The sequence below is a fragment of the Niallia oryzisoli genome (assembly GCF_043641075.1).
In the GTDB taxonomy this organism is placed as follows: Bacteria; Bacillota; Bacilli; order Bacillales; family Cytobacillaceae; genus Bacillus_BD; species Bacillus_BD oryzisoli_A.
Map to the genome: position 1 here is coordinate 1,658,733 of NZ_JBHZRC010000001.1, position 115,343 is coordinate 1,774,075.

General features: G+C 39.0%; 99 protein-coding genes, 1 tRNA gene, 1 pseudogene, 1 riboswitch and 4 other annotated features (2 of these 106 cut by a window edge). Of the genes and pseudogenes, 18 read left to right on the forward strand and 83 right to left on the reverse strand.

Annotation, left to right across the window (positions count from 1 at the left end; all coding sequences use genetic code 11):
• On the reverse strand, positions 1 to 1,192 hold the 5' portion of the coding sequence (lonB, locus tag ACHUFV_RS08470) for an ATP-dependent protease LonB (protein WP_394233137.1). The gene continues 479 nt to the left of window position 1, outside the view; the window shows 1,192 of its 1,671 coding nt (coding positions 1-1,192); the start codon lies at positions 1,190 to 1,192; its stop codon lies beyond the left edge, outside the window.
• 226 nt (positions 1,193 to 1,418) lie between these two features.
• Here lonB and ACHUFV_RS08475 point away from each other — a divergent pair.
• Positions 1,419 to 2,704, forward strand: a pseudogene (locus ACHUFV_RS08475) (IS3 family transposase).
• Between the two features lie 59 nt (positions 2,705 to 2,763).
• On the opposite strand, the gene clpX reads toward ACHUFV_RS08475, so the two are convergent.
• The 17 genes from clpX to ACHUFV_RS08560 all read right to left on the reverse strand — a co-directional run bounded on the left by clpX (position 2,764) and on the right by ACHUFV_RS08560 (position 20,434).
• Complete coding sequence (clpX, locus tag ACHUFV_RS08480) at positions 2,764 to 4,029, reverse strand: ATP-dependent protease ATP-binding subunit ClpX (protein WP_394233138.1); 1,266 nt, start codon at positions 4,027 to 4,029, stop codon at positions 2,764 to 2,766.
• A gap of 342 nt (positions 4,030 to 4,371) precedes the next feature.
• Positions 4,372 to 5,667, reverse strand: a complete 1,296-nt coding sequence (tig, locus tag ACHUFV_RS08485) for a trigger factor (RefSeq protein ID WP_394233139.1) — start codon at positions 5,665 to 5,667, stop codon at positions 4,372 to 4,374.
• A gap of 162 nt (positions 5,668 to 5,829) precedes the next feature.
• Positions 5,830 to 6,852: a tetratricopeptide repeat protein gene (locus tag ACHUFV_RS08490; protein WP_394233140.1), complete on the reverse strand. Its 1,023-nt coding sequence runs from the start codon at positions 6,850 to 6,852 to the stop codon at positions 5,830 to 5,832.
• A gap of 145 nt (positions 6,853 to 6,997) precedes the next feature.
• Complete coding sequence (gene leuD, locus ACHUFV_RS08495; protein WP_394233141.1) at positions 6,998 to 7,591, reverse strand: 3-isopropylmalate dehydratase small subunit; 594 nt, start codon at positions 7,589 to 7,591, stop codon at positions 6,998 to 7,000.
• Positions 7,592 to 7,603: 12 nt separating this feature from the next.
• Positions 7,604 to 9,004: a 3-isopropylmalate dehydratase large subunit gene (gene leuC, locus ACHUFV_RS08500; RefSeq protein ID WP_394233142.1), complete on the reverse strand. Its 1,401-nt coding sequence runs from the start codon at positions 9,002 to 9,004 to the stop codon at positions 7,604 to 7,606.
• Between the two features lie 93 nt (positions 9,005 to 9,097).
• On the reverse strand, positions 9,098 to 10,168 hold the full coding sequence (gene leuB / locus ACHUFV_RS08505; RefSeq protein ID WP_394233143.1) for a 3-isopropylmalate dehydrogenase: 1,071 nt from the start codon (positions 10,166 to 10,168) through the stop codon (positions 9,098 to 9,100).
• A 139-nt stretch (positions 10,169 to 10,307) separates the two neighbouring features.
• Positions 10,308 to 11,843, reverse strand: a complete 1,536-nt coding sequence (locus tag ACHUFV_RS08510; protein ID WP_394233144.1) for a 2-isopropylmalate synthase — start codon at positions 11,841 to 11,843, stop codon at positions 10,308 to 10,310.
• Positions 11,830 to 12,852 carry a ketol-acid reductoisomerase gene (gene ilvC / locus ACHUFV_RS08515; protein ID WP_394233145.1) on the reverse strand — a complete coding sequence of 341 codons (1,023 nt, stop codon included), beginning with the start codon at positions 12,850 to 12,852 and terminating at the stop codon, positions 11,830 to 11,832. Before ilvC ends, ACHUFV_RS08510 begins: the two co-directional genes overlap by 14 nt.
• 137 nt (positions 12,853 to 12,989) lie before the next feature.
• Positions 12,990 to 13,505 (reverse strand): acetolactate synthase small subunit, encoded by a 516-nt coding sequence (ilvN, locus tag ACHUFV_RS08520; protein WP_394233444.1) that lies wholly within the window; start codon positions 13,503 to 13,505, stop codon positions 12,990 to 12,992.
• Complete coding sequence (ilvB, locus tag ACHUFV_RS08525) at positions 13,505 to 15,226, reverse strand: acetolactate synthase large subunit (protein ID WP_394233146.1); 1,722 nt, start codon at positions 15,224 to 15,226, stop codon at positions 13,505 to 13,507. Before ilvB ends, ilvN begins: the two co-directional genes overlap by 1 nt.
• A gap of 77 nt (positions 15,227 to 15,303) precedes the next feature.
• Positions 15,304 to 15,566, reverse strand: a binding site (T-box leader).
• Positions 15,567 to 15,934: 368 nt separating this feature from the next.
• A tRNA-Arg gene (locus ACHUFV_RS08530) sits at positions 15,935 to 16,011 on the reverse strand.
• A 93-nt stretch (positions 16,012 to 16,104) separates the two neighbouring features.
• Positions 16,105 to 16,620, reverse strand: coding sequence for a metallophosphoesterase family protein (locus tag ACHUFV_RS08535; protein ID WP_394233147.1), 516 nt, complete (start codon positions 16,618 to 16,620; stop codon positions 16,105 to 16,107).
• Entirely contained in the window at positions 16,617 to 17,228 is a 612-nt protein-coding gene (locus ACHUFV_RS08540) for an XTP/dITP diphosphatase (RefSeq protein ID WP_394233148.1), read from the reverse strand. Before ACHUFV_RS08540 ends, ACHUFV_RS08535 begins: the two co-directional genes overlap by 4 nt.
• A 262-nt stretch (positions 17,229 to 17,490) precedes the next feature.
• The gene (locus ACHUFV_RS08545) at positions 17,491 to 18,582 is read right to left on the reverse strand and encodes a GerMN domain-containing protein (RefSeq protein WP_394233149.1); all 1,092 of its coding nucleotides are present in this window, start codon (positions 18,580 to 18,582) and stop codon (positions 17,491 to 17,493) included.
• Positions 18,583 to 18,723: 141 nt separating this feature from the next.
• The gene (racE, locus tag ACHUFV_RS08550) at positions 18,724 to 19,539 is read right to left on the reverse strand and encodes a glutamate racemase (RefSeq protein ID WP_394233150.1); all 816 of its coding nucleotides are present in this window, start codon (positions 19,537 to 19,539) and stop codon (positions 18,724 to 18,726) included.
• Positions 19,540 to 19,555: 16 nt separating this feature from the next.
• Positions 19,556 to 19,999, reverse strand: coding sequence for a MarR family winged helix-turn-helix transcriptional regulator (locus ACHUFV_RS08555; RefSeq protein ID WP_394233151.1), 444 nt, complete (start codon positions 19,997 to 19,999; stop codon positions 19,556 to 19,558).
• A 210-nt stretch (positions 20,000 to 20,209) separates the two neighbouring features.
• The gene (locus tag ACHUFV_RS08560; RefSeq protein ID WP_071395962.1) at positions 20,210 to 20,434 is read right to left on the reverse strand and encodes a helix-turn-helix domain-containing protein; all 225 of its coding nucleotides are present in this window, start codon (positions 20,432 to 20,434) and stop codon (positions 20,210 to 20,212) included.
• 260 nt (positions 20,435 to 20,694) lie between these two features.
• On the opposite strand from ACHUFV_RS08560, the gene recQ reads away from it, so the two are divergent.
• Positions 20,695 to 22,821, forward strand: coding sequence for a DNA helicase RecQ (gene recQ, locus ACHUFV_RS08565; protein WP_394233152.1), 2,127 nt, complete (start codon positions 20,695 to 20,697; stop codon positions 22,819 to 22,821).
• Positions 22,822 to 22,917: 96 nt separating this feature from the next.
• On the opposite strand, the gene sdhB is transcribed toward recQ, so the two are convergent.
• From sdhB to ACHUFV_RS08580, 3 genes are all read right to left on the reverse strand, one after another.
• Positions 22,918 to 23,679 (reverse strand): succinate dehydrogenase iron-sulfur subunit, encoded by a 762-nt coding sequence (gene sdhB / locus ACHUFV_RS08570; RefSeq protein WP_394233153.1) that lies wholly within the window; start codon positions 23,677 to 23,679, stop codon positions 22,918 to 22,920.
• 43 nt (positions 23,680 to 23,722) lie between these two features.
• Positions 23,723 to 25,477 carry a succinate dehydrogenase flavoprotein subunit gene (gene sdhA / locus ACHUFV_RS08575; protein ID WP_394233154.1) on the reverse strand — a complete coding sequence of 585 codons (1,755 nt, stop codon included), beginning with the start codon at positions 25,475 to 25,477 and terminating at the stop codon, positions 23,723 to 23,725.
• 72 nt (positions 25,478 to 25,549) lie between these two features.
• Positions 25,550 to 26,158: a succinate dehydrogenase cytochrome b558 subunit gene (locus ACHUFV_RS08580; RefSeq protein ID WP_394233155.1), complete on the reverse strand. Its 609-nt coding sequence runs from the start codon at positions 26,156 to 26,158 to the stop codon at positions 25,550 to 25,552.
• Positions 26,159 to 26,536: 378 nt separating this feature from the next.
• Between ACHUFV_RS08580 and ACHUFV_RS08585 the strand changes: the two genes are divergently transcribed.
• Complete coding sequence (locus ACHUFV_RS08585) at positions 26,537 to 27,001, forward strand: YslB family protein (RefSeq protein ID WP_394233156.1); 465 nt, start codon at positions 26,537 to 26,539, stop codon at positions 26,999 to 27,001.
• A 43-nt stretch (positions 27,002 to 27,044) separates the two neighbouring features.
• On the opposite strand, the gene ACHUFV_RS08590 is transcribed toward ACHUFV_RS08585, so the two are convergent.
• From ACHUFV_RS08590 to zapA, 12 genes are all read right to left on the reverse strand, one after another.
• A complete protein-coding gene (locus ACHUFV_RS08590; RefSeq protein ID WP_394233157.1) occupies positions 27,045 to 28,271 on the reverse strand; it encodes an aspartate kinase in 1,227 nt (408 codons plus the stop codon).
• 165 nt (positions 28,272 to 28,436) lie between these two features.
• Positions 28,437 to 28,614, reverse strand: a riboswitch (Lysine riboswitch).
• 72 nt (positions 28,615 to 28,686) lie between these two features.
• Positions 28,687 to 30,459, reverse strand: coding sequence for an excinuclease ABC subunit UvrC (uvrC, locus tag ACHUFV_RS08595; protein WP_394233158.1), 1,773 nt, complete (start codon positions 30,457 to 30,459; stop codon positions 28,687 to 28,689).
• Between the two features lie 160 nt (positions 30,460 to 30,619).
• Positions 30,620 to 30,934 carry a thioredoxin gene (gene trxA, locus ACHUFV_RS08600; protein ID WP_394233159.1) on the reverse strand — a complete coding sequence of 105 codons (315 nt, stop codon included), beginning with the start codon at positions 30,932 to 30,934 and terminating at the stop codon, positions 30,620 to 30,622.
• Positions 30,935 to 31,096: 162 nt separating this feature from the next.
• Positions 31,097 to 32,074: an electron transfer flavoprotein subunit alpha/FixB family protein gene (locus ACHUFV_RS08605; protein ID WP_394233160.1), complete on the reverse strand. Its 978-nt coding sequence runs from the start codon at positions 32,072 to 32,074 to the stop codon at positions 31,097 to 31,099.
• 42 nt (positions 32,075 to 32,116) lie between these two features.
• Positions 32,117 to 32,890: an electron transfer flavoprotein subunit beta/FixA family protein gene (locus ACHUFV_RS08610; RefSeq protein ID WP_394233161.1), complete on the reverse strand. Its 774-nt coding sequence runs from the start codon at positions 32,888 to 32,890 to the stop codon at positions 32,117 to 32,119.
• A 91-nt stretch (positions 32,891 to 32,981) separates the two neighbouring features.
• On the reverse strand, positions 32,982 to 33,755 hold the full coding sequence (locus tag ACHUFV_RS08615; protein ID WP_394233162.1) for an enoyl-CoA hydratase: 774 nt from the start codon (positions 33,753 to 33,755) through the stop codon (positions 32,982 to 32,984).
• A gap of 168 nt (positions 33,756 to 33,923) precedes the next feature.
• Positions 33,924 to 35,624, reverse strand: a complete 1,701-nt coding sequence (locus ACHUFV_RS08620) for an AMP-binding protein (protein WP_394233163.1) — start codon at positions 35,622 to 35,624, stop codon at positions 33,924 to 33,926.
• Between the two features lie 296 nt (positions 35,625 to 35,920).
• On the reverse strand, positions 35,921 to 36,328 hold the full coding sequence (locus tag ACHUFV_RS08625; protein WP_394233164.1) for a DUF350 domain-containing protein: 408 nt from the start codon (positions 36,326 to 36,328) through the stop codon (positions 35,921 to 35,923).
• A 17-nt stretch (positions 36,329 to 36,345) separates the two neighbouring features.
• Positions 36,346 to 38,703, reverse strand: a complete 2,358-nt coding sequence (locus tag ACHUFV_RS08630; RefSeq protein WP_394233165.1) for an endonuclease MutS2 — start codon at positions 38,701 to 38,703, stop codon at positions 36,346 to 36,348.
• A 49-nt stretch (positions 38,704 to 38,752) separates the two neighbouring features.
• Positions 38,753 to 40,465 carry a DNA polymerase/3'-5' exonuclease PolX gene (gene polX, locus ACHUFV_RS08635; protein WP_394233166.1) on the reverse strand — a complete coding sequence of 571 codons (1,713 nt, stop codon included), beginning with the start codon at positions 40,463 to 40,465 and terminating at the stop codon, positions 38,753 to 38,755.
• 74 nt (positions 40,466 to 40,539) lie between these two features.
• The gene (locus ACHUFV_RS08640) at positions 40,540 to 41,085 is read right to left on the reverse strand and encodes a CvpA family protein (RefSeq protein ID WP_394233167.1); all 546 of its coding nucleotides are present in this window, start codon (positions 41,083 to 41,085) and stop codon (positions 40,540 to 40,542) included.
• Between the two features lie 7 nt (positions 41,086 to 41,092).
• On the reverse strand, positions 41,093 to 41,353 hold the full coding sequence (gene zapA, locus ACHUFV_RS08645; RefSeq protein ID WP_394233168.1) for a cell division protein ZapA: 261 nt from the start codon (positions 41,351 to 41,353) through the stop codon (positions 41,093 to 41,095).
• Between the two features lie 143 nt (positions 41,354 to 41,496).
• Between zapA and rnhC the strand changes: the two genes are divergently transcribed.
• Entirely contained in the window at positions 41,497 to 42,444 is a 948-nt protein-coding gene (rnhC, locus tag ACHUFV_RS08650; protein ID WP_394233169.1) for a ribonuclease HIII, read from the forward strand.
• 57 nt (positions 42,445 to 42,501) lie between these two features.
• On the opposite strand, the gene pheT is transcribed toward rnhC, so the two are convergent.
• From pheT to ACHUFV_RS08665, 3 genes are all read right to left on the reverse strand, one after another.
• Positions 42,502 to 44,916 carry a phenylalanine--tRNA ligase subunit beta gene (gene pheT, locus ACHUFV_RS08655; RefSeq protein WP_394233170.1) on the reverse strand — a complete coding sequence of 805 codons (2,415 nt, stop codon included), beginning with the start codon at positions 44,914 to 44,916 and terminating at the stop codon, positions 42,502 to 42,504.
• A 49-nt stretch (positions 44,917 to 44,965) separates the two neighbouring features.
• The gene (pheS, locus tag ACHUFV_RS08660) at positions 44,966 to 46,006 is read right to left on the reverse strand and encodes a phenylalanine--tRNA ligase subunit alpha (protein ID WP_394233171.1); all 1,041 of its coding nucleotides are present in this window, start codon (positions 46,004 to 46,006) and stop codon (positions 44,966 to 44,968) included.
• 97 nt (positions 46,007 to 46,103) lie between these two features.
• Positions 46,104 to 46,342: a binding site (T-box leader), on the reverse strand.
• Between the two features lie 48 nt (positions 46,343 to 46,390).
• Complete coding sequence (locus tag ACHUFV_RS08665) at positions 46,391 to 47,134, reverse strand: TrmH family RNA methyltransferase (protein ID WP_394233172.1); 744 nt, start codon at positions 47,132 to 47,134, stop codon at positions 46,391 to 46,393.
• 121 nt (positions 47,135 to 47,255) lie between these two features.
• Between ACHUFV_RS08665 and sspI the strand changes: the two genes are divergently transcribed.
• Positions 47,256 to 47,462, forward strand: a complete 207-nt coding sequence (gene sspI, locus ACHUFV_RS08670) for a small acid-soluble spore protein SspI (protein WP_394233173.1) — start codon at positions 47,256 to 47,258, stop codon at positions 47,460 to 47,462.
• A 58-nt stretch (positions 47,463 to 47,520) separates the two neighbouring features.
• Here sspI and ACHUFV_RS08675 read toward each other — a convergent pair whose 3' ends face one another.
• Positions 47,521 to 48,606, reverse strand: coding sequence for a M42 family metallopeptidase (locus tag ACHUFV_RS08675; protein ID WP_394233174.1), 1,086 nt, complete (start codon positions 48,604 to 48,606; stop codon positions 47,521 to 47,523).
• Positions 48,607 to 48,780: 174 nt separating this feature from the next.
• On the opposite strand from ACHUFV_RS08675, the gene ACHUFV_RS08680 reads away from it, so the two are divergent.
• A complete protein-coding gene (locus tag ACHUFV_RS08680; RefSeq protein ID WP_394233175.1) occupies positions 48,781 to 49,188 on the forward strand; it encodes a sigma-w pathway protein ysdB in 408 nt (135 codons plus the stop codon).
• A gap of 60 nt (positions 49,189 to 49,248) precedes the next feature.
• Here ACHUFV_RS08680 and ACHUFV_RS08685 read toward each other — a convergent pair whose 3' ends face one another.
• The 22 genes from ACHUFV_RS08685 to ACHUFV_RS08790 form a co-directional block, all read right to left on the reverse strand.
• Entirely contained in the window at positions 49,249 to 49,824 is a 576-nt protein-coding gene (locus ACHUFV_RS08685) for a TVP38/TMEM64 family protein (protein WP_394233176.1), read from the reverse strand.
• A gap of 71 nt (positions 49,825 to 49,895) precedes the next feature.
• Positions 49,896 to 50,156, reverse strand: a complete 261-nt coding sequence (locus ACHUFV_RS08690; RefSeq protein WP_394233177.1) for a DUF1294 domain-containing protein — start codon at positions 50,154 to 50,156, stop codon at positions 49,896 to 49,898.
• 77 nt (positions 50,157 to 50,233) lie between these two features.
• Complete coding sequence (rplT, locus tag ACHUFV_RS08695) at positions 50,234 to 50,593, reverse strand: 50S ribosomal protein L20 (protein WP_394233178.1); 360 nt, start codon at positions 50,591 to 50,593, stop codon at positions 50,234 to 50,236.
• A 106-nt stretch (positions 50,594 to 50,699) separates the two neighbouring features.
• On the reverse strand, positions 50,700 to 50,900 hold the full coding sequence (gene rpmI, locus ACHUFV_RS08700; RefSeq protein WP_071395988.1) for a 50S ribosomal protein L35: 201 nt from the start codon (positions 50,898 to 50,900) through the stop codon (positions 50,700 to 50,702).
• Between the two features lie 15 nt (positions 50,901 to 50,915).
• Complete coding sequence (gene infC / locus ACHUFV_RS08705) at positions 50,916 to 51,419, reverse strand: translation initiation factor IF-3 (RefSeq protein WP_394233179.1); 504 nt, start codon at positions 51,417 to 51,419, stop codon at positions 50,916 to 50,918.
• A gap of 94 nt (positions 51,420 to 51,513) precedes the next feature.
• Positions 51,514 to 51,644 (reverse strand) — a sequence feature (ribosomal protein L20 leader region).
• Positions 51,645 to 52,022: 378 nt separating this feature from the next.
• Positions 52,023 to 53,954 carry a threonine--tRNA ligase gene (gene thrS / locus ACHUFV_RS08710; RefSeq protein WP_394233180.1) on the reverse strand — a complete coding sequence of 644 codons (1,932 nt, stop codon included), beginning with the start codon at positions 53,952 to 53,954 and terminating at the stop codon, positions 52,023 to 52,025.
• A gap of 53 nt (positions 53,955 to 54,007) precedes the next feature.
• Positions 54,008 to 54,268, reverse strand: a binding site (T-box leader).
• A 97-nt stretch (positions 54,269 to 54,365) separates the two neighbouring features.
• A complete protein-coding gene (ytxC, locus tag ACHUFV_RS08715) occupies positions 54,366 to 55,259 on the reverse strand; it encodes a putative sporulation protein YtxC (protein WP_394233181.1) in 894 nt (297 codons plus the stop codon).
• A gap of 122 nt (positions 55,260 to 55,381) precedes the next feature.
• On the reverse strand, positions 55,382 to 56,782 hold the full coding sequence (locus ACHUFV_RS08720) for a replication initiation and membrane attachment family protein (RefSeq protein ID WP_394233182.1): 1,401 nt from the start codon (positions 56,780 to 56,782) through the stop codon (positions 55,382 to 55,384).
• 95 nt (positions 56,783 to 56,877) lie between these two features.
• On the reverse strand, positions 56,878 to 57,339 hold the full coding sequence (gene nrdR / locus ACHUFV_RS08725) for a transcriptional regulator NrdR (RefSeq protein ID WP_394233183.1): 462 nt from the start codon (positions 57,337 to 57,339) through the stop codon (positions 56,878 to 56,880).
• Positions 57,340 to 57,610: 271 nt separating this feature from the next.
• Entirely contained in the window at positions 57,611 to 58,639 is a 1,029-nt protein-coding gene (locus tag ACHUFV_RS08730) for a glyceraldehyde-3-phosphate dehydrogenase (protein ID WP_394233184.1), read from the reverse strand.
• 190 nt (positions 58,640 to 58,829) lie between these two features.
• On the reverse strand, positions 58,830 to 59,438 hold the full coding sequence (gene coaE / locus ACHUFV_RS08735; RefSeq protein WP_394233185.1) for a dephospho-CoA kinase: 609 nt from the start codon (positions 59,436 to 59,438) through the stop codon (positions 58,830 to 58,832).
• Between the two features lie 19 nt (positions 59,439 to 59,457).
• Positions 59,458 to 60,099 (reverse strand): sporulation membrane protein YtaF, encoded by a 642-nt coding sequence (gene ytaF, locus ACHUFV_RS08740; RefSeq protein ID WP_394233186.1) that lies wholly within the window; start codon positions 60,097 to 60,099, stop codon positions 59,458 to 59,460.
• A 252-nt stretch (positions 60,100 to 60,351) separates the two neighbouring features.
• Positions 60,352 to 61,185 carry a DNA-formamidopyrimidine glycosylase gene (mutM, locus tag ACHUFV_RS08745; RefSeq protein WP_394233187.1) on the reverse strand — a complete coding sequence of 278 codons (834 nt, stop codon included), beginning with the start codon at positions 61,183 to 61,185 and terminating at the stop codon, positions 60,352 to 60,354.
• A 335-nt stretch (positions 61,186 to 61,520) separates the two neighbouring features.
• Positions 61,521 to 64,154, reverse strand: a complete 2,634-nt coding sequence (gene polA / locus ACHUFV_RS08750) for a DNA polymerase I (RefSeq protein WP_394233188.1) — start codon at positions 64,152 to 64,154, stop codon at positions 61,521 to 61,523.
• A gap of 371 nt (positions 64,155 to 64,525) precedes the next feature.
• On the reverse strand, positions 64,526 to 65,458 hold the full coding sequence (gene hflC / locus ACHUFV_RS08755) for a protease modulator HflC (protein ID WP_394233189.1): 933 nt from the start codon (positions 65,456 to 65,458) through the stop codon (positions 64,526 to 64,528).
• Positions 65,451 to 66,416: an FtsH protease activity modulator HflK gene (hflK, locus tag ACHUFV_RS08760; RefSeq protein ID WP_394233190.1), complete on the reverse strand. Its 966-nt coding sequence runs from the start codon at positions 66,414 to 66,416 to the stop codon at positions 65,451 to 65,453. Before hflK ends, hflC begins: the two co-directional genes overlap by 8 nt.
• A 230-nt stretch (positions 66,417 to 66,646) precedes the next feature.
• Positions 66,647 to 68,425 carry a two-component system histidine kinase PnpS gene (gene pnpS / locus ACHUFV_RS08765; RefSeq protein ID WP_394233191.1) on the reverse strand — a complete coding sequence of 593 codons (1,779 nt, stop codon included), beginning with the start codon at positions 68,423 to 68,425 and terminating at the stop codon, positions 66,647 to 66,649.
• A complete protein-coding gene (locus ACHUFV_RS08770) occupies positions 68,422 to 69,141 on the reverse strand; it encodes a response regulator (protein ID WP_394233192.1) in 720 nt (239 codons plus the stop codon). Before ACHUFV_RS08770 ends, pnpS begins: the two co-directional genes overlap by 4 nt.
• 223 nt (positions 69,142 to 69,364) lie before the next feature.
• A complete protein-coding gene (mdh, locus tag ACHUFV_RS08775) occupies positions 69,365 to 70,303 on the reverse strand; it encodes a malate dehydrogenase (protein ID WP_394233193.1) in 939 nt (312 codons plus the stop codon).
• Positions 70,304 to 70,508: 205 nt separating this feature from the next.
• The gene (icd, locus tag ACHUFV_RS08780) at positions 70,509 to 71,780 is read right to left on the reverse strand and encodes an NADP-dependent isocitrate dehydrogenase (RefSeq protein ID WP_394233194.1); all 1,272 of its coding nucleotides are present in this window, start codon (positions 71,778 to 71,780) and stop codon (positions 70,509 to 70,511) included.
• A gap of 208 nt (positions 71,781 to 71,988) precedes the next feature.
• Positions 71,989 to 73,113, reverse strand: coding sequence for a citrate synthase (gene citZ, locus ACHUFV_RS08785; protein ID WP_394233195.1), 1,125 nt, complete (start codon positions 73,111 to 73,113; stop codon positions 71,989 to 71,991).
• 367 nt (positions 73,114 to 73,480) lie between these two features.
• A complete protein-coding gene (locus ACHUFV_RS08790) occupies positions 73,481 to 73,939 on the reverse strand; it encodes a DUF441 domain-containing protein (protein WP_394233196.1) in 459 nt (152 codons plus the stop codon).
• Between the two features lie 252 nt (positions 73,940 to 74,191).
• Here ACHUFV_RS08790 and ytvI point away from each other — a divergent pair, with 252 nt between their 5' ends.
• A complete protein-coding gene (gene ytvI / locus ACHUFV_RS08795; RefSeq protein ID WP_394233446.1) occupies positions 74,192 to 75,304 on the forward strand; it encodes a sporulation integral membrane protein YtvI in 1,113 nt (370 codons plus the stop codon).
• A gap of 34 nt (positions 75,305 to 75,338) precedes the next feature.
• On the opposite strand, the gene ACHUFV_RS08800 is transcribed toward ytvI, so the two are convergent.
• The 8 genes from ACHUFV_RS08800 to dnaE form a co-directional block, all read right to left on the reverse strand.
• Positions 75,339 to 75,725 carry an FxsA family protein gene (locus ACHUFV_RS08800; RefSeq protein WP_394233197.1) on the reverse strand — a complete coding sequence of 129 codons (387 nt, stop codon included), beginning with the start codon at positions 75,723 to 75,725 and terminating at the stop codon, positions 75,339 to 75,341.
• A 72-nt stretch (positions 75,726 to 75,797) separates the two neighbouring features.
• Positions 75,798 to 77,558 carry a pyruvate kinase gene (pyk, locus tag ACHUFV_RS08805; RefSeq protein ID WP_394233198.1) on the reverse strand — a complete coding sequence of 587 codons (1,761 nt, stop codon included), beginning with the start codon at positions 77,556 to 77,558 and terminating at the stop codon, positions 75,798 to 75,800.
• Positions 77,559 to 77,592: 34 nt separating this feature from the next.
• The gene (pfkA, locus tag ACHUFV_RS08810; protein ID WP_394233199.1) at positions 77,593 to 78,552 is read right to left on the reverse strand and encodes a 6-phosphofructokinase; all 960 of its coding nucleotides are present in this window, start codon (positions 78,550 to 78,552) and stop codon (positions 77,593 to 77,595) included.
• Between the two features lie 298 nt (positions 78,553 to 78,850).
• Entirely contained in the window at positions 78,851 to 79,828 is a 978-nt protein-coding gene (accA, locus tag ACHUFV_RS08815) for an acetyl-CoA carboxylase carboxyl transferase subunit alpha (RefSeq protein WP_394233200.1), read from the reverse strand.
• Positions 79,822 to 80,688, reverse strand: coding sequence for an acetyl-CoA carboxylase, carboxyltransferase subunit beta (accD, locus tag ACHUFV_RS08820; protein ID WP_394233201.1), 867 nt, complete (start codon positions 80,686 to 80,688; stop codon positions 79,822 to 79,824). Before accD ends, accA begins: the two co-directional genes overlap by 7 nt.
• 147 nt (positions 80,689 to 80,835) lie before the next feature.
• Entirely contained in the window at positions 80,836 to 81,456 is a 621-nt protein-coding gene (locus tag ACHUFV_RS08825; protein WP_394233202.1) for a FadR/GntR family transcriptional regulator, read from the reverse strand.
• Between the two features lie 9 nt (positions 81,457 to 81,465).
• Complete coding sequence (gene ystJ / locus ACHUFV_RS08830; RefSeq protein ID WP_394233203.1) at positions 81,466 to 82,704, reverse strand: NADP-dependent malic enzyme; 1,239 nt, start codon at positions 82,702 to 82,704, stop codon at positions 81,466 to 81,468.
• A gap of 170 nt (positions 82,705 to 82,874) precedes the next feature.
• Positions 82,875 to 86,234: a DNA polymerase III subunit alpha gene (gene dnaE, locus ACHUFV_RS08835; RefSeq protein ID WP_394233204.1), complete on the reverse strand. Its 3,360-nt coding sequence runs from the start codon at positions 86,232 to 86,234 to the stop codon at positions 82,875 to 82,877.
• Between the two features lie 743 nt (positions 86,235 to 86,977).
• Here dnaE and ytrH point away from each other — a divergent pair.
• The gene (gene ytrH, locus ACHUFV_RS08840; RefSeq protein WP_394233205.1) at positions 86,978 to 87,316 is read left to right on the forward strand and encodes a sporulation membrane protein YtrH; all 339 of its coding nucleotides are present in this window, start codon (positions 86,978 to 86,980) and stop codon (positions 87,314 to 87,316) included.
• Positions 87,313 to 87,816 (forward strand): sporulation membrane protein YtrI, encoded by a 504-nt coding sequence (gene ytrI, locus ACHUFV_RS08845; RefSeq protein WP_394233448.1) that lies wholly within the window; start codon positions 87,313 to 87,315, stop codon positions 87,814 to 87,816. The genes ytrH and ytrI overlap by 4 nt, the downstream gene beginning before the upstream one ends.
• 12 nt (positions 87,817 to 87,828) lie before the next feature.
• Here the strand turns inward: ytrI and ACHUFV_RS08850 are convergent, their stop codons facing one another.
• The gene (locus ACHUFV_RS08850; protein WP_394233206.1) at positions 87,829 to 88,776 is read right to left on the reverse strand and encodes a DHH family phosphoesterase; all 948 of its coding nucleotides are present in this window, start codon (positions 88,774 to 88,776) and stop codon (positions 87,829 to 87,831) included.
• A gap of 149 nt (positions 88,777 to 88,925) precedes the next feature.
• Here ACHUFV_RS08850 and ACHUFV_RS08855 point away from each other — a divergent pair, with 149 nt between their 5' ends.
• Entirely contained in the window at positions 88,926 to 89,231 is a 306-nt protein-coding gene (locus ACHUFV_RS08855; RefSeq protein WP_394233207.1) for a YtpI family protein, read from the forward strand.
• Between the two features lie 49 nt (positions 89,232 to 89,280).
• On the opposite strand, the gene ACHUFV_RS08860 is transcribed toward ACHUFV_RS08855, so the two are convergent.
• The 4 genes from ACHUFV_RS08860 to ACHUFV_RS08875 form a co-directional block, all read right to left on the reverse strand.
• Complete coding sequence (locus tag ACHUFV_RS08860; protein WP_394233208.1) at positions 89,281 to 90,600, reverse strand: DRTGG domain-containing protein; 1,320 nt, start codon at positions 90,598 to 90,600, stop codon at positions 89,281 to 89,283.
• Positions 90,601 to 90,716: 116 nt separating this feature from the next.
• Positions 90,717 to 90,968, reverse strand: coding sequence for a hypothetical protein (locus ACHUFV_RS08865; RefSeq protein ID WP_394233209.1), 252 nt, complete (start codon positions 90,966 to 90,968; stop codon positions 90,717 to 90,719).
• A 118-nt stretch (positions 90,969 to 91,086) separates the two neighbouring features.
• Entirely contained in the window at positions 91,087 to 91,767 is a 681-nt protein-coding gene (locus ACHUFV_RS08870) for a metal-dependent hydrolase (RefSeq protein ID WP_394233210.1), read from the reverse strand.
• A gap of 37 nt (positions 91,768 to 91,804) precedes the next feature.
• Positions 91,805 to 92,539 carry an MBL fold metallo-hydrolase gene (locus tag ACHUFV_RS08875; RefSeq protein WP_394233211.1) on the reverse strand — a complete coding sequence of 245 codons (735 nt, stop codon included), beginning with the start codon at positions 92,537 to 92,539 and terminating at the stop codon, positions 91,805 to 91,807.
• Between the two features lie 187 nt (positions 92,540 to 92,726).
• Here ACHUFV_RS08875 and yhfH point away from each other — a divergent pair, with 187 nt between their 5' ends.
• Entirely contained in the window at positions 92,727 to 92,861 is a 135-nt protein-coding gene (gene yhfH, locus ACHUFV_RS08880; RefSeq protein WP_394233212.1) for a protein YhfH, read from the forward strand.
• A gap of 157 nt (positions 92,862 to 93,018) precedes the next feature.
• Here the strand turns inward: yhfH and hemY are convergent, their stop codons facing one another.
• Genes hemY through hemE form a run of 3 tightly spaced genes read right to left on the reverse strand, consistent with a single transcriptional unit; the run spans position 93,019 to position 96,496 of the window.
• A complete protein-coding gene (gene hemY, locus ACHUFV_RS08885; RefSeq protein ID WP_394233213.1) occupies positions 93,019 to 94,458 on the reverse strand; it encodes a protoporphyrinogen oxidase in 1,440 nt (479 codons plus the stop codon).
• 28 nt (positions 94,459 to 94,486) lie between these two features.
• Positions 94,487 to 95,422, reverse strand: a complete 936-nt coding sequence (hemH, locus tag ACHUFV_RS08890; protein ID WP_394233214.1) for a ferrochelatase — start codon at positions 95,420 to 95,422, stop codon at positions 94,487 to 94,489.
• Positions 95,423 to 95,449: 27 nt separating this feature from the next.
• Positions 95,450 to 96,496, reverse strand: coding sequence for a uroporphyrinogen decarboxylase (gene hemE / locus ACHUFV_RS08895; RefSeq protein ID WP_394233215.1), 1,047 nt, complete (start codon positions 96,494 to 96,496; stop codon positions 95,450 to 95,452).
• 236 nt (positions 96,497 to 96,732) lie between these two features.
• Here hemE and ACHUFV_RS08900 point away from each other — a divergent pair, with 236 nt between their 5' ends.
• Entirely contained in the window at positions 96,733 to 97,263 is a 531-nt protein-coding gene (locus tag ACHUFV_RS08900; RefSeq protein WP_394233216.1) for an antibiotic biosynthesis monooxygenase family protein, read from the forward strand.
• Between the two features lie 98 nt (positions 97,264 to 97,361).
• Here ACHUFV_RS08900 and ACHUFV_RS08905 read toward each other — a convergent pair whose 3' ends face one another.
• On the reverse strand, positions 97,362 to 98,132 hold the full coding sequence (locus ACHUFV_RS08905) for an adenylyltransferase/cytidyltransferase family protein (RefSeq protein WP_394233217.1): 771 nt from the start codon (positions 98,130 to 98,132) through the stop codon (positions 97,362 to 97,364).
• Between the two features lie 337 nt (positions 98,133 to 98,469).
• On the opposite strand from ACHUFV_RS08905, the gene ACHUFV_RS08910 reads away from it, so the two are divergent.
• Positions 98,470 to 99,744, forward strand: coding sequence for an MFS transporter (locus ACHUFV_RS08910; protein ID WP_394233218.1), 1,275 nt, complete (start codon positions 98,470 to 98,472; stop codon positions 99,742 to 99,744).
• Positions 99,745 to 99,845: 101 nt separating this feature from the next.
• Here the strand turns inward: ACHUFV_RS08910 and ACHUFV_RS08915 are convergent, their stop codons facing one another.
• Positions 99,846 to 101,639, reverse strand: a complete 1,794-nt coding sequence (locus tag ACHUFV_RS08915; RefSeq protein WP_394233219.1) for a V4R domain-containing protein — start codon at positions 101,637 to 101,639, stop codon at positions 99,846 to 99,848.
• Between the two features lie 172 nt (positions 101,640 to 101,811).
• Between ACHUFV_RS08915 and ACHUFV_RS08920 the strand changes: the two genes are divergently transcribed.
• The 5 genes from ACHUFV_RS08920 (at position 101,812) to ACHUFV_RS08940 (ending at position 107,725) form a co-directional block, all read left to right on the forward strand.
• Entirely contained in the window at positions 101,812 to 102,705 is an 894-nt protein-coding gene (locus tag ACHUFV_RS08920; protein WP_394233220.1) for an alpha/beta fold hydrolase, read from the forward strand.
• Between the two features lie 24 nt (positions 102,706 to 102,729).
• Positions 102,730 to 103,899 (forward strand): acyl-CoA dehydrogenase family protein, encoded by a 1,170-nt coding sequence (locus ACHUFV_RS08925; protein ID WP_394233221.1) that lies wholly within the window; start codon positions 102,730 to 102,732, stop codon positions 103,897 to 103,899.
• A gap of 59 nt (positions 103,900 to 103,958) precedes the next feature.
• Positions 103,959 to 104,921: a VOC family protein gene (locus ACHUFV_RS08930; RefSeq protein WP_394233222.1), complete on the forward strand. Its 963-nt coding sequence runs from the start codon at positions 103,959 to 103,961 to the stop codon at positions 104,919 to 104,921.
• Between the two features lie 136 nt (positions 104,922 to 105,057).
• Positions 105,058 to 106,116, forward strand: a complete 1,059-nt coding sequence (locus tag ACHUFV_RS08935) for an AbrB family transcriptional regulator (protein WP_394233223.1) — start codon at positions 105,058 to 105,060, stop codon at positions 106,114 to 106,116.
• A gap of 211 nt (positions 106,117 to 106,327) precedes the next feature.
• Complete coding sequence (locus tag ACHUFV_RS08940; RefSeq protein WP_394233224.1) at positions 106,328 to 107,725, forward strand: hypothetical protein; 1,398 nt, start codon at positions 106,328 to 106,330, stop codon at positions 107,723 to 107,725.
• A gap of 102 nt (positions 107,726 to 107,827) precedes the next feature.
• Here the strand turns inward: ACHUFV_RS08940 and acnA are convergent, their stop codons facing one another.
• From acnA to ACHUFV_RS08970, 6 genes are all read right to left on the reverse strand, one after another.
• Complete coding sequence (acnA, locus tag ACHUFV_RS08945; RefSeq protein ID WP_394233225.1) at positions 107,828 to 110,473, reverse strand: aconitate hydratase AcnA; 2,646 nt, start codon at positions 110,471 to 110,473, stop codon at positions 107,828 to 107,830.
• Between the two features lie 24 nt (positions 110,474 to 110,497).
• Positions 110,498 to 111,439, reverse strand: a complete 942-nt coding sequence (locus ACHUFV_RS08950; RefSeq protein ID WP_394233226.1) for a hydroxymethylglutaryl-CoA lyase — start codon at positions 111,437 to 111,439, stop codon at positions 110,498 to 110,500.
• 14 nt (positions 111,440 to 111,453) lie between these two features.
• On the reverse strand, positions 111,454 to 112,665 hold the full coding sequence (locus tag ACHUFV_RS08955) for a CaiB/BaiF CoA transferase family protein (protein WP_394233227.1): 1,212 nt from the start codon (positions 112,663 to 112,665) through the stop codon (positions 111,454 to 111,456).
• A 128-nt stretch (positions 112,666 to 112,793) separates the two neighbouring features.
• On the reverse strand, positions 112,794 to 113,978 hold the full coding sequence (locus ACHUFV_RS08960; protein WP_394233228.1) for an FAD-dependent monooxygenase: 1,185 nt from the start codon (positions 113,976 to 113,978) through the stop codon (positions 112,794 to 112,796).
• A 31-nt stretch (positions 113,979 to 114,009) separates the two neighbouring features.
• Positions 114,010 to 115,149: a cupin domain-containing protein gene (locus tag ACHUFV_RS08965; RefSeq protein ID WP_394233229.1), complete on the reverse strand. Its 1,140-nt coding sequence runs from the start codon at positions 115,147 to 115,149 to the stop codon at positions 114,010 to 114,012.
• A 44-nt stretch (positions 115,150 to 115,193) separates the two neighbouring features.
• Positions 115,194 to 115,343, reverse strand: the 3' portion of a protein-coding gene (locus tag ACHUFV_RS08970) for a Spo0E family sporulation regulatory protein-aspartic acid phosphatase (RefSeq protein ID WP_394233230.1). The gene runs 69 nt beyond the window's last position; only the last 150 of its 219 coding nucleotides appear in the window; its start codon lies beyond the right edge, outside the window; it ends in the stop codon at positions 115,194 to 115,196.

Genomic DNA, 115,343 nt, shown 5'->3' on the forward strand with positions numbered 1-115,343 from the left:
TATTTCCAATGCTTTCTTCTTCCACAATTCCAGTGATATTAATACTGCCATTCTTTTTCGCCGGGATGACTGTCACTTCAATCTCAAGCAGCATACCTGTATTAGGTCCATGAACGGCAAGCCCATTCACAAGTCCGACAGCAGACTCATCGTTAACCTTTCGCTCCATTCTTGGACTAAGCTGGCTAGAGTGGACAACCCACTCAATATCCTCTTCTTTTATGTATTGACGATCCTCTGTAATAGCAAGTCCGGCAGAAAGCTGAATCATATTGACAGCTTCGCGGCCATTCCGGGCATAGGAGGACAAAATGCCAATCCCTTTCTCGCTAATTTGCATACTGACTTTATCAGCTGCTTTTTTTCCAACCGTTGCAATTTCCTCTTCGGTTAATTCACGGAAAAAAACCTCCATACACCGTGAGCGAATAGCTGGTGGAATTTCACTTGGCGTTCTCGTTGTTGCACCAATTAAACGGAAGTCTGCCGGAAGTCCATTCTTAAATATGTCATGAATATGATTTGGAATTTGTACATTTTCCTCATTATAGTAGGCACTCTCTAAAAATACTTTACGGTCCTCAAGTACCTTTAATAGCTTATTCATTTGAATGGGGTGAAGCTCCCCAATTTCATCAATAAACAAAACCCCGCCGTGCGCATTTGTTACGGCACCCTGCTTTGGCTGAGGAATGCCGGCTTGTCCCATCGCCCCTGCACCTTGGTAGATAGGATCATGTACGGAACCAATTAATGGGTCTGCAATCCCTCTTTCATCAAACCTCGCAGTAGTCGCATCAAGTTCAACAAAAACTGAGGACTGTTGAAAAGGGGATTTGGAATTCTTTTTTGCTTCCTCTAATACAAGTCTAGCTGCAGCAGTTTTCCCTACACCGGGAGGACCATAAACGATCACATGCTGTGGATTGGGACCGCATAACGCAGCCTTCAGTGACTTTATTCCATCCTCTTGTCCGACAATATCATGAAAGCTCGCTGGGCGTACTCTTTCAGATAATGGTTCACTTAGCTTAATCTCTCTCAACTTTCTTAACTGGTCCATTTCCTTTTTCGATTCTCGGTCAATCGATACCTTCTGGGTACGCTGATTTTTTAATAAGTTCCAAAAATATACCCCTATCACAACACCGAAAAATAATTGTATAAACAAGACAATACCCGTCCAACTCATCGTATTCCCTCCTGCAAATTAATACTGGGTGATATTTGCTAGTATCTCCTTCACTTAGCAGGAATAAACAAATTTTCTTAGACGTAGGAAAAGTTGCAATAAAAAAACCAAACCGAAATTAAAATGTACCCTATAGAGTAGACACATAAAAAAAGTCTACCCATAGGGTACTTTTTTGTATAATTAAGAAATACAACTAGAGAATTAACACGGAGACGGGGAAATTATGAGTAAAAAGATTTTCACAGACAAAGAGATCAAGCAGCTATCAATTAGTCCTTACGTTAAATCTGTAAGTTCAAAGGGAATTACTTACACCGATGAATTTAAGCATATTTTTATAGCTGAAAAAGAGAAAGGTAAATTTGCGATAGATATATTTGAAGATTGTGGGTTTGATGTAGATGTTTTAGGAAAAGACAGAGTTAGATCTGCCGGTAAGAGATGGATAAAAGCATACAATAACAACGGGATTCATGGTCTTCGTGATACTAGATCAGAGAATTCAGGAAGGCCTAGGGAAAAGGAGCTTACACTGGAGGAGCAAAATGCAAGAATTTTTTAATAATTCATTTTCTGCCTTTAATAAGTTAATTTGTGCTTCCAAATCAAAAATATATTCTTATTCGTTCAGTAATTGAAAAATATCAATTAAAACATATGGTGAGCTATCTATGTAAAGTTGCCGGTGTTTCAAGAAGTGGTTATTATAATTATTTCTCAATAAAGTCACAACAACAGAGAACGCAAAAAGATAAAAAGGATGAGGAAGTAAAGGAGAAAATCTTAAAAGCATACCGATTTAAAAATCGTAAGAAAGGGGCACGCCAAATTAAAATGACCTTGGCGGGTCAGTTTAATATTGTCTACAATTTGAAACGCATACGGAGAATTATGAAGAAGTACGGAATTATATGCCCGATTAGAAAGGCAAATCCATACAAACGAATAATGAAAGCTACACAGGAACATCGAGTTGTACCAAATCTTCTTAAAAGGGAATTTAAGCAAGGAGTTCCGTGGAAGGTCCTCCTCACAGATATCACATATCTTCACTTTGACAAAGGCCAGAGAGCTTACTTATCCACAATAAAGGACAGTTCAACTGGTGAAATCTTAGCCTATCATGTTTCAGATCGAATGACCATTGACTTAGCGACAGATACCCTCTTAAAACTAAAGAAAAACAGGCATTTTAAGAAAGTAAAGAATGCTTTCATTCATTCAGACCAAGGTGTTCATTACACACATCCTGACTTTCAAAAAATGGTGAAAAAGTTAGGATTACTTCAGTCTATGTCCCGAAGAGGAAACTGTTGGGATAACGCCCCTCAAGAATCATTCTTTGGCCATCTAAAAGATGAAGCCTCTATTAAAACATGTACAACGTTAGATGAATTAAAGAAGGAAATAAAGCAATATATGATTTATTACAATCATTATAGGTATCAATGGAATTTAAAAAAGATGACCCCTGTTCAATACAGAGATCATCTTCTTAAAGCAGCATAGGCTTTTTTAAAATGTCCTTTACAAAGGGTACACTTTAAATCGGTTTGGTTTTTTAAAAATTATGCAGATGTCTTTCTTTTTTCTTCTACGATTGTTCCATCAGTAAGGATTAACTTAGGATCCATTTTATCTGTAACAGTTTCCTTTGTAATGATACATTTTGAAATATCATCACGTGATGGAAGCTCATACATGACATCAAGCATGATGCCTTCAATAATGGAACGTAATCCACGAGCTCCAGTTTTTCTTTCAATAGCCTGTTTAGCTATTTCAAGCAGGGCTCCTTCTTCAAACTCAAGCTCAACATCATCAAGCTCAAGCATTTTTTGATATTGCTTCACTAAAGCATTTTTTGGTTTTGTTAAGATTTCAATTAACGCTGCTTCATCAAGTTGTGACAAGCTTGCAATAATTGGTAAACGTCCGATGAACTCCGGAATTAAACCAAATCGTAAAAGGTCTTCTGGTAAAACTTTTGAAAGCAGATCCTTTTGCTCAATTTCCTGTTCTTTTAAGTCAGAACCAAAACCAATTACCTTTTGGCCAAGACGGCGCTTAATGATCGTCTCGATTCCGTCAAAGGCACCACCGCAAATAAATAAAATATTGGTTGTGTCGATTTGGATAAATTCTTGATGTGGGTGCTTTCTGCCGCCTTGCGGTGGAACACTCGCAACTGTTCCTTCCAAAATTTTCAACAAGGCCTGCTGTACACCCTCACCTGATACATCTCTTGTGATGGATGGATTTTCAGACTTACGAGCAATTTTGTCAATCTCATCAATATAGATAATTCCCTTTTCCGCTTTTTCAACATCATAATCCGCTGATTGAATAAGCTTTAGAAGAATGTTTTCAACATCTTCTCCAACATATCCAGCCTCAGTTAATGAAGTTGCATCAGCGATTGCAAATGGAACATTAAGGATACGCGCTAATGTTTGCGCTAACAAAGTTTTACCGCTACCTGTCGGACCAATCATTGCAATATTACTTTTTGCTAGTTCAACTTCGTCGATTTTACTATTTGAGTTAATACGCTTGTAATGGTTATAAACCGCTACTGATAAAGACTTTTTCGCTTGATCTTGTCCAATTACATACTCATCTAGTATTTCACGAATCTCTGCTGGCTTTGGTACATCTTTAAATTCGATTTCTTCTTCTGTACCTAATTCTTCTTCAACAATTTCAGTACACAGTTCAATACATTCGTCACAAATATAAACGCCTGGTCCTGCAACTAATTTGCGCACTTGTTCCTGTGTTTTGCCACAGAATGAGCACTTCAATTGTCCCTTTTCGTCATTAAACTTGAACAATATTTTCACCCCTTGAATAACTTTTATGTAATCTATAACTAACGTGGTTCACTCGCAATATATTGAGTATGTTACTATTTATTGAATTGTAACACATTTTATGAAAATACAGGAAATAATAACTCTTCAAGGTATGCAAATTAGCGGAAGGTTTAGATTGCGAATGATCCGTTACCCATAATATGTAATATAATCAGCTTCAATCTTATATGTATTATATATATTCCTGTATGTTCAATTTAAAACCTTCGCAAAGAGTTACTTTTATTTATTATATGTATTTTACCATAATATAAAACAAGGTACGATAAAATCGCACCTTGTTTTTCATAATCGTTGAAATTAAGCTTTTGCTTCAACAGTTTTACTGTTGTCAACTAAGAACTTAACTGTATTTCTTGCTTGAAGATCGCTCTTAAGTCCGTCTAGGCTTCCAAGCGCTTTTTTGATATTATCAACAGTCATGTTATACATTCCTGCCATTTTTTCTAGCTCTTCATTGATTTCTTCTTCTGATACTTCGATATTTTCAGCTTTTGCAACTGCTTCAAGAGTAAGGCTTCCACGAACGCGTTGTACAGCTTCATCATTCATTTGTTCACGAAGTGCTTCCTCGTTTTGACCTGAGAATTGGAAGTATAGTTCAAGATTCATACCTTGCATTTGTAAACGTTGTTCAAATTCTTGAAGCATACGATCTACTTCATTATTAATCATCACTTCAGGAACATCAATTTCAGCATTTGCAGTTGCTTTTTCAACTACAGCATCTTGAATATGGTGTTCTGCTTGATGCTTTTTGTCATGCTCTAAACGAGATTTAATTTTTTCTTTTAACGCATCTAGTGTTTCAACTTCATCATCTACATCTTTAGCAAATTCATCATCAAGCTCTGGAAGTTCTTTTCCTTTAATTTCGTGAACTGTTACTTTGAATACAGCTGGTTTTCCAGCTAATTCAGCAGCATGGTATTCCTCAGGGAATGATACTTCAACGTCTTTAGATTCACCAGCAGCTAGTCCAACTAATTGCTCTTCGAAGCCTGGAATGAATTGACCTGAACCAAGTTCTAATGAATAGTTTTCAGCTTTTCCGCCTTCGAACGCTTCACCGTCTACAAAGCCTTCAAAATCCATAACAACTGTATCGCCGTTTGCAGCTTTTCCTTCTTCTTTCACAACAAGCTCAGCTTGCTTTTCTTGTAACGCTTTGATTTCGCTGTCAACATCTTCGTCTGTTACAGTTGTATCAAATGCTTCTACTTCAAGTCCTTTATATTCGCCTAACTTTACTTCTGGTTTAACAGTAACCTTTGCAGTAAAGATGAATGTTTTTCCTTTTTCAATTTGCTCTACATCGATTTCAGGGCGGTCAACTGGCTCAATTCCAGTCTCATCAATAGCCGCTGAATATGCTTCTGGAAGCATTAAATCGATAGCATCTTGGTAAAGTGATTCAACACCGAAACGCTTTTCAAATAACGGACGAGGCATTTTACCTTTACGGAAGCCTGGTACATTTACTTGCTTAACTACTTTTTGGAATGCAGAATCTAAGCTCTTGCTTACTGTTTCTGCATCTACTTCAACTGTCAGAACCCCTTGGTTCCCTTCTAGCTTTTCAAATTTTGCAGACATACTTTATTTTCCCTCCAACAATCTATTTCATTTACATTTACTAGCGAAATGATGAAAATGAATATATTTAATATTTCAATCATATTCTAATAGTAATATGATTTTTTTCACAAAAGCACCACTACATTATAACACAGGTTGTCTCTGTTTCAACAGGCAGACTTAAAGATTAGGATAAGAAATTTCTTCAATCATGCGTATAAATGAGTCTGCTTTGCTCAAATCAGCTTGTAAAACCTCGTATTCTTCCCTTAATTCCCACTCTGTATCATGATTTCCAAAATACTCATTTCCTAATACATGGTAGGCTGCCGCCCAGGCTTCGATCGTAATTGACTCCAGGTCAAACGGGTAAAGCATAAAAAATTGTCGTTCTACTAATGCTTTAATATGGCCATATAGAACCGGATCCTCGTGTTGCAGTCTTTGTCCAATCATGGAAATAATTTCCTCAAACTGCTCGTTCTCTGTAATATTGGGTAACTGCTCCGGAATAACACTTATCCTTTGATTGAATTTCTGAATTTCCACCGGTTTATCATATTCCTGCTCTTTTAACACATTTAGCAGCAGTGTTTTAAAGAAAGCACTCCCATCTTTTGACTGGAGATAGCTAGTAATTTCATTCACAAAGGGGCGGATGTTTTTGTTGTTCAGTTCACCAGCAAGCATCATCTGCTCCTCCGGATTAGTATAATGAAACAAATCGATGGTCTTGTTTAGCCATCTATCCTCAGCCGGTTCTGTATGACTTAAATCAACCGGATTTTCTAGCATCCTTTGACTAAAATCAAGCAAACGATAAAAATGTTCTAGTTTGTCAGCAGGAATTTTATCTTCTACTATTAATCCCTCAATAGCAGCAACAACTTCTTCGTATTTATGCAGCTGAACTAAATACATAATATAGATATTCATAATTTCTATATCATTACCAATTCCCTCTTGCAGCATTTGATCGACTAAAGCCACCGCTTTTTCTATCAATCCTGCATCAAAATAAGCTAATAAGAGCCCAATATGACTATCACTGTTTGTTGAATCTAACCTGGTCGCATGTTCGAGCAGTTCAATTGCTTCATAATAATTTTCCTGTCGGAGATTTTCTAACCCTTTTTCCACCAGTCTTTGCTCTAAACCAGGAAAAGAAACAATTTTACCCTTTTTACGTTTTTCATTATCCATACTTATCAGCCTCACCGATTTAACTTAGGCTAGTGTAGCATAAGAAAAAAATGAAAGTAAACTTTTATTCTAATGAAACTAAAAATTCCAAAGAAAAATCCACAGATAAAACTGTGGATTTTTTTAAAATTGTATAAGAATGTGATTACTTAACAGGTGTATGTTCTTGTTCATATTTTGAAATGGCATCATCTAGCTGAAGAGTAATTTCAATTTCATCCCAGCCATTAATAAGCATATTCTTCCAATATGGTGAAACTGAGAATGAAGCGTTAAAGCCCTGATTATCAGAAAGCTTTTCATCCTCAAGATTAATTGTTAATTCATAAGGCTGATTTTTTGCAGCATTTAATAAATATTCCACTTTTTCTTTTTCAAGTTTAATTGGCAGCATGCCATTTTTTAAACAGTTTTGAAAAAAGATATCTGCAAATGATGGAGCAATCACAGCTTTGAATCCAAAATCCTGTAATGCCCATGGTGCATGCTCACGAGAAGACCCGCAGCCGAAATTCTCATTTGCAACTAGAATGGATGCTCCTTGATTCTCAGGCTGATTTAATTCAAAATCAGGATTTAACGTTCCATCCTCTAGAAAGCGCCATCCGTAAAAAACAAATTGTCCAAATCCCGTTTTTTCAATACGTTTTAAAAATTGTTTTGGGATGATTTGGTCTGTATCGACATTTACCCGATCAAGGGCAACTGCTTTTCCTGTAAGTGTTTTAAAACCGCTCATAGTGTTCCCCCCTTAGTTCAATATCTCTGATTTACGAACATCAACAAATTTTCCATGAAGTGCAGCGTTTGCCGCCATTGTAGGACTTACTAAATGCGTTCTAGCACCTGCACCTTGTCTTCCTTCAAAGTTGCGGTTTGATGTAGAAGCACAGTGTTCACCAGCAGGTACAACATCATTATTCATACTTAAACACATGCTGCAGCCAGATTCGCGCCATTCAAAGCCTGCATCAATGAAGATTTTATCTAATCCTTCTTGTTCCGCCTGTAATTTGACCTGCTGTGATCCAGGTACGACTAATGCGCGAACAGATGGGTGTACTTTATTTCCTTTTGCTATTTCTGCAGCAGCACGAAGATCTTCAATACGGGAGTTTGTACAGGATCCGATGAATACATGCTGAATTTCAATGTCTGAAATCTTTTGTCCTTCTTTTAATCCCATATACTGCAATGCATTTGCTAATGCTTTTTTATCAGTTTCCGTAGCGCAATCAGCAAGAGTTGGAATACTTTCACTGATTTTCGCTGTCATCGAAGGATTCGTTCCCCAGCTGACCATTGGCTCGATATCAGAAGCATCAATTTCAATCACTGTGTCATATACAGCATCCTCATCAGAAGCAAGCTCTTTCCAAGCTTCTACTGCTTGATCAAAGTTTTCTGGTGCATATTTTCTTCCTTTTATATACGCAAAGGTTGTTGCGTCTGGTGAAACAAGACCTGCTCTTGCTCCGCCTTCAATAGACATATTACAGATTGTCATTCGTTCGTCCATTGACATATTGCGAATTGCCTCACCGCAATATTCAATAATATGACCAGTTCCAAAGTCAATGCCATGCTTGGCAATAACATAAAGAATGACGTCTTTTGCCGATACTCCCTCAGAAAGCTTCCCTTTAAAATCAAGCTTCATTGTTTTTGGCTTTGTTTGCCAAAGCGTTTGAGTCGCTAAACAATGCTCTACTTCACTTGTACCGATACCAAAAGCAATTGCACCAAATGCACCATGTGTAGATGTATGGCTATCACCGCAGACAATTGTTTTTCCAGGCTGTGTTAAACCAAGCTCAGGTCCGATTACATGGACGATACCTTGATCAGGACTATCAATTCCGGCTAACGGTACACCGAATTCCTTACAGTTTTTCTCTAATGTTGTCATTTGGTTCTTTGCCACTTCATCATCAATAACCGTACGATTTACAGTAGGGATATTATGGTCCATTGTTGCGAATGTTTTATCAGGCCGTCTTACTTTCCTATTTTTCATACGTAATCCGGAAAATGCCTGAGGTGATGTTACTTCATGAACTAAATGTAAATCAATGTATAGTAGATCCGGCTTTCCCTCTTCTTGATGGACAATATGCTTGTCCCAAACTTTATCAATAATTGACTTTCCCATTCGATTTCCCCCCTCAAGTTGCTTTGCGATACTATTATCATAGAATAATATTTCGACTATGACAATTTATAATTTTTAGTAATTTCTATATATTTAAAGTGCCTTCTTTACTTCTTCGATCATTTCTGTTGTTGATACTCGAGTTTTTCCTTCTGACATGATGTCCCCTGTTCTAAACCCTGCATCAAGAACCTGATTGACGGCTTTTTCAATAACCGCCGCTTCTTCATCTAATCCAAAAGAAACCTTCAGCATCATGGCAGCAGAAAGGATTGTTGCTAATGGATTGGCAATGTTTTTCCCTGCGATATCAGGAGCGGAGCCATGAATTGGTTCATAAAGATATGGACCTTCCTCTGAAATACTTGCAGATGGAAGCATACCTAATGAGCCTGTTAAGACAGACGCTTCATCACTTAAAATATCACCAAACATATTCTCTGTTACAACAACATCAAATTGCTTAGGATTACGGACTAGTTGCATGGCACCATTATCAACAAGCATATGCTCAAGTGTAATTTCCGGATAGTCCTTGCTGATTTCGATAGCTACCTCGCGCCATAAACGGCTAGATTCCAATACATTCGCTTTATCAACAGATGTTACTTTTTTCTGTCTAGTTTTCGCTAATTCGAAGGCTTGTCGCACAACACGTTCAATTTCATCTCTTTCATAATAAAGCGTGTCAACAACCGCTTCTTTTCCATTCACTTCCCTGCGTTCTCTTGGCTTACCAAAATAAATGCCACCTGTTAATTCTCTAACCATCAGCATATCTACACCTTCAATAATCTCTTTTCTAAGCGGTGAAGAGTCTGCTAAACTAGCAAAATAGGTTGTTGGACGTAAATTAGCAAACAGGTTTAACTCTTTACGAATCTGTAGTAATCCTTGTTCAGGACGAAGATGAACAGGTATTGTATCCCACTTAGGACCGCCGACAGCTCCTAGAAGAACAGCATCGCTTTCCTTACAGATTTTGATGGTTTCTTCCGGAAGTGGAACTCCAGTTGAATCATATGCTGATCCGCCAATTTCTCCAAAAGTGAAAGAAAATTGATGATTATAACGTTCGCCTACTGCTTTTAAAACTTCAATCGCCCCTTGAACGACTTCCTTACCGATCCCGTCTCCTGGTAATACTGCGATTTTTTTATCCATGACAATTCCTCCACATATCCTGTCAAATTTTTCAGAAATATCTATAAAATAAGGCTGACCGTAAAGAGTTTGACATCTGCATTCGAACATTACAGCTTTTGTCATCTTCTCTTCCTAAGTCAGCCTTTTCTATTCTTTTTTACTTAACTAACTCTGAATCAGAAGATTCTTTTATATACAGGACTCTGTTAATTGCATTAAGATAAGCCTTTGCAGATGCTTCAATTACATCTTGGGCAAGACCTCGTCCACTTGTATCCATTCCTGCACAGCGCATCTTTACAAATACCTGTGCAAGCGCATCTCTTCCTGCTCCGACTGATTGAATACGATAATCTAATAAATTAACGTGTTCATCTACCATTTCTTCTAAGGTATTATATACAGCTTCAACACTGCCTTTTCCAATACCTGTTTTGGTAATGTCTTCATTGTTGCGTCCAGAAAGAGTTATTGTTGCAGAGTGTTCATTCCCTTTACTTTGGACTTCAATAGACAGCAATTGGTAATATTGATCTTCTTTGGAGATCTTTTTTTCCAAAACCAGTGCAGTTAAATCATCATCCGTCATTTCCTTTTTACGGTCAGCAAGGTCTTTAAAGGCAGCAAATAATTCGCTGATTTCCTCTTCCTCAACGACCAAACCAAGCTCATCTAAACGATTTTTAAAGGCATGACGTCCTGAGTGTTTTCCAAGCACTAGATTATTTGAAGCAAATCCAACTAATTCAGGTGAAATGATTTCATATGTTGACTTTTCTTTTAACACTCCATCCTGGTGGATACCGGATTCGTGAGCAAAAGCATTGGCACCAACTACTGCTTTGTTGGCAGGCACGATCATACCTGTTAATTTGCTCACCACACTGCTTGTGCGGCTGATTTCCTGTAAATTCAGACGAGTTTCAGCATTGTAATAATCCTTACGAATTCGAAGCGCTAAAGCTACTTCTTCTAAGGCTGTATTTCCTGCTCTTTCACCAATACCATTGATTGTACCTTCAACCTGTGTGGCACCATTCTCAATAGCCGCAAGTGAATTTGCAACTGCCATACCTAAATCATCATGGCAATGTGTAGAAAGATCAACTTTATTAATAGAAGGAACATTTTCCTTTAAGTATTTAAATATTTGACCGTAATCATATGGCGTACCATAACCAACAGTATCAGGAATATTGATGACATGTGCACCAGCTTGAATTACCTTTTCAACAATTTCAGCTAAAAAAGGTAGTTCTGTCCGACTTGCATCTTCAGCAGACCACTGAACAACAGGAAATTTAGCAACAGCATATTTCACAGCTTCAACTGATGCTTCTATAACCTGTTCCTTTGTCATCTTAAGCTTATATTCACGGTGAATCGGAGAAGTAGCTAAGAAAATATGAAGTCGAGGGTTAACGCCGTCCTTTAATGATTCCCAAGCAATATCCATATCTCTTTGCACACAGCGTGCTAATCCTGTTACCGTAGAATTTTTTATTGTTTGAGCGATTTTTTGGACAGAGGAAGCATCACCTTTTGAGGCTGCAGGAAAGCCAGCCTCAATGATATCTACATTTAAACGTTCTAATTGTTTCGCAATTTCTAGTTTTTCGGAAAAATTAAGATTGACGCCTGGAGTTTGTTCTCCGTCTCTAAGTGTCGTATCATAAATCTTAATTTTTTGCACTACCCACCACTTCTTTCTGTTTAGCGTCGTTTACGAAAGGCATCATTTTTCTTAATTCACGACCAACAACTTCGATTTGATGCTCATTTTCACGTGCGTTGATTGCATTAAACATTGCGCGGTTAGATTGGTTTTCAAGAATCCATTCTTTCGCAAATCTACCTGTTTGGATATCAGTTAATACTTCCTTCATTTTTGCTTTAGCAGAAGCATCTACTACACGTGGTCCGCTTACGAAGTCACCCCATTGAGCTGTATCTGAGATAGAGTAGCGCATGTTTGACATGCCTCCTTCATAGATAAGGTCAACGATTAACTTCATTTCATGTAAACATTCGAAGTAAGCAACCTCTGGCTGGTAACCAGCTTCTACTAGAGTTTCAAAACCAGCTTTGATTAGAGATGTTAAACCTCCGCAAAGTACTGCTTGCTCACCAAATAGATCTGTTTCTGTTTCTTCTTTAAATGTTGTTTCGATAGCTCCAGCACGTAAAGAACCGATTGCTCTTGCATATGATAAAGCTAATTCTTTTGCATTACCAGTTACATCTTGATAAATAGCAAAGATTGCAGGTACGCCAGCGCCTTCAGTGTATGTTCTTCTTACTAGGTGTCCTGGTCCTTTAGGAGCTACTAGTAAAACATCACAATCTGCTGGTGGTACGATTTGGCTGAAATGAATGTTGAAGCCGTGAGCAAACATTAATGCTTGACCTTTTAAGTTTGGCTCGATTTCTTCTTTATATACTTTTGACTGTTGCTCATCTGGTAATAGAATCATAACTACATCAGCTTTAGCTGTTGCCTCAGCAACTGAATAAACTTCAAATCCAGCTTCAACTGCTTTATCCCATGACTTTCCTTTACGAAGACCGATGATGCAATTTACTCCGCTCTCTCTCATGTTTTGTGAATGAGCATGACCCTGTGAACCAAATCCAATTACTGCTACTGTTTTTCCATTTAAAAATTCTGCGTTTGCGTCTCCGTTATAATACATTTTTGCCATTGTTAATACTCCCTCTCTAGTTACATATTTTGTTAGAATAATTGTTTGATTATTTACTTGCTTTATTTTTATTATAAATTTAAATCCTGGTTGGAGTAAAATTCCAAACAAGCTTTTTACCAAATCTTAAGTACAGCTTACACAATGGAGAACTTTTGAGAATTGGATTGCAATTGCATTCCTCTAGGAAATGCCGTTGTGCCTGTTCTAGCCAGTTCCTTAATGCCATATGGCTTTATTAGTTCAATAAATGCTTCAATTTTTTCGGATTCGCCTGTTATTTGAATCACAATACTCTCTTTACTTACATCAACTACTGAAGCACGAAACGGTTCAATGAGTGAGTAAATCTCATTTCGATTATTGGGCAATGTAGGTACTTTAATTAAAGCCAGCTCTCTAGAAACAATTGATTGATCTGTAATATCAACTACCTTTAACACATCAATTTGCTTATTTAATTGCTTCGTTATTTGTTCAATAATACTTTCATTTTCGACTTGAACAACACAGGTAATTCTAGAAACGTCTTCAATTTCAGATAGTCCTACAGAGATACTTTCAATATTATAGTTTCGCTTAGAAAAAAGATTGGTAATTCTGTTAAGAACCCCAGGACGATTCAGAACGGTTAAACTAATAATCCTTTTTATCATGGCTTAACACCTACCATTTCATGTAGTCCTTTTCCTGATGCAATCATTGGATAAACTAATTCTTTAGGATCAATTCTGAAGTCTAATACAACTGGTTCATCATTATGAAGAACTTCATTTAGAACAGCTTCTGCTTCTTCATTTGTATTAATTTGATAGCCTTTAATCCCGTATGCATCTGCTAGCTTCACAAAATCAGGCTGGCCAGGAATTAAACTGTGCGCATAGCGTTCTTTATAGAATAGCTCCTGCCATTGTCTAACCATTCCAAGGGCCATATTATTTAGAATCACCATTTTAATAGGCAAATTATGTTCTCTGATTACTTGAAGTTCTTGCGTACACATTTGGAATCCACCATCACCTGAAACTAGGACAACTGTGGAATCAGGTGCAGCGATTTGAGCACCGATACTTGCCGGAAGACCAAATCCCATTGTACCTAAACCACCGGATGTAACCCACTTATCTGCTTTATTTAATGGATAATATTGAGCTGCCCACATTTGATGCTGCCCAACATCAGTTACAACAATAGCTTCACCGTTTGTTTTTTCATGAATCATTTCCAGCACTTTTTGCGGCTTTAAGTTTTCTTGATCTTCCTTGTTGTAGTGGTAAGGATATTCTTTATTCCAATTTTGGATGGTCTCAAGCCACTCTTTATTCTCCGGCTGTTTACCTTCCTGAGCAATCAATTGCTTTAATGCCTCTTTAGCATCGGCAACAACAGGTATTTTAGTCGGTACATTTTTTCCAATCTCAGCTGGATCGATATCAATATGAGCAACTACGGCATTGGGAGCAAAATGTTCTAGATTGCCTGTTAAACGATCATCAAAACGAGCTCCAATGTTCAATAGTAAATCACATTCATACATGGCCATATTCGCTGCGTAGCATCCGTGCATACCTCCAAATCCCGCAAACAATTCATGATCCTGAGGGAAACCACCTAGTCCAAGAAGTGTATGAACTACAGGGATATTTTGCTGCTCGGCATACTCCTTCAGCTCGGCTGTAGCTTTTGAATGAAGAATTCCGGCACCCGCAAGAATCAGTGGTTTTTTCGCAGAGCTTATAGCCTCTGTTAATTTGCGGATTTGCAAATAATTAGGCTGTAATGTTGGCTGATAGCCCGGTAACGAAACTTCCGGTTCCTCATCTACTTCAACGACTCCAGTAGCAATATCCTTAGGGAAATCAATTAATACCGGTCCCGGACGTCCAGTTGTCGCAATATAAAATGCTTCTTTGATAATGCGCGGGATGTCATTAATGTTTCGAACCTGACAATTATATTTTGTTATCGGTGTTGTGATTCCAAGAATGTCAGCCTCCTGGAAAGCATCAGAACCAATTACGCTGGTTGCTACTTGGCCTGTAAAAACGACTAACGGTAATGAATCCATCATCGCATCAGCAAGACCAGTTACAAGATTTGTTGCCCCTGGTCCTGAAGTAGCGATTACTACACCAGGCTTTCCAGATATCCGTGCATAACCCTCTGCCGCATGAATTCCACCCTGTTCATGACGTGGTAATATATGACGAATTTTCGAATCGTAAATTTTGTCATATATTGGTAAAACAGCACCACCAGGGTAACCAAAAATCACTTCCACCTTTTCTTTTTCCAAAGATTTTAATAATAAATCTGCTCCGCTAACCGGCTGCTTATCAGCCTTTATCCCGGCAAAGGTAGTTTCCTGCAACATTTGGATTATACCTCCTCTTTCCTTTTCTGATAAAAATATAAAAAGCCCTTCCATCCCTTAAACGCCAAATAATTTGACTAAGGGGTGAAAAGGCTTTGGAAACCTACTCCACGGTACCACCCTTGTTTACGCAATAATAATATGCGTACACTTATGAACAGCTAGTGCTGCCCGCTTTAATAACGAGTGTCTTGCACCCGTCCCGCCCTACTGAAATTACTTTGTTCAGACAGGAACTCAGAGGTGAGTTCATCTTATACCGAATTCACCGGCTCTCAGCTACCCCGGCTCTCTGAAGAATCCTATGTATAAAACTACTTATCCTCATCATCATTTTAAAATATATACTTATCTATATTTCTTATGAAACAATCGAAATGGATAGAACTTTCAAACAATTAAGAGTACAATTTTACTAAATAGAATTTGTTTTCAATCTTTTAATAATATTTTGTAACTCTTTTGTTGAAATTATCTTACGCTGATTTTTCTTTTGAGTCAAGACCAATCATAAGAATTATTAAAAAATTATGTTAAAGTAATAATTTTGTATCCGCTTACAATGTTAATTTACGAATGTTTTAGGGAAAATTAAAAAAATTATATTTTTTTCATTTTTGTTTTTATTATATGATGAAAACATAAAAAAAACTCATCTTCTTGTAAGATGAGCTGATTGGTAGAATTTATGTAGGTCAAATGTGTATATGGCGTCCCAGGAGAGATTCGAACTCCCGACCGTACGCTTAGAAGGCGTATGCTCTATCCAGCTGAGCTACTGGGACAATATTTCAAAGACATTTTTTATTATAGTAAGCGGGCAATCAAATGTCAATAGTAGGTACGGAAAATTTCATGAAGAATATTTTCTCTATCGATTAATTCGATAGAGAAAAAACCTGTCCCAACTCCGGTACTTCACCTCGATCTATATCATATACCTTTAGTTCATATGAATGCTCCTGCAGCTCTACAGTCAGATATGTCCTTTCTCTTCTGCCTCGTGGAAGCCTGATACTACCTGGATTAATAAAAAGAGTCCCGTGGATCATTTCTGCTCCAAGGTAATGAGAATGACCAAAACAAGCTATATCTGCAGCCTCCTCTTTAGCACGATAAGACAACTTCAATAAATTGGATTTTACTGAATACCGGTGACCATGTGTAATCAATATCTTTCGATTACCAACCTCTTTTACGATATCCTCGGGAAACTCATCATAAAAATCACAGTTCCCCCTAACTGTAACAAACCCTTGTATAGCTGGGTCATCTGGCGATAATTCTGAGTCTCCACAGTGAATGAAATAGTCCACCTCATTCTCGTGGATCTTCTTTAATTTCTCAAGTTCCGTTGTCATTCCGTGACTATCACTAACGATCAGTACTTTCATTGCCCGTTCTCCTTTGAAAACATATCCGTTAATTGACTTTCTAGCTTACGTAATGCTTTTGCACGGTGGCTGATTTGATTTTTCTCCTCTGGCAAAAGCTCTGCCATCGATTTATTCATTTCCGTTACATAGAAGAGCGGGTCATAACCAAAACCATTTGTTCCTCTTCTCTCAAATAGAATGGAGCCCTCACATGTTCCGTTTACTGTTATGGTATCCTTGCCCGGTACCGCGAATGCTAATGCGCAATAGAATCTTGCTGTACGATCCTTTTCTTCCACAGCTCTCAGTTCATGTAATACTTTATCATTATTGGCCTCATCATTTTTTTCCTCGCCGGCATAGCGTGCCGAGTAAATACCTGGTCTGCCGTCAAGAGCATCCACAATTAATCCAGAATCATCTGCAATGACCATTTGACTGAATTGCTTACAAACGGTTTCAGCCTTTAAAATGGCATTTTCTTCAAACGTTTGTCCGGTTTCTTCAATATCCTCTATTTCTGGAAAATCAAGCAGTGTATTAACCTCTATACCATATGGCTGAAACATTCGAATAAATTCCTTCGCTTTACCAGAATTTTTCGTAGCAATAATTACTTTCTTCATGATTTACCCCCTTCGATTACCCATGATTTCCGTACCAGGCACTTCGCTTTCCGGCGGGCGACCGCCAAGCCTCCTCGACACTGCGTGTCTCCGGGGTCTCGACTGTCTCGCTTCTCCCGCAGGAGTCTTCGTGCCTGGAACGAAAATCAACAAGCCAACAAAAATTCACATTGCTATTTAACAACATTTAAGAAAAAGGAATAAGAGTCGGCATTATGCCCACCCTTTTCCTCTATAATTATATAGTATATCAAAAAATTCTTTAGAAGCTACCTGTATTAACATTTTCTGGACGTGTTACGGGTTCTGTCAGTTTTTTACCATCTTCACGCATCAGCTCTGCTTTTCCATTAACCGTTACCACTACACTTTCAATTCCCTTTTGTTCGGTCAGGGTAAGAACAAGGGAATCAAGTACATGTTGGGAAATCATTTTTTTATCAAAGCTGCCAAAAATTGATTCATTGAAGTTGAGTGTTACTTTGCCATCCTCTACCTTCGGTTCGTCCAGTAATTCTACATCTGAATTAAATTCATTAACTAAATTAGAAGCCACACTTGGACCCTTTACTAATTCATTAATGGCAGCATCAATGTTATTCTCCACTTTAGTACTGACTCGTTTCGTAACAGGTACAAAATAATAGGAATCCGCTTCACCGCCAATGTAATAAACCGTTACAGGTTTCGTATTGGTAATGTCAGCTACCTGAGATGTATCGATATTAATTCCATCTTTTCTGGTTAACTCGTCCCCTATTGGAGTACCATTAACAGGCATCTCGTCAAGCGGATGACCATTCATTTGCAGTTTTACTTGTTCAATAGAATCAAATTGTGTTAATGTCCAAGTAATCGATTGGAGAATTTTCATTTCATCCTTTGCCTGATAATTTTTAAACTCACTAGAGAAGTCAACCGTAGCTACTTTATCTTTCACATTAACACTTATCTTTGTATCATCCGGAATAACCGCTTGAAACCCGTTTGGCAGCAATTCTGTTACTGGCCCATTTTTGACTAAGTATTCAAGTGCTTGGGTAGCGACAGATTCCTTTTTTGGGAGCTCAAATGTTTGTGGAACTACATAACCATTTTTATCTACTAAGTAAAGCTCTGTTTTTAAAGTTTCACTTGCCTCAGCTTCCTGTTTTTTGTCTACAGCTTTGTTTTCCGTTGTATTTGTTTCTTTCGTTTCTTTTGTTACTTCCGTCTTTTCATCTGTGTACGTCACATCTTTTGGCGGATCAATTTCCTCCTTCTCCTCAAACCCAAAGAGTCCGCAGCCAGAAAGCAGCAAAGTAGAAGCCACAACAGTTGTTACTAAAGTCTTTTTATATTTAGATTTAGACATTACAATCCCTCCAAAGACAGTTTGTACTACATGTATACGAGCTGTTTTTAAAAATAGACCGTCTTTTGAGAGAAAATATTCCTACTATCCGTACATCCCTTAATTGCCCTTATTCTTGAGAAAAACGCAAAAAAAGAACCTCTATTTTTTTTGAGGTTCCAGCTCTAATGCAGTATGAAATACATTTGTAATGGATTTGCCTAGCCAGTCCGAAGCTATTTTAGCAAAAATCGTTTTCGAACCAGTTGTATAAAAGGTATGGCAGGGCTCCGCTCCGTCCACATTCAATAAACCGCTGTGATGAAGGATTGTGCTTACTTCACTCGCTGTTTCTTCCCCTGAGCTAATCACACTAACCTTATTCCCCATCACATTTTGAATAATATACCCCAAAAGTGGATAATGCGTACAACCTAAAATAAGTGTATCAAGACCTTTATGTTTTAACGGCTGCAGTGTCTCAGCGACAATCTTCTTAGCGACAGCGCCATTATATTCCCCGCTCTCAACTAATGGAACAAACTTAGGGCACGCAAGAGAAGTCACTTTTGTATTCTTGTTTATCTGCCTAAGCGCTTTTTCATAAGCGGCACTCTTAATTGTTCCTTCTGTACCAATGACACCAATCCTATTGTTATTCGTAGCTTTAATAGCTGCCCTTGCACCCGGTTGAATCACTCCAAGCACCGGAATGGGGACCTCTTTTCTTATTTCCTCTAACACAACCGCCGTTGCCGTATTACAGGCAATTACAAGCATTTTGATATCTTTATCCAGAAGAAATCTTGTCATCTGCCATGTAAAGGTTTTTACTTCTTCTGCTGGTCTTGGACCATATGGACAACGCGCTGTGTCACCTACGTAAATAATTTGTTCATTTGGCAGCTGACGCATAATTTCCTTCGCAACCGTCAGTCCGCCAACTCCTGAATCTATAACTCCTATCGGATGTCTCAAACTTACCGCCTCATTCTTATCGCATATCATGGTGTAATCTCATTAGATTTTTTTGTATTTGGACTAAATCTTCATGTGAGTAATCTTTAAAAAGCTCGCGTAAATAGGCCTGCCGTTTTTTGATCACTTCGTCAATCAGCTTCTTCCCTTCCTGCAAGAGATGAATCTGGACAACTCGCCGATCATTCTCAGCTCGTACCCTTTTAACCAAATTATTTTTTTCCATCCTATCAATTAAATCTGTTGTCGTGCTGAAGGCTAAGTACATTTTAGTCGACAGCTCACCAATCGTCATGTCCCCTTCATCAAACAACCACTGCAGGGCAATAAATTGGGGAAGTGTGATCGAATATTCATTTAACAGCTCTCGCCCTTTTTGTTTGATAATTCCAGAGATATAGCGGAGGTCTTTTTCAATATTTATGACAACATCAATATATTCATTTTTTTCAAATTCCATCTTTTTTTAGACATCTCCTATATTCATTGAACATTCCTAATGGCTGTTCTTATTTTCTATCACTTTAATTTAAAATTCAAGAACAATTACATAACAAACAGTAGCAAATATGTAAAATTTCATCCATATAGGGCCTCAGGGAGCTCCATAATAGGATATCAGCCCTATACATGTATTAACCGGTATCCCCTAAAGGATACCGGTTAAATTTCAAAGCTTTAGCTCTCCCATACGAAGGAGCTCTATTACAGCTTGGGAACGCCCCTTTACACCTAATTTTTGCATGGCATTCGAGATGTGGTTCCGAACTGTTTTCTCGCTTATAAATAATTCTCCCGCGATTTCTTTTGTTGTTTTATCTTGTACTAACAGTTCGAATACTTCTCTTTCTCGTTTGGTGAGTAATGGCTTGTGTGTATATTCATTCTCCTTCAAGTATTGTAACCCTCCTTGCCTTCGCCAGCTTTGAACTGCGGGATGGGTATATATTTAGTCACCATATCATATGTCAGTGAAAGTGCTGGAGTGACAACATTTCTTGAATCGCCAACTTTAATTTAAATGGATGTGCATATTTGTTTTAAACATAATATATGTGAATGTGAGAAGAAAGATTATTTAAATACTTCTTTCCTTATCATGCATCCTTATCAATGGTAAAATAGATATTATTCTAATAAATAAGGTGATATGAAATGTTATTAAAGGCTAACGAATTATTGCATGAATACTTTGGTTATTCATCTTTTCGAAACGGTCAGAAAGAAATTATTGAAAATATCTTCCAACGAAAGAATACGCTAGGTATTCTACCGACAGGTGGTGGAAAATCGCTTTGTTTTCAAATTCCTGCATTACTTTTCCCCGGAACAACCATTGTCATTTCCCCGCTTATTTCACTCATGAAGGATCAGGTGGATTCTCTCTCCAGTGCAGAAATTCCAGCAACGTTTGTCAATAGCTCTCTTACTTCCAAGGAATACACCGAACGGATCTCTCTTATTCGCCAAGGAGCTTACAAGCTTGTGTATGTAGCACCTGAACGTTTTGAATCTGCCCAATTTATTGAATTGCTTAATTCAATTGAGATCCCCTTGATAGCATTCGATGAAGCGCATTGTATCTCACAATGGGGTCATGATTTCAGACCAAGCTATCGTTCCATTATTTCGTCCTTGAGTAAATTAAAACATAATCCAGTTGTCGTAGCACTAACTGCAACAGCAACGGAAAATGTCGCCGATGACATTCGAACGTTATTGAATATTCATTCGTCTGATACGTTTAAGACTGGATTTGCCCGAGAAAACCTGGCTTTTCACATTGTGAAAGGAACAAATAAACGGGACTATCTTATTTCTTATTTAAAGCAGCATCAAAATCAATCTGGCATTATTTATACATCTAGCAGAAAAGAAAGTGACCAGCTCTATCAATATTTATCCCAGCATAGTTTTTCAGTTACAAAATATCATGCAGGTCTTAGTGAACAAGAGAGAAAAATAGCACAGGATCAATTTGTATATGATGAAAAGGACATCATGATTGCAACCAACGCCTTCGGTATGGGCATTGATAAGTCTAACGTACGTTTTGTTATACATTATAATTTACCAAAAAATATTGAAGCCTATTATCAGGAAGCAGGCCGTGCTGGTAGAGATGGTGAAGAGAGTGAATGCTATCTTTTATTCTCGCCGCAGGACATCCAACTACAGAAGTTCTTAATTGAAGAGACCAATCTGGATTTTGAAAAACGCGAGCAGGAATATCACAAGCTAAATCAAATGGTTATGTTCTGCCATACGGAGGAATGTCTGCAATCCTATATTATTAACTATTTTGATCCAAATAGCTCTACCAGCAGCTGTGGAAAATGTTCAAGCTGTATTGACCATCGTGAAAAGGTTGATATAACTCGTGAAGCACAAATGATTTTTTCCTGCTGTAAACGCATGGGAGAACGCTTCGGTGTTACATTAATCGCTCAAGTATTGAAGGGCTCAAGCCAAAAACGCATAAAAGAACTACGATTTCATGAGCTTTCAACCTATGGTCTATTACGAGTACAAACAGAAAAGGACATCGTCAATACTATTAATTATTTACTCGCTGAAGGGTATCTACTTTTAACAGATGGAAAATATCCAGTCGTAAAAGTAACGCAAAAGTCCATTCCTGTCCTAAAAGGTCAGGAAATCGTGATGATGCGAAAAGCACCCGTCGTTACCAGCAATGAGGCACAAAACGAAAATAGAGACTTATTTGAAATACTTCGTGCTCTTCGTAAAAAACTTGCTGACCAGGAGCGTATCCCTCCATTTGTTGTGTTTGCAGACAGTACCTTAAGAGAAATGAGCACGTACTATCCAACAAACGAAGATGCAATGCTGCAAATAAAAGGGGTTGGACAAACTAAGTTTACTAAATACGGGCAAGCATTTATGGAAAAAATAAGTGAATATGTGGAAGAGAACCATATTGCCAAGACAGATGTTCCATCAAAGACAGAGCAGGAGGAACAGCTAGAGCAGCCAAGCCATCTCCTCTCCTACCAGCTCTATATTCAAGGAAAAGCAATTAAAGACATTGCAAAGGAGCGGAATTTAACGAACATAACGGTGCAAAAGCACATTATTCGCAGTATTCAAGAAGGCAATGAAATCAATTGGCAGCAGCTGTTTGATTCTGATACAGAAAAACGGGTACTAGAAGCCGTGAAAAAGTCAGGCGGAGAGAAATTAAAACCCATTTGGGAGGAATTGAATGGAGAAATTGATTACTTTGTCATCCAAGCTGTTCTGTGTAAAAGTCAGCTATAAAAGATAAAGCCCACGTTTTGTGGGCTTTATCTTTTATCGTGAATCTCAGTCAAAAAAGAGGATGTCCTAACGACATCCTCTTTTATTGAAAAACGATTATACTGTATCACTGCCAAAGAAATTTTTAAACGATTGGATGGTTGTATCTCTATTTAGAGCTGCAATAGAAGTAGTCAATGGAATACCTTTTGGACAAGACTGTACACAGTTTTGTGAATTTCCGCAGTTTGCCAGTCCTCCATCGCCCATGATTTGCTCTAAACGTTCTGCTTTATTCATTGCACCTGTTGGGTGTGCATTGAATAAACGAACTTGTGATAGTGGAGCAGGTCCAATAAAGTTCGATTTGCTATTTACGTTTGGACAAGCTTCTAGACAAACACCACATGTCATACATTTTGAAAGCTCATATGCCCACTGGCGCTTTTGCTCAGGCATACGTGGTCCAGGTCCTAAATCATATGTTCCATCAATCGGAATCCATGCCTTTACCTTTTTCAATGAATCAAACATACGGCTTCTATCGATTAGTAAATCACGAACAACTGGGAACGTGCTCATTGGTTCTAAACGAATTGGCTGCTCAAGCTGGTCGACAATTGCAGAACAGGATTGACGCGGCTTGCCATTGATTACCATAGAGCAGGCACCACATACTTCTTCTAAACAGTTCATTTCCCAGATAACTGGTGTTGTTTTTTCGCCTTTTTTATTGACAGGATTACGGCGTATCTCCATTAATGCTGCAATAACGTTTAAATTCGGACGATATGGAACTTCAAACTCCTCTTGATAAGGTGCTGAATTTATATCATCTTGACGGGTGATAATAAATGTTACGGTCTTTTGTTCAGACATCCCTATTTCCCCTTTTTTGATTATTAATTCTTGCTAGAAACTCTTAATGGCTGCTCTTCGTATAGTCTCTTTTACGAGGCTTAATAAGTGATACATCAATGTCTTCATAATGGAACTTAGGTGCTGTTTTACTATCAACGAATTTAGCCATCGTTGTTTTCAAGAAGTCCTCATCGTTACGATCAGGGAAATCAGGTTTGTAGTGAGCACCGCGGCTTTCATTACGATTATAAGCTCCAAGCGTAATTACACGTGCAAGCTGAAGCATATGCTCTAATTGGCGAGTAAACGCTGCACCTTGGTTACTCCATTTAGCAGTATCGTTAATATTAATATTTTGATAGCGTTCTAAAAGCTCTTCAAGTTTTTGATCTGTTTGAAGAAGCTTATCATTGTAACGAACAACAGTAACGTTTGCTGTCATCCATTCTCCTAATTCTTTATGAAGCACGTATGCATTCTCTGTTCCATTCATGGACATAATATTGTTCCATTTCGCTTCTTCCTGCTTCACAAATCCATCGTATAAAGAAGATGGCACAGCATCTGAGCTCTTTTCTAAGCCATTAATATAGCGAACAGCATTTGGTCCTGCAACCATACCGCCATAGATCGCTGATAATAACGAGTTAGCACCTAAACGGTTAGCTCCGTGCATTGAATAATCACATTCACCAGCAGCAAAAAGCCCTGGGATATTAGTCATTTGATCATAATCAACCCATAATCCGCCCATTGAATAGTGGACTGCAGGGAAAATTTTCATTGGAAGTTTACGAGGATCATCACCTGTAAATTTCTCATAGATTTCAATAATACCGCCTAATTTAATATCAAGTTCATGTGGATCCTTATGAGAAAGGTCCAAATAAACCATGTTTTCTCCATTGATTCCGAGCTTTTGATTTATACAAACATCGAATATTTCACGAGTTGCAATATCCCGTGGAACTAGGTTTCCATACGCTGGATATTTTTCCTCTAAGAAATACCACGGTTTACCATCCTTGTAAGTCCAGATACGTCCACCTTCACCGCGGGCAGATTCACTCATTAAGCGTAATTTATCATCCCCAGGTATTGCAGTTGGGTGAATTTGAATCATCTCACCATTTGCATAGTAAACGCCCTGCTGATACGCGATAGCTGCAGCTGATCCAGTATTAATAACGGAGTTTGTAGACTTACCAAAGATAATTCCAGGTCCGCCAGTTGCTAGAATAACAGCATCTGCAGAAAATGATTGGATTTCCATCGATTTAAGGTTTTGTGCTACAATACCACGGCAAACGCCTTCATCATCGACAACGATGCTTAATAATTCCCAGCCTTCATACTTTGTAACTAATCCTGCCACCTCATGGCTTCTTACTTGCTCGTCCAGTGCATATAGTAATTGCTGTCCAGTTGTTGCACCTGCGAATGCTGTTCTATGGTGCTGCGTTCCACCAAAACGACGGAAATCTAGTAAACCTTCAGGCGTACGGTTAAACATAACCCCCATACGGTCAAATAAGTGGATGATTCCCGGTGCTGCGTCAGTCATTGCTTTAACTGGAGGCTGGTTAGCTAAGAAATCGCCTCCATAAACTGTATCATCAAAGTGTACCCATGGAGAGTCACCTTCACCTTTTGTATTTACAGCTCCATTAATACCGCCTTGGGCACAAACAGAGTGAGAGCGTTTTACCGGTACAAGTGAAAATAATTCAACCGCTGTTCCCGATTCTGCAATTTTTGTTGTCGCCATTAGACCTGCAAGTCCTCCACCGACTACGATAACTTTCCCTTTCGACATTTGTAACTCACTCCAATCCATAATACGTACATTAATTCTAGTTATCTATCAAACTGTTTTCTTCAGTATCTATTAAACAAATGCTAATAAAGCGCGTACGCCTACAACTGAAAGCGCAACAAAGATAATCATTGTAACATAAGTGGAGATCTGTTGTGATCTTGGTGTCATTGTAATACCCCAGCTAATGCAGAATGACCATAAACCGTTTGCAAAATGGAAAATGGCAGAAATAATTCCAATTATATAGAACGCTAACATAAGTGGATTAGATAAAATATTCTCCATCATTTGGAAATTAACCTCTGCTCCAAGCGCTGCAGCAATTCTTGTTTCCCACACATGCCATATCACAAAGATAAACGTTATAATACCAGTAACACGTTGAAGCACAAACATCCAATTTCGGAAATAACTGTATCTGCCTGCGTTGTTTTTCGCAGTGAAAGCAATATAGACTCCATAAATTGCATGATATAATAACGGTAAGAAAATAATAAAAACTTCTAAAAAGATTTTGAATGGAAGACTTTCCATAAAGTGTGAAGCATTATTAAACGCCTCTTCTCCCCTTGTAGCAAAGTGATTCACAACTAGATGCTGCGTTAGGAATAATCCTACAGGTATAACACCTAGTAACGAATGCAATTTGCGATTAAAAAACTCACGATTACCAGCCATTGCATTTTTACCCCCTTAGTTTTTTAAAAGTGTTTCTTGGCTTTCTGCTTTCTTCCCATTCGATTTGAGCAAACGCTCAACCAGAGAAAATGTAAATAGTTTATTTTCTTACAATTGTGTGACAACTTCATTTTACTCTCTACTGAAATATGCGTCAAGGAAACGAATTACATAATTATCGTAATTACTACAATTTTTTTAAAAAATTCAATCATATCGAGAATATTCGTTATAAAGAACAAAAATTTATGCATTATTTTGTTGAATCATAGTAAAATATACATTTTTTCATATTATTTCCATTTCTATTTTTTCATTACATACGCTTACTACAATTAAAAATTGTATATAATAGAGTTGTAGAAAGAGGGGAGAACATTGAGTAAAAATACGGCTGCAGAGATACATCAAGAGACCCAATCAGAGGAGACGGTACCTGCATTTGGTTATGAACTAATTAGAGAAGTTTTGTTACATGAAATACTTGGTGATGACACCGCTGAAATTTTATATTGGGCAGGGAAAAAACTCGCACGCAAATACCCACTTAACAGCCTGGATGAAATCATTGACTTTTTCAATAAAGCAGGCTGGGGAATTCTAACTATTAGTAAAGAATCAAAGAATGAACTTGAGCTAGAATTAACCAGTCCCATCATTACAAAACGTATGCAAAATAGAAAAACCCAACAGACACATCAATTTCAATTGGAAGCTGGATTTTTAGCTGAACAGATTGAAATTCAAAAGCAGGTTATTTCAGAAGCCTTTGAACACCCGCGAAAAAAATCCGCTAAAGTACTCTTTACGATTAAATGGGATAAGAAAGACATTGTTTCTTAAAAACCTCCATCAGTGAGTTTATTACTCACCGATGGAGGCTTTTTTATGCTCTAACAGTAGAGTGAGACAGACCAAAGGTTTCATGCAGGGATTCCACAGCATGAACCATCTGGCTATCCTCGATTACAGTTGATACTTTAATTTCAGATGTGCTGACCATTTTTATTTGAATCCCTTCTTTAGCAAGGATGGCAAACATTTCTGCCGCAACACCAGGATTCGAAACCATTCCTGACCCAACAATGGATACCTTCGCAAGCCCTGACTCAGACTCAATTTTTTCATATAAAAATAAGCTTTTATTGCTTTCCAAAACCTCTATTGTTTCCTTTAAGTCATTACTTTTTATGGAAAAGGACAAATTCGTATGTTCACCGGAAAAGCTTTGGATAATAATATCAACATTAATATGGTGTTTAGCCAAGGTTGTAAATACATCTGAAAGACCGGTTAATGAATTAGATAATCCATTAATCGTTACTCTCGTAATTTGATCTTCAAATGCCAGTCCGCGTACAATTAAATTTTCCTCCATTACTACTTCCTCCTCGATGATGGTTCCTGATTCTCTCTCTGTGCTTGAACGAACTTCAAGCGGTACAGAATAATTTTTTGCATACTCAACGGCCCTTGGATGCAGTACACTTGCTCCAAGCTGTGCCAGTTCAAGCATTTCATCATATGAAATAGCCTCCAGCTTTCGTGCATCCTTTATATAACGCGGATCTGCTGTAAAGACTCCCGTTACATCTGTATAAATATCACATTTATCAGCCTTTAAAGCTGCGGCCAATGCAACAGCGGTTGTATCCGACCCCCCGCGGCCCAATGTGGTAATTTCACCCTCTTCTGTAATTCCTTGAAACCCTGCAACAACAACAATTTTTCCTTCCTTCAATGGGCGCTCAATTCGATCGGTATCGATTTTTAATATTCTTGCATTCCCATGAACCGATTCGGTCAGCATTCCTGCCTGCCAGCCAGTGTATGAAACAGCAGCATGCCCCTTTTCTACTAACGCCATGGTTAAAAGGGAAATAGTTACCTGCTCACCTGTTGTTAGCAGCATATCCATTTCTCGTTTATTCGGAAACTCCGATATTTCATTTGCCATCATGACCAATTGATCGGTTGTTTTTCCCATGGCTGAAACAACGACCACTACATCATTCCCTCTTTGTTTCTCTTCAATTACACGCTCAGCAACGTTTTTAATTTTTTCTACACTTCCAACCGAAGTACCACCAAACTTTTGTACTATAATCCCCATTATTTCCCTTCTTTCTATTATGATGTTTATTTCCCAGACAGCTGCTTATCTTGTGAAAGAAGCTCATTCATATAATAGTCATGAATGCTGAACAACACAAAAAAAGCAATGAGTATCTACCTCATTGCTGTGATTGCCCAGTATTATTCCAATAATACGCACACAAAATGAGATAGCTCTCCAAGACTATGTGTCTTGACAATCCTGCATTTATTCAATACAGAACCAGCAAAGAAAGCAATGAGCCCTTCTTTACTTCGGCAGTCTTCCCTTTTAAAATCCTTCCCAGAAGCTCATCCTTCTCCGGATTTTTACTCATGAAGCCCGCACCTCTACCATCATTTCAACACTATAAAGTGCCAAAATTATAAAGTTAAGTTACACTCACTATAACATATTGCCGTAATACTGACAATTATTCTTGGAATTTATCGAGCAATGCTTTTGCAACATTCTGTGGTATCCCCACAGCAATAATATCATCCAGCGCTGCTTCCTTTAATTTTTTCACAGAACCAAACTTTTTTAACAATTGTTTTTTTCTTTTCTCACCAATGCCAGGGATGTCATCTAATACAGATTGAAAAGCACTTTTCCCCCTTAATTGACGGTGAAAGGTAATCGCAAAACGGTGGACCTCATCCTGTATTCTTTGCAGCAAATAAAACTCCTGGCTGTTTCTTGCCAAATCTATTTCTTCAAGCGGGCTTCCGTATAGGAGCTGGGATGTACGATGCTTTTCATCCTTAGCCAGTCCGGCAATCGGTACATCCATTCCCAATTCATTCTCCAATATATCTCTTACTGCCTCAATATGCCCCTTTCCGCCATCAATAATGATCAAATCAGGAAATGGCAGTCCTTCCTTTAGAACCCTTGTATATCTTCTGCGCACAACCTCCCGCATTGATTCATAATCATCCGGTCCCTGTACTGTTTTAATCTTGTATTTCCGATATTCCCTTTTTTCCGGCTTTCCATCAATAAAGACAATCATCGCAGAAACGGGATTTGTCCCTTGTATATTAGAGTTATCGAATGATTCAATTCGATGCGGAGTGTAAATTCCCATTGCCTGTCCAAGCCGTTCAACCGCATTGATTGTCCTTTCTTCGTCCCGTTCGATTAACGAAAACTTTTCGCTAAGAGCAATCTTCGCATTTTTACATGCCAGCTTCACTAATTCCTTTTTCTGTCCTCTTTGCGGCCGCAGTACTTTTACCTGTAATAATTCCTCCGCCATTTCAGCTGATACTGTATCAGGCACAAGAATTTCTTTTGGTTTAAAGTGATTGTCCTTTGTATAAAATTGACCAAGGTAGCTCAGGATTTCTTCTTCCGGTTCATTATATAAAGGAAACATCGAAACATCGCGTTCGATTAATTTTCCCTGTCTGATAAAAAATACTTGAACACACATCCAGCCTTTATCGACTGCATATCCAAATACATCACGATCAGTAAAATCCGTCGAAGTCATTTTTTGTTTTTCCATTGTTGCTTCAATATGAGCAATTCGATCTCTGTATTCCTTTGCCCTTTCAAAATCAAGCTCCTCAGCAGCGGCAGTCATTTTTTCTGTTAATTCATTTTTGATTTCTTTATAGCCGCCATTTAAAAAACGGGTAATTTCATCTGTCATTCGTCGGTATTCTTCTTCATCTACCGTGTTAACGCAGGGTGCCAGGCACTGATCTAAATGGTAATATAAGCAGACACGGTCTGGAAGTGTCGAACACTTGCGCAGAGGATAGATGCGGTCAAGCAGCTTCTTCGTCTCATTTGCAGAATGCACATTGGGATAGGGCCCAAAGTATTTTCCTTTGTCTTTCTTTACTTTTCTGGTTGTTATTAATCTTGGGTGTCTTTCAGAAGTCAGCTTAATAAAAGGATAGCTTTTATCATCCTTCAGCATGATATTGTATTTAGGATCATATTTTTTAATTAAATTAATCTCAAGGATTAGTGCTTCTATATCTGACGATGTAACAATATATTCAAAATCCTCAATTTCATTAACAAGTCTTAATGTCTTTCCATCATGGGAACCCGTGAAATAGGACCGCACACGGTTTTTTAGGATTTTTGCCTTGCCAACATATATGATTGTTCCTTGGCGGTCTTTCATTAAATAACAGCCGGGCTGTTCAGGCAAAAGTGTCAGTTTATTCTTGATCGTATCATTCATCCGTGTCCCCTCCTTTTCAATTTCCTTTAATCCTCATTTTAGTTGTTGGAAGGAAGTTTAAGCAAGTGGAAATGGTGATGACGGAATAACAAGAAAATGGAAAACCCCGCTAACATATAGCTAGCGGGGGTGTATTTCTATGTGTAAAAGTGACTTTTAATTAGAATTGCTGTTGTAAGCGCTCTGCAAGTGCTTCTTTTGGTTGGAAGCCAACAACCTTATCAACTACTTCGCCATCTTTTAGAACGATTAAAGTAGGAATACTCATTACGCCAAATTTAGCTGCTGTTTCTTGGTTTTCATCAACATCTAATTTAACGATTTTCACTTTATCGCCGATTTCAGAATCAAGATCCTCTAGAACCGGTGCAATCATTTTACAAGGTCCGCACCATGGAGCCCAGAAATCTACAAGAACTAAACCAGAACCGGTTTCAGTTGCAAACGTTTGATCAGTTGCATGTGTAATAGCCATTTTAACAATTTCCTCCTCGAATAACTTAAACTTCTATTGAAAGTATAACATCGTTAGATTTAACATGCTAACAATTTGCTTCATCGGAGGTAGTATGTCCAAAAATTGACGTTCTAAATCAAAAAAACGAACAGAATAGCATTCCGTTCGTTTTTCCATATTCTATGCATTAATCTGCAGCTTTCGAAATTCCTCAGTCAATAATGGGACAACCTCAAATAAATCTCCTACAATTCCATAGTCTGCTACATTGAAAATATTTGCATCGGGATCTTTATTAATGGCTACAATAACCTTAGAGTTAGACATTCCTGCAAGATGCTGAATCGCACCGGAAATCCCGCAAGCAATGTACAAATCAGGTGTTACAACTTTTCCTGTTTGTCCAATTTGCAAAGAATAATCACAATAATTTGCATCACATGCACCACGGGAAGCTCCAACTGCTCCACCTAAGACAGCAGCTAATTCTTGTAACGGTTCAAATCCCTCTTTACTCTTTACACCTCTTCCTCCGGCGACGATTACTTTTGCTTCAGATAAATCAACGCCCGTACTCGCCTTTTTGACAACTTCTTTGATAATGGAACGCAGGTCTTTAATATCGACCTGTAAAGAGGAAATATTTCCTGATTTGGACTCATCCTTTTCAAGTGGAGCTATGTTGTTTGGGCGGATTGTAGCAAAGGTTAAACCCTCTGTAATTAATTTTCTTTCGAAGGCCTTCCCGGAATAAATGGGACGGGTAAAAATAATATTTCCACCAGCTTCTTCAATTGCCGTAACATCGGAAATCAAACCCGAATCTAATCTCGCGGCAAGCTTTGGTGCCAAATCCTTTCCTAAGGCTGTATGACCGAAAATAATACCATCAGGATTCACAGCTTGAATAACAGCTAATAGAGCTTGAGCATAACCGTCCGATGTATACTGAGCTAAATTAGTATGCTCAACAATAACAGCTCGATCTGCTCCACAATGAATCAATTCATTTCCTAAAGCATGAACAGATTGACCAACTAATACACCTACCACTTCTCCTCCTTGGGCAACTCTTTTAGCAGCTGCTAATGCTTCAAACGAAACATTACGTAAAGAACCTTCACGTATTTCACCAAGTACAAGCACTTTTTTCGACATACGTATGAATACCTCCCAAGTATTTACGGTCAATTTTTTTGTTTAAATAACCTTTGCTTCATTATGAAGCAGTTGAACGAGTTCTTTTGCTTGCTGTTCAAGCTCACCCTCCAATATACGGCCTGCTTCTTTTTTCGGTGGAAGGAAAATTTCAATTGTTTTTGTTTTCGCCTCCACATCGTCCTCTTCAAGATTCAAATCATCTAATTCAAGCTCAGCAAGCGGCTTTTTCTTAGCCTTCATAATCCCTGGTAACGAAGGATAGCGCGGTTCATTTAATCCCTGCTGCGCCGTCACTAATAATGGCAGATTTGTTTCAATTACTTCGGAGTCACCTTCTACATCTCGTACGACTGTGGCTCTAGTTCCATCTATATCAAGCTTTGTTATTGTCGTTACATAGTTCATTCCGAGCAGTTCTGCTACCCTTGGACCGACTTGACCTGAGCCCCCATCAATGGCTACATTTCCGCCAAGAATTAAGTCAGGTGACTTATCCTTTAAGTACTCCGCGATAATTTTCGCCGTTGTATACTGATCTCCATTTTCAATAGCATCTTCTATGTTGATTAGAACCGCCTTATCTGCTCCCATCGCTAAGGCAGTTCGGAGCTGAGTAACCGCCTCTTGACTGCCGATAGAAATAACCGTTACTTCCCCTCCCTGTGCCTCTCTCACTTGAATTGCTTCCTCTACTGCATATTCATCATAGGGATTAATAATAAATTCAGCACCATCCTCATTAATACAGCAAGCGGAAAGAGTGATTTTCTCTTCCGTATCAAATGTTCTTTTCATTAAGACATATATGTTCAAATGAAATGCCTCCTAATTTTATTATTTTTTCAATCCAAACTATCAGTTATAAGTGATGTACGCATACAAGACATAAAGTGGAGCTTCACTGTTAGGTTCCTTTAAACATAGGTTCTCTTTTTTCGATAAAAGCAGAAATACCCTCTTTCGCATCGTTGCTAGCAAACACTTCACCAAAGAGCTCCGCTTCTTTTTCAACTCCAGCATAATACTCGTTTGTTTTTGCAGCGTTTAATAGCGTAAGGATTGCTTTTATAGAGGCTGGACTTTTCTTTGCAATTAATTTAGCCATTTCCTCCGTTTTACCAAGCAACTCCCTTTCAGGGAAAGCATGATTAGCTAATCCGTATTGAACCGCTTCTTTTCCAGTTATCGTTTGACTTGTCAATAGCATTTCAGCTGCCCGTGCCGTCCCAACATATCGAGGGAGCCTCTGTGAGCCGGCAAATCCCGGAATTAATCCAAGCTGCAGCTCCGGCAAGGCAAACTTTGCATCCTCAGCTGTCATTCTAATATGGCAGGCCATCGCTAACTCCAGTCCCCCTCCCAGTGCAGCGCCATGAATAGCCGCAATGATTGGTTTGGAAAAGGTTTCTATTCTCTCAAATAATGCTTGCCCATATTTGCCATATTGAACAAATTGTTCACTAGATTCTATACTAGTAAACTCTTTAATATCAGCACCTGCAGAAAAAAAGCGACCTTCTCCGTGAATAATCACAGCTCTTATTTCAGCGTTTTTTTCAATTTCATCCAGAACGGCTGCGAGTTCCCTGAGTGTGCTTGAAGATAGTGCATTTGCAGGCGGCCGATGTAGCGTAATCTTCGCAACTCTATCTTGATAACTCCACTTTACATTCTCCATTTTTGACACCACCTAACGTATCCTTTTTCCTTAGACAATTGGCTTTAGACGGTCATTACATCATTTCGATATTATTTACTCTTTTCCTTCTATTAACAGAATTTTCAAACATATATATCTATGTGTTTCAGCTTCAATCACGATAAGAAGCCGGTATCCCGGCTTTTATCAATCCTTTTCATTGTCCTCAAAATGTTCAAGTTTATTTCTTTCCTCATCAATTAACACCCTGCGTAAAATTTTCCCAACGGTACTTTTTGGCAGTTCATTACGAAATTCATATATTCTTGGAACTTTATAAGCGGCAAGCTGTTTTCTTGAAAACTCATTAAGCTCCTGCTCTGTCACAAAGGCGCCTTTTTTCAGTACAATATACGCTTTTACGGTTTCACCGCGATACGAATCAGGGACGCCTGCAACGACTACCTCCTGTATTAATGGATGTTCGTAAAGTACTTCCTCGACCTCCCTTGGATATACGTTAAACCCACCTGCAATAATCATATCCTTTTTCCGGTCGACCACATAGAAAAGCCCTTCTTCATCCATATATCCGAGATCACCAGTGAAAAGCCAGCCATCTTGTAGGATATGCTCTGTTTCTTCTGGTTTATTCCAATATCCCCTCATAATCTGCGGGCCTTTTATGATGATTTCTCCAATTTCCCCAGGTTGAAGCGGTTCCCCATTTTCCATTGATATTACTTTACAATCTGTATCAGGCCAAGGTACCCCAATACTTCCTTTTTTTCTGGGACCCCATAAGAAATTTGCATGGGTAACCGGAGATGCTTCTGTCAGTCCATAGCCTTCCACAAGCTTTCCCCCTGTTTCCTGCTCAAATCGCTGTTGTACCTCAACCGGTAACGGTGCTGAGCCACTAAGACAGGAATCTATAGAGGATAAATCGTATTTTTTAAAATCAGGATGGTTTAAGAGTCCAATGTAGATGGTTGGCGCTCCCGGGAATAAGGTTGGACGTTGTTTATGAATGGTCTTTAACGTCATTTCAGCGTCAAACCTCGGTAGCAGCACCATTTTATATGCTTCCAAAACAGCAAGTATCATTAACGTTGTGATTCCATACACGTGGAAAAATGGAATAATCCCGAGGATGATTTCCTCTCCTCGCTTACATTTATACAGCCACGCAGAACACATCGAACCATTTGCAACAAGATTTTTATGAGATAACATGACTCCTTTAGGGAATCCCGTTGTCCCTCCCGTATATTGAAGGAGAGCAATATCCTCTTCATCGTGCAGCTCATTTTCTTTATAAGATGTTTTTGGGCCTTTTAAAATTTCTTTAAATAAATGGTTATGATTCTCATGCTTTACATTCACAACGATTCCATATTGTTTTTTCTGGAGAAATGGATAGATGATGTTCTTCGGGAAGGGAAGGAAATCCTTAATAGCGGTTACAACGATATGCTGAAGATCTGTACTTGCTTTCACCTTTGTTACTCTGGGATATAAAATATCAAGGGTAATAATTAATTTGGTTCCGGAGTCCTTCAATTGGTACTGTAGTTCACGTTCAGTATATAGCGGGTTGGTTTCAACGACGATCCCTCCGGCCATTAAAATGCCGTAGAAGGAAATCACTGCCTGTGGACAATTAGGAAGCATAATGGCTGCACGATCGCCTTTTTCAATTCCTATTGACTGTAGATAAGCTGCTAGCTTCACTGCAGACTCATATATATATTGAAACGTAAATTCCTTACCTAAGAAATGTACGGCTTTTTTAGTTGGAAATTCAGTTGCTGCTCTTTTCAAATAATATTGAAGCGGCTTATGTTCGTAAGATAATTGTGGCGGGATCTCCTCCGGATATAGTTGAAGCCATGGCCTTTCACTCATGATGCCCCTCCTTCCTCATGACAAAGCTAATTCAAATTCGCCTGTCGAATTTGCGTCCGGATTATTATCGAGCTCGCTCAATAAACTATCAGTAAAAATACGAGACATCCGCCGGAGGCTTCACTTATATATATAGTTTTTTTGGTGTGAATTAGAACATAAAAAAAACGAACCTGAAAGACTCAGGTTCGTTTTCCATTAGCTAAAAAATACTAGATAGATAATCCCGATTAAGAAAAAAATACCACAGCAAATCAATAGTATTTTTGCAAGTTTTTCCACTTTATGCTCTCCCTTTACGTAATACTTGCTCCAATGACGTAGGACAGCCCAATCGAAATAACCATCGAGATTAAGCCGACAGCTCTGTTATCATGTTCAATTTCTTCATCAATTTTGAAGGTTGGTGTTAAAAATTCAAAAATAAAATAACCAACTAGCAGAAGAAGGAATCCAAACACTCCCCATCCAACCATTGTAAGCAAACTATTGTTATGTTCAATAGAGAAACGGAAAATATTGGTGATGCCAAATATTTTTCCCCCGGTTGCCATTGCGACTGCCAAATTTCCCTTTTTTATTTCTGTCCAATTTTTATACTTTGTCACCAGTTCAAAAATAGCTAGGAACACAATGATACAAAGTATTACAACACTGTAATTAGCAGCTGTTTCAACATATTGGTTCTCCCAAAACTGATTCATGAAAGCCTCACCGCCCGTTATTTAAACTCTACTATCGTGACCCCGGTACCGCCTTCTCCATGATCGCCAAAACGTATATTTTTAACTGCCCGATGATTTCGTAAATATTCCTGTACACCCTGCCGTAAAGCTCCCGTTCCCTTTCCATGAATAATCGAGACGCGAGGATAAGCTGCAAGTAATGCATCATCAATATACTTCTCAACCCTGGAAAGTGCATTCTCATATCTTTCACCACGCAAGTCCAACTCAAGACTCACATGAAAATCCTTTCCTCTGACCGTGGCCAACGGTTTTGTTTCCACTATTTTCGGTGTCTTAATGTACTCGAGATCCTTTTCCTCGACCTTCATCTTTAATATCCCTATTTGGACCTGCCACGTATCTGATGACACTTTCTCAAGCAATGTTCCTTTTTGATCGAAGCTTAATACTTTTACCTCGTCACCAGGCTGGTACACATGTTTTTTTGTTTGCTTTGCAGTTAATGCCCTTGATTTTCTTTCCTTTGGAGCGGCTTCGCTTAATTTTCTTTGTGCATCAATTAATTCATGTTCTTTTATTTCGGCATGCTTTTCATGACGCATTTTTCTTAGGTCATGTATGACGCCTTCTGCTTCTCTTTTTGCTTTTTCAATAATATCACGTGCTTCATCAGTTGCCTTATCATATAAAGAGTCTTTCGTCTCGTAGTACTCAATCATTTGCTTTTGTAGATCTTTTTGCAGCATTTCTGCGTTTTTCAGAATCACATTTGCTTCTTGTAATTCTTTTTCCGCTTGTCGCTTGCTCTCCTCTAAGGAAGCAATCATATTTTCAACCTGATGGCTGTCTGTACTGACAAATGAACGAGCTTTCTCAATCACGTTGTCACTTAATCCAAGCCGCTTAGAAATTTCGAACGCATTACTTCTTCCAGGAACACCGATCAATAATCGATAGGTTGGACTTAGTGTTTCAATATCAAATTCGACGCTGGCGTTGACAACTCCTTCTCGATTATAGCCATACGCCTTTAATTCAGGATAATGGGTTGTAGCAATAACCCGAGCTCCCCTTCTATTAACCTCATCTAAAATAGAAATCGCTAGTGCTGCACCCTCCTGCGGGTCCGTTCCGGCACCTAGCTCGTCAAATAACACGAGGCTTTCAAAGTCTACACTTTTTAAAATTTCAACAATATTGACCATATGAGAGGAAAATGTACTTAAGCTCTGTTCTATGGATTGTTCATCACCGATATCTGCATAAACAGCCCCAAAAACGGCCAATTCTGATCCATCCAATGCCGGAATCTGCAAACCTGCCTGCGCCATTAACGTGCAAAGACCAACCGTTTTTAAAGTAACCGTTTTTCCGCCTGTATTAGGACCTGTAATAACAATCGTTGTATAATCCTTCCCTAACGTAACATCGTTCGCTACGACTTCATCAATAGGAATTAATGGGTGGCGTGCCTTGACTAAGGAAATTCGTCCTTCATGATTCATCAATGGCTTCGTTGCTTTAATCCTATTACTATAACGTGCCTTGGCAAACATAAAGTCTACATCTGCAAGAACCTCCACAATCGTTTCAAGTTCAAAGCTATGCTCACCTGTTTGAGCAGAAAGCATGATGAGAATACGCTCTATTTCTTGTTGTTCCTTAACACGAATGTTCTGAATATCATTATTTAACTCGACAATTGCCTGCGGCTCAATGAAAAGCGTTTGTCCTGAAGAACTTTGGTCGTGGATCGTTCCGCCGTAATGTGCACGATATTCCTGCTTTACTGGAATAACAAATCGATCATTACGAATGGTGATGATTGCGTCAGAAAGCATTTTCTGAGCATTGGATGAGCGAATCATGCTTTCTAAGCGTTCCCTTACCCTAGCCTCTTTCGAACGAAGCTGATTTCTGAGTGACCGGAGTGTATCACTTGCACTGTCTAGAACTTCCCCGTTATCATCAATCGCATTTTTAATCGATTGTTCTAAATCAGCAAGAACAATAATCCGGCTTGCCTTTTCCATCAGAAGCGGAATCTCTCCATCCTCCTCTGAAAATTCTTCAATAAACCTTTTCATTTGTCTACTTGCATGGACCGTGCTGGCAACCTGCATTAATTCATGTGAACTAAGCATGCCCCCAATTACCGCACGTTTTATATGAGGACGTATATCAAATATCCCGCCTAACGGAATAGTTGCTTTAATTCGGAACACCTTTGCTGCTTCATCTGTTTCTTCCTGTCTTTGTACAACCTCTTCAAAATCTAATGAAGGCACCAGCTTCTCAGCCTGTTCTCTTCCTAATGATGAAGATACATGCTCAAGTAGCTGCGCCTTCACTTTATCAAATTCTAGTACTTTTAATACCTTTTGCTGCATGGAGATATTTCCTCCCTCTATATTAGAAAGCGCAATAAGCCTTCCATAATTACCGTTCTTTAAGATAATCCATGAATTCTTGAATGTCCCATGTATTTAATACAGTTGTTTTTTTAATCCAACCCTTTTGGGCTGTCGAAACACCAATTTTCATATGGGCAAGTGTTTCTCTCTTATGGGCATCCGTATTAATCATTAGTTTAACTCCTGCTTCCTGTGCCTTTTGAATATGGTCAGCAGATAAGTCAAGCCGATTTGGATTTGCGTTTAACTCTAAAGCCGTGTTCGTTTCTTTTGCTAATTCAATAAGCAAATCCATATCGACTGGATAGCCCTCTCTCTTTCCAATCTTTCTTCCTGTCGGATGGGCAATCAAATCTACATTTGCATTGAATAAAGCTGTTTTTAGCCGCTCCATAATTTTTTCCTGCGCTTGAGAAAAAGCTGAATGAATGGAGGCGATGACAAAATCCATTTCCTCTAACAATTGATCATCGTAATCTAACGAACCGTCTGGTAAAATATCCATTTCTACTCCGGCTAGAATCGTAATATCCTCATATTTCTCATTTAACCGGTGAATTTCTTCCTTTTGTTTTCTCAGACGGTCAGGTGTTAGTCCGTTTGCTACCTTTAAAAATTGAGAATGATCGGTAATCGCCATATATTGATAACCTTTAGCCCTGCAGGCCTCCACCATTTCTTCAATTGAATGAGCGCCATCACTCCAGGTCGTATGCATATGAAGATCCCCTTTTATATCGGAGAGAGAAATCAACCCGTAATCTTCTTTATATTCATCTACTTCTTTCCCATCTTCTCTCATCTCAGGCGGGATGAACGGTAGACCAAAATGTGCATAAAAATCAGCTTCAGATGTAAAAGTCAAAACAGCACCATTCTCAGTTTGAACTCCATATTCACTAATTTTTTCACCTCTTGCTTTTGCAAGCTGTCTCATTCGTACATTATGTTCCTTTGATCCGGTAAAATGATGTAATGTGGTGGCAAATTCCTCCGGCCGAACCAATCTGAAATCAATAGATACATCATATCCATTATCCAGTACAATGGATACCTTTGTATCACCTGCAGCAATGATATCCTTTATATCTGCCATTTTTAACAGTTGATCCTTAACCACTAATGGCTTTTCCGTAGCGATAATAAAATCCAAATCCTTAATCGTTTCTTTTATTCTTCGTAAGCTGCCTGCCCGAGAAAATTTAACAACTTCCTCCATTTGTTCCAACGCCGCTTCAATCTTTTCCGCTAATGGCAGCATAAACGCAAGCGGAAGCCGATCCGGTCTGCCACCGGCCTGCAGGATTGCATGCAGGATGTTTTCTTCAGATTTTTTCCCAAAACCGGTTAATCCTTGAATCTTATGATTCCGGCACGCGTTCTCCAAGTCCTTGACATTTTCAATCCCCAGTTCCTTATACAGCCTGGCAATCTTTTTACCTCCTAAGCCAGGCAGCTGCAAGAGTGGAATTAAACCTTTTGGAACCTCCTCCTGCAGCTCTTTTAAAACCGAGGACTTTCCATCTCGCATGTATTCCTCAATAACAGCTGCAGTTCCCTTGCCAATTCCCGGTAAGGCGGTAAAGTCTGTTATGTCAGCCAAATCTGCTTCATGTGTTTCCAGGGCTTGGGCTGCCTTTCTGAATGCAGAAACTTTAAACGTATTTTCTCCTTTTAATTCCATATAAATAGCAATCGTCTCTAATAAACGAACCATTTCTTTTTTATTCATTGTCATCCTTCTTCACCTAAAGGCTCATCCCTTTTCTTCTTATTATTCCCTTAAAAAGAAAACTTCTCTCGAAAGAGAAGTTATTTCACCGACGGGGCTTGTATCCATAAATCTTGAATATGCTGTGATAGGATTGGAGTTTGCTTTACAATGAATTCTGCAAGCACTGAATGCGTTAGTGATGTTTGAATCGATTCGATTGGCAGGAGTGCTGCTATAAATAATATAATAAACATGATAAGATAAACTTCAGTAAAGCCCAAAATCCCGCCTGCCCAAATATTTAATTGCTTTAGGATCGGAATTTGGGCAATAAAATCCAACATACTTCCGATAATTTGCAATAAGATTTTCACAGCAAAAAAAATCACGACAAATGCAATGGCGCGATAATAAGCATCTTCTAAATTTGCATTTTCAAATAGCATAGAGTATGTAGAATTCATGTCAAGATTGGGAAATGGAATCCAGAGAGTTAATCTTGGCGCAAGCTGATCATAGTACAAATAAGCAACGATAAATGCAATAATAAATCCTGTAAGGTGAACAAGCTGGAGGATAAACCCTCTCTTTAACCCTACTAAAAATCCAAAAAATAAAATAATGAGTACAGCTAGGTCTAACATGACTTTTTCAGTCCTTTACTCGTTTTAATTCTTCTTCTAAACGTTCAACTTGCTTCTTTAAGTTAAGATAGTCATTAACAGCATTTATAGCTGTTAAAACGGCCAATTTATTGGTACCGAGAGAAGGATTCATGGAGTTAATTTCGCGCATTTTTCCATCTACCATTGAAGCAACCTGGTGTATATGGCTTGGGCTCTCAGTGCCGATAATAACATACGTTACTCCGTAAATATCAACAGTTATGCGATTTTTTTTGGTCTGTGACAAGCTGCATGCCTCCATTCGAAAAGAATCCTAATCATAATGATAACATGAACAGAAAACAGTGAAAAGAAAGAAATGTAAGTTTGAGTTGAAGAATGTCAAATTACGTCTTAATGGGTCTGATGAATAGATAAGGAGTGAGTCTTTTGAGCAATGTCGTCCTAAAGCTAAGCAGTCAGGAAATGAGAAAAATGATGGAGTACTATCAAAACAATTTAACAGGAAAAGCACCGCCTGGAGGGTTATTTTCAGCCAAAACACCGCAATGTACGATTACAGCCTATAAATCTGGGAAAGTTCTTTTCCAAGGTAGCGGATGTAATGAAGAAGCACGAAAATGGGGGTCTGATGCTGTTGAAAAAACGGAAACCAAAGCAAAGACACCAGCCACACCAAAGATTTCTGCCAGCCTGCCAAACAATATTAGCAGCTTGTCTGCCATCGGTTCCGATGAAGTAGGGACCGGAGACTTTTTTGGGCCAATCACAGTTTGTGCGGCCTACGTCAGAAAAGAAGACATGCCATTATTAAAGGAAATTGGCGTGCAGGATTCCAAAAACCTTACTGACGAGAAAATATCTACTATTGCAAAGCAGTTAATAAAATTTTTACCATATAGCCTATTGGTTTTACATAATGTAAAATACAATAAACTACAGTCATCAGGGATGTCTCAAGGGAAAATGAAAGCCCTCCTTCATAATCAAGCGATTGGCCACCTGCTGGAAAAACTGGCTCCTGAAAAGCCTGAAGCTATTTTAATTGACCAGTTCGCCAAAGAGGAAGTGTACTTTAAGTACTTATCAGGACAAAAAGTCATTCATAAAGAAAATGTCTATTTTAGTACAAAAGCGGAAGGAATCCACCTGGCTGTTGCTGCTGCTTCGATTATTGCAAGACATGCTTTTGTCCAGCATTTTGAAAAATTAAGCAAAGCAGCAGGCTTTAAAATCCCTAAAGGCGCTGGTTCTCAGGTCGACGTTGCCGCGGCAAGATTGATAAAGGAAAAAGGGAAGGAGGTTCTTCCATCCTACGTAAAGCTGCATTTTGCTAATACTGAAAAAGCAATGAATTTATTACGAAAAAGCAAATGATGTCAAAAAACCTCCACCCATTGTAAAATGGCGGAGGTTTTTTGACATATTTTTATTTTAACTGCGTAGTACGGCTCCAGCCTGCTCTTCTACGGCATTCAAGACCTTATCATGAGCCTTTGTGATATCTTCATCCGTTAACGTACGCTCTGGATCGAAATATTTTAAAGAGAAAGCAAGTGATTTTTTGCCCGCTTCCATATGTTCACCTTCATATAAATCAAAAAGATGAACTTCTTTTAATAATGATCCACCAGCTTCTGTTATAATACTTTCCAATTCCCCTGCTGATTTCTCTTTATCAACAACAAGCGCAATGTCTCGTGTAATAGAAGGGTAACGTGGAATCATTTCATAGGCAATCGGTTCAACGTCAGCCTCAGCAAGAGCTTTAAAGGATAGTTCAAATACATATGTTTCTTTAATATCATAATCCTTTTGCACAGTTGGATGGACTTGACCGATAAAGCCAATGACTTCATCATTCAATAAAACCTCTGCAGTACGTCCAGGGTGCATATCCTTGATTACTGCTTGGCGATACGAGATTTTTTCTGTAATACCAAGTGAATCACATAATGCTTCTAGCACACCTTTTACTACATAGAAATCAACCGGCTTTTTCTCACCCTGCCATAGATGTGCTTCCCATAGACCTGTAATAGCACCGGCAACATGCTCTCTCTCGTTTGGAAGCTGGTTTTCTCCTTGCTTTAGGAAGACAGATCCAATTTCATATAAAGCTACAGAATCAATTTGGCGGGCCTGGTTATACTTAACCACCTCTAATAGCTGTGGTAGGATACTCAATCGAAGCTGACTGCGTTCTTCACTCATCGGCATGGCAAGTCGAATCGATTCACTCTGTTCTAATGAGAACTGTGCTGCTTTTTCAAGACTTGTCAATGAGTAGGTAATTGCTTGGTATAGACCTGCTCCCTCTAGTGTACGTCGTGCTATTCGACGCTTTTGTTGATAATCCGTTAATCTGCCTGGTGTAGCAGTACCAACCGGAAGTGTGGAAGGAATATTGTCATAACCATATAGACGGGCAATTTCTTCTACTAAATCAGCTTCAATCGTAATATCACCGCGACGAGTTGGAACTGTCACAATGAAGGTTTCACCATCTACCTTCACATCAAATTGCAAGCGAGTGAAAATATCAAGTACTTGATTTGAGCTTATATTGGCACCAATTGACGTGTTGATTTTATCAAGTGTAATGGAAACCACCGCAGGCTCAATTCTCAAGTCATTAAATTCAACAGTACCTTCTAAGATTGTTCCACCTGCATATTCAGCCATCAGCTTAGCAGCACGTTCACCAGCCTCACGTACTCGTGCAGGATCCACACCTTTTTCGAAACGGGCACTTGCTTCACTTCGTAAGCCATGGTCTTTAGAGCCTTTACGAACGACTGTACCTGCAAAATAGGCTGCTTCGATGATAACATTTGTTGTATCATCTTTAACCTCAGAATCGGCGCCGCCCATAACTCCTGCAATTGCGACAGGTTCTTTTCCGTTAGTAATCACAAGATGATCTGCTGTTAACGTACGTTCTGCCTCATCAAGTGTAGTGATTTTTTCCTCATCCTTTGCTCTGCGCACGACAATCTCTTTTGAGCCAAGACGGTCATAATCAAACGCATGTAGCGGCTGGCCATATTCAAGTAAAATATAATTCGTGATATCCACAACATTATTATGCGGGCGAATGCCGGCATTCATCAGACGAGTCTGCATCCATAATGGAGATGGACCGATTTTTACATCTTTAACTACCTTAGCAATATATAACGGATTATCCTCAGGTGCTTCTACTTTTACATTAATGTAATCAGATGCTTTCTCAGATGCTTCTTCCTTATCTGTTTCAGGCCACTTCACCTCACGGCCAAGAATAGCCGCTACTTCATAGGCTACACCTAACATACTTAAAGCATCGGAGCGGTTTGGAGTAAGACTTAATTCAAGAATTTCATCGTCTAGCCCAAGCGCAGAAAGAGCATCTTCACCGACAACAGCATCTTGAGGGAAATTAAAAATACCAACTGAAAATTCCTTTGCCACTAACTTAGATTCAATCCCAAGCTCCTGAAGCGAACAAATCATTCCATTTGACTCTTCCCCGCGCAGCTTTGCTTTTTTAATTTTAAAGTTACCTGGAAGAACTGCACCAACTGTTGCAACAGCAACCTTTTGACCTTTACCGACATTCGGTGCCCCGCAAATAATCTGAACGGGCTCTCCTGCACCAATATCAACTAAGCACTTATTTAATTTATCGGCATTTGGATGCTGTTCACATTCTAAAACGTGACCAATGACAACACCCTTTAAACCTTCACTTTTCTTTTCTACACCTTCAACTTCAATACCGCTTTTCGTTATTTTATCTGCAAGCTCGGCAGCACTAATTCCAGACAGGTCTACATAGTCCTGCAGCCATTTATATGAAACAAACATGATAATCCTCCTTTATTAGATAAAACGTTCAATGCCTATCATCAATCTTTTATGATTCATAATGGTCAAATTGCTTTAAGAAACGAATGTCATTTGTGTAATAATGACGGATATCATCTACGCCATATTTCAGCATAGCTATCCGTTCCACACCAATACCGAAGGCAAAGCCAGAGTACTTCTTCGAATCAAAACCAGCCATTTCAAGTACATTCGGATGGACGATCCCTGAACCAAGCACTTCAATCCAGCCTGTTTGTTTACATACACTGCAGCCTGACCCTTTACAGATTTTACAAGAAATATCCACTTCAACAGATGGCTCTGTGAACGGGAAGAAACTTGGACGTAGACGAATTTCACGATCCTGACCAAATACCTTTTTCAAAAAGACCTCAAGCGTTCCTTTTAAATCACTCATTGAAATATTTTCATCAATGACTAACCCTTCAATTTGCATAAATTGATGTGAATGTGTCGCATCATCGTTATCACGGCGGTATACTTTCCCCGGACAGATGATTTTCACAGGACCTTGGCCTTTATGCTTTTCCATCGTTCTTGCTTGAACCGGAGATGTGTGTGTACGCATTAAGATTTCTTCAGTAATATAGAAGGAATCCTGCATATCACGAGCAGGGTGGCTCTTCGGTAAATTTAATGCTTCGAAGTTATAATAATCTGTCTCCACTTCAGGACCTTCTGCAACTTGATAACCCATACCAATGAAGATATCTTCGATTTCCTCAACAATACGTGTTAGCGCGTGGTGATTCCCCCGCTTAACAGGTCTCGCAGGAAGTGTTACATCAATTGTCTCTTCAGAAAGCTTAGCATTGACTGCTTCTTCCTCAAGCACCACTTGCTTTTCTTCAATTTGTGTTGTAATCGTTTCACGAACAACATTCACCAGTGCACCCATTTTTGGACGCTCTTCAGCGGAAAGCTTACCCATCCCGCGTAACACTTCTGTAATTGGCCCTTTCTTACCTAAATAAGCAACACGAATATCATTCAGCTCTTTCAAGCTTGCTGCAGCTGCTATCTTTTCCAGCGCCTCAGCCTGCAGTTCTTGTAAACGTTCCTGCATTACAAATTCCTCCTTTTGTTTAAAAAAACCCATCAGTTTAGAGAGAGTTTCGTTTTTTGCCAAAATTATGGTAAAACACAAAAAAACCTCGCTCCCAAAAAGGGACGAGGCTTATGTATCGCGGTACCACCCTTATTAGTGCAAATGATATTCATCCACACTCACTTAATCAGCATAACGGCTCTTCACCGGAACATTTTTCGGATCACAGGATCTTCCCAATGTCGACTCGAGAGGTGAATTCACTTAAACAGTGCCATTAAAATGCTCACAGTCACGGCATTTTTTCCCTTGAAATGGATTTCCTAAGCTACTCTTCTCTGTCAATGTCTTTTTTTATTAAATTCTGTTTTATTATATTACAATTTATATCACGTTTCAAATTCATTTTCGTAAATAATACATTAAAATACCAGCGGCAATTCCTACATTAAGCGATTCGCTTTTTCCATAAATAGGAATGTATAGATTTTTTGTTGTCTTTGCTAATAACTCCTTCGCAACACCTTGGCCTTCATTCCCAAGCAGAAGGGCAAATGCCTCTGCTTTTTCTACCTGTTCAAAAGGGATGCCGCCTTCTAATGCAGTTCCATATACAGGTATTTGTAGTTTATCGATAAACTCCTCTAATGGTGACTTCATAATTGGTAAATGGAACAAACTTCCTTGTGTGGCCCGAATCACCTTTGGATTATATGGATCAGCACAGCCTTCTCCTAAAATAACTGCATCCATCCCCGCTGCATCAGCTGTACGAATCATGGTCCCAAGGTTACCGGGGTCCTGCACACGATCAAGCAGCAGCAGTTTCTCTATTTTGATTTCACTTATTCCATATTTACGCTGCTCACAGACAGCCGCAATCCCCTGCGGTGTTTCCGTATCACAAATGACCTTCATAACCTCTTCTTTTACATAGATGACATCTGTTCCTTCTATTTTAAAAGAAGCAGGCATTTCCATATCTTGATTGACAATGACTTCAATGACCACCTGTTCCTTTAATGCTTCTTCAACAAGATGAAAGCCTTCAATTAGATATTTCCCAGTTTGGTCCCGCTCTTTTTTCGTTAACAGCTTCTTCCATGCTTTTACTTTTGGGTTTTTTACTGATTCAATATATTTCAATCTGAACGCTCCTTTAAGATTTACACTTGTTTCTATTATAGCTTATATACCATACATAATGCATTCTGTAGTGTGGAACACTATGCTTGTTGGAGATTATCTATACAGGAGGGATTCTCTTATGAGTTTAAATCTGCGCAATGCAATTATTCACAATGTTTCAGGAAATAACCAGGATCAGCTGGAAGATACAATTGTTGACGCCATCCAAAATGGTGAAGAAAAAATGCTTCCTGGTTTAGGTGTTCTATTCGAAGTCATCTGGAAAAACTCTTCCGAGCAGGACAAAAAGGATATGCTGCAGGCATTGGAAAGTGGTTTAAAATAGAATGCTTCATGTAGATAAAAAAGCACCCAAATTCCGGGTGCTTTTTTTATACTGTTTTTTATTCAAATGTGATTCGATTAACTGTTTCACGATCCAAGCGTTTAATCACTTCAACGACAAGCTTTACAGCATTTTCAAAATCGTCACGATGGAGCATCGCTGCGTGTGAATGAATATATCGTGTCGCAATTCCGATCGATAAAGCAGGAACACCTTTTGCTGTTACATGAATGGAACCCGCATCTGTTCCGCCGCCTGGAATGGACTCAAACTGATAAGGAATATTCAGTTCGTCTGCTGTGTCTGTTACTAAATCTCTTAGGCCTTTATGCGACACCATGGAAGCATCGTACAGGACAATTTGCGGGCCGCTTCCCATTTTACTGAGAGCTTCTTTTTCTGTCACGCCAGGAGTATCACCGGCAATACCAACATCTACAGCGAATCCGATATCTGGTTCAACTTTAAATGTCGATGTTTTTGAGCCGCGCAGTCCCACCTCTTCTTGAACTGCTCCAATCCCGTACACGACATTTGGATGCTGACTTTCTTTTAATTGCTTCAAAACACTGATCGCAATCGCACAGCCGATTCGATTGTCCCAAGCTTTTGCAAGCAGCATTTTTTCATTATTCATAACCGTAAATTCAAAATACGGTGTTACCATATCTCCGGGACGGACTCCCCACTCTTCCGCCTCTTCCTTACTGGATGCACCAATATCAATAAACATATCCTTTATTTCATATGGTTTTTTTCTTGCCTCAGGTGATAAAATATGAGGCGGCTTTGAGCCAATTACACCCGTAATATCCCCTTTGCGCGTAGCAATTGTCACTCGCTGAGCCAGCATGACCTGATTCCACCAGCCGCCGACCGTTTGAAACTTTAAAAATCCATTCTTGTCAATTTGCGTAATCATGAAGCCGACTTCGTCTAAATGACCTGTGACAATAATTTTGGGACCGTTCTCATCGCCAGTCTTTTTAGCGATAAGACTTCCTAGATTGTCCATTGTAACTTCATCTGCATAAGGAGTTATGTATTTCTTCATGACTTCACGCGGTTCCCGTTCATTCCCGGGAATCCCTTTTGCATCTGTTAAATCTTTAAGCATCATCAGGGTTTCATCTAATTGAGCCATCATTTCAACTCCTTTATTAGGTTTCTTTTCTATTATACAAAAGGGCATAATGTTTATACAAAAAATAGCACATTTAGCTTCTATAGATATTTTTATTGAAACCTGGACGGAAATGAAACCTTTTTCTCTTTTAAACGTAAAATAAGAAAACAATAGAGAGGGGAGAATTTATTTATGATGTGGCTCATACGCTTTGTACTATTCGCCCTCATTCTTTTTCTCATCTATCGAACGATCAAATTTATCCTGAACCCAAAAAGAAAGCTTGAGCTCGCACATGAACAAAAGCGTTTTTATTTTTTAGATGACCAAAATAATGTAAGAAAAAACTTCCTTCTTACATATAAAGGCGCACTTTTTGAAGGCGAGAAATATTTAGGAACGACCGATAAAAAGTTTGATGTTGTATCCATCTTTATATGGCCCCACAGCGTCAATGCATTGAAAGGATTTGTCCGCGAGGATTTTCATTTTCTTGAAGAAATTATCCAAGTGGATTACCCAAATGCTTCCATAGATTGGAAAAGTCCGGTTAAGGAATTTGTCCAGGACAATAGCGAACCGGAAACTCCGTATGAATAAGATGAGGCTCCCCTTTAGAAGGAAGCCTCTTTTTTATGAACTCAAACTGGGTTACACCTCTTAAGCCTGACCTGTTTTAAAAAATTCACGCCACTTAATAATCGATGCCTTCTCCCTAAACAGATAAGCTAGAATCATTAGCGAAAATAATATAATGACCATAATGGTCGGAGTAAAGCCTCTAATAAATTGGCCAAATACCGAGAAGAAAAAGGCTAGCGGAAGGTTAGAAAAAAAACAATTTTTCACATAGGCCTTAAATTCATGCTTTCTTTCAATTAAACAAAAATTAAGCAAATGGTAATGAATAAAAGGGATTAATCGTAATATTGCAGTTTGAGCAACAGTAATATTTCGGTATTCACCAAACCATTTCTTTTTTAAATAGGATAGCTTTTCATGTGTTTTTGGCAGCTTTCCCACCACAAAATAAAAGCAGACAGAGCTTACCATTAAACCAATGAGAGAATAGATTGTACCAAGGACGGAGCCGAAAAGAATCCCACCAGTCATACAGACGAGCGTAACGGGGATAAATAGAAACTGTCGAAAAAGATGAAAGAATATAAATGCAATCGGAGCCAATATACCACCCGTTTTAACGAGAACGAATAAGATTGAAAGACTCTCATCCATTTTTTCACCTTCTCTCTGACTATTTCCTGTTGTCTCTACAGCTTATCAATAAACAGGGGATGTTATGACTACTAAATCAGAAAGATGATTAGAAATAGGTCAATTATAGCCAGCAATGGAAAACCCATCTTAAAGGATAGATGCTTGGTTTTATGTCTAAACATATTCATCCCGATAGCAGCTCCAATGGCTCCGCCAACTATGGCGATTATCCAAAGAGTCTGCTCACTTATTCGATATTGATGTTTGATTGCTCTTTGTTTATCCACTCTCATAATGAAAAGACCAATAATATTAATGATAAGAAAGTATAAAACAATATATTCTGTCATGTAACTGCCTCCCTATACAAATTGATATCACGAAAAAAGCCACTCTCTTTAAAGAGAATGGCTTTTATTAACAAGGATTATTTGCTTAAGTTTGCTTTAGCAACAGATGCTAATTCAGCGAAAGCATTTGCATCACTTACAGCTAATTCAGCAAGCATTTTGCGGTTTACTTCGATACCAGCAAGCTTTAATCCGTGCATTAAACGGCTGTATGAAAGACCGTTGATACGTGCAGCTGCATTGATACGAGCAATCCAAAGCTTACGGAAGTCACGCTTTTTCTGACGACGATCACGGTAAGCGTATTGTAATGACTTCATTACTTGTTGATTTGCAACTTTATATAATGTATGTTTTGAACCGAAATAACCTTTAGCTAATTTAAGAACCTTTTTACGACGTTTGCGAGTAACTGTACCGCCTTTTACACGTGGCATATGGTTTCCCTCCTATGATAATCTAATTCGCCTTGGCGTATTTGCGCCCAAATTTATCGAACACATTCGAAAACTGAGACATCCGCCGGAAGCATTTAGTTTAATATTACTTGATGTTGTCTAATAAATGACGAATACGTTTGAAATCACCTTTAGAAACTAAAGCGCCTTTACGAAGCTTACGCTTTTGTTTCGTAGATTTATTTGCGAATAAGTGGCTTGTATATGCGTGGTCACGCTTCAATTTACCAGATCCAGTTTTTCTGAAACGCTTTGCAGCGCCGCGGTGAGTTTTCATTTTTGGCATTTGGTATTCCTCCTCTTACTTTTCGTTTTTAGGTGCTAAGACCATGAACATGCTTCTTCCATCCATTTTTGGATGCGATTCGATAGTCGCAATTTCCTTACATGCGTCAGAGAAACGGACTAACACACGTTGTCCAATTTCTTTATGTGTGATTGCACGTCCTTTAAATCGGATAGATGCTTTCACTTTATCGCCTTTTTCAAGGAATTTAATCGCATTACGAAGCTTTGTATTGAAATCATGCTCATCAATAGTCGGGCTCAAACGAACCTCTTTGATATTGATAATCTTTTGATTTTTACGTGCTTCTTTTTCTTTCTTCTGTTGTTCAAACTTAAACTTTCCATAGTCCATAATACGGCCTACTGGAGGTTTGGCATTTGGAGCCACAAGAACAAGATCAAGATTGACACGAGCAGCAATTTCAAGTGCTTCAGTTTTTGATTTAATTCCTAACTGTTCACCGTTTTGATCAATTAGACGAATTTCGCGAGCACGAATTCCCTCATTTAATAACATATCTTTGCTAATAGTTAAACACCTCCGGGGTTTTATGAGAATACAAAGTTTAGGTCAAGAATCACCTGATCCTGTGATTACAGGTATTTATAAAATCAACAAAAAAGTGCGGGTGAATACACCCACACTTTACGAAACCGTTCATCACTAATAAAAGTCTTCGCAAAACCTGTTAACTGCCTGGTGCGTCAATCAGGTGAGAAGCGGGTGCTTCTTCTTATCCCTAAAAGTATTCAATTTCAACTTTTTAACTATATCACAAATGAATTGTTATGTCAAAGGAATAGTTAGTCTTAAATAACAACAGTTAGAATCTTAACAAATAAATGAACTTCTTGCAATAGTTTTTTACCATCCATTTATTCCCTATCTCATTCGGATATAGTCAACAATTAATAAATAATACCTCTGTTAACCTTGTTTGTTGATTTCCGTTCCAGGCACTTCGCTTTCCGCGGGCGACCGCCGAGCCTCCTCGACACTGCGTGTCTGCGGGGTCTCGCCTGTCTCGCTTCTCCCGCAGGAGTCTTCGTGCCTTCCACTTCAATCAACATGCAGGGGAAAATTAACATTGTCCTTTAACATAGCTAAAATAATAAATTATTATTTTTTCACTTCTGCCTCAAGTCCGCTGACAAAGTCTGCAAATGGCACAGTTTCAGAGTTCTGCTCACCATATTTACGAACATTCACAGCTTCCTCTGCTACTTCCTTGTCACCAACAACTAACATATAAGGAATTTTTTGCATTTGCGCTTCACGAATCTTATAGCCGATTTTTTCATTACGGGCATCAAGCTCAACTCGGAATCCTTGTGATTTTAGCTGATCAAGAACCTTTTTCGCATAATCATAGTGTACATCCGGCGAAACTGGAATGACTTGTACTTGAACAGGCGCCAGCCATGTTGGAAGTGCCCCTTTGTATTCTTCAATTAAGAAGGCAACAAATCGTTCCATTGTTGATACGACACCGCGGTGGATAACAACAGGGCGGTGCGGCTTGCCATCTTCGCCAACGTATGTTAAATCAAATCTTTCAGGCAGCAAGAAGTCAAGTTGAACTGTAGAAAGGGTCTCTTCTTTTCCTAAAGCAGTTTTTACCTGAACGTCCAGCTTAGGTCCATAAAAAGCTGCTTCCCCTTCTGCTTCGTAATAGTCAACGCCCATTTCATCAATAACTTCCTTCAGCATGCTTTGCGCTCTTTCCCACATCTCATCGTCATCATAATATTTCTCAGTATTTTCAGGATCACGATAGGATAAACGGAATGAATAGTCTGTGAAATTAAAGTCTTTATACACTTCTAGAATTAACTCCACTACGCGCTTGAATTCTTCCTTGATTTGATCCGGACGGACAAAGATATGGGCATCATTTAGCGTCATACCACGAACACGCTGCAGGCCGGAAAGTGCTCCGGACATTTCATAGCGGTGCATTGTTCCAAGCTCAGCAATACGGATTGGAAGTTCACGATAGCTGTGCATAGAATTTTTATAAACCATCATATGGTGCGGACAGTTCATTGGACGAAGAACAAGCTGCTCATTGTCCATTTCCATGACAGGGAACATGTCTTCTTGATAGTGAGCCCAGTGACCTGAAGTTTTATAAAGCTCAACATTCGCCATGATCGGAGTATAGACGTGATCATAGCCTAGGCTGACCTCTTTGTCTACAATATATCTTTCAATAATACGACGGATTGTGGCACCCTTTGGAAGCCACAATGGCAGACCTTGTCCAACCTGCTGTGAATGAGCGAATAAGTTTAGCTCCTTCCCAATTTTACGGTGGTCACGTTCCTTCGCTTCCTCAAGGAGACGAAGATGCTCGTCCAAATCCTCTTTTTTGAAGAATGCAGTACCGTAAATACGCTGCAGCATTTTATTATCGCTGTCACCTCTCCAGTAGGCACCTGCAATGCTTAAAAGTTTAAATTCTCTTAATTTTCCTGTTGATGGAACGTGAACTCCGCGGCATAGATCAAAGAATTCGCCCTGTTCGTACATTGTAACCGTTTCATCCTCTGGAATAGCCTCAACAAGCTCAATTTTGTACTCATCACCGATTTCCTTGTAAATCTGAATCGCTTCTGCACGGCTCACTTCTTTACGGATAATTGGAAGATTTTCGTTGATAATCTTCTTCATCTCTTTTTCGATAAGCGGCAGATCCTCTGGTGTTAAAGATTCCGGCATATCAATATCATAATAAAAGCCGCTTTCAATAACAGGTCCAACACCAAGCTTAACATCTTTATAAAGTCGTTTAACCGCCTGTGCCATTAAGTGCGCACTGCTGTGACGAAGAATCTCTAACGCTTCAGGCTGATCCTGTGTAATAATCTCAATCGCACCATCTTGTTCAATTGGGCGTTTTAAATCATACATGACACCATCAAGCTTACCAGCAAGCGCCTTTTTCTTTAATCCTGAACTAATAGAAGCGGCGATATCTTCTGTTGTGGTTCCTTTTGGAAACTCCTTTACAGCTCCATCTGGAAACGAAATTTTCACAACCTCTGACATATTTATTCCTCCTTGTAAAGTGCTTATGTAAAAATAAAAAAGCTCCTCCCTAAAAAAGGGACGAGCTGTTATACACGTGGTTCCACCCTACTTCTCATTTATACCATAGTAAAAAATGACTTCGTAGTAAGATAACGGTTTGTTTCCGTCTTCCGATACTCAAACGGCAGCTGCAGTTATTTCTTCCTGGCTTCGTTTTTCCCGGTAGAAGTTTAGAGGTGGTAAGTAATCATTCCGTGTTAGGAAGGTTTCAGCCTGGCCTTCCCTCTCTATAAACCGTAAAAGAATACTCTTGTCCTCATCATCACATTTTAATATTGAAAAGTACTACAGTATTGCTCTCAAATGCTGCATACTGTTAACTATCTATGTACGTATTATAGTAATTAATATTTCTAAAATCAAGGACTTTTATACTTTTTTGTCGAAAGAAGCACCATACTGTTTCCTATATTCTTCAATTGATGCAAGAGGCCTACTAATAATCCGTTCCTCAAAAATGTTTCGGATGGTTCTGACAATCGGCTGATCAGGGTCATCTGTATAAAGATAAATCCTTGACGGTGCTATGGATAATAATGGCGCAATCGTAATCGAATCAATATAAACCGGATGATTGATTAGCAGCCGCCGGTCAACCATTTTGGTTAAATCCCCGCGTTTTATCTCTTCAAACTGTTCATTAAAAAAAGTAATCACATCAGAAAATAACAAATGAAGCTGCTTCAATTTAGGCTCTCTATTCATTATAAATTCCCGAAGCGTTTGAATAAACATTTGATATTCCTGCTCCATCTTATATTCGTCAAGTGATAATTCAACATATTTTCTTAACTCATTGAAGAAATTCCGCAATCGAAAGGTCGTGAATGAGTCAAAGGAAAATAACCTGCTATGCTCTTCAAACCAATCATTAATAAGGTTTGAAAGATAATCCTTTATTTTCATTTCCGGGAGAAATACCGTTAGTTCTTCCAGTTTGCCTTCTAATACGGAATGTACAATATCAATAATCTGCTGCTGCTCTTCTTCATCACGATAATGATAATGTGTTGCTAAGATATGTCTTAACCAATCATTTAATTTAACTGTCAGCATAAATTGACATAAGGACTTTTTTACCCATTGAAAAAAAGCTTTCTGACCTTCTACATAACAGGTTTCTTCCGTATACCTGCATTGAACTATATGTGAATCTTCATAATGAAGAGTATAATTAGCAAATGACTCGTACTCTAATAATTGTTGTAAAAAACCATACAACCTCTTAGCATCCTCTTTATGCTGGAAATGGATTTCAATCAACCGTATCCCCCCTTTACATATCTCTGTTTATATGTATATGGGGAACTTGACCAAATTAGAAGCAAGCATTTATAAAAGTGCAGGTGCTTTTTTACTAGACAAAAAACCGGCTAAACAGCCGGTTAATCTGGTCGAAGTTTTTTCAGCATGGCTTCGATTTCTAATTTCTTTATCTCTTGAGCATCGGCTTTCTTACTTGGTGTTGCAGTACCTGCTTTTTCATCACCATCGAACCATTCCGGTATTACTTCGGTTCTATTTGTTTTCTTTTTCGAAGCAGACTGCTTGCCCGTTTTCTTCGCCTCTGCCCACTCAGCATATTGGCGATGTTCCAGCTTCGCTAACTCCATCGCATCTTTAACTGTTTTTATATTTTTTCTCGCCCAATGACTGGCAATCTTCTCTACATAATTTTTGGTTAGCTTCATATCCGTTTTACGCATCACATTATCAATCAATACATTTACAACACCAGGATTTAACTTTTGCTGAAACATAACATCTTCAATAATTTTCACGTCAGCCTTTGAGGGTTCAGCACCGCCGCTGATATCTCGTAAAAATTGGAGCGGCGAAGCCGTTTCAAAATAATGAATTAACTTTTCTTCCCTTGTTTCAGGCTCCTGCTTTAAGGTCTGATAAATCACCGGCTGCGTTTTTTCAATGAGAGCTGGCAATTTGTCATGGTGTTCAAATTGATACCAATCCCGTGCTGACTTTCTAAGTTCCTCAAGATCAATTTCATTGTTCTCCGTGATTGCACTTATGACGATATTCTTCATTTGCAGTGCATCAATATCATATAAAAAAGCCAGATTCTTAATAGCTTCCCTTACTTGGTGTGTAAAGGCGCTTTTTGTGACTAAATTTTCATGTAGACCGGCTAAAAGTAAGTCAAAATTGAAATCACTTGGTTCAGCTTTAATACTGTTTCCTTCCTGTCGCCCAATAAAACGATCATCATTAGAGATAGTAGTATCCTGCCGTGTTTCTTCATCATAGGAAGGAACAATGGGATGACCTGAAGAAAAAACATCCTGAAATTCCTTAGTTACCTGTGTAAAATCTGAATCCTGGATTGTTTTCTCAGTGAAGAACCGCTTCACTCTTGAATATTGAGATTTACCAATTTTTCGATAGAGATAAATATTGAGCATGCCATCTGACAGAAACTGCTCCGGTGTCAACGGAGGCTGCAATTCATAAATGAATGATCTTCGGTCTTCATCTTTTTTAACAAATGTTTTTAGCAGCCCAATGCCTTCCAGCTTTAGACGATTTTCATAAATAGCCTTTAGGTTCATTTCCATGAAATTCATTAAGCTGTGATGTGAATGAGATTCTGACCAAAGACGGTTTTCCTCCAGCTCTGCCCATAGGGTCATAAACAAACTTACACAGTTTGCACCGATTAACGGCTGGTACAGAAAAGTAAGTACCTTTCGATCATAATCATGCAATAGACCATTGGCAGTGACGACATATCGATCAATAGGTAAAAGTTCTTGCCAATGTTGAGTCATGACTGTCAACCTTTCATGATTAATTTGAAAAAGAGCCAAAGAATACTCTTCAGCTCAAAGAAAAGCGCAGGCGCCTTGCCTAAATTAAGACATAGTTAAGATTGCTCTTTTTTTATTAATTCCTTTAATTCATCAATGAACACATTGATATCTTTAAATTGGCGGTAAACGGAAGCAAACCGGACATATGAAACCTCATCGATTTTGGCTAATCTTTCCATTACCATTTCACCAATTTCATCGCTTTTGATTTCAGAAACCCCTTGGTTACGCAATTCCTTTTCCACTTCTGAAGCAAGATCCTCCAGCTGTTTTAAAGCAACAGGTCTTTTTTCACATGCTTTTATTAATCCACGCAGCATTTTTTCTCGACTAAACTCCTCTCTTGTGCCTTCCTTCTTAACAACAACAAGAGGACTTTCTTCAACTTTTTCAAATGTCGTAAAACGATAACCGCATCTTTCACACTCTCTTCGTCGTCGAATGGAACGTCCATCATCTACAGGACGCGAATCGACAACACGAGAATTATTATTTTGGCATGAAGGGCATTTCATACAATCAGCTCCGACTTTAATTTCCTATCTACTATCTTATTAAAAAGATGAACCTTGTACAAGTCATTTTAAAATGATGAATAAAAAAGAGAGGCTGGACTCCTTTTTCTATTTTTTAATTATGGCAAATTCTCTAAAAAAATAAAAAGAGAAGCTTTACATAAAAAAGAGCCCTGCACCAAATATAAAAAACATCATATGATTGTTTATAGACAAACAGAAGGGATTAACTCCGATGAGCCAATCCCTTTGAAACGATACACTTATTTATTTAACAGTTAACAATTGATGAATTTAATAGCTTTTTAGCTACATAGTTTGTTAAATCTACTACACGGCAAGAATAACCCCATTCGTTATCATACCATGCGAGTACCTTTACTTTATTCGACCCCATTACCATAGTCGTTAAACCGTCAATGATAGCTGAGTGTGGGTTGGTATTGAAATCAACCGAAACTAATGGCTCATCTGTGATATCTAAAATTCCATTTAATTCATTTTCCGCGGCTTCTTTAAAGGCATTATTGATATCATCAATCGTTACCTTTTGCTTCAGATCAACGACTAAATCAACTAATGAAACGTTTGGAGTTGGAACACGTAATGACAAACCATGAAGCTTGCCTTTTAATTGTGGCAGCACAAGTGATAATGCCTTCGCCGCTCCAGTTGATGTTGGAATAATCGATTGAGCGCATGCTCGAGCTCTTCTCAAGTCTTTGTGAGGATTGTCGATATTCTTTTGATCGTTTGTATAAGCATGTACGGTTGTCATTAATCCATTTTCGATGCCAAATTTCTCATCAAGTACTTTAGCAACTGGTGCTAAGCAATTCGTTGTACATGATGCATTTGAAATAACATCGTGTTCTGAAATATTTAATGTATCTTCATTAACTCCCATTACAATTGTAACATCTTCATTTTTACCAGGTGCTGTTAGTATGACCTTTTTTGCCCCCGCATTTAAATGAAGCGCCGCTTTATCACGGGCATTAAACTTTCCTGTTGCTTCAATAACAATATCAATCTTTAAATCTTTCCACGGAAGTTCTTCTGGGTTACGGTTGCTTAATAATTGAACGCGCTTTCCATTCACAACAATGGCGTCCATCTCTGCTTTAACCTCTCCAGCAAATGGTCCATGATTTGTGTCATACTTTATTAAATGAGCAAGTGTCTCCGCTGGATAACTTGCGTTAATCGCTACTATATCAAGATTATTATCGATAATTGCTCTTCTAAAAACCATTCGTCCAATTCTTCCAAAACCATTAATTGCTATTCTTGCCTTCATAATTCGGCCCCTTCCACAATAATGTTATACTTTTGACTGTTCATATGTAAATAGTATAACACATTACATTCCATTTGTGACAAGTTTAAGGATAATTTTGTTAACATTTTTAAATTTTCACTTATCTCCCTTGCACGCTTTGTCTTAAGGTGGAAAAGCTGGGTCCTAACCCCATAAAAAAAAGAGGGTGTCAGCCCTCTTTTTTGAATCCCCATTCCTTTAGAATGTTATATAATTGCCGTTCTGTTTGTTCAAGTGACCCATTATTATCAATCACTGCATCTGCTAGTTCCTTCTTCTCACGTAAAGACATTTGCGATTGAATCCGTGCAAGTGCCTCTTCCTTTGAATATTGATTCCTTTTCATCAAACGAAATAATTGCACTTCTTCGTCTACATACACCAATACTATTCGATCAACCATTTTCGTTAATTTACTCTCAAATAACAGAGGAATATCCATAACAACTAACGATTCTCCTCTGTTGACAGCCTTCTCTCGCTTTTCAGCCATTCTATTTCTAACCGCTGGATGAACAATCCCGTTTAATACCATACGTTCCTGTTCATTATTAAAAATAATATCACCTAATTTGGCACGGTTAATGGAGCCATCCTCGAGAAGGATGGCCTGCCCAAAATGATCAACTATTTTATGATAAGCATCCTCGCCCTTTTCAACAGCGAGCCTCGCCTCAATATCTGCATCAATGACTGTTATCCCTAAATTCCTTATCATCTCTGAAACTGTACTTTTACCGCTTGCAATACTGCCGGTAAGTCCGATAATCATTGCCATATATAGTATCCATCCCCTGTTAAATCTTAATTTTTAATAGTCCGATGATAATCAGGACAATACCGGGAATAAAAGAAAACTTTTGCACCCATGCATTTTTAGTTAGGCTCGTTCCTAGTTTCATCCCTAAAAACACTAAACCTGAACTTAAAAATGCGACCGCACAGGCTAAATAGATTGGTGAAAACCCAAGCATAACAGCCCCCACCCCTGCTCCAAATGCATCCAGTGAAAGTGCAAGGCCGAGCATAAAGGCTTCAACTCCTGTAATCGTCCCTGATTTATCAAAATCTGCTACCATTGGCTTTTTTAATATATTGATTACAATACCAAGCGACTTAATTTCAAAATTGATAATTACTTTTTGATGTGGCAGGGTATCCTTTTCTTTCTCAGGCCGGAAAAACTGATAAATAACCCAACAACCTAGAACAATTAAGATAATGCCACCTATTTTTTCTGCGAATGCAGGTGACATCAATTTCTCAAGCAAATGCCCCATCAGCATGGCAAGCATCAAGGTCACTGCCGAGCAGCAGGCAATAATTGCAATCGACTTAAAAGGAATTCGCATTTTCCTCAGACCATAAGTTAAACCAACACTAAAGCCATCTAAGCTTACAGCTAATGCTAACAATAAAAGTGAGAGTGTGTGTACCATTGGATTTAGCTCCTTCCTGCATAAACAACTATCATAGTTTATGAAAGGAGCATTTCCAATGTTAATAGATAAATATATATATATCACTCGAATCGTCTTAAGCTGGTCGCGGCTGGGCAAGGCGTCTACGCTTTTAGGTTTTATCCAGCTCCGACGCCTAGCCGCTCGAGGTCTTAAGCCGCTCCGATGAGAAGGTTAAAGAACAACCTTCCCCTTGAATCGTCTTCAGCTGGTCGCGGCTGGGCAAGGCGTCTACGCTTTTAGGTTTTGACAGTTGGGACAAAAGACTGTACCTCTTCCTCCTACCACTGTTTTAATTAGTTCTGTTCCGCAGACCTTGCAATCTTCACCTTTACGGCCATACACATTATGCTCTAACTGAAACATACCCATTTCTCCCTGTGAATTCACATAGGTACGAACCGTACTTCCACCTTTTTTCACTGCTTCTGATAATGTCTCAACAATACTTTCGAAAAGAACATGGATTTCTGGATCTGAAAGCGACTGTGCCATTCTTTCCGGATGTATGCGGGCTTTAAATAATGCTTCATCCACATAAATATTTCCAAGCCCGACTAAGACCGTTTGATCCAATAGCACCGATTTGATGTTTCGTTTCTTGCTTGCCAATTTACGTTTAAACTCGTTAATATCAAATGTATCCTCGAGCGGTTCAGGCCCCAGCTGAGCTAATGGGAGTGAATGAAATTCATCTCCTTTTCGAAAAAGATGCATCGTACCAAATTTCCTCACATCACGATATCGCAGTTCAGTTCTATCAGTAAAATGAAAAATAACATGGGTATGCTTATCAACAGGTTCATCTGATTGTTCCACAGTATACCTGCCTTCCATTCTTAAATGGGATACAAGCGCATATACATCAGTATAAAAAACAAGAAATTTTCCTCGTCGCCCGATATCCTCGATGGTTTGCCCGATTAATGCATCTGTAAACTGTTCAACTTCAAGCGGCAATTTAATAATTTTTGGCCAAAAGACAGAAACTGATTGTATTTTCTTTCCCAAAATCAGATGCAGCAATGTTCTCCTGATTGTCTCTACCTCAGGAAGCTCCGGCATATTATCTCCCTCCCTTCTATCCTTACTAGCACTGGGCAAGACGTCTCCGAATACCTTGATTTAGCTCAAGCGCCTCCGCTTTTCTTGATCTAGCTCCGGCGCCTAGCCGCTCGAGGTCTTAAGCCACTCCGATGAGAAGGTTAAAGAACAACCTTCTCCCCGGAGCGTCTTAAGCTTGTCGCGGCTGGGCAAGGCGCCTCCGCTTTTCTTGATCTAGCTCCGGCGCCTAGCCGCTCGAGGTCTTAAGCCACTCCGATGAGAAGGTTAAAGAACAACCTTCTCCCCGGAGCGTCTTAAGCTTGTCGCGGCTGGGCAAGGCGCCTCCGCTTTTCTAATTACTTTGCGTCAAACCAGGTTGGACCGAATGCATAGTCTACTTTCAGCGGTACTTTCAACTCAATTGCATTCTCCATAACCTCAGGGACAATCTTCTTCAATTTCTCAATTTCCTCTGGCGGTGCTTCAAAGATTAATTCGTCATGTACCTGAAGTAATAAACGAGTTTTTAAGCTTTCATCCTGTAAACGTTCTGCCATATCCAGCATGGCCTTTTTAATAATATCAGCCGCACTTCCTTGAATTGGCGTATTCATAGCTGTTCGCTCTGCAAAGCTCCGTAGATTAAAGTTTCTACTCGTAATTTCCGGTAGATATCTTCGCCTTTGCATCAGCGTCGATACATATCCCTTTTGCTTAGCATCCTTCACAATTTCATCCATGTATTCTTTTACACCAGGATAACTTTCCAAATAACGATTGATAAAATTCCCTGCTTCCTTACGGGAAATCTTGAGACTTTGACTTAATCCGTAATCACTAATCCCATAGACAATTCCAAAATTAACTGCTTTTGCATGCCTGCGCATATTCGATGTAACCTCGTCAGCCTTTACATGAAATACTTCCATTGCCGTTTTCGTATGGATATCCATACCCTCTTTAAAGGCAGCAATCAGCTTTTCGTCGCCGGCAATATGGGCAAGAACCCGTAACTCAATTTGTGAGTAATCTGCCGCAAAAATGACCCAGCCCTCTTCAGAAGGCACAAAGGCTTGACGAATTTTCCTGCCTTCCTCTAAGCGAATCGGGATATTCTGGAGATTTGGATCCGTCGAGCTTAAGCGTCCTGTTTGTGTTAATGTCTGGTTATAAATAGTATGAACCTTGTCTGTTTTCGGATTGATGACTTTTAGCAGTCCCTCTATATAGGTGGATTGTAATTTTCCAAGCTGACGGAAAAGAAGAATCTGCCTGATAATTTCATGGTCATCCTCTAATCTTTCTAACACATCTGCAGAAGTGGAATAGCCTGTTTTCGTTTTTTTAATAGCAGGCAGTCCAAGCTTTTCAAATAATATAACGCCAAGCTGCTTTGGTGAATTTATATTAAATGCTTCTCCGGCTAAAGTATAAATCAGCTCCTCAAGGTCATTTAATCTTGACTTCAACTCTTCTCCCATACCGCTCAAGCGGTCACGGTCCACCTTTACACCCTGCGATTCCATATCTGCAAGGATAAAAGCGAGCGGCATTTCAAGATCATGGTATAGTTCAAGCTGCTGGTTTTCTTTTAACTCATCCTCAAGTTTATCTTCGAGATCATAAAGCACCAATGCCTTACGAACAAGATGTTCGGCAAGCTCCTTTTCCTCTGGAATTCTTCGTTTTGCTCCTTTTCCATAAAAGACATCATCCGATTGAATGGCAGAAAATCCATACCGGCTTGCTACCGAAGCAATATCTGTGATTGTCTCTGATGGATTAACAAGGTAGGCGGCAATTAATAAATCAAAGCTAACCCCATTCAAATGGATTCCATGATGACGTAACGATACCTCAGACCGTTTCACATCATAAACCGATTTCTTCTTTTCTTCATCTTCTGCCCATGCTTTAAAAACAGATGATTCCAGTGCAATATTCGTTGGAATAAAAAAGTGTCCTTTTTCATTTACTAACGAAATACCAATAATATCGGCATAATGATAATTATCCTCAAGAACTTCAACATAAAGGGTATTATGGTTCGCAAACAAATCTTCACTTACTTCCGTAACCACTTCAAATTCAATATCCTCCAATACTAAAGTTTCCGTATCAGATAGCTCCTCACCAAACTTGTCCAATAACGACTGGAAACCAAGCTCCTTAAACAAGCTGCTCAGTTTTTCCTTTTCAAATCCCTCATATTCAATTTCATCTAATTTAACTTCAACCGGTGCTTCCCGCATAATGGTGGCAAGCTCTTTACTTAATAAAGCCTGCTCCTTATAGGTTTCCAGTTTTTCTTTTAATTTACTGCCAGTTACTTTATCAATAGATGCTAATAAAGCCTCTAGTGTTTCAAACTCCTTTAAAAGCTTGATCGCTGTTTTTTCCCCTACACCAGGAACACCAGGGATATTGTCTGAAGTATCTCCCATCAAGCCCTTCATATCGATGATTTGTTCAGGCGTTAGACCATACTTTTCCATGATATGTTCCGGAGTGTATTCTTCAATCTCTGTAATACCCTTTTTTGTAATTCCGACGGTTGTCTGAGTCGAACTTAACTGCGTTAAATCCTTGTCACCAGAAATTACCTTTATCTGATAGCCCTCTTTCTCAGCCTGTAAGACAAGGGTACCGATTATATCGTCTGCCTCATAGTTTTCAAGCTCATATCTTGAAATCCGGTATGCATCTAAGAGCTCGCGGATAAACGAAAACTGCTCCGATAATTCAGGCGGTGTCTTCTGTCTGCCGCCTTTATATTCACTAAAGGATTTATGGCGGAACGTTGTTTTTCCCGCATCGAACGCTACCAATATATGTGTAGGTTTTTCCTCCTCTAAAATTTTCATCAGCATCATCGTAAATCCGTAAATTGCATTTGTATGTATTCCCTTATCATTATGTAATAGTGGTAAAGCAAAAAATGCGCGATACGCAATACTATTTCCATCAATTAACACAAGTTTCTTTGTCATTTAATAACTCCTTTACATTAGGCTTTGTTAAATTATGTTCGTTGATTTCCGTTCAAGAAACTTCGCGCACCTTAGGGCGACCGCCGAGCCTCCTCGACACTTCGTGTCTGTGGGGTCTCGACTGTCTCGCTTCTCCCGCAGGACATTGAATTACTTCCTTGAATCCGCCCACGCACGAGAAAATTCGATAGAATTTTCGAGGAGTCTGCGTGCCTTCCACTCCAATCAACTTTGTGCTTTAACACAGCCTGAAATTAAAAGCACAAGTGTTTATTATTTTTAAAGTAAAAAAAGCCATTATTTTCTTTCCTTAGTTTATCATGATTGAATAAGGAAAGGAAAATAACGGCTATTTGCATGGAACTATTTACTTATTCTGAAGCACCCATTAATAAACGGGCATATGGAGAATCAGAAGGTAATACAAGTACTGTTTCACCATTGATGGTCTTTTTATAAGATTCTAATGTACGGAATAAAGAATAGAAATTAGGATCTTTCGAGTAGGATTGATTATAAATTAAAGCCGCTTCCGCTTCACCCTGCCCTCGAATGGTTTCTGCATCAGCCTTTGCTGTTGCCAGCATTTCCTGTACGGTCTTGTCTGTTTGAGCTGTTATCTTATTTTTTTCAGCATCCCCCATTGACAAATATTCCTGCGCTTTCGATTCACGTTCTGAAATCATCCGTGTATATACAGAAAGTTCATTTTCCTCAGGTAAGTCCGTTCTTTTCATTCGAACATCTGTAACAACAATTCCATATTTATCATTCGCCAAAAATTCGTTAACCTTCTCCGTAATTCGGTCGTTTAAAGAGCCTCGCGATGATTTTTCATCATTAATGATTTCGTCATAATTTAACTGTCCAAGCTCTGCACGAACAACCGAATAAATAAACTCTTCCATTCTGCTTTCTGCATTTTCGATCGTTCTTGCATTCGAAATCATCAGCTTTGGATTAACAACCTTCCAAACAGCATAATTGTCAATAATCATTCTTTTCTTATCTTTCGTATTGATTTCCGCTTCTTTTACATCATAGATCATTTGATACTTCGGTAAAGAGGTAACACTTTGGATAAAAGGTATTTTATAGTTTAATCCTGGCTTATCAATAATCCTTACTACTTCCCCAAATTGACGGACGACCTTATACTCACCTTCTTTGACAACAAAAACATTGGCGAGGATAAATACTAAAAGCGCAATCAGGATAACAAAAAAGATGCCTATTTTTGTGTAGCCTCTCCACTGAAAATTACCGCCCTTTTCTTTCATGTTTATGATTTTTTCATCAGCCATTGCTTTCACTTCCCTTCTTCGTATCTTCTTCAGCTTTCGGTTCGAGAGGACGAATTGGGAAGTACTTTAATGTGTTGCCATCATCGTTCATGATATATACTTCCGTTTCAGGAAGGACCTGCTCCAATGTTTCGAGAATCAGACGTTCTTGTGTAATATCAGGGTTCGTTCGATACCCTTCATATAGCTTATCGAAAACTGCTATGTCCCCACGCGCTTTTTCTATACGCTCTGCTTTATCTCCCTCAGCATTTAATATAATCGCTTCTTTTTCACCTTCAGCTTCATTCAATCTCTTATTCTCATATTTTTTTGCTTCGTTGATTTTCGTATTCATCGTTTCCCGTGCATCTGTTACATTCGTAAATGCTTTGCGAACTTCATCGTTTGGAAGCTCTACATCCTGCAGCTTCACTGCTAATATAGAAATTCCAATATCATATTTTTTTATTAAGTTAGATAATAAGTCCCTTACATCTGCTTCAATTTCAGCTTTTCCTGAGGTTAACGCGTCATCAATCTTCGAACTTCCAATGATACTTCGTAGGGATGCTGATGTAGTATCATAGAGAATCTCTTTTGGATCAACTGAGTTATACAAAAATTTAGTTGGCTCAGTAATCTTCCATTGAACAACTAAATCTGCCAAAACGATGTTTTCATCACCAGTAATCATTTTTGTCTCTGCTGGAAATTCCTTCACTTTACCCGAATCTTCTTGGTAACCGAATTGCAGGCTAAACGTTTCTTTTGATAGTTTCTCTACCTTTTGTATCGGCCACGGTAATTTAAAATGTAATCCGGGCTCACTCATACCTTCCTTGGCATCACCAAATGTTAGAATAACAGCTTGTTCTGATTCATCTACGGTATACCATGTTGTAAACGCTGCTAACGCTAGAATGACAATAAGCAAGACAGCTCCCACAGCCATATATATCCTTTTTAGACTTACCATGTTCTCACCCTTTCTCAGAAAGTATCTATAACTGTATCTACGATTATATTGAAGAAAGGTTTCAGACATGCTATCCTTTTACAAAATAAAAGAGACGAAAGCTGCTGCTTCCGTCTCTTTTATTTTGGCTCCTTTGGATGAAGGGGTATTTCATAAATAATAATAGCTAACGAATGTTAAGCCCCTATAAATGATATGTTAACGATATGTAAAGATTTATCATTTATTCCTTATTTATGCGGAAAATCTTTATACAGCTCAATACTGAATGTAGTATGCTTACCGATTTCACTCTCTACTGTAATTTTCCCTTTATGAGCCTCTAGTAAATGCTTAACAATCGCTAACCCTAATCCTGTCCCCCCTGAATCTCGGTCCCTTGCCTTATTAACACGATAGAACCGTTCAAAAATACGAGGAATTTCTTTCTCCTCTATTCCCATCCCGGTGTCCTTAATATGCACGGTTACAGTTTTGTTTTGTTCTTCCATACTAATCGTTACATTTCCTTCTTGAGGAGTATACAAAACTGCATTAGAAATGATATTAATAAACACTTGTTTTAATCGATAAATATCCCCTTCAAGAAATAATTCATTTGGGTGTGAATCAAACAAAATCGTAATATTCTTTTCCTTAGCCTTACCTTCCATGATTCTCATCACATCATGCAGCAAGTCGACTAAATTGAAGGTCTGTAGTGACAAACTAAAGCCCTCATGCTCAATTTTAGATAATTCTAGAAGATCATTTATTAAAGATTGCAGTCTGTCACTTTCTTTTAAAATGATAGTTAAAAATGCTTCCAACGTCTCTTTATTTTCCATGGCTCCATCTAAAAGTGTTTCCGAAAAGCCTTTTATAGAAGTAACCGGTGTTTTTAACTCGTGTGATACATTGGCTACAAAATCTTTACGCATTTGTTCTAATTTCTTTATTTCTGTTATGTCATGAAAAACAAGCAGAATTCCTTTCCAAACATCATTCGTTCCGATAATTGGTACGCCATATACTTCAAAATGACGCCTTTCAATTTTGAGTGGAATGACCACCTGCTTTTTCACTTTTTGTTCCGTCATAAAAATATCTTCGATCATTTTTTTTATTTCTCGATGCTCGATCACTTCATAATAGAGCTGATATAAATATTCAGAAGGTTTAACAGCAAAAATATCCTTATACGCACGATTAATTAAACTGATATAACCCCGGCTGTCAATAAGGAGCAGGCCACTTCCAATACTTTCGATAAGTGTACTTAGCCGATCCTTTTGCATTTCATGCGACTTTCTCATATCCTGGAGATTGCGGGCTAAAATATTCAATGAAGAATTGAGCATCCCAATTTCTCCAACTTGATCTTCGTAGGTTCTAGCTTGATAATTTCCCTTTGCCAATTCAAATGCAACATTTGTCGCTCTCTCAATCGGCTTTGTGTAGCGGTTCATAATCATGCGTCCAAGGATAAAAATAACAATGAAAGCAAAACTAAAGGAGATAAATAATAACCACCAAATTTGAGAATAGGCCTTTTTTAGCTCTGTCATTTTTGTGCTAAGAAGTACATACCCTTTTTTATCACCATCAATGCTGATTGGTTTCCAATAATACTTGATATGAAAATCATTTACTATTGTTTGTTGATTTAATTCGTTAACATAATCCGTATCCTTTTCAATAATTGCATGGATTACATTCTTGTAATTGACATTACCGGTTTGATCCAGTTCACCACTGTCATACATAATGTTTCCTTTTTGATCTATGACAGCTATTCTTGCATTTAACTCGTTACTAATAGTCCTAACTCTTGCTCGACTAAATTCATCAATGCTACCATGATCTTCGATAAAAGAAGCCACAAGAGCATTTTCCTTCTTTAACCGTTCATCAAATGTTTTTATATAATTATATTTAAATAACTGTCCTAGGATAAGACCTAGACAAATTAATACAATAATAAGAAGTGTAATAAGAGTTAATAGAAGCTTCGTACGAAACTTTGTCATTCCTCTTTTGGCTCCTCAAGCTTGTAGCCCAAGCCCCTGATAGTCTTAATGTAAACAGGTTTTTTCGTATTCTTTTCAATTTTTTCCCGTAAATGACTGATATGCACATCCACAATCCGTGTATCACCTGCAAAATCATAGTTCCAAACAGCACTTAGAAGCTGATCACGCGTTAATACCCGCCCTTTATTTTTCGCTAAATATAATAATAATTCAAACTCTTTTGGAGTTAATTCTAGTAAATTCCCCTCAAAATACGCTTCGTATTGTTCAGGATAAATCGTTAAATGATTGATAACAATTTGATCTAAATCGTTTTTAGCATTCTGCTCAGATACCTCTGCTTGTATTTGTGTTCTCCGTAAAATTGCTTTTACGCGCGCAACGACCTCTCTGGGACTGAATGGCTTTGTCATATAGTCATCTGCACCTAGTTCAAGACCCAGGACCTTATCAAATTCATCGTCCTTTGCAGTCAGCATTAGGATCGGTGTGAAGTTTTTCTGCTGACGAAGCTGCTTGCAGACCTCCAAACCATCCATTTTTGGGAGCATTAAATCAAGAACAATTAAATCAGGATTCTCCTGTAAGGCAATATTTTTCGCTTCTTCCCCGTCCATTGCAGTTATTACTTCGAATCCTGCCTGCTGCAGATTATATTCAATTAGTGTAAGAATTGATTTTTCATCATCGACGACAAGCACTTTTTTTTCCATATTATCCTCCGTTTATAGAATACTATTAGAAAACCCCTTATCATCCAAATAAAAGCTAACGTATCCTATTTACTACTATACACATAAAAAAAAGACATGTACAATACCTAATCTTCCACCTGCAAACAACCACTCCCGGAGAATGGGCTGTCATATTAGGAGGAATATAATTTTTCGCACAAAAAAATTCGGGGAATCTCTTCCCCGAATTTCCATTTCTTCATTAAGCTAAAACAGCCATTACATTTTTTACAGATTCAGCAGAACGATCAAGTTGAGCTTTTTCTTCTTCAGTTAGTTGAAGCTGAATGACCTGCTCAATTCCATCTCCTCCAATAACCGTTGGTACGCCTAAATAAATTCCATTATAGCCGTACTCTCCTTCTAAATAAGCAATTGCTGGAAGTACACGGCGTTGGTCTTTAAGAATTGCTTCTGTCATTTCAACTAGGGATGCAGCAGGTGCATAGTAGGCACTTCCGTTCCCAAGCAGGTTCACAATTTCACCGCCACCCTTACGAGTTCGCTCAACAATAGCATCTAGACGGTCTTTAGGGATTAAAGTTTCCAGCGGGATGCCGCCAGCATAAGAATAACGCACGAGCGGAACCATATCATCACCATGTCCACCTAATACAAAACCAGTGACATCTTTAATAGACAGATTTAATTCTTCTGCAACAAACGTACGGAAACGTGCTGAATCAAGAACACCTGATTGTCCGATTACACGGTTCTTTGGAAATCCTGATTCTTTAAAAACTGTATAAGTCATAGCATCAACTGGGTTTGTTAAAACAATAATATAACAATTTGGAGAATATTTAACAATTTCTTTCGTAACAGCCTTCATAACTTTTTGGTTTGTCTGCACTAAGTCATCACGGCTCATACCAGGCTTACGCGCGATTCCTGCTGTAATAATTACAATATCGGAATTTTCTGTATCTTTATAGTCTGATGTGCCTATAATGTTAGCATCAAAGCCTTGTACAGGACTTGCTTCTAACATATCTAACGCTTTTCCCTTAGTAGGATTTTCCATCTGTGGGATATCTACTAATACTACATCACCTAATTCTTTTTGTGCAAGGAATAATGCTGTAGTTGCTCCTGTAAAGCCACTACCAATTACAGATACTTTTCTACGTGTTATTGCCATTTGTTAAACCTCTCCCCTCAATATGTAGCTTGCTTACTTCTATAATACTCTAAATTTTTAGAATATTAAAGCAGCAATCGTGCATCTTTATATAAACATATTCACATACTGATTACCAGTTTTTAGCTTAAACGCCTTACCCATCAAGAGTAAGGCGTTTATACTTTTATTCTAACCAGATTCGGTTCTAATGACAGACTTGCTATTATGCTTCCATGTTCTTAATTAGTTCGTCACCAAATTCAGAACATTTTACTTCTGTTGCACCTTCCATTAGACGGGCAAAGTCGTATGTTACAACTTTAGATGCAATCGTTTTTTCAATTGATTTAGTAATCATGTTTGCTGCTTCATTCCAGCCGATGTGTTCAAGTAATAAACAACCAGAAAGAAGAACTGATGAAGGGTTAACTTTATCTAGGCCAGCATATTTTGGAGCTGTACCGTGTGTAGCTTCAAAAATAGCATGTCCTGTAACATAGTTAATGTTTGCTCCAGGAGCAATACCAATTCCACCTACTTGTGCAGCAAGTGCATCAGAAATATAGTCTCCATTTAAGTTTAATGTTGCAACAACATCAAATTCACTTGGACGTGTTAAGATTTGTTGTAGGAAAATATCTGCAATTGCATCTTTAACGATAATTTTGCCAGCTGCTTCTGCATCAGCTTGTGCTTTGTTTGCAGCCTCTACACCTTGCTCTTCTTTGATCTTGTCGTACTGATTCCATGTAAATACCTTATCAGCATATTCTGTTTCAGCTACTTCATAGCCCCAGTTTTTGAATGCACCTTCAGTAAACTTCATGATATTACCTTTATGTACAAGTGTTACTGATTTTCTGCCTTCTTTAATTGCATAATCAATAGCAGCACGTACGTGACGAGTTGTACCCTCTTTAGAAACAGGCTTAATACCAATTCCTGAAGTTTCAGGGAAACGGATTTTGTTTACTCCAAATTCGTTTTGTAGAATGCTGATTAATTTCTTAGCATCATCAGTGCCTTGAGCATACTCAATTCCTACATAGATATCTTCAGTGTTTTCACGGAAAATAACCATGTCAATATCTTGAGGACGTTTTACTGGAGAAGGAACGCCTTCAAACCAACGTACTGGGCGCAAGCAAACATATAGATCTAACTGTTGACGCAGTGCCACGTTTAGAGAACGAATTCCTCCACCTACAGGTGTTGTTAATGGTCCTTTAATCGCAAGCAGGTACTCACTGATTACATCTAATGTTTCTTGTGGAAGCCACTCGCCAGTTTGATTAAAAGCTTTCTCCCCTGCAAGAACTTCTTTCCATTCAATTTTACGTTCGCCATTATAAGCTTTTTCTACAGCAGCATCTAGAACTTTTGATGCAGCAGCCCAAATATCAGGACCGATTCCATCACCTTCGATGTATGGTACAATTGGATTATTTGGTACATTTAGTACTCCATTTGTTACTGTGATTTTCTCGCCTTGCATGTAAATCTCCCTCCAAATTTTAGGCACGGGTTAAAATGGGCCGGAAGAGACTGACGTGAACTTTTAGTAAATACATCACTTCAGTCTCCAGCCATCCCCTACCAAATACTATTAACATTACTATTAAACCAATTTTTTATATAAATGTAAAAACTTATTGAAAGAATTTGGTGAAAAATATCGAAAAATCTATAAATTACTGGGATTCTTATAATTCTTGACGCTTTTCTACTGGTACATAGACCTGCATTCCTGGTCCCGTATATTCTGCACGAGGACGGATTAAGCGGTTATTATCATATTGTTCTAGTATATGTGCAAGCCAGCCGGATACGCGGCTTACTGCAAATATTGGTGTGAATAAATCGTGGTCAATGCCTAAACTATGGTACATAGATGCAGAATAGAAATCCACGTTCGGTGGTAATTTCTTTTCGCCAGTTACAATATTTTCAATTTTTATTGACATGTCATACCATTGTGGCTGACCAGTCAGCTTAGTTAATTTCTCTGACATTAATTTCAAATGCTTTGCACGAGGATCACCTTGGCGATATACACGATGTCCAAAGCCCATAATTTTTTCTTTTTTCACTAACTTCTCTCTAATATACGAATCTACATTTTCAGGTGTCCCAATCTCTGTAAGCATTTTCATAACTGCTTCATTTGCACCGCCATGCAAAGGACCTTTTAATGCACCAATAGCAGCTGTAACGCCAGAGTATACATCTGATAATGTCGCTACACATACACGAGCAGTGAATGTAGACGCATTCAATTCATGGTCAGCATGTAATATTAGAGCTTTATTCATAGCTTCTTCTGCAATAACATCTGGCTCTTTTCCATCCAACATGTAAAGGAAGTTAGCTGCAAAGCTTAAATCTTTTCTTGGTGCTACAGGACTTAGACCTTTTCGAATACGGGCAAAGGACGCAACAATCGTTGGTAATTTCGCCTGTAGTCGGACAGCTTTTCTATAGTTTGCTTCACTGTCCATTGTATCTGCTTCTTCATCAAATAGGGCTAATTGTGATACTGCAGTACGAAGAGCAGCCATTGGATGTACTTTCTCAATTGGATACATGTTAAAGTAATCAAGAATAGCTTGAGGTAAATCAGCATTATCAGCCAATTGCTGTTTTAATTCCTTTAATTGTGACGCAGTAGGGAGCTGTCTATGCCAAAGAAGATAAACAACTTCTTCAAAACTAGCATTCTCTGTTAAGTCATCAATGTTGTATCCTGCATACGTAAGCGTATCATCAATGATTGAACTAACTGAGGAGGATGTTGCAACTACCCCTTCAAGACCACGTGTTACTGTCATATAAAATCCTCTCCTTTTAAATAAATTCCCCATAAAACAAAAATTCCCCATACCCAGATCTCTGTAAAACATTCTATTCAAAAAAACAAGAATTATCAGAAAGAATTTTCTGAATTTTATTCAGGAGACGTACAATCGTCTCCTTAGTAAGAAATCGGCTGCTGAGAGCAGTCGATAATAACCTACGTGATTAGTAGTTAAAAATTTCTAATTGAGCGTGTGTTCATTTTTGCAAAAAGAAAATGCTTACAATATAGATGACAAAGAAAAGACACAACTTATACAACTATTATTATAAACAATTATCAGACTTTTGTGAACGAAAAGAATTTTAAATTCAAAAAAAATATTTTTTCTGGAAAACATATTAAAATATTTCGAGTATTTTCATGGCTAAATACGCAATCCCTGCGCCGATTAGAGGACCTACTGCAACCCCCTTAAACAGGGAGACTGCAAGAATTGTACCTAAAACAAGCGCTGTAGTGATATGTGGATCCTTCGCCAATAAGGTGACTCCGCCTTTTGCCAATAAGGCAACAGCAATTCCTGAAATCAATGCAATCCAAGCATATGGAGATTTAAAAGCTGCTGTTAAATCCTTAAATCCAATATCACCGCTTGCAATAGGAGCAAGCACAGCAATCGTTATTACCGTTACACCCCAATTAATTCCCTTTGACTGCAAATAAGAAAATGTTTTTCCATCAAAACCAATTAGTTTCATTATCATTAGTACAAAAACTGCAATGATAAGTGATGTATTTTTGGCAATTAAAGCAATAACTAATAATAGCAATAAAAAGAAGGTAGCTTGTGAAATCAATCGAGGTTCTCCCTTCAACGATTCTATATTATATTATCATAATTTTTCTTTTCAAAAAAGTCTAATGCATTAGACTGCGTTCAAATTTTAAGAACATTTAACGAAGTTATATGAATCTTTATACAGATTCTTTTCGTATTAAGATTAATCTTACTATCCCCATTTTGGGGGCAGATTTTCTATCGGAGCAATAAATTTTTTCCGTTTTGCTGCGAGCCTGATTTCATGAAAGAGGTGAATCATTTGAACCGAATGTATGTCAATCGAACCTTTCGTTTTTTGCTAGTTGTCGGGGTCATTATTGGATCGCTGCTGCTCGTCTATTACCTGTCTAAAATTACCTATCCCTTCATTTTTGGACTGGCTATTGCATTTCTAATGAATCCATTTGTTAACTTTCTGCAGAAAAAAGGAAGAATGCCCCGGGCACTGGCCGTTTTAATTGCTCTCATTCTCGTTTTTGCCTTTTTTGCCGGAATCATTACTCTTCTGATTGCGGAACTGGTAACTGGAGCAGATTACTTAGCTAAGGTAGTACCAGATCAATTAGATACCTTAATCAGCTACATTGAACATTTAATCGCTTCTCAGATCATACCTATTTATGATCAACTGACAAGTCTTTTTAACAGCTTAGGATCTGGACAGCAGGACACCATCATGAAAAATATTCAAAATGCAGGCAGTACGATAGGGACAAACCTTGGAAATTTCATTCAGCATTTTTTCGGTTTCATTCCAACAATTATTTCATGGTTTCCTAATGCGGCAACCGTATTAATTTTTTCACTAATGGCTACTTTTTTTATCAGCAAGGACTTCGATCGTTTAAAAGCACGTGCCGGACGTATACTGCCAACACGAGCTAAATCAAGCAGTCAAAAGGTGGTAGTGGATTTACAAAAAGCCCTTTTTGGTTTTATTAAAGCACAGCTAACCCTCATCTCCATTACAACCGTTATTATTTTAATCGGTTTGTTAATTTTACGAGTTGACTATGCTATTACAATTGCACTTGTGACCGGACTAGTCGATATCCTTCCCTATTTAGGCACCGGATTGATCTTTGTTCCATGGATCATTTATGAAGTCATTACGGGAGATATCAATCTAGCTATTGGTCTTGGAGTTCTCTACATTGTCGTCCTTGTCCAACGTCAAATTATGGAACCAAAGGTACTCTCATCGAGTATTGGCATGGATCCGCTGGCTACACTGATTGCCTTGTTTGTAGGATTTAAGCTGATTGGATTTTTAGGTTTGATAGTTGGTCCCGTTACATTGGTTATCCTCACAACCTTACACAAAGCAAATGTTTTCAGGGATTTATGGACCTTTATTAAAGGAAAAGAAATAAGCGAATAAAGAAAAGAGGGTAATATACCCTCTTTTCTTTTGGTTATCTAATTATCGTAATTGTCCTTCTGTTCATCCACTTCTTAAGCATCTTGAGAATGATAGGCTTGAGCGCTGCTCTTGAAGGAGGAAGCAATAATAGTAGACCAAAAATATCACTTAAAAAACCGGGTGACAGCAGCATGACACCACCTAGAAGGATACAGATTCCATCGAGTATTTCATCCCCAGGCATTCGTCCATATTGAAGCTGCTCCTGTACTTTTCTAAGCGTATCCATTCCTTGCTTTTTAGCCAAATACGAACCTAGTACCCCTGTTGCTATTAAAAGCGCAACGGTCGGCCATACCCCGATTGTATTTCCAGATAAGAGAAGTACCGCTATTTCTGCAGCCGGAATCAAAATAAATAACAGGATCAATACTCTCATCAGATACCTTCACACTCCGCTATAAATTTGAAAAATAAAAAGGGAGGGAACAATCCCCTCCCTGTCTTCTAATTATAGCACACTTGCATGTCCATTATAGATGACACCGCGCTGAGCATCGACCGTTATTTCTTGACCTTCTTTTAATATACCTGTTGCATTTTCAACCCCTACCAATACAGGAATACCCACGTTCAAGCCAACAACAGCTGCATGACTTGTAAGACCGCCTTCTTCTGTAATAAGGGCACTGCATTTTTCAATCGCAGGTACCATTTCCTTATCAGTACCAATTGTAACTAGAATCGAACCTTCTTTTACTTTATTTAGCGCTTCCTCTGCACTTTTGGCAATCACTACTTTTCCATAGGCTGATTTGCGGCCAATTCCTTGTGCTTTTGCCAAAATATCACCAACAACATGTATTTTCATCAGATTTGTTGTTCCAGATTCGCTTACAGGAACACCAGCTGTAATAACAACTAAATCACCATGTGATACAAATCCGCTTTTTAAGCTTTCATCCACTGCATTTTCCAGCATTTCATCTGTTGAATTTGATTTTTGACCCAGCTGTGCATATACACCCCATACAAGAGAAAGTCTTCTTAAGACATGATCATTTGCCGTTACTGCAACAATCGGCGCTTCCGGACGGTATTTAGAAATCATTCGCGCTGTATGTCCACTTTCAGTCGAAGTAATAATGGCATTTACATTTAAATTTAATGCTGTATGGGCAACAGATTGTCCAATCGCATCTGTAATCGTATGTTCATTATCTTTACTACGGTTAGATAATAGTTTTTTATGATCTAATGCAGCCTCTGCACGTGAAGCAATTTTATGCATTGTTTCTACTGCTTCAAGCGGGTATAAGCCAGCTGCCGTTTCACCTGAAAGCATAATAGCATCCGTACCGTCAAAAATTGCATTTGCCACGTCACTTGCCTCTGCACGTGTTGGACGCGGATTTCTTTGCATTGAATCTAACATTTGTGTAGCTGTAATAACCGGTTTACCTAAGGCATTACATTTTTTAATTAGATTCTTTTGTACAAGCGGAACTTCCTCTGCCGGAATCTCTACCCCCAAATCGCCGCGGGCAACCATTAAACCATCGGAGATTTCTAAGATTTCATCAATATTATCCACACCTTCCTGATTTTCAATTTTAGGAATGATATGGATATGTGTTGCATTGTTTTCTTCGAGAAGTTTCTTTATCTCGAGAACGTCAGAGGATCTACGTACAAAAGATGCTGCTATGAAATCCACATTTTGTTCGATACCAAATAGGATATCATTTGCATCTTTTTGTGTAATACCCGGTAATTTAACCGATACACCAGGAACATTACAACCTTTTTTATTTTTTAATGTTCCGCTGTTTAAAACTTTTACATGGATATGGCCATTCGGTTTATCAATTTTCTCTACTTCAAGGCCAATTAAACCGTCATCAAGTAAAATCTTAGAGCCAACCTCTACATCATCAATTAACCCTTCGTATGTAACAGAGAACATCTCTGGAGTTCCTTCAACCTCTGTCATTGAAACAATCGCTGTAGTCCCAGCATTTAATTCAATTGCTCCATTGACCATATTATGTGTTCGAATTTCCGGTCCTTTTGTATCAAGAAGAATAGCAATATTTTTGCCAGTGTTCTTTGCAGCCTCTCGAATGTTTTTAATTCTTTCACCATGCTCTTCATAATTTCCATGGGAGAAGTTTAAACGGGCAACGTTCATGCCGGCATTTATTAGCTTTGTCAGTATTTCAATACTTTCACTTGCAGGTCCAATCGTACAAACAATTTTTGTTTTCTTCATTTGCAATAAACCTCCTGATATGTATATAAAGCTTTTAAATAGATAGTTCCTTTGACAACTTCAATAGGTTAAAATCCAGTGAATGAGCTTCTTCCAGAATTTCAGTAATATCATGGTCGATTACGCGATTATTTCGAATTCCTACAGCTCTGCCACCTTTACCCTCCAGTATTAATTCTACTGCACGTGCACCAAGACGGCTCGCTAACACACGGTCAAATGCTGATGGAGATCCACCGCGCTGCATATGACCCAGCACAGAGACACGAGTATCAAAATCAGTCATCTCTTTTATTTTTTTACCAAACTCGACTCCACTAATCACACCTTCAGCCACAACGATGATACTATGTTTCTTTCCACGTTCCTTGCTTTTTTTAAGCCGTTCGCAAACTTCGTTCATATCATAATGATCCTCAGGTATTAGAATGGTTTCCGCTCCACCTGCTAGACCCGCCCAAAGAGCAATATCACCTGCATTGCGGCCCATTACCTCAATAACGAAAGTCCGTTCATGTGATGTAGCTGTATCCCTAATTTTGTCTATTGCATCAATGACAGTGTTTAAGGCAGTATCAAAACCAATCGTATACTGTGTGCCAGCAATATCATTATCAATTGTTCCAGGTACACCTACACATGGAAAACCGTGGGAAGTCAAAGCCTGTGCCCCTCTATAAGAGCCGTCGCCGCCAATAACTACTAAGCCCTCAATTCCAAATTTCTTTAATTGCTCAACACCCTTTAGCTGTCCCTCTCTTGTCTTAAATTCATCACATCTTGCTGATAAAAGAACAGTACCTCCACGGTGAATAATATCACCAACTGAACCCAATTCTAACTTTTGTATATTACCATTGATTAACCCTGCATAACCACCAATGACTCCATATACCTCTACTTCATGGTAAATTGCTTTACGAACCACCGCTCTAACAGCAGCGTTCATACCTGGAGCATCTCCACCGCTTGTCAATACACCAATTCTTTTCATGTGTTTTACCTCCTACCAATACTTTATCAAGAAGTTATCAAAATAGATAGAACATTTAATTAAAAAAATTTCGACGAATACCATTTATTTAATAAAAAAAAATCGGACAGTACTAAAATAGCATGAAGAATCCTATATCTCAACAGAATCTATGCATTCACCAAAATAGGCGGAATTGTCATTAAAGTGAAAGCGGTTAAACAACATCTTCTGTTTGATATCCTAAGGAGAGGATGTGTTATCGCATAATGCTGAGTTAGAACCAAATAATAAAAAAACGTACTTATACAGTACGTTTTTAATTTACCCCGATATAGTCTTTTAAAAACGAAATTTCACCAATTCGTTTAAACTTATTATAACGATGCTCAACTAATTGCTGCTTATCCATTTTCTTAAGCTCCTTAAGGGAATCCAGGAGCACCTTTTCAATATAGGACGCCTGCTCCTTCACATCCTTATGAGCACCGCCTTTTACCTCTGGAATAACACAATCAATGATGTCTAGTTCCTTCAAATCAGGCGCTGTTATCTTCATTGATTCAGCAGCCTGTTTAGCAAGAGCTGAATCCTTCCATAAAATCGAAGCAGCACCTTCCGGAGAGATAACCGAATATGTTGAGTTTTCAAGCATGTGTAAATGGTTTCCAACTCCTAAGGCAAGTGCACCGCCACTTCCGCCTTCACCAATGACAATACAAATAATGGGTACAGTAAATCCAGCCATCTCCAATAGATTTCGGGCAATTGCTTCACTTTGTCCGCGTTCCTCTGCAGACTTTCCTGGATATGCACCCTTTGTATCAATAAAGCAAATGATTGGGCGATTAAACTTTTCAGCCTGTTTCATTAATCGAAGTGCCTTACGATAGCCTTCGGGATGCGGCATTCCAAAATTGCGGCGAATGTTTTCCTTCGTATCCTTTCCCCGCTGATGCCCAATAACCGTAATCGGAAGACCATGGAATTTGGCAATCCCGCTGACAATTGCCTCATCATCACCAAATGTTCGGTCACCATGGCATTCAAAAAAATCTGTGAACAATAATGGAATATAATCAAGCGTAGTCGGTCTGCTAGCATAGCGTGCTATTTGAACCCGGTCCCACGGTTTGATATTCTCGTAAATATCCTTCTCAAGTTTTAAAAGACGTGATTCCAGCTTTTCAATTTCCGCTGTTAAATCCACATCAGTGTTTTCAGTGAATTCCTTTAAATCGGTAATTTTATTCCTTAACTCAAGGATAGGCTTTTCAAACTCCAATTCTGCTACCATTCAGGCACCTCCTTTGGGCTATGAATATCAAGGATGTTTGTTAACTTGTCCTTTAATTGCAAACGATGGATGACAGCATCCAGCTGACCATGTTTAAGCTGAAATTCTGCTGTTTGAAAATCCTCAGGCAGCTCTTCCCGAATGGTTTGTTCAATGACCCGTTTACCAGCAAAGCCAATCAAAGCACCTGGTTCAGCAAGATTATAGTCACCAAGAGAAGCAAAACTAGCCGAAACTCCTCCTGTTGTTGGATGGGTCATCACTGAGATAAATAATCCACCGTGATCACTAAACCTCTTTAAGGCAACACTTGTTTTGGCCATTTGCATTAAACTAAGAACACCCTCCTGCATTCTGGCACCGCCAGACGCAGTGAAAATAATAAAAGGCAGTGATAGCTCATCCGCTTTTTCAACAGCAAGTGTAATTTTTTCACCGACTACAGAACCCATACTTCCCATTCTAAAAGTAGAATCCATAACAGCGACAACTACTTTGAAATCGTTGACTGTTCCGATTCCCGTAACCACCGCTTCATTGACATTCGTTTTTTTACGATCGGACTCAAGCTTTTCCATATAACCTGGAAAATCTAGCGGATTTAATGAAGTCATCTCTCCATTTAGCTCTTCAAAAGAATCCTCGTCTAAAAAGGCAGTAATTCTTTCATGTGCATTCATTGGATGATGGTATTCGCAATGCAAACATACCTTTAAATTTTTTATTAACTCTTTTGTATACATGATTTTTTTACAGTTAGGACATTTTGTCATAATCCCTTCTGGAACATCTTGCTTTGTATGCTCAGAAGGAATTGTTGCATATTTCTTCTTTGTTTTCGTAAAAATCTCTTTAAGCAAGGTGAGACCTCCCTTATTTAATACAACTACAACATTAACTATACTATTGCGGCAAACCGCTTATCTGTGCTATTTATCTCGATGGAATCTCGTCCTTACTACACTACTATATATGAAGTTCTCAACAAACCTTGTTATAATCTGTCGTCATTCATTCGACAAACCCCTTAAGATTTGATAGGCTTCCGTTGTTTTAGCTTCATTTTTTTCAGACAAGGCCGATACCAGCCTATCATAATGCTCTTTTACTGGCTTTTGCGTGTTTAATTGCAAATAGTTATAGTAATCCGCCAATATCACCCAAATTCTAACGAGTAAATGATTATCAGCTAATTGAATGATTTTCAAAAAGAATTCATCATCATTAATTGGATCCTCAGTCCATTTATTGTCAGAAAGAAATGAGTCCAAATCAGCTCGCTTCAAAATAAGCGATAAACAGTTCTTTTCAATCAGATACTTTGTTTCCTTTACATCACGTTTTGAATTTTCATCCTGCAAAATAAAGGTACTCAAGAGAGGAATCAATTGATGACCTTTAAAGTCACGAATAAATGTCCCCTCTCCTCTTCTTGTTTCGATTAACCCTAGGAGTTCTAACGCTCTTAACGCTTCACGAACAGAAGAGCGTCCAACATTTAGACGCTCAGTCAGTTCACGTTCAGATGGCAGTTTGTCACCGGGCTTAAGTTGATCTTCTGTAATCATGCTTCTAAGTTGTTTTACAATTTCTAAATAGACCTTAGGAACTGCTTCAGATGATTTCACGTTTTGACATCACTCACTTTTTCCTATTAAGGCAAGCTTACGGGTTTTTTCTTTTATATCCTCTGGATCCACTTGCAATCTGGCTACACCTGTTTCCATTGCTGCTTTCGCGACTGCTGCAGCAACAGCTGGAGCAACCCGTGGATCAAACGGTGCCGGTATCACATAATCCGCATGCAGATCATCTTCATCTATGAGTTCAGCTATAGCATGAACAGCTGCTACTTTCATCTTTTCATTGATATGTGTAGCTCGAACGTCGAGTGCACCTCGGAAAATGCCAGGAAAGGCAAGAACATTGTTCACCTGGTTAGGGAAATCAGATCTCCCCGTTCCAACTACTGCAGCTCCTGCAGCTTTGGCTGCATCAGGCTGAATTTCTGGATTCGGATTAGCCATAGCAAAAATGATAGGATCACGATTCATCGTTTTCACCATTTCCCCAGAAAGAGCATCCTGTGCTGATACACCAATAAACACATCAGCACCCGCAATAACATCCTGCAGACTTCCAGACTGATTATCTCTGTTGGTAAACTTAGCTACTTCTGTTTTTACTGCATTCATTCCTACCGGTCGCCCTTCATAAATAGCTCCCTTTGTGTCACACATGATGATGTCTCGAACACCAAAGCTATGCAGAAGCTTTATAATGGCAATTCCTGCCGCACCTGCACCATTTGCGATTACCTTTATCTCTGTTATCTTTTTATTGACAAGCTTCAAGGCATTTAACAATCCTGCCGCTGTAACAATGGCTGTTCCATGCTGATCATCATGAAAAACTGGAATATTTGTTTCTTTTTTAAGTCTCTCTTCAATCACAAAACAATTAGGAGCTGCAATATCTTCTAAATTAACTCCACCAAAATTTGGCTCTAATAGTTTAACTGTTTCGATTATCTTTTCAACATCTGTCGTATTTAAGCAAATTGGGAAAGCATCGACACCAGCGAAGCTTTTAAATAAAACAGCCTTCCCCTCCATAACAGGAAGCGCTGCTGAAGGTCCAATATTCCCGAGTCCCAGTACTGCTGTCCCATCGGTGACAACGGCAACCATATTCCCTTTCATCGTATACTCATAAACCGTTTCTGGCTTATCATAGATTTCTTTACATGGTTCCGCTACCCCAGGAGAGTATGCTAAACTTAGATCCTTTGCATTTAAAACCTCTACCTTCGATTTTGATTCCAGCTTACCTTTGTTTACTCGATGCATATGCAAAGCTTCTTCTCTTAACGTCACCTTTCCCACTCCTCAGTCCAATTCAGATCTCAATGAAACAAGCCACTTTTTTATTTCTGGTCATAATCGTACATCCACTATTAATAAGTAAGTTACTTTTCACTGGTCAGACCAGTTTCTTTTTTACAATATAACATATCCTTATGACTTGTAAAGGAGTATCAAACTTGTTACTTCAAAAATACGTTTTCATTGCCAACCATTTTTTTTAATTCTTCTAGACAAGCTGAGGTTGCATTAATAAACAATGGCTCTTCCAATCGAATGGTTTTTTGTGTGCTTTCATAATAGATAATCACACTGATAGTTCCCGGATATCTTTTCAATACTCCCTTTAACATTTGCAGCTGCTCAACTGTTTCAAGTTCTTTTGTGATTTTTATAAACACCGTTGAGTGATGATTTTTAATAGGCTCAATTGCTGCAGCAATCTCTTGTCCTGCCTTAATCATGAACTGTGTTTTCCCTTGCCGTTCTTCTTCTTTACCTTCTATAACAAGAATATTTCCTTGCTGCAAAATAGGAGAAATTCGCTTAAACACATTAGGAAAGACAACAGCCTCCATCTCTCCACTAGAGTCACTTATCGTTAAAAAGGCCATTTGTTCGCCTTTTTTAGTCCGAATTTTTTTAATTTCTCCAATATAGACAATAGCTTTCCGATACGAGTTTGGAGGAAATGGATCAAATAACGCATGCACCTTTAGTGCTGAAACATACTTCTCGTATACTGATACAGGATGATTGGATAAATAGAAGCCAAGCACCTCTTTTTCCATTCGCAGCTTATCCTCTTCACGCATTGGTTCGACATCCATGTACTTAGGTCTTATTGTTAATTCAATATGGGAAAATAAATCACCCTGCTGCCCCTCATTTGGCTTTACTAGCTGCGCATGGTCCAATGCAACATCTAAGCTGGCTAGTAGCACCGCACGATCCTCACCAAACTCATCCAGGCTCCCTGAATACACAAGCGCTTCTAACGTTTTACGATTGACAACTTTTGATGAAGCCCTAATACATAGGTCAAACAGGTCTACAAATCCCTTTTCTTTTCGGGCCCGCATGATTTCAGTCAATGCTGCAATCCCAACTCCTTTTACAGCACCAAGACTATAACGAATTCCATTTTTTTCAGCGTTGAAAGAATAGCCGCTTCTATTTACAGAAGGTGGGAGAAGAGGAATATTCATTATCTTCATTTCTCTTAAATATTGGGAAATTTTCACCTCATTGCCTGTGACTGACGTCAATATGGAAGCCATAAAATGAATCGGATAATGGGCCTTCAGGAATGCCAGCTGATAGGCAATAAAGCTGTATGCAACAGCATGACTTCTATTAAAACCATAGTTAGCAAACCTGACGATTAAATCATAAATTTCATTTGCTGTTTTTCGTTGATAGCCCTTTCGCTCGGCTCCCTCAATAAAATGTGCTCTTTCCCGATCAAGCACAGCCTTTTGCTTTTTACTTACCGCTCTTCGTAAAAGATCTGCTTCACCAAGTGAGAATCCTGCCAGCTTAGCAGCAATCTGCATGATTTGTTCCTGGTAGACAATGACACCGTACGTATTCTCGAGAATGGCCTCTAAATCTGGGTGAGGATATACTACCTTTTCAAGCCCGTGTTTTCGATCAATGAAATGTGGAATATTTTCCATTGGACCAGGACGATAAAGCGCATTTACCGCCACAATATCCTCGAATCGATTAGGTTTCAGTCTTGTTAATACATTTCGCATTCCTTCTGATTCCAATTGAAATACACCAGTTGTAAAGCCTTTGCTAATTAATTGATAGGTTTTCGGATCATCCATCGGGATGTTTTTAATATTTAATTTTATACCTGTCTTACGATAGATAGACTTCAAAATAGACTCAATTAAGGAAAGATTTCTTAACCCAAGGAAGTCAATTTTCAAAAGCCCAAGCTCCTCTAGATGCTCCATTGAATACTGCGTTAAATAAATTTCCTCATGCCCCTGCTGAATAGGAATAACATCTACAAGCGGCTGTTCACTGATGACAACTCCCGCTGCATGCGTGGATGTATGTCTTGGCAGTCCCTCAATTTTTAGAGCTGTTTCGAAAAGGCTCTTTTGCTGATCCGATTCATTTACAAAGTCTTTTAATAACTGGGATTCGTTGTATGCTTCCTTAAGCGTAATGCCTATTTTTCCCGGTATCATTCTTGACAGTCTGTCTAATTCCTTTGTATTTAGCCCAAATACCCTTCCGACATCCCGAAGTGCAGCTTTTGCTGCTAATGTACCAAATGTAATAATTTGTGCCACATGGAGCTGACCATATTTCTTTGCCACATATTGAATGACTTCATCACGCCTGTGATCTGGAAAATCAATATCGATATCCGGCATCGAGATTCTTTCCGGATTTAGAAAGCGTTCAAATAAGAGCTGGTGCTCTATCGGATCTACATCCGTAATATATAGAGTGTACGCTACCAGTGAACCTGCAGCGGATCCCCGGCCTGGACCGGTTAAGATCCCCGCTTCTCTGGCGAATCTCATAAAATCCCAAACAATAAGAAAGTAATCACTGAACTGCATCTTCTTAATAATGGTTAATTCATATTGAAGGCGTTTGATTACTTTATCATCTGGGGTGCCATAGCGTTCACGGAGACCCTTCCAGCATATTTCCTCCAGTAAGGCTTCTGCTGGCTGAGAGGCTTCAGTCGGGAATTTAGGCAGCTTTGTTTTATGCATCTCAATCATCACATTACATGCTTCCGCTATCTTCAGCGTATTTTCTAATGCATCTGGGATATCTGTGAAAAGCTCAGTCATTTCTTCAGGTGACTTTAAATCAAAATGCTGGCTCCCTAGACGCTCCCGATTTTCATCCTGTAATTTATCCCCGTTCTTAATCGCAAGCAAACACTCGTGAGCAAAGGCATCTTCTTTATACAAGTAATATACTTGATTGGTTGCGGCAAGCATTACTTGATGCTTGTTTGCAAGCTCAACGAGTTTTTGATTAACATTTGCTTCACCAGGGATTTGATGATTTTGAAGACTAATATAGAACGATTTGCCAAATAAACCTTTATATAAACTCAGGATTCTTTCTGCTTTGGCGCTATCCTCTTGCAATAATGCCTTCTCGACCTCCCCATCTGCTCCAGGTGTTAAGGCAAATAAACCTTCAGAATAGTGCTTCAACCATTTTACAGGAATCCCTGACGTCGATTTAGTTTGAATACTGCTCGTTATTTTTAACAGATTTTGAAAGCCAATTTGATTCTTAGCCAGTAGAACAAGCGGAAAAGCAGCTCCTTCCTGCTCTTCACTAAGAACATCGGCACATAGTCCAATTATTGGCTTAATTGAATGTTTCATACATTGTTTATAAAAACTAACAGCACCGTACATGACGTTACGATCCGTTAACGCCAGTGCACTATATCCTTTTTTCTTTGCATCCAGCACCAGCTGTTCAACTGATGCTGTGCTCGTTAACAAACTAAAGGCACTATACACATGAAGGTGAATAAAAGACACGTACATTCACTTCCTTTTAAAGTCTCATGTAGAAAAGACTATTTTTCTATATTTTTTGTCTCTGATAAACTTGGATGTTGACTTCCGTTCCAGGCACTTCGCGCACCTTAGGGCGACCGCCGAGCCTCCTCGACACCTCGTGTCTGCGGGGTCTCGACTGTCTCGCTTCTCCCGCAGGACATTAAATTACTTCCTTGAATCCGCCCATGCACGAGAAAATTCGATAGAATTTTCGAGGAGTCTGCGTGCCTTCCACTGCAATCAGCAAGTGCCCAAAATCAAGATTGTACTTTAACACATCTTATTTTTTAACCAATTACTATTTTGATAATTAGAGTAAGCTGCGTTCATATTATCCTTACATTTTATCATAGAGTTTTCCTTGTAAAAAGAAAGTACGTTCTCCTTTTTCACGCGAGGAAGAAACATAATTATCAATCCTTGTCCATATGTTTAATATAAATGAATAAAATTAGAAAAGCGGCAGCGCCTGTTCAGCCTCAGGCATAGCATAAGACACGCCGGCATGAAGGTTGTTCTTTAACCTTCTTGACGGATTGACCGAAATGTGGAGGCGACTCGCCCAGTGACGACCGGCATAAGACGAGCGCTGGCAGAAGGCGTACTTTGCCTTCAGAAGCGATTGGCTTATGTCCCGAGTCACTAGTCGCCACAACTAGCCAAGCTTATGACCTCGAGGGGCTAGGCGCTGGAGCTAGACAATTAAGTAAGGATGGGATCACATGCAGGATCAACCCTTTTTTACTCTATTTTTACAAAGCTACTTTATCGCACTTGGGGTGTTAATCGGAGGATCCCTTATTGGCGGGATGGCTGCTTTTTTAACTGGAAAGCCTCCATTAACGGAAATCTATCGAATCTCAAGCATGATTCGAATCTGGGCGATTGTCACAGCCATTGGGGGTACCTTTGATGCTGTGTATACCTTTGAAAGAGGTTTTCTTGAGGGAGAAACAAAGGACTTATTTAAACAATTTCTCCTAATTCTTTCTGCTTTAGGGGGAGCGCAAACAGGTTCTCTGTTTATAACATGGTTAACACAGGAACATACGACTCTATGAGAATTCCTCCTTACTATCGAAAGCCCACCTGGCAGCAATTCTTTGCCGGCATGGTGATAGGTGGGGTAATCAGCTGGTTTATCTTTTTATTTATTTTTGGAGAGTGGCAGGAAACATACAGTAAAGAAATACAAACACAAAAAGATGAAATAGCTGACTTAAAAAATGAGAAGACCATTTGGCAGGAGGAGTTTAAAAAGATAAACAAAGAAAATAAAGCAAAGCTTACCGTTCAGTCCATTTATATAAAGGTCACCAATAAAGATAAATACCATCTAGACCAGCTAAGTGTCATTGAAATGGAGGATAAGATACGGGAAGATATCCGAATGATGATGGCAAAGGATATTGACACAGTCTACAACAGCCGTGAGCTAATAAAGAAAATCATTGAAAATAAAACCATAAAAGTGAATGACAAGCGCTATAACATAAAAGTCAGCGAGATGATGATTTACACTACTCTATCAATTGAATTGGAGATCATGATCGCTGACTAGAAAATGCCCGGCTTAAGACCGGGCATACTCCTCACATATTGCTTCAACCTCACGGATAACCTGCTCTGCCTGTTCCCATGAGTATATAGACGCACCGGCAGCTTTTGGATGTCCTCCGCCTTTATAGTTACGAGCGATTCCATTAATTACCGGACCCTTCGAACGGAATCTTACGCGAATTTGATCTTCTTCCTCAATAAAGAAAACCCAAGCAATTATTCCTTGTATATTTCCGAGTGTACTTACTAACAGTGATGCTTCAGACGGTGTCGCTTGAAATTGTTCCAAAAGGTCTTTTGGCAGCTTGACGTAAGCAACCCCATTATGACCGGTAGTAAAATTTTGCAGGATATAGCCATTTAGCTTTACAATGCTTTGCTTTAAATTGTACATGCCTTCATACAGTTCAGTTCGAGAAAATTGATAATGAATCAAGTCTCCAGCATAGGCAAAGGTTTTTTCAGTTGTACTTGGATACAAGAAGCGTCCTGTGTCACCGACTATCCCAGAATAGATTAATCTGGCCGCGGCATCTGACATGTGTAAACCTTTATCTTTTCCATAAAGATAAAGTTCATAAATTAATTCACTGGTAGAGCTCGCATCTGTATCAACCCATAATAGGTCACCGTAGGGGTCCTCATTTGGATGATGGTCGATTTTAATCAGCATATCCCCTAATCTATACCTGCTGTCGTCTATTCGCGCTTCATTAGCTGTATCACAAACAATAACAAGGGCGCCATTATATGTATCATCAGGTATATCATCAAGGCGTCTTAAAAATTGAAGCGTTTCTTCCTCTTTTCCAACCGTAAAAATAGACTTTTCAGGAAATGATACCTTTAACACCTCAGCCAGACCACCTTGGGAACCATAAGCATCTGGATCAGGACGAACATGACGATGAATGATAATTGTATCATATTTTTTTATAATCTGAAGTATTTGCTCTTTCATTATTATCTCCTTCTCTTAAAGTAGATACTTTCTTTATTAATAGCATACTTAATCAGGAAGAAAAAGAAATATTATTCACTTTTTTTACATTTTTCAGTTAAAATAGATTACTATAAATATAGCAAGTTATAAATGGAGGAAAGAAGAAAATGCCTATTTTAGTTATGCTTATTATTATTTCACTAGCATTTTATATTTTCTACAAAACAAAATATTTTAGGACAAGAATGTCAGCTGAAAAGAAGTGGATTTCAGCAAAAGGAAGTATTTCATTAGGGTCCTTCATTGCTTTGTTTGGCATCAATCAGCTATTTCTCTTTCAAACCGTTGTCACGTATCTTGTAGCAGCTGTTTTTGTTTTTATGGGTGCAATCAATATTTGGGGCGGTATTAAAGCATACAAATATTTCCTGCCACTGGCAGTCCAGGAGCTGCAGGAAACGAAGAATGTTTGATAATGAAGCGACGGAGCTAATAGCCCCGCCGCTTTTCTTACGATCTTTCTTAATGTCTGTCAATCAATTGACATGTGAGCATTGCTTTTCCGACTAATGACCCTTCATTAAACACTTCAATATCCACTTTCCCGAATTTACGGCCGACTTCAAGTACTTTAGGATAAATTTCAAGCATACTGTCTAATTGTACCGGCTTGAGGAAATAGATGGTCATATTTTCTACAACCAAATCCCCCTTTTTATAGCCTCTTAATACTCGATTAGCTGCTTCGGAAACAATTGTAGTAAAAACACCGTATGAAATGGTTCCATGATGATTCGTCATTTGAGGGGATACTTCAAAGCGATATACATCATCACCTTTTGTTTTCCCCTTCATCATACTAATTTGGTTTGTAATGATATCATCGATGGTTTCTCCGACCTGCGGCTGCCGCTGAATCATCTGTAATGCTTTCAAAACGTCTTGACGGCTGATAATTCCTTCAAGTTTATTCGAATCATTGACAACTGGAAGAACTTCAATACTTTCCCAAACCATCATATGAGCAGAGGAAGCGACACTTGTCTTCTCGCCTACAGTCATCGGATTTTTAGTCATGATTTTTTCAATGATTGTCTCATTGTCATGACCAATGACATCCTTTGATGTAATCATACCTTGTACCTTTAAATTTGAATCTGCAACAGGAAAACGGCTATGCCCGGTTTTCTGATTCAATTCATACCAATCTTGTATCGTATCGGTTGTTTTTAAATAGTAAGTTTTTTGGATAGGCGTTAGAATATCCTCAACCAGAATAATTTCCTTTTTGATTAATTGATCGTCAATCGCACGATTGATCATTGTAGCTGTCGTAAAGGAATCGTAGCTGCTTGAAATAACAGGCATATTTAATTCATCAGCCAGCTTCTTAACATTTTCATTCGTATCAAACCCGCCTGTAATTAATACCGCTGCACCTGCCTTTAGGGCAAGTTCATGAGCGTCCACCCGGTTTCCGACGATTAAAAGACTTCCGGCATCAATATAACGCATCATTGCATCAAGCTGCATGGCACCGATTACAAACTTATTCAATGTTTTGTGAAGTCCTGATCTTCCACCTAACACCTGACCATCCACAATATTAACCACTTCAGCAAAAGTAAGCTTTTCGATATTATCCTTTTTCTTTCTTTCGATACGAATCGTACCGACTCTTTCAATTGTACTTACATAACCTTTATTCTCCGCATCTTTTATGGCTCTGTACGCCGTACCTTCGCTTACTTCTAATGCCTTGGCAATTTGCCTCACCGATATTTTTTCACCAATTGGTAATTCATCAATGTGTTGAAGTATTTGCTCGTGTTTCGTAGCCAAGACTCTCACCCTCTACTTAATTTCAGTTACCCTAGTATATATTCTATTATAAGGGTCTCAGCCAGCTGTTTCAATCGATTGAGCATTTCTGTTTCAATTTATTTATATTTTCTGTTTTATTGGTAAAATCGTGCTTTGATTCTTTTTCTCTGAGACTTGGATAGCTGTTGCCTTTTTTTCTTACTAGGTGTATATAACAGACCAGTTAAATTTCCTGCGATGACCATTAATGCTAACGCAAGCCAGAAAAGTGAAAAAAGCCCTTCTGTACCCCCTGCAGAAATGGATAACCGGGGAACTGCGTAGTATAGAAGCATCCCGCTCGCCAGTAAACAAATTAAATATCGATTTTTATTCAAATCATCCACCCCTTTTCTAATACTATTAATCTATGCGAACAAACAGAAAAGTAGTCATTAGAAACAAAAAAATTAGATACAAAAAAATCGCGCGAAGCTAGTGTTCACACGATTTAAGCACAATTATTTATAAGTCTATTCCTTCACCAGGATTTAATATTTTACCATTGCCATCTTCAAGCAGTTTAATGAATTCCTGCGGATCCTGCCGAATAACAGGGAATGTATTATAATGCATTGGCACAATCGTTTTTGCTCCGAGAAGCTTTGCTGCGTAAGCTGCATCTTCCGGCCCCATCGTATAGTTATCCCCAATTGGTAGAAATGCAACATCAATCGGATGACGTTCTCCAATTAGTTTCATATCAGAAAATAGAGCGGTGTCCCCCGCATGATAAATAGTTTTACCTTCTGACATAAATAAAATTCCTGCAGGCATACCGCAATAGACAATATTGTTATCACCCGTTTGCAGACCCGTTCCATGGAACGCCTGCGTCAGCTTAACCCTGCCAAAATCAAACTGATAGGAACCTCCAATATGCATTCCATGTACACGAAGACCCTGCCAGCTTAAATAGGTAGATAGTTCATCATTTGCAATGACAAGTGAGTCGTTTACTTTGGCTAATTGAACAGTATCCCCTACATGATCGCCATGACCATGAGAAATGATAATAACGTCGGGTTTTACATTTTCAACCTTTAAATCAGTTAATCCATTTCCAGTAATAAAAGGGTCAATTAGTATCGTCTTGCCATTCGTTTCAATTTTGACGACTGAATGTCCATGATAAGTTATTTTCAAAACACTAACTCCTTTTTTATTATTTTGCTCTATTATATTATAATTTGATGTTTAACCCAAAACGAGCAAGCTTAATTGGCCCCTGATACATGGTGGATGCTTCCTCCTGCAGCTGCTCAAGTCGCCCGTAATGCGGCAAATGCGTTAGTACAAGCTGTTTTACATTTGCCTCTTTTGCCAATTTGCCCGCTTGAAGGCTTGTCATATGTCCCGCTTTCGATCCATCCTGATGTCCATAGAAATTACATTCGCACAACAACAAATCTGCATGATTAGAAAATGTGATCAATTCCTCTTTAAAAGCAGTATCCGCTGTATAGACCACAGCCTTCCCTCCTGCTTCGAATCTTATTGCAAAGCATTCAACCGGATGGCTTGTCCGTAAAAACCGCACAACAAATGGACCAATCTCTAGTACATCATCATCCTGATAAGAAACACCCTTTGTAATATTCTTATATGTCAGTTTTGAAAATTCATGCTGATTAAATGGATGTGCATAAATTGGCAGGCAATCCATTGTTTGACCTAAAAACCCCTTAATAAGCCTTGCATGCTGCAACACTCCGATATCTGCATTATGATCAGGATGATAGTGTGAAATCACCGCAGCATTAAGAACTTCCGGCTCAACGATGTTCTGCAGCTTTGATAGTACCCCGCTTCCACAATCAATCAAGACATGAAAACCTTCATGCACCAACAGATAACCTGCACTTGCTTCATTTACTTTCGGGTATCCACCCCATGGGCCTATTACAATGATCTCCATAATACCTCAATCCTCTCTCTGTTATTACTATTTTCTATTATTTGAATTATGTATTTAAATTATTAGATATTTATTAATATTTTCATATTAATAAAGTTGTTTTAAAACAGAGATTGACAAATATCACTCTGTTATATTACAATGAAGACACGAAATTGATTCAGAAAAACGAATTGGAGGGGACATCATGGTAAAGAATATCATTGAATTTTTCAGAAATCTACCAGCTAAAAAATGCGTTGAATGCGGTAAAGAAATGGAGGAGCAGGCAGATTGCTACGGCAACAAATGTGACCATTGCATGGGCCTTCACGATTTATAAACTAGACCATCTACTTTGCTCTCTATAGTTTAATAGACTACTATGTTCTGTAACTGTTATACAATACAAGCCAAAGAAATTTGGCTTTTTTGTTTATCCAAAATAAAGAGAAGCTGCGCGTTAGCAGCTTCTCTTTATTTTGGAACGATGCACATGCTTAGATTGATACTTGTACTTCTTCTCGTGACTTGATTTCTTGAATATACTTCAATACGTTAGAAACAGCTTCTTCCCCTTGTTTTATACAATCGGGAAGTCCTACCCCATTGTAGGAGCTTCCAGCGAGAAAAATACCGGGAAGTTCTTCCTTCAATCCTTTTGTCACTTTGGCGATTCTTTCCTGATGACCGACAGTGTACTGCGGCATAGCATGCGGCCAGCGGGAGACCACAGAAAGCTCAGGATCCTGCGATAGTGAAATGGTTTTAGACAAATCCGACATAACATTCGCAACAATTTGATCATCTGATAGGTCCACTATTGCTTCGCCACCCGACCTTCCCACAAAACAACGGAGCAGCACTTTTCCATCCGGTGTCGTATGCGGCCATTTTTTGTGTAGCCAAGTACAAGAAGTGATGGTATTGTCACTATTTCGTGAAATAAGAAATCCTGTGCCGTCAATATCCTTTTGGACAGCTTCCTTTGGGAATCCCAGGGCAATTGTCGCAACAGATGTAGAAGGAACATCTTTAAAATCCTGAAAAAACTCATATTCTGGAAAAATATGATAAACCGTTTGATGCGGGACAGCCATAATAATACTGTCTGCTACCAGCACTTCCCCGCCATTTAGTTCAATTTCGTAGCTGCTGCGATTTTTTCTGACCCTCTCCACCCTGAAGCCCAGCTTATATGAATCCGGTTCAAGCTTGGCTGCTATGGCTTCAGCAAACGACTGTACACCTGTCTCAAACGCCAAAAAGGCTCCCTTCTTATTTGGTGATTCCTTTGGTCTTGGGGGAGAACCTTTTTTCATTCCCAGTATCAAGCTTCTATACTTTTTCTCAACGTGATAAAAATGAGGAAAAAGCGACATTAGACTCATCTTATCGATATCTCCAGCATATATACCGGAAAGGAGCGGCTCAATTAAATTCTCAACAACCTCATCTCCCAACCTGCGGCGAAAGAAGCCTCCTAACGACTGGTCATTCTCTGCATGTGAACGAGGCAGGATTAAATCGGCTGCGGCCCGTGCCTTTCCAGGAATGGAAAATAACCTGGTTGTCATAAAAGGTCCCACCTCAGTTGGGATGCCCATAACCGCACCGCCAGGAATTGTGTGCAGCTGATCATTCACTAAAATAAATGTGGTTCCCGGAATATTATGGACCAACCGATCCTCCATTCCTACTTCAGCTGCAAGTCGAATCGCTTTTTCCTTTGTTTCTAAAAAAGAATCAGGTCCTCTTTCAATCAAGTATCCATCTTTCTGGTAAGTCTGCATTTGGCCGCCAAGGCGATGCGACGCTTCAATCAGTTTGACAGTATATGGTAAATGGTTTTCCCGCACCTCTTTTTGTAAATAATAAGCAGCAGTTAAACCTGTAATTCCTCCACCAATGATTACAATCTGTTTTTTACAATCTGACATCCTTCATCGCCTTCTTTTTAATAAAATATCATTTGGTACTTGCCACTCGCTTCAGCACAACAGCTGTAAGTGCTTCAATAAACTCCGGCTGTACATTCGGCATTTCCGGACGATAATAAGCAGCACCAAGCTTGTCGCAAACCACTTTACATTCATAGTCATTGTCATATAAGACTTCTAAATGATCTGATACAAACCCTACTGGAGCATAGACAAACGCTTTATAGCCCTTTTCTTCGTATAATTCCCTTGTTAAATCTTGGACATCCGGTCCCAGCCATGGGTCTGGAGTGTTACCCGCACTTTGCCACCCAATTTCATACTCAGTCACGCAAGCATGCTTTGCAATTAAGTCAGCACTTTCTTTGAGTTGTTCAGGGTACGGATCACCCAGCTGCTTAATTTTTTCCGGCAGGCTGTGCGCGGACACAATTAAGACAGAATGGTTTCTTTCTTCATCTGGCATCTGCTGGAAGATTGCCTTCACTTTATCTGCCCAGTATTGAATAAACTTCGGTTCGTCATACCAGCTATCAATACTAACAAATTTAGGCCCGCCTATTTTTTCTGATTCCTGAAGGACTCTCCCGTTATAGGATTGAATGCTGAAGGTTGAAAAATGCGGTGCAAGTACAAGGGTAACAGCTTCCTCTATCCCATCCTCATGCATCTGTCTAACAGCATCCTCGATAAAAGGCTCAATATGCTTAAGTCCCAAATACAATGTAAACTCAATTTCATCTTGACTGTTATTTAAATGTTCCTCAAGCTTTTTTCCCTGTTCCTGCGTTATCCTTGCTAAGGGTGAGAGACCTCCAATAGCTTCATAACGGCGCGTAAGGTCCTCCAGCATTTCCGGAGATGGCTTTCGTCCTCTTCTAATATGTGTATAATAACGCTCTATGTCGGATTCTTTATACGGTGTTCCATAGGCCATAACAAGCAGGCCCATTTTTCTTCTCATCTAGTAATCCATCCCTTCAATGCCCGTTTATTTAGACAATTTTTGTGCAGAGTATTCATGAATAAATGCTGTCAGTTTTTTCAAGGTTTCAGGGTTTACCTGTGGGAAAACACCGTGTCCAAGGTTAAAGATATAGCCTGGCTTCTCCATTCCTTGATCAAGAATAGCTTTTGCCTTTTCTTCAATAACCTCCCATGGAGCCATTAACAACGCCGGATCTAAATTTCCTTGAATCGTTTTGTTTACCCCTAATTGTCTAGCTTCCCGAATTGGTAGACGCCAGTCCAATCCGACTACGTTAAGCGGAAGGTCATTCCATTCAAGAGCTAAATGACTTGCTCCCACCCCAAACATAATAAGAGGCACATTTTCTTCACTTAAAGCAGAGAAAATCCGACTCATGACCGGTTTAATATAATAACGATAATCCTCGACATTTAAGGCCCCGACCCATGAATCAAATATTTGCACAGCCTTAACTCCTGCTTTAATTTGTGATTTCACATATGTAATCGTCACTTCTCCTAATTTATCCATAAGGGCAAACCATGCTTTTGGTTCCGCATACATAAATGCTTTTGTTTTTGTATAATTTTTCGAAGGACCGCCTTCAATCATATAACTAGCAAGAGTAAAAGGCGCACCTGAAAATCCAATTAACGGAACCGATAATTGTTCCCGTGTAAGCATTTTAATTGTGTCGAGAACATAAGGAACATCCGTTTCAGGGTGAATCTCACCTAATTTTTCTACATCTGCTAAAGATGTGATTGGGTTGGAAATGACCGGACCGATACCTGATTTGATTTCGACATCAACCCCAATGGCTGGCAGCGGTGTCATAATATCTTTATAAAGGATTGCAGCATCAACCCCATACTGTTCAACAGGCAGCCTTGTCACATAGGCACATAATTCTGGCTGATGCGTAATTTCAAATAATGAATATTTTTGTTTAATTTCTCTATACTCAGGCTGAGACCGTCCAGCTTGTCTCATATACCAAACGGGTACATAATCTGTTTTTTCTCCCCGTGCTGCTCTTAGAAACGTATCGTTTATCTGTTTCTCCATTATAAAATCCCCTTTCAGTCATTCCTATTTATTAGTGTAATATACAAAATAAACTATTACGAATAACATAAGCACATTTATATGACAATTTCAATCATACCTTTTTCACCTATCGTTGTATAGTTTACCTTATTTATTGTCAAAAAATTGACGTTTTTCATGAAGATAGCAGAATTAGAACTTTCTAATCATTTTTAGATATAATAATACAAAAGTAAACTCTAGAGGTGAATATATTGAAGTTTTATATAACAGGCGGAACTCAGTCCTTTTTAATGAAGCTGATAGAGAAGCATCAGGATGAAGGGCTTGTTTTAATGCAGAATGAGGATCAATTCATTCTGATTCATCAATCAGAGGGAGATTCTTTTTTTAAGACGCCGCGCAAATATGAAGTAATCGCTAGTCATGGGAAATTTCCAGAAACAGGTTTCTCTGCTTTTCATCATATACCTGTTTCAGATGAAGGACGGCCGTTATTTGAATATCATTTCAAAAACCAGGCGAGTTTATTAGAAAAAGAGCATGATTTAATGGCAATCCGCGTCCTGCGCCCTCTATCCTCTGATACGTATCTAATTATTACTATCTGGAAACATGAATTATCGTATAAAAATTGGAAGCCTGCAAAATCGTTTGAAGAAGCCTATACAAAAACCGATGCAGGAATAGAGGCAAAAGCATTGCCCAAGGTCTTTCCTCGTCCATCATTTCTTAAGAGATATACGATTGTTAAAGCTGATGAGATTTATGGTCATGCCGATTAAAGAGAATAAAAAACAAAAAACCTTGAATGGCATATAGTCCATCAAGGTTTTAAAACATTCATAAAAAATGTTTCCTACTATGTTCATTAATATATACTTTATATTTTCTCCAGCCATTTAATTGTCAAAACACTATCAAAAGTCGGTTGGTCATATTCCAAAAGAACTTTCTTTTTTGACTTCACCATTGCGATGGCCTCTGAAATAGCACCATCCCTTTCTATAATAATTTTGTATTTACCGATATCCGGGAGCGAGTAGTTAGGTAAAATACCATTTTTACAGCAATACTTTGTTTTATAATAGTCACCTAGCAAATTTCGAATTTCTTGTAATCGACATTCATGCAAATACTTTCGAATGAGTGTCGAGCTGATTTTCTGCCCTTGCCACTTTAGTTCCTCAACTACTGTAATACCAGTATGCGAGGGAACATGATGCTGAATCGTTTCGGCCTTACCGCTCGCTTTTGATCCATATGTATAGTCAAAACCACAAATAATTTCCTTTGCGCCCAAACCAACAACATATCGCTGCATAAAATCTGCTGCCTCAATCTTCGCTAATTCCCTTGTAAATTCAACAACATAAAATATATCGACACCTAATCGCTCAAGCTTTTCAATTTTTTGCTCAATCGGCTCTAGATAAGCGACTTCAAAGCCTGGAATTAGGACACTTTTCGGGTGTGGAAAAAAGGAAAGGACTGCCAATGAAAGCTGATGTTTCAAAGCTTTCTGTTTTGCGGTCTCGACAACCTTTTGATGTCCTAGATGGATGCCATCAAAGTATCCCAGAGCCATAGCAACATCAAGTGCTTCTGCCTGTAAATCGCATAAATTGGCTTCATTCACATAAATCACTTTCATGTGCATTCCTCCATCTTCTTCTTAGCCGTTGTTACTATCATAAAGTATTCCAAGAAATATTATAATTGTAATTTTTATTGAAATTCCAGATAAAAACAATAAAATCAACGGCTATTTATTCTTAACACGATACAGTTTAACACTATTTAATTAAGCATTGCAGTATAACAATAATGATAATTTTTTTATTGTAAAACTAGTTGTTATCGCATAGAATATTACTATCATAATTTTCAGAAAAGTTATTTAATATATCGAAAAATATGTAGCAGTTGACAAAAACCATAATGGATTGGGAATGAAAAGGATTTAGAAAACCTATTAAGAGGGTGTTATAATGCGTTGGTTAGTATTAGCAATGATTTTTGCACTATCTGTTTTGAATTACGCAGATAAGTCAGTTCTTGGCTTAGCTGCAGGACCGATGATGAGTCAACTGAATTTGAATTATGATCAATTTGGTTTGGTAGGCAGCAGTTTCTTTGCCGCTTATGCGATAGGAAGCATTATACTAGGTACTTTAACGTATCGCTATAATACCAAAAATCTATTAATAATGATTGCAGCAGGCTGGACAGTTTCTTTATTAAGTGCCTATTTTGTTGAGAGCTTCATAGGATTAATCATCATACGTGTTGTTTTAGGTTTCTTCGAAGGTGGTACATATGGATTATGTGTCGCGCATATTGCGAAATGGTTTTCAAATGAAACACGTGGTTCTGCCTACGCAATTATGACATCTGGGACAACCTTCGGTACTTATTTAGCTGCACCGATTCTCGTATTATTAATTAACTCAGTAGGCTGGCAGCATACGTTTGCTGTTTTAGGTATAATAAGTCTAATTTGGGCTGTTATATTTTGTTTCCTCAAAACCCAACCAAAAAAAACGATTGAAGATACAAATGCAACACTCCCCTCTACTAAAGAGGCCCCATTCAAAGATATTATTAATATTATGTTGAACCCCTATGTACTTTCCGTAATGGCCGTAGGATTTGTATCAATGTGGATTAACACTTGGGTCCTAACTTGGGCGCCAACGTATTTAACAAAAATCGTTGGCCTTAACTCGCAAGTCATGAGTATCGTGTTTGCAGGCATGGGAATTGCTGGGACCATTTTTGCCATCATTATGGGGAAATACACTGACGTTTTATTCCGTAAAAATAAATGTCTTATCAAGTCCTACGATAGAGTGTTAATTACTGTATTGATTACAGGTGCTGTTGCATTCGGTGTAACAACAGTCGTTGAAACCCCCATTTTATCAGTTGTTTCCCTCGGGATAGGCCTAATTATGAATACATGTCTGCTGCCGCTTGGTACAACAATTAAAACATTAATCGTACCGAAAAACTTAATCGGCAGTATTTCAGGTATTTCATTATCCTTTACGAGTATGGCAGGGGTTATTGGGCCATACATAACAGGTTATTTAATTACATTAGCAGGAGACCATATTCGCTCTGGTTTTAACTCAGGCGTATTAATCGTTGTAGCGTTATACTTCATCAGTGCTATGATCCTAATATTAACTCGTAAACGCAAAACTGCATTTACGAAAAATGAGAAATCTATTACACCTGTGCTGGTTGAATCAATGAAATAATTGATACAAAAAACATGCTTTTCATAGTAGGTATACTAAAAACAAACCTCTTAAATAAAAAACTCATCAATCCTGGTTACCCATTTTCGATGAGTTTTTTCTTAATCAAATTGTAATTCTCCTGACAAAATTAGTGCCTGGATGACTAATAAAATATAAGCGGATGTTGAAGCATTTTTAACCGTAACCTGCAACAGTTCCTCAATCTGCTTAATTCGGTATTGAATTCCGCCGATCGATAATGCCAGTTCTTCCATCGTTTCTTTTAAGCGCTGCCCGTTTAATAAATAAACATAAAGCGTATGCAGCAGCTCCTTTTTACGCGGGTCATCGAAATGATACAAATCCTTTAATGTTTTCTTGGACATTTCATGCAGTTGCTCCACACTCATATTTGTAGCGATATCCCCTAATATACCTAAATCCTCATAATCGGTAATCAGTTGTTTATTGGGAAACCTGAGTGCAATGCGTGCTTCTTTCAACGTTCGATCAAATTGTTTTAAATCTGTAAAAGCACTGCTGATACCTAATGTATATTTATAATTATTGTTTTGCTTCTCCATTTGCTGAAAGATTTTATTAAGTTTTTTGATGGAGGCTTGTTTATCGATATTTTGTGAGGTTAATAGCGTAATTTCTTCTCCAACCACAGCAAAAATACTCGGCAGCTCCCACTTTTTTATCAGTGCTGAAAGTTGAATTAATTGTTCATGTAGGTCAATCATCTCATTATTCGGCTTTATTCTATCAATATGAATGACAGCGGTGGAGAATGGCGGCTGAAATTTAAATGGCAAAAATTTAAAATAAGATTCAATGTCCTGAATGTTTTGATGATGAATTAATCGTTCTAATATGGTGCTTTTCATACGCCGCTGTTCCTCAAACTGTGCCTCCTCATATAAAATGCATAACGCAATAACAGTCGATATTCTTTCTAAAAATAAATAATCATTATCGTCTATTTCTTGGGGAGGGAAATAAAAAAATGTGCATCTTGCGTAATTTTTATTATTAATTAGTACAGGTGAGACTAATTTTTCATAAGAAGGTCCTGCATAGTAGGATGCAGATTGTTTATCTCCTAAATATTTTAGGTTTGATTGGCTGTTTTTAATGGTTTGTAATTGCTTCTCAGTTAAACCGACTTGGCTTAATTGATTTCCATGGATATCTTCAATTAAAATTGGAATGTTTAACAATTGGTAAGCCGTTCGAATAATCTCATCCATTGAATGTTTATCTGTCACCTTTTTTGTGAGCTGGCTATGGAATTTTGATATTTTTTCAAGCATTTGCTTATGATGCAACAGCGCGTCATAGGTCATTTCTAATTCCGACAAAATATTATCATTTTGATACAAGTTGATTAACTCCTCTTGCTCTGGTAACCAATCTTGTTCAAGACGAATTTCATATTCGCAGCAAGGGTCTCCCTTAGCCACACACTTTGTTTCAATCGCAATAATCGATTCTCCATATTCATAAGATAATGCCCCACTGGCAAATCCACATAATGTGTGGCAAATACATTCTGTTGCATAGCCGTAATTTTTTACATGCAGCTCAGCTTCGAACGACTCTACCCATTTCCCCCTTGCATTAATACATTCAATTGTACCGTCTGAGTGCTTCAAAATTTCCCCCGTGAATGTAACATCCTTTACATGTCCAAGTCTTGAATGCATTTTACCAACTTTCTTCGTCCTCTTACCATTTTTGAGATGATTTTTAGCTGATTCCATGCCAAATTCCTTCCCAAAGCGAAACAAAAACCCCTTTGTTTTATATGATCCGATATTTTTATTTAAATTATTTTTTAATGTGAGAAAAGCATTGGCCGACATTAAAATATTCTTCGTTCCCATTGAATCAATTAAGAGATCACTCACAAGCACATTTTCCCCTTTTTGTTTTAAATATAATTCAGAAAATAATGAATTTCAATAATTTTTAAAGAATATTAAAGGGTTTTCAATAAAAATTACTATTATATTTCAAAAATCAAGTATGTATACTCAAATCATACTCAAATACAAACAACAAACAACGGAGGTAAAACTCATGTCAATTTTCGAAGGTTTTCATAATAGCTGGGTGCTAGCAAATGGAGTTCGTACACATTATTCATGGGCAGGTACAAAAGGACCAGCCGTCATTCTTTTACACGGAGCAGGCCCAGGTGCTTGCGGCGCAGCAGGCTGGCGTTTGATGTTACCGGCTTTGGCAGAAGCAGGCTATCGTGCATTTGCACCGGACCAAATATCCATGGGCTATACTGACACAAGACCACATGCATGGCCTGTAAACGGACACCAAAGCTTAGTGGATCATGTACATGATTTTATTGAAGCATTATGTTTAGATGAAGTGTACTTAGTTGGTAATTCACAAGGTGCTTATATTGCAGCTAAATATGCAATTGACCATCCAGAAAAAGTAAAAAAGGTTGTTTATATTGGCAGTAACACGATTTATCAAGCCATGCAGGAAGTACCGGAAAGAAAATTACGATCATTTTTAGAGGTTATCGGCTACGATTACACGGAGGAAGCACTTCGTAGGTTTATGACTAGAAACTCTAATGGCGCGGAAGTTCCAGAAGAATTAATCCAATTACGCCATCAAGCTGCAAACCGACCAGGTGTACGAGAAGCAAATAAAGCATTCGATGATTATTTAGAAAAAATGAATAATGATCCAAAGTTATGGGACCGATACTGTATTAAAGATTCCCTACCAAAGCTAAAAATTCCTGGAAGATTCATTTGGGGCAAAAATGATGGTGTTGCACCTATTGAAACAGCTTATAAACTGGAAAAATTACTGCCCAACATCGAGTTTACGTACATTAACAACTGCGGACATCAATGTCAAACAGATCAACCTGAACTGGTTAATAAACTCGTCATTGACTTTTTTGGACTTAAAGTTGAAGAAGCTGCAACAGCAAAATAAATTTAATTTGGGAGGAATAATTATATGGAACTTCTTGTTGAAAATAAAATTCTTTATGATGAAATTATTGAAAAAGCAAAAAGAATTGGTCAGGCGGCAGAGCTTGAAGCAGCACAGGCAGATAAAGATGGCACAATTTCAGAAAATGTTGCCAACATCATTCGCGAAGAGGAAATTAATCGTTTAATTCTTCCGAAAGAGTATGGTTACCCACAGCTTGACTGGCAAACATTTGTAGATATGATAAAAACGGTCAGCTATCATAATCTATCCGCTGGATGGCTCTCTTGCTTCTTCTCCATACACAATGCATGGGTATCCTATTTACCAAAGCCATTACGCGATGAAGTTGTGAACCAAGGCGGATTTGTCGCAGATGTTTTCGCACCTGTAGGAAAGGTAGAAAAAACTGAAGGCGGCTATTATGTTTCCGGAACATACAACTTTGTAAGCGGAATCAACTATTCTGACTGGGTTGGCGTCGGGGCTTTTATGAAATTTGATGACTCTGATAAACCTGAACGTGTGGGCATCCTCTTAAAGGTATCAGACTTAGAGGTTGTGAAAAACTGGGATTCTCTCGGTTTACGCGGTTCGGGCAGTAATACATTGATTGTTGACAAGGTTTTTGTGAAGCCTGAAGCGATTCTTCGTTTCAGTAAAATCATTGCATGCAGTCAGCCACCGGAAAAGGACTTCGATCAAGATTATCTATACTATAACACGCCTTTCTATCCTGGCTTCTATGTTGGTTTTGCGGCCATGGCTGTTGGCGGAGCAGAACGTGTCTTAGCTGAGTTTGAAAAACATACAGCAGGCCGTGTTCGCTTCTCAGGTGTTGCAGAAAAAGAATCTCCTACAAGTCAACGTGTACTTGCGGAATTAAACTTAGCAATGGAAGCGGCAAGATTACTTTTAAACCGTTACATTGAGATGATGGAAGAAGATAAAGGCGGTCCTTATGAAGGGGCAAAATATAAAGCGATTCGGGCATCTATTATTGATAAGTGCGTACAAATTGGTGTGAAAAGCTTGTTAACTCTTGGCGGACATGCGCTATTAAAGGGTCACCCGGTTGAGATGTTTACACGCGATTTAATGGCGATTGGGACACATATAACCTCCTTATACGAAGATGGAATTCACGGCTATGGAAGACATTTATTTGGAATCCAAACAAATATTCAAGGCTAATAAACAGCTAGATTTTAATCTACCAGTTCACGGTCTATAAAAATCCTGAGGTGAAGTTGATGGAAAAATTTATATACGCGCCAGAAATTGCAAAATTAGGACATGTTGCATTAGTAACAGAGAACTTAGAAAAATCATTATGGTTCTTTAAGGAAATCATCGGTTTAGAGGAAACACGAGAGGTCAATGGTACACATTATTTACGTGCCTGGGGTGACTTTGAACACCATACACTTTCCATTACAGCAGGTGAAACGTCTTATATCGATCATATTGGCTGGAAAGCAAAACGCCGGGAAGATGTTGCAAATTTTGCCCGTCTATTAGAGGATGCAGGAACAGAGGTACGCTGGATTGCCCCTGGTGAAGAAGCTGGTCAAGGCGAAGCCATTCGTTTTGAATTACCAAGTGGACACCGTTTCGAGATTTATTTTGATATGGAAAAACCACAAGCAGAAGAAGGCCGCAAATCAGTGCTAAAAAACCAGGTCTATAAATCTTGGGCAAAAGGTGTTTCGCCACGCCGCATCGACCATGTCAATCTGCAAACATCGATGGATAATCACCTGATTGTTACCTACTTACAAGAAACATTAGGTTTTAAATTGCGTGAATATTTAGTAAATTCTGATGATAAACAAGTAGTTGGCTGGATGAGTGTGACCAATTTAGTACATGATATGGCGATGATGTCGAAACCTTCAGTTGAACCAAATCAAATGCATCATATCGCTTTCTGGCTGGATAACTCTTCCGACATTTTACGTGCAGCTGACATTTTATGTGAAAATGAAGTTGGCTTTGTTGGACCTGGTAAACATGGTATTTCTCAGGCGATGTATATTTATGTGAAAGATCCGGGCAGCGGCCTGCGCGTTGAAATTTTCACTAATAGCTACCTCATCTTTGAGCCAGATTGGGAACCTATTAAATGGAGCTACGATGAATACCTGAAATATGGCTCTACTTTCTGGGGTGATCGTCGACGCGATGACGTTAACCAACAACCTGTAAAAGCTTAACAAAACGTTCAAACTATCAGCATCCCTTTTGATTGTACGTATCAAAAGGGAATGCTGATAGTTTCGTTATTTATATTAAGCTAAAAATCCCTTCTTAGTAAGAAAATTTATAGATAGATCAGAAGGGGTGATAATCTTGAAAGGTATAGTAAAGTTATTACTGCTTGCTGTCATTGGCGGCTATGTATTTAGCTTGATACATATCCCCATTCCATGGATGCTGGGTCCTATATTTTCCATTATTACTGCTCAATTTTTCTATAAAGGAACATTGTCATGGTCGCCAAGACTGCAGAATATAGGAATTGTCATTGTAGGAATTGCCATTGGTGAACAATTCAACTTATCTCTTTTTAGAAGCGCTGGTATCCTATTACTCTATATGATTCTTTTAAACATTATCCTGATTGCTAGTTCCATTACATTGGCGTTTCTATTAAGTAAATGGTCAAAACTATCGTTAAAGTCGATGATTCTAGGAACCATTCCAGGTGGATTAGGTCAAATTCTTCTATTTGCTGAGGAAGAAAAGGATGTCGATCTAGCAGCGATTACCTATTTCCAAATTGTGCGTCTGCTACTAGTCATTGTGGTCATTCCATTTATTGTATCAGGCCATATAGTAAGCAAGTCAACAGCAAATATCTCTATGTCATATAGTCTAGTCCTATTATTTATACTGTCCTGTGGCTTTGCTTATGTAGCTAAATGCTTTAAAATGCCAATCGCCTATTTTTTAGCACCCATTCTTCTGATCATTGGTTTGCAATTCACACCATTTGACTTAGCACCTGTCCCGCCTCTTGTCATGAATGGTGCACAGCTATTAATTGGTGCTCATATTGGTCTCATGTTAAAGCCGCATATGATCAAGCTGCCTTTCCGCTATTTAGTAGCAGGTATTTTAAGCTCCGTTGGCTTAATCGCAATAACCTACGGTACTAGCTTTATCATTTCCTATACTTTAGACTTTTCGTTCGCAACAAGCTTTTTAAGTACAGCACCAGGTGGACTGGATCAAATGGTATTACTGGCTGATGCGATTCATGCAGATATATCGACAGTTTCCGTCTTCCAACTATTCAGGCTCTTATTTATCTTTTTGTTTGTAATGCCAGCCTTAAAATATTACTATATGTTTACAGCAAAAAAACAAGCGTTAGAATTAGACCAAGACATTATTATGAAAAGTTAATGTGTCCCTAAAAAGTAGCCGTAAAGTTATGGATAATTATTCATTTATTAGTAAATATTTTGCCTAAAAACGCTCTAATAATTTTAATAATTAATAGAGCGTTTTTTATGTTTCTCTTAGGAACTCTTTGACATATTTTGCTTTGGTTTTTGAGCACACCCATTCACCCTGTTTCTCATATTCTAAATCAAAAGGATTGAGGTGAGTGATTATGCTTGGAATGGTTGAGTTAACAGCTCTTCATTGGATATATGTTGTTTTTATTGCTCTTATTATCGGATTTATGATCATGAGAAAAGACACGACGATTGTTTGTATCGTTGGAATTTTCCTCATTGCGATTACTGCCACTGGCGGCATAAGTCATTCCGTCAGCAGTATTTTTAACAGCTTTATTTACGCAATCACAGAATTACTATCAACGATTCTTGTGATTTCCATTATCGTAGCCATGAGTCATACCTTAACGTCTACAGGAATAAACGATGTCATGATTTCTCCTTTTAGAAAACTGATTCGCAATCCTACACTAGCCTATTGGACAATTGGTATCCTCATGATGATTATCTCTTGGTTTTTCTGGCCGTCACCAGCTGTTGCCTTACTCGGTGCCGTACTTCTTCCGGTAGCGCTAAGAGCAGGCCTTCCAGCATTGGGTGTAGCTATGGCCATGAACTTATTTGGCCACGGAATTGCCCTTTCAGGTGATTTTGTCATTCAGGCAGCACCTAAGCTGACAGGAGATGCTGCGGGTCTCCCTGTTCAAGAGGTGATATCAGCCAGCATTCCCCTTGTGATTGTAATGGGAGTAGTTACAACGCTATGCGCCTTTTATTTTCTCAAGAGGGATATCAAACTCGGTAAGCTCACCGCCACTTCTAATGTTACAGATGATCAACCAGTAACCTCCCAACCAACTCTCCTTTCCACTAATCAAAAACGTTTCTTCGCTTTGCTAATCCCTATTTTTTTCGCCATTGATGTTGCTGCCATGTCCATTCTTGATTTAACAGGCGGTGATGCGACAGCCTTAATCGGAGGAACGTCAGTATTAATATTAATTATGATATCTCTCACAAGTTATAAAGCGAAAGGACTTGAACAAACAACCGATTTTTTAATCAAAGGGTTTCAATTTGGATTTAAAGTCTTCGGTCCTGTTATTCCGATTGCTGCGTTCTTCTATTTAGGGGATTCTGGTTTCAGTACCATTATTGGTGACTATCTACCAGAAACGTCCCATGGGATTGTTAATGACCTTGGTGTTGCCCTTGCTTCTGTTGTCCCTATAAGCAAAGAGATTGCCGCTATTACATTAACGGCTGTTGGTGCGATTACAGGCCTTGATGGATCCGGATTTTCCGGAATTTCATTAGCAGGCTCCATTGCCAGTCTATTCGCGACCGCTATTGGCTCGGGAGCAGCTACGTTAACAGCACTTGGTCAAATTGCGGCCATTTGGGTAGGCGGCGGTACACTTGTCCCTTGGGCACTTATTCCCGCAGCGGCCATTTGTAATGTTGATCCATTTGAGCTTGCCCGCAGAAACCTCCTGCCAGTTACCATCGGTTTAGTTGTGACAACGATTGTGGCGATGTTTTTAATATAATCATTGGATAAGTACTTTTTATAAAAAAATATTACCTTTTTCAATAACTAAAGGAGAACCGTTAAAAGTTCTCCTTTTTTCATGTTACGCGATTTAAATCTATCAACTTGTCAAACTCTTTTCCCATTGGTTTAAGATACTCTGAAAAATACCCCTTTTCAAATAAAGCTCAATCTCCATACGAGTATCCAATCGCAGTATTGCATGGAATGAGTTCTTTGAGCCATTTGGTTTCTTGGCCTCCACCCTCACCGGTTGGTTCGGACTGAGCGGCTCATTCAATCCGAGAATGGAATAAGTCTCTAGACCAGTCAGATTTAACGTTTCCGCGTTTTCCCCTGGCAAAAATTGAAGGGGCACAATCCCCATCATGGCTAGGTTACTGCGGTGAATTCGTTCAAAGCTTTCAGCAATGACCGCCTTGACGCCGAGAAGGTAGGTGCCCTTAGCGGCCCAATCCCTTGCACTCCCCATTCCGTAGTCTTTGCCTGCTAAGATGATCAGCGGTGTATTTTCCTGTTGATAGTTCATGGATGCAGAATATAGATCGAGTTCTTCCCCACTCGGTATATGAAGGGTAAAACCACCTGGTCTATCTACTAGCTTATTCTTTAGCCTTGGATGGGCAAAAGTCCCCCTGACAAGTACTTCATAATTTCCTCGGCGAGAACCGTAAGAATTGAAGTTGACGGGTTCGACATCCTGCTCAATAAGGTATTGTCCAGCGGTACTCTCATACGGGATGTGGCCGACTGGAGAAATATGGTCTGTAGTAATTGAATCACCTACCATTAACAAAACTCTAGCTTGCTGAATATCTACTGGCTGATGTGCATTAACTTCCGCTTTGAAAAAAGGGGACGCTTTAAAGTACGTGGACTGATCATTCCATTTGAAAATTGGATGATTAACATATGCTAGATCTTTCCATCTCTCGTCACCTTCAAATACATTTTCATAAGCTTGTCGATATACATCCGATGAAATCGTGGAATCTACTAAGCTGGTGATTTCCTCTGAACTCGGCCAAATATCATTCAAATAAATCTCTTCTCCTAATTTAGATAGGCCCAGTGGTTCTCTCTCTAAATCAATATCCATCGTACCCGCAATAGCGTAGGCAATAACTAAAGGAGGCGACACCAAATAGTTGGCTTTGACTAAGGCATGAATGCGTCCTTCAAAATTTCGATTTCCGCTTAATACGGCAGCAACCGTCAAATCATGCTCCCGAATCTTATTTTCGACTTCTTCGTCCAGTTTGCCGCTGTTACCTACGCATACTGCACATCCGTAACCGGCATGATAGAAGCCCAGCTTTTCCAAATAAGGAAGTAATCCTGCTTTTTGTAAATATGCTGTAACAGCCTTTGATCCAGGTGCCAAAGAAGTCTGAATCGTTCTAGGTACGGATAAACCATATTCCACGGCCTTCTTTGCTAACAGTCCTGCACCTATCATATTGAAAGGGTTGGATGTATTGGTACAGCTAGTGATGGCTGCAATCACAATGGAGCCATCCGTAAGTCCTGTACTCTTGGTTTCTATTTTTTTAGATCTACCAGCTGTAAGGGGCTTTGGAAATGAATGTCTTACCTCGGATATCGGCATTCTATCCTGCGGTCGCTTTGGACCCGAAACACTTGCCTCCACCGTCTCTAAATCAAATTTAATTATTGCAGAATAGGCTTTATTCTTCCTGTTTGTATCTGGTACATGGAATAGGCCCTGCACTTTACAATATCGCTCCACAAGCTCAACTTCTTCATCCTGTTTACCCGTCATCCGCAAAAATTTTAACGTCTCCTCATCAACAGGAAAGTAGCCGCAGGTTGCCCCATACTCCGGCGCCATATTGGAGATGGTCGCCCGATCGGGGAGGGAAAGCTTCTTTAGACCGGGACCAAAGAATTCAACGTATTTGCCCACGACATTATGCTTTCTTAGAAGCTGAGTTATCGTTAAAGCGACATCCGTCGCCGTTACCCCCTCTCTCAGCTGCCCTGTCATTTCAACACCCACCACTTCAGGCACTGAGATACTAACAGGAATTCCGAGCATCGCCGCTTCCGCTTCAATACCTCCAACCCCCCAGCCCAGCACGCCTAATGCATTCACCATTGTAGTATGGGAGTCTGTACCGATGACTATTTCGGGATGTGCCACTTCCAACTGATCTTGATGCTTTACTTGTATAACCTTTGTCAAGCATTCCAGATTGACTTGATGGATGATACCATTGGCCGGCGGAACGACGCGGAGACCTTTAAATGATTGCTGCGCCCATTTTAAAAATTCATACCTTTCTTGATTACGTTCATATTCCATGTGAAGATTTTTTGAAAAAGATGATGCTGATCCAAAATCGTCTACTTGCACCGAATGATCGATGACTAAATCAACGGGAATGACAGGATTTACTTGATAGGGATTAATTCCTTCCTCCACCAACCGCTGACGAAGCGACGCCAGGTCTACTAATGATGGAACCCCCGATGCATCCTGCATAATGACTCGTGTAGGCAAAAATGGAATTTCAACCTTTTTATTAGAGATTATCCTTGAAGCCAAATTGGTTAAATCCTCTTCTGTTAGCCCGAGCCTGCTTTGATTTCGCATAAGTGATTCAAGTAAAATTCTCTTTGTATATGGCAAGTCATCCACCATCAACCTCCCATTCCCCTCCAACATTTGCAGACTGTGGACGGTAACAGGTCCTTTGGCAGTACTTAACGTTTGCTGATACACTGGTAATCCTCCATTTCTCCCTAACTATAGCTTAACCTTCTGCTGTGTCTTTGGACGTGTAGATAAGTCCGAGCATTTGCCTGCTTTTAGTATAAAGCTGTCTACATATTGTGGAAGACTCTGCTGGATATCCTTAGCTGTCTCTAACACTCTATCTAAGGCAACACCAGTATGGATGCCCATTTCCTCAAATCCGTGAATCAAATCCTCAGAAGCGATATTGCCGCTTGCACCCGGTGCATACGGGCAGCCACCCAATCCGCCGGAGGAGCTGTCAAAATGAACAATGCCTTCCTCCCACCCTGCCACGGCATTAGCAAATGCCATGCCTCTTGTATTATGAAGATGAAGAGAAAAAGTGAAGTCTGGAAATCTCCGTCTTAATTCACGAACATTGTTTTTAATTCGGATCGGATTTGCCATCCCCGTCGTATCTGCAAGTGACACTTCGTTGATTCCTAACGAACGATACTTTTCACATATCATGGCAAGACGTTCAACAGGAATTTCACCTTCAAAAGGGCAGCCAAACGCAACAGAAATTGAACCTGACACCTTCATACCGTTTTTTTCCGCAAGTTCAACTAACGGTACAAACCTCTCAAATGCTTCTTCCGTCTTGCAGTTTGCATTGCTTATACTATGTGAATCGGAAGCGGACAACATCAGCTTCACCTTGTCTACGCCAGCTGCAATGGCTCTCTCCAAACCACGTGTATTTGGAACCAGCGCTCTCAGCTTTACATCCTTCGAGCGTTTGATTTTTTTCAATACCTCATCCGCATCCTTTAATTGCGGGATCGCTCTCGGATGCACAAAGGAGGTAACCTCAATCTGTTTATAACCGCAATCAATTAATTGATTGATAATTCTGACTTTTTCTTCCGTTGGAATCCATTCGCTGACGCTTTGAAAACCGTCCCTTGGACAAACCTCAGTAATGATAACTTCTTTATTACTAGCCAAATTCGAACACTCCTCTATATCACTTTTTTCTCTTTTAAACTTGCAATGGTTCCTTCGTCCAGCTCTAAGAGTTTTATAAGAATCTCATCATTATGCTCGCCTAGATCCGGTGCAATTTGCCTGATAGAACCCGGTGTTTCAGAGAATTTTGGAACAACACCCGGGATTTTAACCTTACCCAGACGTGGATGGTCAACCTCCACAATATTTTCTCTCGCCTTGTACTGCGGATCTTCAAAAATATCCTTGATGCTGTAGATTGGGCTCATAGGAACGCCACATTCGTCTAGGAGATGCTGGAGTTCATCCTTCGTTTTCGTTTTCACCCAATCAGAGACAATCCCATTTACTTCATCAAATCGTGTCAAACGGACTGAATTGGTATGATATCGTTCATCTGTCAGCATATCCTCGCGGTTCATCGCTTTTGCCAAACGCTCAAAGGTCTTGTCAGAGCTTGTAACCAAAATAATCCAATGTCCGTCCTTTGTTAGGAAATTCCCGGCCGGTGCTGAGTGACCGCTCAATCCTGGTGATCTATCCTTGATGTTGCCAGTCTGGTCGTAGTCTGATATCAAAAATTCCATCATTCTGAACATTGATTCATATAAGCTGACATCTACGTATTGACCTGATCCTTCATCATGACAATCCCTATGGTACAGGGCTGTAACGGCTGCAAAAGCAACGTAAATTCCTGTTACATAATCGGTTAAGGAAAAAGATGGACTAATTGGCGGGCGATCAGGATAGCCGTGTAAATACGTAAACCCGCTGAAAGCTGTTGCCGGTGTACCGAAACCTGCTTTATGCGAATAAGGTCCAGTCTGTCCATAGCCCGTTACCCTAATCATAACTAAATCAGGATTGTACTCCTTTAGGTCCTCATAGCCGATTCCCCATTTTTCCAATGTACCGGTTCGGAAGTTTTCAATCACCATATCTGATTTGCTAACCAGCTTCCTTAGTATTTCCTTCCCCTCTTCCTGACGCAAATCCAACGTAATGGATTTCTTGTTCCTTGACATGCCCGGCCATCTTAATCCTTCCCCATTATAATAGGGGCCTAGATTCCGCAATGGATCTCCGACCTCTGGCATCTCAATTTTTATCACTTCTGCCCCAAAATCTCCAAGAAGTGCGGCACCATAGGGGGCAGCAATAACCGTTGATAGATCAAGAATGCGGATACCCTCTAAGGGACCTCTCGTTTTAATAGATTTCATGTATGATCACGCCCTTGAATTTATATAATCAAATCATTCTATTAATTAGTAAACGTAAAGGCTATATCCTAGGATGTAAGAAGGAATATAGCCTTTAAAGTACTGAGTGAAAAGCAATCTCCAATGTTTTAAACAGTGGAAAACTTTCTCTCTTTATATAACCACTCCAAATACTCGTAATCATCTGCCGAACGGTTCAGCATGATTGTATTGCGAAGAAGTCTTGTAACCGAATCTTCAGCATGCTTGATTTCTCCCCAGGTCCTTGCTCCACGTTGAACCTGTGCTGTTCTTGGAATGCGTTCCTGTTGATATTCGTCCAATGCTTTGGCTATATTTGATCCGTTCTCTCGGATTTTTTCCGTTAAGCAAACGGCATCTTCAAGAGCCTGACAAGCACCTTGAGCCAGATATTGCAGCATTGCATGAGCACTATCGCCCAACAGCGTCACGCGATTAGTTGACCATTTTTCCAGCGGTTCGATATCAAACAGCTTTGTAATTAATCCTCGGTCTGCAAACTTGAGTGATTCCTGAATAGTAGAACAGCTAGTAGAAAACATTTGATGGAGTTCCTCTGCTGTTCCCCAATCATCAGAGTTCTCACTAAATTTGTAGCTTTTGAATACGGCTACCTGGTTAATGACACTCTTGTGGCGCACCGGATATTGGACTAAGTGAATGCCAGGACCAATCCATGTTAATTTCTCGTCCCAATCAATATCAATCGTCATTTCTGACATTGGAACAGTAAAACGATATGCCACGTACTGAGAGACAACTGGATCTGCTTGGCTGACTAATTTACGTGTCATCGAACGGATTCCATCCGCACCGATTACCGTTTCTCCTTTCAGTACCTCTCCATTTTCACAACGTAATTCAACATAATCATCGAATTCCTTAATAGACTCCAATCGATGATTAGTTAAGAAAGAAACATTATCTAAAGATTGACAAGCCTTCAGTAAAACACTATGCAGGTCTGAACGATGAATAACGATGTATGGATACCCGAAGCTCTCACGGAATTTATCTCCAAATTGCACGGCAGATAGCTCATTACCGCTCAGTGCGTCCATGAACACATGTCGGCGTGGAAACACCGCGTTCTTATAGACTTCATCCAAGACTCCTAAAGCATCAAGCGCCCGCAAGCCATTTGGAGCTACCTGCAATCCGGCTCCCACCTCACCAAACTGTGGTGCCTGCTCAAGCACCGTTACTTTTTTTCCTAATTTAGCAATTCCTAAAGCAGCAGCTAACCCCCCTATGCCGCCGCCTACAACGATAACCTCTTTCACTTCTCCCATTACAATCACCCCATCAATTATTATGATTCTATTAATCTATTACTATTGCATCTGAACGATCGCTCTCAAAAATAGATTTGATTTCCTGATACCCGCCATTTTCTTTATACGCTTCTTCTCGCTCAAATCCAAAAGGTTCCAAAATCGGAAGATCATTCGTAGAGAACAAAAATGCCTCTTCTGTTTCAGAGGTATTCACGTGCTCATGCCATGTCCAGGCAGGCAATGCGAAGAAGTCACCCTCTTCCCAGTCAAAACGAACACCGTTCATTACCGTATACCCGCTGCCTTTGTGCACATGATAGACTGAGCTATGCACATGGCGGTGTGCTTTGCCCTTATATTGAATCGGCAGCTTCTGCATTCTGGCACCGACTCTTCCATTTGCATCTTTACCTGTGGAAGGATTGATATATTCCACCGCGAAACCATCGAATAAATCTGGATTCAATTCACTCTGCCCATCCAGCGCTTGTTTCGTTAACCCCCATGTATATCGTCCAAGCGGTGCAGCTGAAGGCTTGCGATCTGAAATTGGTCGTACCATACCACCTGCATAACGCTTTGTACCGTAATCTACAGGAAATTCAACTGGCTGCTGCTCCTCGGGATACAACTCGAAGAAGGAGCTTGTAAGCGCTGAAGTGAAAGGGATATCTAAGCAGTCCATCCATAGCACCGTTTCGCTTCCTTCATTCACATGATCGTGCCAGGTCCACTCCGGTGTAATGACATAGTCTCCTGGTTCGAAATGATATTTCACACCATTCACAATGCCGGATGCGCCATGACCTTCCATAATAAACCTCAGTGCTGATGTCATATGCCTGTGAGATGGAGCTATTTCTCCAGGATTAAGCGCTTGCACAGCAGCATACAACGTTTGTGTTGCCCCGCCCCATCCGTGTGGCTCCAAATGCTTCATCCCTGGATTAACTAAATACACGGCACGTCGGTCAATCGAACCCGTACCTACCGCAAGTAGTTCCTTGGCTTTGTCAAGCGCATCGAGAATCAGCTCCTTTTTCCATAAATATGGAACGGCTCGCGGCTTTGGCTGTGTAGAGCTGAAAACCGAAGCCCATAATGGACCCATATTCTTATCCTTCAGCTCCTGGTGGAAATCCTGCAATTCCGGTGTCCATTTTTGATTTGCTTTATGTTCCGACATCTACTTCCCCCACTTTCGTCATAACGTTTAATCACAAAGATCACTTAAACAATTTTATCGTCATGAAACACTTCTTCGTTCGAGTCATAGTAATAAAAATGCTTTTGATAGATTATGATGAGTTTGTCTAATTTCTGACTATAATAAATGGTCCTGTGACTATTTAAACCAGTAGCTGCAGCTGATTGGATCAT

Bases quoted from the DNA above. Each gene is read 5' to 3' on its own strand.
- hflK (WP_394233190.1), bottom strand. From the start codon at position 66,416: ATGGTAAGTCTAAAAAGGATATATATGGCTGTGGGAGCTGTCTTGCTT.
- ACHUFV_RS08535 (WP_394233147.1), bottom strand. From the start codon at position 16,620: ATGAAAGTACTGATCGTTAGTGATAGTCACGGAATGACAACGGAACTT.
- pfkA (WP_394233199.1), bottom strand. From the start codon at position 78,552: ATGAAAAGAATTGGTGTATTGACAAGCGGTGGAGATGCTCCAGGTATG.
- pyk (WP_394233198.1), bottom strand. From the start codon at position 77,558: ATGAAGAAAACAAAAATTGTTTGTACGATTGGACCTGCAAGTGAAAGT.
- sdhB (WP_394233153.1), bottom strand. From the start codon at position 23,679: ATGTCTGAACAAAAGACCGTAACATTTATTATCACCCGTCAAGATGAT.
- ACHUFV_RS08580 (WP_394233155.1), bottom strand. From the start codon at position 26,158: ATGGCTGGTAATCGTGAGTTTTTTAATCGCAAATTGCATTCGTTACTA.
- ACHUFV_RS08910 (WP_394233218.1), top strand. From the start codon at position 98,470: ATGCGTTGGTTAGTATTAGCAATGATTTTTGCACTATCTGTTTTGAAT.
- ACHUFV_RS08625 (WP_394233164.1), bottom strand. From the start codon at position 36,328: ATGAATCAGTTTTGGGAGAACCAATATGTTGAAACAGCTGCTAATTAC.
- tig (WP_394233139.1), bottom strand. From the start codon at position 5,667: ATGTCTGCAAAATTTGAAAAGCTAGAAGGGAACCAAGGGGTTCTGACA.
- ACHUFV_RS08850 (WP_394233206.1), bottom strand. From the start codon at position 88,776: ATGAAAGAGCAAATACTTCAGATTATAAAAAAATATGATACAATTATC.
- icd (WP_394233194.1), bottom strand. From the start codon at position 71,780: ATGCAAGGCGAGAAAATCACAGTAACAAATGGAGTACTAAATGTACCA.
- ilvB (WP_394233146.1), bottom strand. From the start codon at position 15,226: ATGTTGCAGGAAACTACCTTTGCCGGGATAAAGGCTGATAAGCAGCCG.
- ACHUFV_RS08490 (WP_394233140.1), bottom strand. From the start codon at position 6,852: ATGGATAATGAAAAACGTAAAAAGGGTAAAATTGTTTCTTTTCCTGGT.
- nrdR (WP_394233183.1), bottom strand. From the start codon at position 57,339: ATGAAATGCCCTTCATGCCAAAATAATAATTCTCGTGTTGTCGATTCG.
- ytaF (WP_394233186.1), bottom strand. From the start codon at position 60,099: ATGGTACACACACTCTCACTTTTATTGTTAGCATTAGCTGTAAGCTTA.
- ilvC (WP_394233145.1), bottom strand. From the start codon at position 12,852: ATGGCAAAAATGTATTATAACGGAGACGCAAACGCAGAATTTTTAAAT.
- infC (WP_394233179.1), bottom strand. From the start codon at position 51,419: ATGTTATTAAATGAGGGAATTCGTGCTCGCGAAATTCGTCTAATTGAT.
- ACHUFV_RS08905 (WP_394233217.1), bottom strand. From the start codon at position 98,132: ATGAAAGTGATTTATGTGAATGAAGCCAATTTATGCGATTTACAGGCA.
- sdhA (WP_394233154.1), bottom strand. From the start codon at position 25,477: ATGTCGAAAGGGAAAGTTATCGTAGTCGGTGGAGGACTTGCAGGTCTA.
- rpmI (WP_071395988.1), bottom strand. From the start codon at position 50,900: ATGCCAAAAATGAAAACTCACCGCGGCGCTGCAAAGCGTTTCAGAAAA.
- leuD (WP_394233141.1), bottom strand. From the start codon at position 7,591: ATGAGCGGTTTTAAAACACTTACAGGAAAAGCAGTTGCCCTTGATCGG.
- ACHUFV_RS08615 (WP_394233162.1), bottom strand. From the start codon at position 33,755: ATGGAGAATGTAAAGTGGAGTTATCAAGATAGAGTTGCGAAGATTACG.
- ytvI (WP_394233446.1), top strand. From the start codon at position 74,192: ATGTATGTCAATCGAACCTTTCGTTTTTTGCTAGTTGTCGGGGTCATT.
- ACHUFV_RS08685 (WP_394233176.1), bottom strand. From the start codon at position 49,824: ATGGATGAGAGTCTTTCAATCTTATTCGTTCTCGTTAAAACGGGTGGT.
- thrS (WP_394233180.1), bottom strand. From the start codon at position 53,954: ATGTCAGAGGTTGTGAAAATTTCGTTTCCAGATGGAGCTGTAAAGGAG.
- accA (WP_394233200.1), bottom strand. From the start codon at position 79,828: ATGGTAGCAGAATTGGAGTTTGAAAAGCCTATCCTTGAGTTAAGGAAT.
- ACHUFV_RS08720 (WP_394233182.1), bottom strand. From the start codon at position 56,782: ATGACTCAACATTGGCAAGAACTTTTACCTATTGATCGATATGTCGTC.
- ACHUFV_RS08590 (WP_394233157.1), bottom strand. From the start codon at position 28,271: ATGGGGATTATAGTACAAAAGTTTGGTGGTACTTCGGTTGGAAGTGTA.
- ACHUFV_RS08675 (WP_394233174.1), bottom strand. From the start codon at position 48,606: ATGGCTCAATTAGATGAAACCCTGATGATGCTTAAAGATTTAACAGAT.
- hemY (WP_394233213.1), bottom strand. From the start codon at position 94,458: ATGTCAGATTGTAAAAAACAGATTGTAATCATTGGTGGAGGAATTACA.
- ACHUFV_RS08630 (WP_394233165.1), bottom strand. From the start codon at position 38,703: ATGCAGCAAAAGGTATTAAAAGTACTAGAATTTGATAAAGTGAAGGCG.
- sspI (WP_394233173.1), top strand. From the start codon at position 47,256: ATGAGTTTAAATCTGCGCAATGCAATTATTCACAATGTTTCAGGAAAT.
- ACHUFV_RS08605 (WP_394233160.1), bottom strand. From the start codon at position 32,074: ATGTCGAAAAAAGTGCTTGTACTTGGTGAAATACGTGAAGGTTCTTTA.
- ACHUFV_RS08925 (WP_394233221.1), top strand. From the start codon at position 102,730: ATGGAACTTCTTGTTGAAAATAAAATTCTTTATGATGAAATTATTGAA.
- ytrH (WP_394233205.1), top strand. From the start codon at position 86,978: ATGCAGGATCAACCCTTTTTTACTCTATTTTTACAAAGCTACTTTATC.
- ACHUFV_RS08920 (WP_394233220.1), top strand. From the start codon at position 101,812: ATGTCAATTTTCGAAGGTTTTCATAATAGCTGGGTGCTAGCAAATGGA.
- hemH (WP_394233214.1), bottom strand. From the start codon at position 95,422: ATGAGAAGAAAAATGGGCCTGCTTGTTATGGCCTATGGAACACCGTAT.
- ACHUFV_RS08540 (WP_394233148.1), bottom strand. From the start codon at position 17,228: ATGAAGAAAGTAATTATTGCTACGAAAAATTCTGGTAAAGCGAAGGAA.
- ACHUFV_RS08545 (WP_394233149.1), bottom strand. From the start codon at position 18,582: ATGTCTAAATCTAAATATAAAAAGACTTTAGTAACAACTGTTGTGGCT.
- yhfH (WP_394233212.1), top strand. From the start codon at position 92,727: ATGGTAAAGAATATCATTGAATTTTTCAGAAATCTACCAGCTAAAAAA.
- citZ (WP_394233195.1), bottom strand. From the start codon at position 73,113: ATGACAGTAACACGTGGTCTTGAAGGGGTAGTTGCAACATCCTCCTCA.
- polX (WP_394233166.1), bottom strand. From the start codon at position 40,465: ATGACAATGAATAAAAAAGAAATGGTTCGTTTATTAGAGACGATTGCT.
- ACHUFV_RS08555 (WP_394233151.1), bottom strand. From the start codon at position 19,999: ATGGAATTTGAAAAAAATGAATATATTGATGTTGTCATAAATATTGAA.
- ACHUFV_RS08875 (WP_394233211.1), bottom strand. From the start codon at position 92,539: ATGGAGATCATTGTAATAGGCCCATGGGGTGGATACCCGAAAGTAAAT.
- hflC (WP_394233189.1), bottom strand. From the start codon at position 65,458: ATGGCTGATGAAAAAATCATAAACATGAAAGAAAAGGGCGGTAATTTT.
- mdh (WP_394233193.1), bottom strand. From the start codon at position 70,303: ATGGCAATAACACGTAGAAAAGTATCTGTAATTGGTAGTGGCTTTACA.
- ACHUFV_RS08930 (WP_394233222.1), top strand. From the start codon at position 103,959: ATGGAAAAATTTATATACGCGCCAGAAATTGCAAAATTAGGACATGTT.
- ytrI (WP_394233448.1), top strand. From the start codon at position 87,313: ATGAGAATTCCTCCTTACTATCGAAAGCCCACCTGGCAGCAATTCTTT.
- ACHUFV_RS08960 (WP_394233228.1), bottom strand. From the start codon at position 113,978: ATGGGAGAAGTGAAAGAGGTTATCGTTGTAGGCGGCGGCATAGGGGGG.
- pheT (WP_394233170.1), bottom strand. From the start codon at position 44,916: ATGTTTGTTTCATATAAATGGCTGCAGGACTATGTAGACCTGTCTGGA.
- ACHUFV_RS08680 (WP_394233175.1), top strand. From the start codon at position 48,781: ATGATGTGGCTCATACGCTTTGTACTATTCGCCCTCATTCTTTTTCTC.
- recQ (WP_394233152.1), top strand. From the start codon at position 20,695: ATGTTATTAAAGGCTAACGAATTATTGCATGAATACTTTGGTTATTCA.
- polA (WP_394233188.1), bottom strand. From the start codon at position 64,154: ATGACAAAGAAACTTGTGTTAATTGATGGAAATAGTATTGCGTATCGC.
- uvrC (WP_394233158.1), bottom strand. From the start codon at position 30,459: ATGAATGATACGATCAAGAATAAACTGACACTTTTGCCTGAACAGCCC.
- coaE (WP_394233185.1), bottom strand. From the start codon at position 59,438: ATGGCAATGATTATCGGACTTACCGGCAGTATTGCAAGCGGTAAAAGT.
- mutM (WP_394233187.1), bottom strand. From the start codon at position 61,185: ATGCCGGAGCTTCCTGAGGTAGAGACAATCAGGAGAACATTGCTGCAT.
- leuB (WP_394233143.1), bottom strand. From the start codon at position 10,168: ATGGATAAAAAAATCGCAGTATTACCAGGAGACGGGATCGGTAAGGAA.
- ACHUFV_RS08730 (WP_394233184.1), bottom strand. From the start codon at position 58,639: ATGAAGGCAAGAATAGCAATTAATGGTTTTGGAAGAATTGGACGAATG.
- ACHUFV_RS08690 (WP_394233177.1), bottom strand. From the start codon at position 50,156: ATGACAGAATATATTGTTTTATACTTTCTTATCATTAATATTATTGGT.
- ACHUFV_RS08800 (WP_394233197.1), bottom strand. From the start codon at position 75,725: ATGAGAGTATTGATCCTGTTATTTATTTTGATTCCGGCTGCAGAAATA.
- trxA (WP_394233159.1), bottom strand. From the start codon at position 30,934: ATGGCTATTACACATGCAACTGATCAAACGTTTGCAACTGAAACCGGT.
- ACHUFV_RS08640 (WP_394233167.1), bottom strand. From the start codon at position 41,085: ATGTTAGACCTAGCTGTACTCATTATTTTATTTTTTGGATTTTTAGTA.
- ACHUFV_RS08855 (WP_394233207.1), top strand. From the start codon at position 88,926: ATGCCTATTTTAGTTATGCTTATTATTATTTCACTAGCATTTTATATT.
- ACHUFV_RS08955 (WP_394233227.1), bottom strand. From the start codon at position 112,665: ATGAAATCTATTAAAACGAGAGGTCCCTTAGAGGGTATCCGCATTCTT.
- leuC (WP_394233142.1), bottom strand. From the start codon at position 9,004: ATGGGAAAGTCAATTATTGATAAAGTTTGGGACAAGCATATTGTCCAT.
- pnpS (WP_394233191.1), bottom strand. From the start codon at position 68,425: ATGACAAAGTTTCGTACGAAGCTTCTATTAACTCTTATTACACTTCTT.
- rplT (WP_394233178.1), bottom strand. From the start codon at position 50,593: ATGCCACGTGTAAAAGGCGGTACAGTTACTCGCAAACGTCGTAAAAAG.
- ACHUFV_RS08965 (WP_394233229.1), bottom strand. From the start codon at position 115,149: ATGTCGGAACATAAAGCAAATCAAAAATGGACACCGGAATTGCAGGAT.
- ACHUFV_RS08620 (WP_394233163.1), bottom strand. From the start codon at position 35,624: ATGAGTGAAAGGCCATGGCTTCAACTATATCCGGAGGAGATCCCGCCA.
- ACHUFV_RS08770 (WP_394233192.1), bottom strand. From the start codon at position 69,141: ATGGAAAAAAAAGTGCTTGTCGTCGATGATGAAAAATCAATTCTTACA.
- hemE (WP_394233215.1), bottom strand. From the start codon at position 96,496: ATGGAGAAACAGATAAACGATACGTTTCTAAGAGCAGCACGGGGAGAA.
- ACHUFV_RS08940 (WP_394233224.1), top strand. From the start codon at position 106,328: ATGCTTGGAATGGTTGAGTTAACAGCTCTTCATTGGATATATGTTGTT.
- pheS (WP_394233171.1), bottom strand. From the start codon at position 46,006: ATGCAGGAACGTTTACAAGAACTGCAGGCTGAGGCGCTGGAAAAGATA.